The sequence below is a fragment of the Roseovarius halotolerans genome, assembly GCF_900172255.1.
Classification (GTDB): domain Bacteria; phylum Pseudomonadota; class Alphaproteobacteria; order Rhodobacterales; family Rhodobacteraceae; genus Roseovarius; species Roseovarius halotolerans.
In genome coordinates this window covers 1-111650 of sequence record NZ_FWFU01000003.1, presented here as the reverse complement: position 1 = coordinate 111650, position 111650 = coordinate 1, and the positions used below count along the sequence as shown (strand labels likewise).

Sequence of the window (111650 nt, the reverse complement as noted above, 5' to 3'; positions counted from 1 at the left end):
TCCCGGCGGGGTTCGGCGGGCGCGCGACGCTCGATTATGAACGCAACTACCCGGTGATGGTGAACCATGACGCCCAGACCGATTTCGCGGCCGAGGTCGCGCGCTCGGTCTCGGGACAATGCGACGAGGCCCCCCTGGTCATGGGTGGCGAGGATTTCGCCTTCATGCTCGAGGAACGCCCCGGCGCCTATATCCTTGTTGGGAATGGCGACACGGCGATGGTTCACAGTGCCGATTACGACTTCAACGATGCGGTGATCCCCTCGGGCTGCAGCTGGTGGGCCGGCCTCATCGAACAGCGCATGCCCATCGGCTGAGCCGCGCCGCGCCCCTTCATCTGGCTGAAAATACCTCGGGGGTCCGGGGGCTGGCCCCCGGCCTTCGTCAGGTCTGATCCAGAAGCGTGCGGTAGATCGAACAGAGTGCCTCGGCTTCCTGCTCGATCCGGCAACGGGTCTCGGCATGGGCGCGGGCATTGAGCGACCATGCGGCGCGCAGATCGGCATCGTCGAGCAGCCGCGCGGTGGCGGCGGTCAGGCCCTCGAGATCCTCGATATCGACCAGGGTGCCGGTCTTGCCATCCTGCACCAGTTCTTCAAAGGCGCCCGCGCGGGTCGCCACCACCGGCACGCCGCAGGCCATCGCCTCGAGCGGCGTGAGGCCGAAGCCCTCCCAGCGTTGCGGCGCGATGTAGAGATCCAGCGCCTTGAACCAGCGCGACACGTCCCAATGCGGATCCTCGGGCAGGAACAGAAAGCGATCCTCAAGCCCCGCGGCCTTGACCTTGTCCACCAGACCGGCGTGGAAATCGCGGAAGCCATCGGTCACGCCACCCATCATCACCGCCACCGAATCGGGGCGTTCGGGCAAAAGCTTCAGCATCATGTCGGTGAATAGGTCGTTGCCCTTCTGAGGGCGGATGCGCCCGAAACAGCCGATCAGCAGCTTGTCCTGCGGCAGGCCCAGCTCGGCGCGCAGCGCGCCCTTGTCGGCGACCGGGGCAAAGCGCGCCACGTCGATGCCGTGATGGATCACCTGAGCGTCGACCTCGAGGAACGAGGCGGAGCGCGCCGAGGTTGCCACCACATGGTCCATCTGCCGGATCATCCACTTGGTCAGCTTCTTGTGATCGCGCTGCGCGGCCGAGGTGAAGACCAGCTTCAGATCCTTGCGCAGCAGCCGTTTGAGCGCGATACCCGCCAGCATCTCGTTGTTGCGCCGCGCGTGCCAGACACGGCGGCGGCGGCTCATGGTGGGCAGGGAGGCGGCTGGAATCTGCGGGATTTCGGGCGGGATGTTCGGCCCCGAGGTAGCGATGCGCATCGTTTCCGCCTGGATCGGGACAAGGCGGAACACGGTCGATGTCACGCCGGACATGCGCGCCTTGAAATTGGGGGCGATCACGTCGATGGCGTCGGCGGGATGGGGCATGGCGCGGGCCTTGGCTGATGATCCTTTTGCGGCTCTTACACCGGATCGATGAGCGCCGAAAGGTCCAGCGCCAGCGCATCGAGCGCGTCTTCCTGCGCATGGGCGAAGGTCTCGATCCGCGCCTGCGCGCCGTCCAGCGCGGCGGGATCGGCCAGCAGCCCCGCGACGGCCTCTGCGAGATCGCTGGCGTCCTCGACCTCGGTGCTGGCGACAGCGGCGCGCAGCTCGCCATAGGTGTCGGCGAAATTGGCGTGAAGCGGGCCATGCAGCAGCGCCGATCCCGCATGGGCGGGTTCATAGGGGTTGTGTCCGCCCACTGGCACGAAGGAGCCGCAAAGGCAGGTGATGGGCGACAGGCGATACCAGAGACCGGTCTCGCCCAGCGTGTCGGCCAGGTAGATTTGGGTGCGCGCATCGGGCAGTGCACCGGTTGTGCGGCGCGTCGCGCTGAGGCCGGCAGCGGCGATCAGCGCGTCGATATCCGGGGTGCGTTCGGGGTGGCGCGGCACGAGGATCAGAAGCAGGTCGGGCCAGCGTTCGAGCAGGCGGGCATGGGCGGCGAGCATGATCTCGTCCTCGCCGGGATGGGTGGAACTCGCAAGCCAGAGGGGCCGCGCGCCCAGTGCCTCATGCATCCGCGCCAGGGCGTCCGCGTCATGGGGCAATGGCCCGGAAAGCGACTTGAGATTGCGCCCGGCCCGGGCATGGTCAAGCCCCAGGTCATGCAGGTTGGCCTCGGTGCGCCGGTCCTGGCAATGGATCAGTGTGAACATCCCCAAGAGGTGGCGCGCGGTCCGGTCAAAGCGTTTCCAGCCGCGCATTGAGCGATCGGATATCCGTGCGTTCAACAGCGCCATCGGGACCCCGGCTGCGTGGGTCATGCCCAGCATCTGGGGCCAGAATTCGCTTTCGACGAAGACCGCCAGGTCAGGGCGCCAATGAGTCAGGAAACGGCCCACGGCGGCGCGGCTGTCAAGCGGCGCGAACTGGTGCTGGCAGCGCGGCGGCAGGCGGTTGGACAGCACCTTGCCGGATGTGGCGGTGCCCGAGGTGATGAGGAAATTCCAGTTGGCGTCGGTATGGCCCATGTGCTCGATCAGGCGCAGCACCGAGAGGCTTTCGCCGACACTGGCGGCATGGAACCAGATCAGCCGCCCGTCGGGACGCGCGGCGGTGGCATGACCCAAGCGTTCGCGCAGCCGCGCGCGTTCGGTGCCATGCGCCAGCAGTTTGGCGCGCACCCGCCGATAGGCCAGGGGAGCCAGGAGGTTGGCGGCAAGCGTGTAGATCCGAAGGGGAAGCGGCCGCGAGCCCATCGGCGCGTCAGCCGCCGGTATGGCTCATGTGGCGGGTTACGCGCCCGTCCACTGTCTGACGCGAGTAGTCGAAATCATGGCCCTTGGGCTTGCGCGAGATGGCGGCGCGGATGGAGTCCTCGAGAGGTGCATCGCTGGCGGGGTTGTTGCGCAGCGGGGCGCGCAGGTCGGCCATGTCTTCCTGGCCGAGGCACATGTAGAGCTCGCCCGTGCAGGTCAGGCGCACGCGGTTGCAGCTTTCGCAGAAATTATGGGTCAGCGGGGTGATGAAGCCGATCTTCTGGCCGGTTTCTTCCAGCCGGACATAGCGTGCGGGGCCGCCGCTGCGTTCGCTGAGCTCGGTCAGGGTGTAGTGCCGCGCCAGCTCGGCGCGCAGATCGTTCAGTTTCCAGTATTGGCCAAGGCGGTCCTCGTTGCCGATATCGCCCATCGGCATCACCTCGATGAAGGTGAGGTCCATGTCGCGGCTCTTGCACCATTCGACGAGGGTGAAGAGTTCGTCCTCGTTGAAGCCCTTGAGCGCGACGGTGTTGATCTTGACCCGCAGCCCCGCGCGTTGCGCCGCGTCGATGCCGCGGATCACCTGGGGCAGGCGGCCCCAGCGAGTGATCTCGGCGAATTTCTGTTCATCCAGCGTGTCGAGCGAGATATTGACCCGCCGCACACCGGCGGCGAACAGATCGTCGGCGAAGCGTTCAAGCTGGCTGCCATTGGTGGTAAGGGTCAGTTCGCTGAGAGCGCCTGATTCAAGGTGGCGCGTCATCGACTGGAAGAAGGTCATGATCCCCTTGCGCACCAGCGGCTCGCCGCCGGTGATGCGCAGCTTCTCGACGCCAAGACGGATGAAGGTCGAGCACATCCTGTCCAGTTCCTCGAGCGTCAGAAGCTCTTTCTTGGGCAGGAAGGTCATGTTCTCGGACATGCAATAGACGCAGCGGAAATCGCAGCGGTCCGTCACGGAGACGCGCAGGTATGAAATCGCGCGCTGAAAGGGATCGATCAATGGTGCGGTCATGCACGGAAACTAGGTGTTGGCGCGGGGTTGAGCAACCCCGATCTTGCGGATTGAAGGCGGGGACAGGCGCAGGTAAGCTGTTGGCATGAGAGCGATCTTCTACAGCATCACCCTTGGGATGGCCGTTTCCGGCTGTGCCCAGGTCGAGGGGTTGTTCGGCCCGTCCCGCGGCGTGGACGCGCCGCAATCCGCTGCGCCAGCCCCCGGTCAGACCCATCCCGAGGCCCGCCCGGACGCCGCGGCGCCGCCAAGCGGTGCGCGGACGGCCGAGGATTTCGATACCACTTCCGAAGAAGAGCGTTCGGCGGCAAGGTCGGCGGCGCGGGCGGGGGCTGTTGACCTGGGGGTGACCATCGCGTCGCTCGGGGCTCCGGGCGAGCCGGGGTTCTGGCTCAAGACGCCGCTGGTCGACGCGCCCGGAAAGGGCCGGGTGGATTATCCAGCGAAGGGCACATCGGCGGCGGTGGACCTTATTCCATTGGATGCGGCGCGCGGCGCGGGCAGCCAGATGTCGCTGTCGGCGATGCGGTTGATCGAGGCCGACCTGACCGGACTGCCCGAAATCAGGGTCTTTCGCCTGAGCGAGTAAGGGCCGGAAAAGCAGCACTTATACACGTCGGTATTATGTCGGTATCGCGTCGGTATGCGCGGCAGTACGGCGCGGGGCCTATTCCACCGTAACCGATTTCGCCAGATTGCGCGGCTGGTCCACATCCGTCCCCTTGGCGACCGCCGTGTGATAGGCTAGGAGCTGCGCGGGAATGGCGTAGAGAAGCGGGGTCAGGACCGGGTCGACCTCGGGCATGACCAAGAGATGCCAGGTGCCTTCGTCAGCGACGGCGGCCCCGGCGCGGTCGGTGATCAGCATGACCTTGCCGCCGCGCGCCATGACCTCCTGCATGTTGGAGACGGTCTTGTCGAACAGGGCATCGCGCGGCGCCATGATGACCACCGGCATTTTCTTGTCGATCAGGGCAATGGGGCCGTGCTTGAGTTCGCCAGATGCATAAGCTTCGGCGTGTATGTAGCTGATTTCCTTCAACTTCAACGCGCCTTCAAGTGCCATCGGGAACATCAGCCCGCGACCGAGGAAAAGCGCGTGGTCATGTTCGGACAAATGCCGCGCGGCCTGTTGCAGAGCCTCGTCCATCTCGAGCGCCTGGCTGATCGCGGCGGGCAGGCCGCGCAGATGCGACAGGAGGTCGGCGACCGCCTCTTCGTCCATGGTGCCGCGCACCTGTGCCGCCTTGATCGCCAGGAGAAGCAGAACCGTCAACTGGCAGGTGAAGCCCTTGGTCGAGGCGACGCCGATTTCGGGACCGGCGAGGATCGGCAGCGCGAGGTCGCTTTCGCGGGCGATGGAGCTTTCATCGACATTGACCACCGAAAGGATCGTGTCGGCCTTGTCACGGCAATAGCGCAGCGCCGCCAGCGTATCGGCGGTTTCGCCCGACTGGCTGACGAAGAGCGCGGCGGTGCCGGGGGTGATGGGCGGTTCGCGATAGCGGAATTCCGAGGCGATATCGACATCGACCGGCAGGCCCGCGAGCTGCTCGAACCAGTATTTCGCGGTGAGGCAGGCGTAATAGGCGGTGCCGCAGGCAACCATCGTGAGGCGTTCGATCCGGTTGAAATCCAGCGTCGTGCCGGGCAGGACCACGTCGCGCCCGTCCGCGGAAAGGTAGTGACCAAGCGCATCGCCGATCACGGCGGGCTGCTCTGCGACCTCCTTGGCCATGAAATGCTTGTGTCCGGCCTTGTCGATGCGGGCATTGCTGAGGCGGATGGTCTTGACGGGGCGTTCGACAACCGCGCCGTCGGCATCGGTGATCGTGAGGCTGTCGCGCGTCACGACGGCGATGTCGCCTTCCTCGAGATAGGTGACGCGGTCGGTCATCGGGGCGAGAGCGATGGCGTCGGAGCCGACGAACATCTCGCCCGCGCCATGACCGACGGCCAGCGGGCTGCCCTTGCGGGCGGCGATCATCAGATCGGGTTCGCCGTCGAAGAGGAACAGCAGCGCGTAGGCGCCTTCGAGCCGTTCGAGGGTGCGGCGCGCGGCGTCCACTGGCGAAAGGCCCTGTTCGAGGTGATAACGGGTCAGCAGCGCGACGGTTTCGGTATCGGTGTCGGTCTCGTGGGCGATGCCCTTTGCAGCAAGATCGGCGCGCAGTTCGCGGTAATTCTCGATGATGCCGTTATGCACGACGGCCACGGGACCGGCGCGATGCGGGTGGGTGTTGGACAGAGTCGGCGCACCGTGGGTGGCCCAGCGGGTGTGGCCGATCCCGGCCTTGCCCGCCAGCGGCTCGTGCACGAGAAGGTCCGAGAGGTTCACGAGCTTGCCGACGGCGCGGCGGCGGTCCAGCCGGCCATCGTTCAGCGTGGCGATTCCGGCACTGTCATAGCCGCGATATTCCAGCCGCCTGAGCGCCTCGACCAAGGTGGGGGCGACTTCGTGAAGCCCGAGGATACCTACAATTCCGCACATTACGTTGACCCTTTGTCGCGTTTTGCTTTGGTGGCCTTTAGAATTTCGAACAATTTCCGCGCGAAGCCGGGTTTGACGACCTGTTTGCCACGGGCGATCGCCAGCGCGCCTGCGGGCACGTCGCGGGTGATGACCGAGCCTGAGCCGGTCATCGCATCGTCGCCGATGGTTACGGGCGCGATCAGCATGGTATTCGAACCGACAAAGACATTCTGTCCGATCTCGGTATGGTGTTTCATCACGCCGTCATAGTTGCAGGTGATGGTGCCGGCCCCGATATTGGTGCCGCTGCCCAGGTGGGCATCGCCGATATAGCTGAGATGGTTGACCTTGGCGCCCTCGTCGATGACGGCGTTCTTGATTTCGACGAAATTGCCGATGCGGGTGTCTTCGGCCAGTTCAGCGCCGGGGCGTAGCCGGGCATAGGGGCCGACAATCGCGCCGCGCGAGACATGGCAGCCCTCGAGATGCGAAAAGGCCCGGATACGGGCGCCGGATTCGACGGTGACGCCGGGACCGAAGATGACGTTCTGTTCGATCAGCGTATCGCGCCCGATCACGGTGTCATGGGCGAAATGCACGGTCTCGGGGGCGATGAGCGTGACGCCATCCTCAAGCGCGGCGGCGCGGGCGCGGGCCTGAAAGGCGGCTTCGGCGGCGGCCAGTTCGGCGCGCGAATTGACGCCGAGTGTTTCGGACTCGTCGCAGGCAATAGCGGTGGCCGAGAGGCCACGGGCGCGGGCCAGCGCGACGACGTCGGTGAGATAGTATTCGCCGCTGGCGTTGTCGTTGCCGACCTCGCCGATGAGGTCGAACAGCAGGCGCGCAGGGGCGGCGATGACCCCGGAATTGCAGAAGGTGATGGCGCGTTCGGATTCGGTTGCGTCCTTGAATTCCACAATGGCATCAAGGGTTTCTCCGCTCATCTTCAAGCGACCATAGCGGCCCGGTTCCGCCGCCTCGAAGCCAAGCACCACAAGGTCATGATGGGCGCGTGCGGCGGCCATGCGTTCAAGCGTTTCGGGGCTGATGAAGGGGGTGTCGCCATAGAGAACGAAGGCGTCGCCGTCGAAATCCGCGAGCAGGGGCGCAGCTTGGGCGACGGCATGGGCGGTGCCGTTCTGTTCGGATTGCAGGGCGACCGAGACGGTGTCGTCATGGGCGCGCGCGGCGGCTTCGACCGCTTCGGCGCCATGCCCGGCGACCACCACGATCCGCTCCGGTTCCAGCGCCGCGCCAGCCTTCATAGCATGCACCAGCAGGGGCGCACCCGCGACCTCGTGCAACACCTTGGGCAGGTCCGAGTTCATGCGTGTTCCCTGGCCGGCGGCAAGGAGGATCAGGGCTGTGCTCATGCGGTTTCTCTTTGTATTCCAGTCGCGTCCGTTTTATCGGGTTGCCCGTGCTGTGCAAGGTCGCAGCGCATCAAAGAAGATTGCGGTTTGTGTCAGCCATGCGCGGAATGATGCGCATGGACGGCGAGAAAGGGGTCTGGCGTGCGCACGGTTGTATTCGATCTGGACGGGACATTGGCCGATACCAGCGCCGATCTCATTGCTGCGGCCAATGCCTGCTTCAGGGCGATGGGGGCGGGCGACATGCTGGACCCAGTGGGCGATGCGGGCACGGCGTTCCGGGGCGGACGGGCGATGCTCAAGCTGGGGTTCGCGCGGATGGGGCTGGCCGAGGACGAGGCCGAGATCGAGCGGCAATATCCGCTGTTGCTGCGAGCCTATGAGGATGCCATCGACACGCATACAACGCTTTATCCCGGTGCGCTCGACGCGGTCGAGGCGCTGCGTGGCGCGGGCTACAAGGTGGCGATCTGCACCAACAAACCCGAGGGGCTGGCGCGGTTGCTGATGACGCGACTGGGGGCGCTGGATGCCTTTGGCGCGCTGATCGGGGCGGATACGCTGCCTGTGCGCAAGCCTGATCCCGAGACCCTGCGCGAGGCCGTGCGCCGGGCCGGGGGCGATCCGGCGCGCTGCCTGTTGGTGGGCGATACGGTTACCGACCGCGAAACGTCGCGCGCGGCGGGGGTGCCTTCGGTGCTGGTGACGTTCGGGCCCGATGGCGAGGGGGTGGCGGCTCTGTCGCCCGAGGCATTGCTTGGCGATTACGGCGAGCTTGCCGGGGTGGTGCGCCGGTTGATCGGCTGAGGCGGCGCGGCGTTTTTCGGGCTGAGCGGATCGTTTCGGGCTGAGCGGATCGGGTTTGCGGTTTTTGCGAAAGAAGCCGTGCGGGGGCGCAATCCCATTGACCGGCTGGCCGAAGCGGCCCAGAAAGAACGCCATGACGGAGATATTCAAAGGCAGTTTCACCCAGCAGGAGCCGATCCCCGAAGAGGGGATCGCGGCGGCGCTCGACGTGATGCGAAGCGGGCGCTTGCACCGCTATAATCTTGGCCCCGACGAGGTTGGCGAGACGGCGTTGCTGGAGCGGGAATTCGCGGCCTATACGGGTGCGCGCTATGCGCTGGCGGTGGCCTCGGGGGGCTATGCGCTGGCCTGTGCGCTGCGCGCCGTCGGGGTGCGGGCGGGCGATCGCGTGCTGACCAATGCCTTTACGCTGGCGCCGGTGCCCGGTGCGATCGCGAGCGTGGGCGCGGTGCCGGTTTTCGTCGGGGTGAACGAGGCGCTGACCATCGACCTAGACGATCTGGAGGCCAAGGCGGAGCACGCGAATGTGCTGATGCTGAGCCATATGCGCGGGCATCTGTGCGACATGGAGCGGCTGATGGCGATCTGCGACGCGGCGGGGATCACCGTGATCGAGGATTGCGCGCATACGATGGGCGCGGCCTGGAAGGGGCGGGCCTCGGGCAGGTGGGGCAAGGTCGGGTGCTATTCGACGCAGACCTACAAGCACATGAATTCGGGCGAGGGCGGTTTGCTGGTCACGGATGACGACGAAATCGCCGCGCGCGCCACGATCCTGTCGGGGTCCTACATGCTTTACGGGCGCAACGGGACGGTGCCGCCGGAGACGGTATTTGAGCGGGTGAAATACGAAACCCCCAATGTTTCCGGGCGGATGGATCATCTGCGCGCGGCCATTCTTCGCCCGCAGCTGGCGCGGCTGGATGCGCAATGCGCCGCCTGGAACGCGCGCTACCAGCGGGTCGAGGCGGGGTTGCGCGGCACGCCGGGGCTGCAGGTCGTGGAGCGGCCGGAGGCCGAAACCTATGTGGGTTCTTCGATCCAGTTCCTGCTGCTGGATTGGGAGGATGGCGCGATTGGCGAGGTGATCTCGCGCTGCCTCAAACGCGGTGTCGAGCTGAAGTGGTTCGGGGGCGCCGAGCCCGTGGGCTTTACCAGCCGCTATGACAGCTGGCGCTATGCGCCGCATGAGCGGATGCCGGCATCGGACAGGGTGCTGCGCAGCATTCTGGACATGCGCCTGCCGCTGACCTTCAGCCTTGAGGATTGCGATCTGATCGCCCGGATCATCCGGGCCGAGGTGGGCGCGGTCTGGCAGGGCGAAGGCGCCGCCTGAGCATTCAGCAAGGTTAAGAAACCGTAAAGGGCGGCGTGCGGCGAGGGCCGGGCGGCGCGGCTGTGCCGCTTGTAAACAAGGCAAATCCGCTGAAATCCGCCGATCTGTATCGCGCCGGTATCACGTCGGTATGGCGTCGGTATCCTGTCCGCAGAACCAACGCCCCGCACCGGTTGACTGAGCACGCGCAGCGCGCGTTCACGCGGGATTGACCGGTGCGAGAAGATGTGGCTATAAATGAACAAGTGTTCAATAAATGTCACCGACGGGAGGAGAGTCGCATGTTCAACGCGGTCATGCAGTTCGATCTGGGCGAAGATGTGAACGCCCTGCGCGAGATGGTTCACCGATGGGCGCAGGAGCGCGTGAAGCCGATGGCGGGCGAGATCGACACCTCGAATGTCTTTCCGGCCGCGCTGTGGAAGGAGATGGGCGACCTGGGCCTCCTGGGGATCACGGTGCCCGAGGAACATGGCGGCGCGGGGATGCCCTATATCGCCCATGTGATCGCCATCGAGGAGATCGCGCGGGCCTCGGCCAGTGTCTCGTTGAGCTATGGCGCGCATTCCAATCTCTGCGTCAACCAGATCAAGCTGAACGGCACGGAGGCGCAGAAGGCGAAATACCTGCCGGGGCTGATCAGCGGCGACAATGTGGGCGCGCTGGCCATGTCCGAGGCCGGTGCGGGCAGCGACGTGGTAAGCATGAAGCTGCGGGCCGAGAAGCGGAACGATCACTACAAGCTCAATGGCAACAAATACTGGATCACCAACGGCCCGGATGCCGATACGCTGGTGGTCTATGCCAAGACCGACCCGGAGGCGGGCGCCAAGGGGATCACCGCCTTCGTGATCGAGAAGAGCATGAAGGGATTCAGCACCAGCCCGCATTTCGACAAGCTGGGGATGCGCGGCAGCAACACGGCGGAGCTGATCTTCGACGATGTGGAAGTGCCCTTCGAGAATGTCCTTGGCGAAGAGGGCAAGGGCGTGCGGGTCCTGATGTCGGGCCTCGATTACGAGCGCGTGGTGCTGGCGGGGATCGGCACCGGGATCATGGCGGCCTGTCTTGACGAGATCATGCCCTACATGGCCGAGCGCAAGCAGTTCGGCCAGCCGATCGGGTCGTTCCAGCTGATGCAGGGCAAGATCGCGGATATGTACACGGCGATGAATTCGGCACGGGCCTATGTCTACGAGGTGGCCAAGGCGTGCGACCGGGGTGACGTGACGCGCCAGGATGCCGCTGCCTGCTGTCTTTATGCCAGCGAACAGGCCATGGTGCAGGCGCACCAGGCGGTGCAGGCGATGGGCGGCGCCGGGTTCCTGGCGGATGCGCCGGTGGCGCGGCTGTTCCGCGATGCCAAGCTGATGGAGATCGGTGCAGGCACGTCGGAAATCCGCCGGATGCTGGTGGGGCGCGAACTGATGGGTGCGATGGGGTGACACGGGCTGCGATCTTGTCGTTGCTGGCCGCTCTTGCCGCCGCGCCTGTGATCGCGCAGGAGGCGGAGGTGGATGGCGCGGCTGTCCGGGCCTGTTTCGAGGCGACGGGCGCGGGCGAAGGCGCGCCCGGTTGCGCGGGCGTGGCTGCCGATGCCTGCCAGGCGCGGCCCGGTGGCGAGACGACCATCGGGATCAGCGAATGCCTGATGGCGGAAACGCGGGTCTGGGAGGCGTTGATGGTCGAAGCGCTTGAGCGTCAGGCCGGGATGCTTGGCGCCGAGGGTGACGGCACGCTGGCAGGGCAACTGCACGAGACACAGCGTCATTGGAAAGCCTATCGGGATGCGGAGTGCGGCCTGCGCTATGGCATCTGGATCGGGGGCACGATCCGCAGCATCGTTGCGGTGGACTGCCAGTTGCAAAAGACCGCCGCGCGAGCAGTGGAACTGGAGCATCTTGGGGGGATGGAATGAGTATTCGTCCGCCCTTGTTGCGCCCGCTGCCCGAAACCTATGACGGGATGTGTGGCAGCTTTCGCTGGGATATTCCCGAGCGCCTGAACATGGCGGCGCAGGTCTGCGACGACTGGGCGGCGCGTGACCCCGAGCGGGTGGCGATCATCGACCTTACCGGCGCGCGGCGCGAGACCACCTATGGCGCGTTGCGGCGCATGGCGGACGGTCTGGCGCTGGACCTCGCGGCGCGGGGCGTGCAGCGCGGGGACCGGGTGGGCGTGCTGCGCAGTCAGGATGCCTGGTGCGCGGCGGCGCATGTCGCCATCTGGAAGCTGGGTGCGGTATCGATTCCGCTGTTCAAGCTGTTCCAGCGCGATGCGCTGGCCTCGCGCGTGGGCGATGCGGGGGCGCGGCTGGTGGTTACGGATCCCGGTGGTGTCGATCTGTTGGCGCCGCTTGAGGGGGTCGCGGCGCTGGTGCCCGAGGCGGGCGGTTTGCCCGAGGGGACGTTCGAGGCGGTCGAGACCGGGCCGGAGACCCCGGCGGTGTTGATCTATACCAGCGGCACGACGGGCAGCCCCAAGGGTGCGTTGCATGGGCATCGCATGTTGCTGGGCCATCTGCCGGGCGTCGAGATGAGCCATGATTTCCTGGGCCAGGAGGGCGATTGCCTGTGGACGCCGGCGGACTGGGCCTGGATCGGGGGCCTGTTCGACGTGATGATGCCGGGGCTGGCGCTGGGTGTGCCGGTGGTGGCGGCGCGGCTGGCGAAATTCACGCCCGATGAATGCCTGCGGGTGCTGCGCGAGGGCGCGGTGCGCAACGTGTTCTTTCCGCCCACGGCGCTCAGGATGCTGAAGGCCGCCGATTGCAGGCTTGAGGGGCTGCGCAGTGTCGCCAGCGGGGGCGAGCCCTTGGGCGCGGAGATGCTGGATTGGGGGCGGCGGGCCTTTGGCGTGACGATCAACGAGTTCTACGGCCAGACCGAATGCAACATGGTGGCCAGTTCCTGTGCGGCGCTGTTTGCGCCGCGCCCCGGTTGCATCGGCAAGCCTGCGCCGGGGTTCGAGATCGGCGTGATCGACGGGCAGGGGCAGGAGACCGAAGGCGAGGGCGATATCGCGATTCGCCGGGGCGCGGGCAGCATGATGCTGGAATACTGGAACCGGCCCGAGGAGACGGCCGCGAAGTTTCGCGGCGACTGGCTGGTGACCGGGGACCGGGGCATGTGGGATGGCGGGTTCCTGCGCTTTGCGGGGCGCGAGGATGACGTGATCACCAGCGCGGGCTATCGGATCGGTCCCGCCGAGATCGAGGACTGCCTGCTGACCCATCAGGCGGTGGCGACGGTGGGCGTGGTGGGCAAGCCCGACGCGCTGCGCACCGAGATCGTGAAAGCCTATGTGGTGCTCAAGGAGGGCCATGCGCCGGGCGCGGCGCTGTCGCGCGAATTGCAGGACTACGTCAAGGCGCGGCTGGCGAGCTATTCCTATCCGCGTGAGGTGGATTTCCTCGAGGCACTTCCGATGACGGTGACCGGCAAGGTGATCCGGCGCGAGCTGAGGGCGCGCGCTGCGGCAGAGGGGGCGGGGTCATGAGGTTCGGGGCGGACGAAACGAAAAGGGCCGGCGCGATGGCCGGCCCTCTGAAGCGATGTGTCGTTGAGCGATCAGAACTTCATCACGTAGGACATGCCGACGACCCAGGGGTCGATCTTGACCTTGCCGATCGGTGCGCCGCCGACGGTGGCGTCGGTTTCGATGTTGATCCAGCGGACATCGGCACGCAGGGCGGATTTTTCGCTGAGCGCGTAGTCGACACCGGCATGGAGCGCGAGGCCCCAGGAATCGTCGAGGCCGATCGGCACACCGGCAAGGACGCCCGTGCCCTTGTCATCCCAGAAGGTGGTGTAGTTGATGCCGATGCCGACGAAGGGCGTCAGGCTGGACTTGTTGGTGAAGTGGTACTGCACCGAGATCGTGGGCGGCAGGTGCTTGGTCTTGCCGACGGTGCCGACGCCTGCGAGCTTGATGTCATGCTCAAACGGCCATGCGGCCAGAACCTCGACACCGATGTTGTCGGCGAGGAAATATTCGAAGGTCAGGGTCGGGCGGACGTTGTCGCCGACCGAGATGCTGCCGGCGGCCGTGTTGCTGGAGCCGTCGGGCAGAACACCGGCGACACCGATGCCGAGGGTCATGCTGCCTTTTTCCTGAGCCAGCGCCGGAGCGGCGGCCCCGGCGAGGGCGGTTGCGAGCGTGAGTGCTGTGAGTGTTTTCATTGTCTTTCCATTCCTATCCGAATGGGCCGGACCATGCGCGTGGACCTCGTGGATCACCTTGATTTGGGTCAAGTTTATATGAAGGGCCGCAGGGGCGGCAAAAATGCAACATTCGGGCGCAACTCAGGCCGCGCCACGATAAACCGGGAGGCGGCGGCATGAAGCTGAACTCGAAGGCAATTCCGTCATCGGAGGCGTTCAAGACGAATCGCGAGGGCCATCTGGAGGCGATCGACATCGTGGCGCGCGCGGCGGCCGAGGCCGCCGAGGGCGGCGGCGAGGCGGCGCGCGAGCGGCACCTGTCAAGGGGCAAGATGCCGCCGCGCGAGAGGGTGGCGAATCTTCTGGATCCCGGCGCGCCGTTCCTCGAAATCGGCGCGACGGCGGCACATGGTCTTTACGATGGCGCCGCGCCCTGCGCGGGCGTGATCGCGGGGGTCGGCCGCGTGCAGGGGCAGGAATGCATGGTGGTCTGCAATGACGCCACGGTGAAGGGCGGCACCTATTACCCGATGACCGTCAAGAAACACCTGCGCGCTCAGGAGATCGCCGAGGAATGCAACCTGCCCTGCATCTACCTGGTCGACAGTGGCGGGGCGAACCTGCCCAACCAGGACGAGGTCTTTCCCGACCGGGACCATTTCGGGCGGATCTTCTACAACCAGGCGCGCATGTCTGCCAAGGGCATCCCGCAGATCGCGGTGGTCATGGGGTCCTGCACCGCCGGGGGCGCCTATGTGCCCGCTATGTCGGATGTCACCATCATCGTGCGCGACCAGGGCACGATCTTTCTGGCGGGGCCGCCGCTGGTCAAGGCGGCGACCGGCGAGGTCGTGACCGCCGAGGACCTTGGCGGGGGCGATGTGCATACGCGCCTGTCGGGCGTGGCTGATTACCTGGCTGAGGACGACGCACACGCGTTGGCGCTGGCGCGGCGTGCGGTCGGGCATCTCAACCGCAAGAAACCCGCCACGGTGGATTGGGCCAGCCCCGAGCCGCCCGCCTATGACCCCGAGGAACTGCTCGGTGTCGTGCCCGCCGATCTGCGCACGCCCTATGATATCCGCGAGGTGATCGCGCGGCTGGTGGACGGGTCGCGCTTTGACGAGTTCAAGGCGCGGTTCGGCGAGACGCTGGTCTGCGGTTTCGCCCATCTCGAGGGCTGCCCGGTGGGGATCGTCGCCAATAACGGCGTGCTCTTTTCGGAAGCCGCGCAGAAGGGCGCGCATTTCGTGGAACTGTGCAGTCAGCGTCGTATCCCGCTGATTTTCCTGCAGAACATCACCGGGTTCATGGTCGGTCGCCGTTACGAGAACGAAGGCATCGCGCGCCACGGCGCCAAGATGGTGACGGCGGTTGCCACCACCTCGGTGCCCAAGGTGACGATGGTCGTGGGCGGTTCGTTCGGGGCAGGGAATTACGGCATGGCGGGGCGGGCCTATCAGCCGCGCTTCATGTGGTCCTGGCCGAGCAGCCGGATCAGCGTCATGGGCGGCGAGCAGGCGGCCGGGGTTCTGGCCACGGTCCGGCGCGATGCGATCGAGCGCAAGGGCGGCAGCTGGTCGCCGGAGGAAGAGGCCGAGTTCAAGCGCCCCACGATCGAGATGTTCGAGCGCCAGTCGCACCCGCTTTATGCCTCGGCGCGGTTGTGGGACGATGGCATAGTGGATCCCCGCAAATCGCGCGAGGTGCTGGCGCTTTCGCTGAGCGCGGCGCTGTGTGCCCCGATCGAGGAGACCCGTTTTGGCCTGTTCCGCATGTAAGCGCGGCACGCCCGCGAGGGGCCTGTCATGACGGTTTCGCTGAACACCCGCCTGTGCCGGCGCTTCGGGCTGACCGCGCCCATCGTCTCGGCGCCGATGGCGATGGCATCGGGCGGGCGGCTGGCGGCGGCGGTCAGCGGCGCGGGCGGCCTCGGGTTCATCGGGGGTGGCTATGGCGCGGACGCCGAATGGGTCGATGCGCAATTCGCCGCCGCGGGTAATGTGGCGGTCGGTTGCGGGTTCATCACCTGGGCGCTTGCGGAGCGTGAGGCGCGCGCACCGGGGCTTTATGACTCGGTTCTGCAGCGCAAACCGGCGGCGATGTTCCTGTCTTTCGGCGATTTGTCCGGCTTTGCCGAAGCTGCGAAGGCGGCGGACGTGCCAGTCTTTGCTCAGGTGCAAAGCGTTGAGGGCGCGCGCGAAGCACTGGCGGCGGGCGCCGAGGTGATCGTTGCGCAGGGCAGCGAGGCGGGTGGCCACGGCGCGGCGCGCGGAACGATGACGCTGGTGCCCGAGGTGGTGGACCTGGTGGGCGAGCGCGCCATCGTGCTGGCGGCGGGCGGAATCGCTGACGGCCGCGGATTGGCGGCGGCCCTGATGCTGGGGGCCGAAGGCGTGGTCATGGGCACGCGGTTCTGGGCCAGCGAGGAGGCGTTGGTGGCCGAAGGGTTCCAGGCGGCGGCGCTGGCGGCGGACGGGGATGCGACCTTGCGCTCATCCCTGCCTGACATCGCGCGCGGGCTGGACTGGCCGCGCCCCTACACGATCCGCACGCTTGGCAATGAATGGACGGATCACTGGCGCGATGTGCCGGGCGGGCCACGCGACGCTGAGGCGCGCGCAGCCTATGGCAAGGCCGTCGCCGCGGGTGACGCGCAGGGCGCGCCCGCCATTGCGGGCGAGGCGGTGGGGCTGATCCGCCGGGTCGAGCCTGCCGCGGATATCGTCGCGCGCGTGATGCGCGAGGCGCAGGAGGCACTTGGGCGATGATGAGGGCGGTGACATATCCCCCGGCGTTGCACGGGGCCGCGCGGGCGGATGCCTCCGGCGGGAGTATTTTGGGCACGATGAATGCGGCGCGTCGGGCGCCGAGGGGAGTAGGCTGATGTTCGAGACGATCCTGATCGCCAACCGGGGCGAGATCGCCTGTCGCGTCATAGAGACCGCGCGCAGGATGGGAGTGCGCAGTGTGGCGGTCTATTCGGATGCCGACCGTGCGGCGCGCCATGTGGCGATGGCGGACCGGGCGGTGCATATCGGCGGCCCCGCCCCGTCGCAGAGCTACCTGCGTGGTGATGCGATCATCGCGGCGGCGCTGGAGACCGGCGCGCAGGCGATCCATCCGGGTTATGGTTTCCTGTCGGAGAACCCCGATTTCGTCGAGGCGGTCGAGGCGGCGGGGCTGGTGTTCATCGGCCCCTCGGCCGAGGCGATCCGGGCGATGGGGCTGAAGGATGCGGCCAAGGCGCTGATGGAGGACGCGGGTGTGCCCGTGGTGCCGGGCTATCACGGTGAGAACCAGGACCCCGAGCACCTGGCGGGCGCGGCGGATACGATCGGATATCCGGTGTTGATCAAGGCGGTCGCCGGGGGCGGCGGCAAGGGGATGCGGCTGGTGGAGCGGGCGGCCGATTTCGCCGATGCGCTGGAGAGCGCGAAGGGCGAGGCCGAGACCGCCTTTGGCAATGCGGCGGTATTGATCGAGAAATACATCCAGAAGCCGCGCCATATTGAAGTGCAGGTTTTCGGGGACGGCACGGATGCGGTGCATTTATACGAGCGCGACTGCTCGCTTCAGCGGCGCCATCAGAAGGTGATCGAGGAGGCGCCGGCGCCGGGCATGACCGAAGAGATGCGCGCGGCCATGGGGCAGGCGGCGGTGCGCGCGGCGCGCGCAATCGGCTATTCCGGGGCGGGCACGGTGGAGTTCATCGTCGATGGCAGCCATGGCCTGCGCCCCGACGGGTTCTGGTTCATGGAGATGAACACGCGCCTGCAGGTCGAGCATCCGGTGACCGAGGCGATCACCGGGGTCGACCTAGTGGAATGGCAGCTGCGCGTGGCCAGCGGCGAGGGTTTGCCCAAGGCACAGGATGAGCTGGCGATCAGTGGCCATGCCTTCGAGGCGCGTCTTTATGCCGAGGATGTGCCGAGGGGGTTCCTGCCTGCGACCGGGCGTCTGGCGCATCTGCGATTCCCCGAAGGCGCGCGCGCTGATACCGGTGTGCGGGCGGGCGACGAGATTTCGCCGCATTACGATCCGATGATCGCCAAGATCATCACCCACGGGGCGACGCGGGCGGGAGCGCTGAGGCGCCTGTCGGCGGCGTTGCGCGATTGCGAGGTGGCGGGGACCGTCACCAACCTTGCGTTCCTGGGCGCGCTGGCGGGGCATCGGGGTTTTGCGGCCGGAGAAGTGGACACCGGGCTGATTGCGCGCGACATCGACACGCTGGCGGCCGCGCCCGAGGTGCGGCCGCGCGATGTGGCGCTGGCGGCGCTGGCGGCGCTTGGCTTGCTGGAGGCCGAGGGCGGCGAGGTCGGCTTCACCCTTTGGGCGCCGCTGGAGCGGCGGGTGCTTCTGTCGCGCGAGGGCGAGGAGATCGCGGTGGCGCTGCGCAGCCTGTCGGCGCGGGCGCATGACGTCATCGTCGACGGGCAAGTCATTGCCGCGCGCAAGGTCGGGGGGCGCTGGCAACTGGATGGCGAGGCGGCGCCGCAGGTCGCGGTGAATGCCGCGCTGGTCACGGTTTTCGCCAATTACGGGCTGGGATTCGAGATTGTCGATCCGCTGGACAAGGCGGCGGTGAAGGGCGGCGATCAGGACGTGATCGAGGCGCCGATGCCGGGTCTCGTCAAGGTAATGCTGGCGAAGCCGGGGCAGGCGGTGGCCGAGGGCGACCGGCTGGCGGTGCTGGAGGCGATGAAGATGGAACATGCCTTGCTGGCGGCGCGCGACGGCGTGGTGGCCGAGGTGCTGGCCGAGACCGGGGCGCAGGTCGAGGCGGGCGCGGCGCTCGTGAGGCTGGCGGCGAAGGACGAGGGGGAAGAGGCATGATCACGCTGCATCACGTCGGCCAGAGCCGCTCGATGCGGGTGTTGTGGCTGCTGCATGAACTGGGGGTCGCGTTCCAGGTCGTGGAACATGCGTTCGACAGGTCGCTGCGCGAGCCTGCGTTCCTGTCGCTCTCGCCCGCGGGGCGGGTGCCGGCGCTGGAGATCGAGGGCGAGCGGATGTTCGAATCGGGCGCGATGGTCGAATACCTGTGCGAGCGGTTTCCTGATCCGGGCCTCGGCCGGATGCCGGGGGATATGGACCGCATGGCGTGGCTGGTCTGGGTGCATTTCGCCGAGACGCTGAGCCAGCATGTGGCGGCGCTGACGCAGCAGCATGTAATGCTATACGAGGATCACATGCGCAGCCCCATCGTAATGAAGCTGGAAGCGGCGCGGATCCGCAAATGTTACGAGGCGATCGAGGCGCGGCTGTCGACACCGGTCGAGAACCGCGACCACCTGCTGACCAGCGGCTTTTCGGCCTGTGACATCTGCGTCGGGCAGGCGGTTTACATGGCGCGCCATTTCGCGCGGCTTGACGACTTCCCCGAAACGGAAAAATGGTATGAACGGATCACCGCGCGCGAAGGGTTCAGGGCGGCCAGCCCCGGCCCCGAAGGCGGACGGATCTATCAAAGGGATTTCTACGCACCCTGGGAGGCATGAGGCATTCCGCCAGGCGGTGTTTCAAGGAGAGAAGAGATGGCCGAGAAGGTCGAGATTTTCGAGGTCGGCCCGCGCGACGGGCTGCAGAACGAAAAGAGGCGCATTCCGACGGCGCAGAAGATCGCGCTGGTGGACTGCCTGAGCGGTGCCGGGTTCACGCGTATCGAGATGGCCAGTTTCGTCAGCCCCAAATGGGTGCCTCAGATGGCGGATTCGGGCGAGGTGCTGCGCCGCATCCGGCGCGCGCCGGGGGTGAGCTATGCCGCGCTGACGCCGAATCTGCGTGGCTTCGAGGATGCGATGGAGGCGGGAGCCGATGAGGTGGCGATCTTCGGATCGGCATCGGAGGGGTTCTCGAAGGCCAATATCAACGCCAGCATCGAGGAGAGCCTTGCACGGTTCGCCCCGGTGATGGAGGCGGCCAATGCCGAGGGCGTGCGGGTGCGCGGCTATATCTCGTGCGTGGTGGAATGCCCCTATGACGGGCCGGTCGCGCCCGAGCAGGTAGCGCAGGTGGCGGCGCGGCTGTGGTCGATGGGTTGCTACGAGATCAGCCTTGGCGACACGATCGGTCGGGCCACGCCCGAGGCGGTCGACGCGATGCTGGCGGCGGTCTGCGAGGAGCTGCCCGCCAACAGGCTGGCAGGGCATTTCCACGATACCGGAGGTCGGGCGCTGGACAATATCGAGGCGGCGCTGGCGCGCGGCCTGCGGGTGTTCGATGCGGCGGTCGGCGGGCTTGGCGGCTGCCCCTATGCGCCGGGGGCCGCGGGCAATGTGGCCAGCGAAGCTGTGCACGACCGGCTGACGGCGCTCGGATACGAGACCGGGCTGGACCGTGCGGTGCTGGACAAGGCCGCCGCGATGGTGCGCGAGATGCGCGCCGAATGATGCAAGGGACGGGTCGGGCAGACCCAGGGAGAGACAGCATGTTCGAGACGATCACGATCGAGCGCGACGGGCGCGGGGTGGCGACGCTCTGGCTGGACCGGGCGGAGAAGCACAATGCGATGTCGGCGCAGATGATTGCCGAGCTGACGCAGGCGGCGGGCGAGTTGGGCGCCGATGCCTCTGTGCGCGCCGTGGTTCTGGCGGCGAAGGGCAAGACATTCTGCGCCGGGGGCGATCTGGGCTGGATGCGCGATCAGTTCGATGCCGATCCCGAGACCCGCGCCAAGGAGGCGCGCAAGCTGGCGCAGATGCTGCAGGCGCTCAACACCTTGCCCAAACCCCTGATCGGCAGGATTCAGGGCAATGCGTTCGGGGGCGGTGTCGGGATGGCGAGCGTCTGCGACGTGGCCATCGGGGCGGATCATGTGCTGATGGCGCTGACCGAGACCCGGCTTGGCCTGATCCCGGCGACCATCGGGCCTTATGTCTGTGCGCGCATGGGCGAGGGCAGGGCGCGCCGGGTGTTCATGTCTGGGCGGCGGTTCGGTGCGGAGGAGGCGGTGACGTTGGATCTGCTGGCGCGGGCGGTGCCCGAGGCGGAGCTGGATACGGCGGTCGAGGCGGAAGTCGAACCCTACCTGTCCTGCGCGCCGGAGGCCGTGGCGCGGGCCAAGGCGCTGTTGCGCGGTTTCGGACCACGCATCGACCAGGGCGTGATCGATCACAGCGTCGGCGAATTGATCGCCTGTTGGGAGGGCGAGGAGGCGCGCGAGGGGATCGGCGCGTTTTTCGACAAGCGAAAGGCGCCCTGGGCGGGCTGACAGATTCGCGACCGGCGGGGGATGACGGGCGCGACATGCGCCCTAGATTCGAGGTCGTAACAGGGTTGCGGCGGGCCTTGCAGGAGCCCCGGATGATGCCCGGCATGGTACGGAATGCAGGGCTTTCTGCGCATCTGTATACGCCTGTATGCCGCTGACGGCCTTCTTCGGGTGCAGGTATTGGAATATGTTCGCGCTTGGTTGACCCCGACATGGGGCGGCGGTAAACCCTGCGATAGTCAGTGCAGCCATTTGAATGCGCCCCGGATGCGCATGAAAGGAGCCACCCCGTGGATGAGATGCTGAGGGAATATCTTCCCATACTGGTCCTTATGGCCATTGCCATCGGTCTTGGTCTTGTTCTCATTCTGGCGGCGGTGGTCGCGGCGGTCCGCCACCCCGACCCCGAGAAGCTGAGTGCCTATGAATGCGGCTTCAACGCGTTCGACGATGCGCGGATGAAATTCGATGTCCGGTTTTATCTTGTCTCGATCCTGTTCATCATCTTCGACCTGGAGATCGCCATGCTGTTTCCGTGGGCGGTGGCGTTCAAGGATATTTCGATGACGGGTTTCTGGTCGATGATGGTGTTCCTTGCCGTGCTGACGGCGGGGTTCGCCTATGAATGGAAGAAAGGGGCGATGGAATGGGAGTAGCCACCGGAGCCAATACCGCGGGGCCCGACCGCGAGGTCGCCACGCAGGACCTGAACCGCGAGCTGCAGGACAAGGGTTTTCTTGTCACCTCGACCGAGGACATCATCAACTGGGCGCGCACCGGCAGCCTGCACTGGATGACCTTCGGCCTCGCGTGCTGCGCCGTCGAGATGATGCATTCCTCGATGCCGCGCTATGACCTGGAGCGGTTCGGCACCGCGCCGCGCGCCAGCCCGCGCCAGTCGGACCTGATGATCGTGGCGGGTACGCTGACCAACAAGATGGCGCCGGCGCTGCGCAAGGTTTACGACCAGATGCCCGAGCCGCGTTATGTGATCTCGATGGGGTCCTGCGCCAATGGCGGGGGCTATTACCATTACAGCTATTCCGTGGTGCGCGGCTGTGACCGGATCGTGCCGGTGGATATCTATGTTCCGGGCTGCCCGCCGACAGCGGAGGCGCTGGTCTATGGGATCATGCAGTTGCAGCGCAAGATTCGCAGGACCGGGACCATCGTGCGCTGAGGCGGCGCATCACTGACAGGCGCGCAAGCGGCTGCGCGCGAAAGGACGAAGACGATGAGCAACGCGCTGAATGAACTGGGCGCCCATATCGAGGCGAAACGCCCCGACTGCGTGCTTGAATGGGCTGTCACCCATGATGAGCTGAATGTGGATGTGGCGCTGGCCAGCATCGTCGGTCTGGTGGAGTTTCTCAAGACCGACCGGACCTGTCAGTTCACGACGCTGGTGGACATCACCGCCGTCGATTACCCCGAGCGGGCCAAGCGGTTCGACGTGGTCTATCATTTCCTGAGCATGTACCAGAACCAGCGTATCCGCCTTCGGGTGGCGGTGCGCGAAGAGGACATGGTGCCGTCGATCACCGATCTGCATGCCTCGGCCAACTGGTTCGAGCGCGAGGTGTTCGACATGTTCGGCATCCTGTTCTCGGGTCATCCCGACCTGCGCCGCATCCTGACGGATTACGGGTTCCGCGGGCATCCGCTGCGCAAGGATTTCCCGACCACGGGTTATACCGAGGTGCGGTATGACGAGGTGCAGAAACGCGTCGTCTATGAGCCGGTGAACCTGGTGCAGGAATACCGTCAGTTCGACTTCATGTCGCCCTGGGAGGGTGCGGAATACATCCTGCCCGGCGACGAGAAGAAAGAGGAGGCCAAGTGATGGGTGGCGGCGGAATGATCTTCTTCCTTGTCATGGCTGTTCTGGTCGTGATTCCCTTCTGGCGCTTGCTGCCGCAATTCGGCATCCCGAGCTGGGTCGCGCTGGTTTCGATCATCCCGCTCGGAGCGCTGGTGCTTCTGTGGGTCATGGCGTTTCGTGACAAGTTCGGCGGAGGGCACGCATGATGGATGGCTCCAAATTTGAAGACGCCCTGACGGGCGAGCAGAAGATCCGAAATTTCAACCTGAATTTCGGCCCCCAGCACCCGGCGGCGCATGGGGTGTTGCGGCTGGTGCTGGAGCTGGACGGCGAGATCGTCGAGCGTTGCGATCCGCATATCGGCCTGTTGCATCGCGGCACCGAGAAGCTGATGGAAAGCCGCACCTACCTTCAGAACCTGCCCTATTTCGACCGGCTGGATTACGTGGCGCCGATGAACCAGGAACATGCCTGGTGCCTGGCCATCGAAAAGCTGACCGGGGTCGAGGTGCCGCGCCGCGCCAGCCTGATCCGGGTCCTGTTTTCCGAGATCGGCCGCATCCTGAACCATCTGCTGAACGTCACCACGCAGGCGATGGACGTGGGCGCGCTGACGCCGCCGCTTTGGGGGTTCGAGGAGCGCGAGAACCTGATGGAGTTCTACGAGCGTGCCTGCGGGGCGCGCCTGCACGCGGCGTATTTCCGCCCCGGCGGTGTCCATCAGGATCTGCCCGACGCGCTGATCGACGATATCGAGGCCTGGGCGCATGCCTTTCCGAAGAAACTCGACGATATCGACGGGCTTCTGACCGAGAACCGGATCTTCAAGCAGCGCAACGCCGATATCGGCATCGTCACCGAGGAAGACATCCAGAACTGGGGCTTTTCGGGCGTCATGGTGCGCGGGTCGGGCCTGGCATGGGATCTGCGCCGCGCGCAGCCCTATGAATGCTACGACGAGTTCGATTTCCAGATCCCGGTGGGCAAGCATGGCGATTGCTATGACCGCTACCTCGTGCGCATGGGAGAGATGCGCCAGTCGTTGAGCATCATCCTGCAATGCGTCGAGAAGCTGCGCGCGCCCGAAGGGCAGGGCGATATCCTTGCGCGCGGCAAGGTCACGCCGCCCAAGCGCGGCGAGATGAAGACCTCGATGGAGGCGCTGATCCACCACTTCAAGCTCTATACCGAAGGCTTCCGCGTGCCCGAGGGCGAAGTTTACTGCGCCGTCGAGGCACCCAAAGGGGAATTCGGTGTCTACCTTGTGGCGGATGGCACCAACCGGCCTTACCGCGCCAAGCTGCGCGCGCCGGGTTTCCTGCATTTGCAGGCGATGGACCATGTGGCCGGGGGTCACCAGCTGGCCGATGTGGCGGCGATCATCGGGACGATGGATGTTGTGTTCGGGGAGATCGACAGGTGATGAAACGGATGATGGCAGCGGCGTCGGCCGGTCTCGTGCTGACGCTCGGAGCGTGTATCGCGCCGCCCGAGGGCGTGAACCCCGAGGACGTTCAGGAATACAAGCTGGCCGCGGCCTCGATCGGCTGCGAGATGGCGACCGAGGCCGATTTTCAGCCGGTGGAACTGCAGGCGGGGCTGACCCGCGAACAGTCCACCGGAATCACGTCCTATCTGCTGTCCAAGGGCGAGGCTGAGCGCCTGCCCGGCGGCGGGGTGAAACTGACGACAGGAGCCTGTTCCTAAGATGCTGAGACGTCTGCACCACGAGCAGCCCGAGAGCTTTGCGTTTACGCCCGAGAACCAGTCCTGGGCCGAAGCGCAGATCACCAAATATCCCGAAGGCCGTCAGGCCAGCGCGGTGATTCCGCTGCTTTGGCGCGCCCAGGAGCAGGAAGGCTGGCTGAGCCGTCCGGCCATCGAGCATGTCGCCGGGATGCTGGGCATGGATTTCATCCGTGCGCTGGAGGTGGCGACCTTTTATTTCATGTATCAGCTGCAGCCGGTGGGCAAGGTCGCGCATTTCCAGATCTGCGGCACCACGTCCTGCATGATCTGCGGTGCAGAGGACCTGATCGGCGTCTGCCGCACGAAGATCGCGCCCAATCCGCATGAGCTGAGCGCCGATGGCAAGTTCAGCTGGGAAGAAGTTGAGTGCCTTGGGGCCTGTGCCAACGCGCCGATGGCGCAGATCGGCAAGGACTACTACGAAGACCTGACCGCCGAGAGCTTCGAGAAGCTGATCGACGACATGGCTGCGGGCAAGGTGCCGGTGCCCGGACCGCAGAACGGGCGCTATGCCAGCGAACCGGCGTCGGGACTGACCAGCCTCAAGGATTTCGACAGCGGCCGCACGCAATACAATGCCAGTGTGCAGCGGGCGGTCGACCTTGGCGATACGCTCAAGCGGATCGACGGCACCGAAGTGCCGCTGTTGGCGCCCTGGCGCGATCATGGCGCCAATCACCAGCCCGCGAGTCCGGCGGTGAAGTTGAATGAGAGCCCGCAACAGGTGGGTGCAAAGGCGCAGCGCCCGGCGCCGGGCGCGGATGCCAAGGCCGACGAGACCGGGATTTCCAAGCGCGAGGCGCAGGCCGCGACCAAGGCGAAGCCCAAGGTGAAACCGGCCGCCAAGCCGACGCAGAAAGCGGCCAGCGTCGCGCCTGCCGAAGAACAGGGCCAAGGCAGCAAGCCGAAGATGATGGACGCGCCGCGCGAGGCGGGCGCGGATGATCTCAAAATGATCAAGGGTATCGGGCCGAAGCTGGAGCAGTTGCTCCACCGGCTTGGCGTGTTCCATTTCGACCAGGTGGCGAAGTGGAGCGACGAAGAAGTGTTGTGGGTCGATCAGAACCTCGAAGGGTTCAAGGGCCGCGTCACGCGTGACGACTGGGTAGAACAGGCGAAACTGTTGGCCGAGGGCAAGGAGACCGAGTTCTCTTCCAAGGTCAAGAAAGGTGGCGTCTACTGAGGACGTCGGTTCTGTTAACGAAAGGGAGTATGGGTGATGTCGCAACGTGAGGGCTGGAACATGTGCCGGATCATATGCTGGGCGCTTGCCGCCGTGGCGGGTATCCTGGTGGTCAAGGGCATTATCGGCGCAGTCGGGTTCATCGCTGCGGTGATGGCCGGGGCTGCGCTGGCGGTGTTCATCGGGCTGGTGCTGACGCGCCTGTTCTGCATGAAGCAGGGCGCGGGCGCCGACATGGTGCCGAGCGCGGAAGCTGCCAAGGCAAGTGCCGCCAGTGCGGCGCAGGCGACAACCCAGGCGGCCAAGGATGCCGGTGCCAAGGCGAAGGACAGCGCCGCGGATGCGGGTGCGGCTGTCAAGGCGGCGGCAGGGAATGTTGCGGCCAAGACCGGCGCGGCGGCGGATGCCGGCGCATCGGACGTTGCGGATGCGAAACCCTCGGATACGGCAGCCGCGAAACCCGCGGGCGAGAAAGCGGCCAAGCCGGCTGCTGCGAAACCGGCTGCCAAGGAGGGGGCGGACAAGCCCGCCGCCAAAGCGACCAAAGCGGCTGCGAAACCGGCGGCCAAGCCCGCAAAGGCGGCGAAAGCCGCTGCGTCGGATGCCCCCGCACCGAGCGCTGAAGAGACCGGCACACGCCCCGAGGCGCTGTCTGCTCCCAAGGGCGGGAAAGCCGACAACCTCAAGGAAATCAAGGGCATCGGGCCGAAACTGGAAACCATGCTGCACGGGATGGGCTTTTACCATTTCGACCAGATCGCCAGCTGGGGCGCCGACGAGGTGGCTTGGGTGGATAGCAATATCAAGGGTTTCAAGGGCCGCGTGAGCCGCGACAACTGGGTCGAACAGGCCAAGGTCCTGGCCGCGGGCGGCGAGACCGAGTTCTCGAAGCGCGTCGGTGACGGCGACGTGTACTGAGGAATAAAGACAGATGACAAGCAACCGTTCACAAGAGATGCAACTGGCACGCAAGGGCCGCACCGTGGGTGTGGTCATTGCGGCCACGATGCTCTTGTGGATGGGGGCTCAATGGCTGGGAGGGCAGATGGGCTGGTCGGCGCGCTTTGCTTTTCTGTTCGACTTTGCCGCCATCGCCGCCCTGATCTGGGCGTTGGTGGTGACCTATCAAATCTGGCGTGCGCGCCGGGACAACCGAGGGTGATATCGGATGCTCAAGGACGAAGACCGTATCTTTACCAATCTCTACGGGATGCATGACCGTTCCCTGAAGGGGGCGATCGCGCGCGGGCATTGGGACGGCACGGCGAAGATCCTGCAGAACGGGCGCGACTGGATCATCGAACAGATGAAAGCCAGCGGGCTGCGTGGCCGGGGCGGTGCGGGCTTCCCGACCGGCCTCAAATGGTCGTTCATGCCCAAGGAAAGCGACGGGCGGCCCTCGTATCTGGTGGTCAATGCCGATGAATCCGAGCCCGGCACCTGCAAGGACCGCGAGATCATGCGCCACGATCCGCATACGCTGATCGAGGGCTGCCTGATCGCGTCCTACGCGATGCAGGCTCATGCGTGCTATATCTATATCCGCGGTGAATATATCCGCGAGCGCGAGGCGCTTCAGGCGGCGATCGACGAGGCCTATGAGGCCGGGCTGATCGGGCGCAACGCCTGCAAGTCGGGGTACGATTTCGACCTTTACCTGCATCACGGGGCGGGGGCCTATATCTGCGGCGAGGAAACCGCGCTGCTGGAAAGCCTCGAGGGCAAGAAGGGCATGCCGCGCATGAAGCCGCCCTTCCCGGCGATGGCGGGGGTCTATGGCTGCCCGACCACAGTGAACAACGTGGAATCCATTGCCGTCGCGCCCACCATCCTGCGCCGCGGCCCGGAGTGGTTTGCCGGTTTCGGACGACCCAACAATGCGGGCACCAAGATCTTCGCGGTCTCGGGGCATGTGAACACGCCCTGCGTGGTCGAGGAATCCATGTCGATCTCGTTCGAGGAGCTGATCGAGCGCCATTGCGGCGGCATCCGGGGCGGCTGGGACAACCTCAAGGCGGTGATCCCGGGCGGGTCGTCGGTGCCCTGCGTGCGCGGCGAGAACATGCGCGACGCGGTGATGGATTTCGACGCGCTGAAGGAAAAGGGCTCGTCGCTGGGCACGGCGGCGGTGATCGTGATGGACCAGTCCACCGACATCATCAAGGCGATCTGGCGGCTATCGAAATTCTACAAGCACGAGAGCTGCGGGCAATGCACGCCCTGCCGCGAGGGCACCGGCTGGATGATGCGGGTGATGGACCGGCTTGTGCGCGGCGAGGCGGATGTCGAGGAGATCGACATGTTGTTCGACGTGACCAAGCAGGTCGAGGGCCACACGATCTGCGCTCTCGGCGACGCGGCGGCCTGGCCGATCCAGGGCTTGATCCGCAACTTTCGCGATGAGATCGAGGATCGCATCAAGGCACAGAAATCGGGCCGCGTGAGCGCGGTCGCAGCGGAGTAGGCACATGCGTGGACTTATCCTGATCCTGACAGCGTGCACGGTGCTGGCGGCCTGCGGCGACCGCGCCAAGCGGGTCTATTTCAACGGCAACTATTACCCGACCAAGGCGACCAAGGCCTCCGACGACCGGCAGGATTTCGTTGTCACCGTGCGGCGCACCGATCAGGGGCTGACCGGCGCGCGCGAGGCCGGGCGCTATGAGGCGACCCGCTATTGCCTGACGGATTTCGGCACCTCGGAAATCGCGTGGACCCAGGGCCCCGATGCCGAGGACGGGCGACTGCAGCTCGCCAATGGCAATCTGGTGCTGCGGGGGCGCTGCATCATATGGTGAAAACCGCCTTCATATCAGGGAGATGGACCGCTTGTTATTGCATAGCACGCGGCCACGTACCCATCTGCGGTGCAGATGGGGCGGCGCAATCATTGCGCGCGTTCCCGGTATCGAAAGGAGACACCGCATGACCAAGTTGAAAGCACTTGCACTGATCACCATGCTGAGCGCCACCGCCGCCACGGGGCAGGCCGCGACGCAGAAGGGGTTGCCGAGCGAGACGGATATCAATGCCGGGTTGCTGACGGTCGCCGTGGCCGACAAAATCCGCCGCGCTTGTGGCGACATCTCGGCCAGGTTCTTTACCGCGCGTTCCTATGTCAGCTCGCTCAAGGAGATGGCGACGGAGCGGGGCTACAGTGATGCCGAGATCGACGCTTATATCAACGACGATGTCGAAAAGGCGCGGATGCGCGAGAAGCGGAACGAATATTTCAAGGCGCGCGGGGCGAGCAATCTCGATCCGGCCAGCCTCTGCACCCTTGGCCGTGCCGAAATACAAAAGCAGAGCCAGATCGGCCTGCTGCTGAGAGCGAAGTGAGAAACCATGTCTGACCTGCGCAAGATCATTATCGACGATCAAGAAGTGGAAGCGGAAGGCGCGATGACGCTGATCCAGGCCTGTGAGCAGGCCGGGATCGAGATCCCGCGTTTCTGCTATCACGAGCGCCTGTCGATCGCCGGCAATTGCCGGATGTGCCTGGTCGAAGTGGTCGGCGGGCCGCCCAAGCCCGCTGCCTCCTGCGCGATGCAGGTGCGCGATCTGCGCCCCGGCCCCGAAGGCCAGCCGCCGGTGGTCAAGACCAACTCGCCGATGGTCAAGAAGGCCCGCGAGGGGGTGATGGAATTCCTGTTGATCAACCATCCGTTGGATTGCCCGATCTGCGATCAGGGCGGCGAATGCGACCTGCAGGATCAGGCAATGGCCTATGGCGTCGATTTCAGCCGCTATCGCGAGCCGAAGCGCGCGGTGGATGACCTGGATCTCGGTCCGCTGGTCGAAACCCACATGACGCGCTGCATTTCCTGCACGCGCTGCGTTCGCTTTACCACCGAAGTCGCGGGGATCGCGCAGATGGGGCAGACCGGCCGGGGCGAGGATGCCGAGATCACTTCGTATCTGGGCGAGACGCTGGACAGCAATCTGCAGGGCAACATCATCGACCTTTGCCCGGTGGGGGCGCTGGTGTCGAAACCCTATGCCTTCACCGCACGGCCCTGGGAACTGGCCAAGACCGAGACCATCGACGTGATGGACGCGCTTGGCTCCAACATCCGGGTGGACACCAAGGGGCGCGAAGTCATGCGCATCCTGCCGCGCAACCATGATGGCGTGAACGAGGAATGGATTTCCGACAAGACGCGCTTTGTCTGGGATGGGCTGCGCCGCCAGCGGCTTGACCGCCCCTATATCCGCGAAAACGGCAAATTGCGCGCTGCCACCTGGGGCGAGGCGCTGGAATTGGCTGCGCAGAAGATCAAGGGCGCGGACAAGTTGGCCGGTCTGGTAGGCGATCTGGTTCCGGTCGAGGGGGCCTTTGCCCTCAAGCAACTGGTCGAGGGGCAGGGCGGCAACGTGGAATGCCGCACCGACGGCGCGCACCTTCCGGCGGGCAACCGGTCGGGCTACGTGGGTAATGTCGCCATCGAAGAGCTTGATACTGCGAAGGAATTCGTGCTGATCGGTACCAATCCGGCGATCGAGGCCCCGGTGCTGAACGCACGTATCCGCAAGGCCTGGATCAACGGCGCGAATGTCACGCTGGTCGGTCCGGCAGCGAACCTGACCTATGAATACAGCCATGCCGGAACCGGGCGCGACGCGCTGGCCAAGGTCAAGGCCGGTGAGGATGCCATCGTGATCGTCGGGCAGAGCGCCCTGAATGAGGCCGATGGTGCCGCCGTTCTGGCCGCCGCTCAGGCGATTTCGGGCCGGGTCCTGGTGCTGCACAGCGCCGCCGGACGGGTCGGTGCGATGGATGCCGACTGCACCACCGAGGGCGGCATGGAGGCCGCCATCGACGGGGCAGACGTGATATACAACCTCGGCGCCGACGAGATCGATATTCAGGCTGGGCCGTTCGTGATCTACCAGGGCAGCCACGGCGACCGCGGCGCGCATCGTGCCGACGTGATCCTGCCGGGTGCCGCCTATCCCGAGGAACAGGGCCTGTTCGTCAATACCGAAGGCCGCCCGCAACTGGCGCTGCGCGCCAGCTTCCCGCCGGGTGAGGCCAAGGAAAACTGGGCGATCCTGCGGGCGCTGTCGGGCGAGATGGGGCAGGCGCTGCCCTATGATTCGCTGATCCAGCTGCGCAAGGCGCTTGTGGCCGAGGTGCCGCATCTGTCGAAGATCGACCAGGTGGTGGAGAACCAGTGGCAGCCGCTGCCCGAAGGCAAGCTGGGCAAGGCCGATTTCCGCCTGACGATGCGGGATTTCTATCTGACCAACCCGATCGCCCGCGCCAGCGAGCTGATGGCCGAGCTGAGCGCCAATGCAAAGACCCGCCACCAGGCGCCGGTGGCTGCCGAGTGATGGCACGCGCGGCATTCATATCCTCGGTCTGGCTGCTATGTGCCGGGGCCGTCTCGGGATGCGAGGCGACCGATCCGTCGCGCGTGGCTTTCAGCCCCGACTACCAGGGCGTCGAAACCCGTCTGCTGGGCGACGACCTCGTGAGTTTCAAGGTCACGATGACCGGCGCGCGCAACCGCGAGGATGTGAGCCGGTATGCCGATTGCGCCGCGGCGCAGTACACGTTGATCCGGGGATACGGATTTGCACGGCATTTGCGCACGAATATCGACGAAGCGGGTGGCATCTGGCACGGCGATGCGGTTTATACGATCTCGTCTGCGCTGCCCCGAGGATTGAAGACGATGGACGCAGAAGTCGTCGCCGCCGATTGCGCGGAAAACGGAATACCGATGGTGTGAGGACCTGATGGCTGACTTCTTTACAACCCCGTTCGGGATCGCGGTGATCATCGTGGCGCAATGTCTTGCCGTGGTGGGTTTCGTGATGATCTCGCTGTTGTTCCTGGTCTACGGGGACCGCAAGATCTGGGCTGCGGTTCAGATGCGCCGGGGGCCGAACGTGGTGGGTGTCTTCGGAATTCTGCAATCGGTCGCGGACGCGTTGAAATACGTGGTCAAGGAGGTGGTCGTTCCGGCGGGCGCCGACAAGGCGGTGTTCATGCTGGCGCCGATGACCAGTTTCGTGTTGGCGATCCTGGCCTGGGCGGTGATTCCTTTCAACGAGGGCTGGGTGCTGAGCGACATCAATGTCGCCATCCTGTTCGTTTTCGCGGTGTCCTCGCTGGAGGTCTACGGCGTGATCATGGGCGGTTGGGCGTCGAACTCGAAATACCCGTTCCTCGGTTCGCTGCGCTCTGCGGCGCAGATGATTTCCTATGAGGTCAGCATCGGGTTGATCATCATCGGCGTGATCATTTCGACCGGGTCGATGAATTTCGGCGCAATCGTCGCGGCGCAGGACACGGCATACGGCTTTTTCGGCTGGTACTGGCTGCCGCATCTGCCGATGGTGTTCCTGTTCTTCATCTCGGCGCTGGCCGAAACCAACCGGCCGCCCTTTGACCTGCCCGAAGCCGAATCCGAGCTGGTGGCGGGCTATCAGGTGGAATATTCCGCGACACCGTTCCTGTTGTTCATGGCCGGGGAATATATCGCGATCTTCCTGATGTGTGCGCTTACGTCGCTGCTGTTCTTCGGTGGCTGGCTGTCGCCGATTCCGGGCTTGCCGGATGGCGCGCTGTGGATGGTCGGCAAGATGGCGTTCTTCTTCTTCATCTTCGCGATGATCAAGGCGATCACCCCGCGTTACCGTTACGATCAGCTCATGCGGATCGGCTGGAAGGTGTTCCTGCCGCTGTCGCTGGCATGGGTGGTGATCGTGGCGTTTCTTGCGAAATTCGAAGTGCTTGGCGGCATGTGGGCACGCTGGGCGATTGGAGGCTGAGCCATGGCGAACATCGATTACGGACGCGCGGCGGGCTATTTCCTGCTCAAGGATTTCTTCAAGGGTTTCGGGCTGGGCCTGAAGTATTTCTTCGCGCCCAAGGCGACGTTGAACTATCCGCATGAAAAAGGCCCGCTCAGCCCGCGGTTTCGCGGCGAGCACGCCCTGCGCCGGTATCCCAACGGCGAGGAGCGCTGCATCGCGTGCAAGCTGTGCGAGGCGATCTGCCCTGCGCAGGCGATCACCATCGACGCCGAGCCGCGCGACGATGGCAGTCGGCGCACCACGCGCTATGACATCGACATGACGAAATGCATCTATTGCGGCTTCTGCCAGGAGGCCTGCCCGGTGGATGCGATCGTCGAGGGGCCGAATTTCGAATTCGCCACCGAGACCCGCGAAGAGCTGTTCTACGACAAGCAGAAGCTGCTGGAAAACGGAGACCGCTGGGAAGCCGAGATCGCCCGCAACCTCGAACTGGACGCGCCTTACAGATGAGTGACCCCAAGAATCCCTTTGAAGCGATGATGACGCAGGCGCAGGAGATGGCGAAAGCCATGAATCCCGCGCTCGAGTCGTTCACGCCCAAGGGGATGGAGAAGCTCTGGCCGACCCTGCCGAAGGAGCTGATGGAGCTGACCTTCGGCAAGGGCATCAGCAGCGAGGGGCTGGATGCGAAAACGCGGCTTTTGCTGACGCTGGCGGGGCTGACCATGCTCGGCGCTCAGAACGACACGCAGATCCGCATGACGGTGCGCCACGCCCTGGCGGCGGGCGCTACCGCGGAGGAAATCGCCGAGACGATCGCCCAGATGGCGGTCTTTGCCGGCATCCCGTCGATGAACCGGGCGATGGATTTCGCCCGCGAGGTTCTGGACGAGAACGAGGAAAAGGATAACGAGACATGAGCATCGCGGTGCTGTCATTCTATCTTTTCGCGGTATCGGCGCTGGTGGGGGGGCTGTTTACCGTGATCAGCCGCAATCCGGTGCATTCGGTGCTATGGCTGATCCTGGCCTTCATCAGTTCGGCGGGGCTTTTCGTTCTGCTGGGGGCCGAATTCGTGGCGATGCTGTTGATCATCGTCTATGTGGGCGCAGTCGCGGTGCTGTTCCTGTTCGTGGTGATGATGCTGGATGTGGATTTCGCCGAGCTGAAAGCGGAAATGGCGAAATACATGCCGCTGGCGCTGCTGATCGGGGTGATCCTGCTGATGCAGTTCGGGCTGGCCTATGGCAACTGGCAGATGGCCGAGGGCGCGGAATCGGCGCGGGCGGCGGTGACGCCCGAGGGGGTCGAGAACACCGCCGCCCTGGGGCTGCTGATCTATGACAAGTATTTCCTTCTGTTCCAGACTGCTGGTCTGATCCTTCTGGTGGCGATGATCGGAGCGATCGTGCTGACGTTGCGCCACCGCACCGACATCAAGCGTCAGGACGTCCTGGCGCAGATGTATCGCGATCCGGCCAAGGCGATGGAACTGAAGGACGTGAAGCCGGGGCAGGGCCTTTAGGCGAGGGCACGCCGGAGACGACGACCGGTTCGGGCCTCAAGGGCGCGAACCAACGCAAAGACAAAGACGGACGGGCGCGGCCCGGAGGGACACGTATGATTGGAATTGAACATTACCTGGCGGTCGCGGCGGCGCTGTTCGTCATCGGGATATTCGGCCTCTTCCTCAACCGGAAGAACGTCATCATCCTCTTGATGTCGATCGAACTGATGCTGCTGTCGGTCAATATCAACCTCGTGGCCTTTTCCGCCCATCTGGGCGATCTGGTGGGGCAGGTCTTTACCCTCTTCGTGCTGACGGTCGCGGCGGCCGAGGCTGCGATCGGGCTGGCCATCCTCGTCTGCTTCTTCCGCAATCGCGGCACCATTGCCGTGGAAGATGTCAACGTGATGAAAGGCTGATCCGATGATTGAGCAAACGATCCTCTTCGCGCCTCTCATCGGGGCGATCATCGCGGGCTTCGGCTGGCGCATCATCGGGGACATGGGCGCGCAATGGCTGACGACGGGCCTTCTGTTCCTGTCCTGCATCCTGTCCTGGGTCGTGTTCCTGGGCCATGATGGCGAGACGCATATCATCCATATCCTCGACTGGATCCAGTCGGGCACGCTGAGCACCGAATGGTCGATCCGGCTGGATCGTCTGACGGCGATCATGCTGATCGTGGTGACGACGGTGTCGGCGCTCGTGCATCTCTATTCAATGGGCTACATGGCCCATGACGAGAATTTCAGCGAGACCGAAAGCTACCGCCCACGGTTCTTCGCGTATCTGTCGTTCTTCACCTTCGCCATGCTCATGCTGGTCACCGCCGACAACCTGGCGCAGATGTTCTTTGGCTGGGAGGGCGTGGGCCTCGCCTCGTATCTGCTGATCGGTTTCTATTTCCGCAAGCCGAGCGCCAATGCGGCGTCGATCAAGGCTTTCGTGGTGAACCGGGTCGGTGACTTCGGCTTCGCGCTTGGCATCATGGCGATCTATTTCCTGACCGACTCGATCCGTTTCGAGGATATCTTCGCCGCGGGGCCGGAACTGGCCGAGACGCAACTGACCTTCCTTTGGACCGAATGGAATGCGGCCAACCTGATCGCCTTCCTTCTGTTCGTCGGGGCCATGGGCAAATCGGCGCAGCTGTTCCTGCACACATGGCTGCCGGACGCGATGGAAGGCCCGACCCCGGTGTCGGCGCTGATCCACGCCGCGACAATGGTGACGGCGGGTGTTTTCCTGGTCTGCCGGATGTCGCCGATCATGGAATACGCCCCCGAGGCGATGGCATTCGTCACCTTCATCGGCGCTTCGACCGCGTTTTTCGCGGCGACCGTGGGCCTGGTGCAGAACGACATCAAGCGCGTGATCGCCTATTCGACCTGTTCGCAGCTTGGCTACATGTTCGTGGCCGCGGGTCTGGGTGTCTACAGCGTGGCGATGTTCCACCTGCTGACCCACGCCTTCTTCAAGGCGATGCTGTTCCTGGGGGCCGGTTCGGTCATCCACGGGATGCATCACGAGCAGGACATGCGCAACTATGGCGGCCTGCGCAAGAAACTGCCCTATACGTTCTGGGCGATGCTGATCGGAACGCTGGCGATCACCGGCGTCGGCATTCCGCTGACCCATATCGGCTTTGCCGGGTTCCTCAGCAAGGATGCGGTGATCGAGGTGGCCTATGCCGGTTCGATGGGGGGCTATGCCTTCTGGATGCTGGTGATCGCGGCGCTGTTCACCAGCTTCTACAGCTGGCGGCTGATGTTCATGACCTTCTGGGGCAAGCCGCGCGGCGACAAGCACACCCACGACCACGCCCATGAAAGCCCGGCTGTCATGCTGGTGCCGCTTGGCGTTCTGGCGCTTGGTGCGATCTTCTCGGGGATGCTGTGGTATAGCAGCTTCTTCGGGCATACCGACCAGGTCGCGAAGTTCTTCGGCGTGCCCTATGCCGAGGCATCGGAACATGGTCAGGCCGCAGAGGGCGGTGACACCGCCGAGGCCGCAGCGCATGGCGAAGAGGGTGCCGCCGCCGCCGGCGAGCATCATTACGCATTCACCGGCCAGCCGGGCGAAGGCGCCATTCATGTCGGTCCCGAGAACACCGTTCTCGATGCGGCACATGGCGTTCCGGCCTGGGTCAAGGTCAGCCCCTTCGTGGCGATGCTGACCGGCCTCGTCCTTGCACTTTGGTTCTATGTCTGGGATCCGGCCATGCCGCGCCGCGTCGCCGAGAACCAGCGGCCACTTTATCTTTTCCTGCTCAACAAGTGGTATTTCGACGAGATCTACGATTTCCTCATCGTTCAGCCGGCCAAATCGCTTGGCAGGTTGCTTTGGCGACGCGGTGATGGCGATGTGATCGACGGGTCGATCAACGGTGTGGCGATGGGGATCGTGCCCTTCTTCACGCGGCTCGCGGGGCGGGCGCAATCGGGCTACATCTTCACCTATGCCTTCGCGATGGTGATCGGGATCGCGGTCCTCGTGACATGGATGACCTTCATCGGGGGGGCTGAATAATGGATAACCTTCTTTCCATCACCACGTTCATCCCCGCGATTGCGGCGGCGATCCTGGCGATCTTCCTGCGCGGCGAGGATGCGGCTGCGCAGCGCAGCGCCAAGTGGGTGGCGCTGATCGCCACCTCGCTGACCTTCATCGTGTCGATCTTCATTCTCGTGGGCTTTGATCCCAGCGACACCGGATTTCAGTTCGTCGAGGAGCGCCAGTGGCTTCTGGGGCTGAAATACAAGATGGGCGTGGACGGGATCAGCGTGCTCTTCGTGATGCTGACGACCTTCATCATGCCGCTGACCATCGCCGCATCCTGGGGCGTGACCAAGCGGGTCAAGGAATACATGATTGCCTTCCTGATCCTTGAAACGCTCATGCTGGGCGTGTTCATGGCGCTGGACCTCGTGCTGTTCTACCTGTTCTTCGAGGCCGGGCTGATCCCGATGTTCCTGATTATCGGGATCTGGGGCGGCAAGGAGCGGATCTACGCGAGCTTCAAGTTCTTCCTCTATACCTTCCTTGGCTCGGTGCTGATGCTGGTGGCGATGGTGGCCATGTTCTCGGATGCGGGCACCACGGATATCGTGACGCTGCTCAATCACCAGTTCGGCTCGGAAAGTTTCAGCATCCTCGGGATTCATATTGTCGGCGGGATGCAGACGCTGATGTTCATCGCCTTCTTCGCCAGTTTCGCGGTCAAGATGCCGATGTGGCCGGTGCATACCTGGCTGCCCGATGCGCACGTCCAGGCACCGACCGCCGGGTCGGTGGTGCTTGCGGCGATCCTGCTGAAGATGGGCGGTTACGGTTTCCTGCGGTTCAGCCTGCCGATGTTCCCGGTTGGGGCCGAGGTCCTGACGCCGCTGATCCTGTGGATGTCGGCCATCGCCATCGTCTACACATCGCTGGTGGCGTTGGCGCAGGAGGACATGAAGAAGCTCATCGCCTATTCCTCGGTGGCGCATATGGGTTACGTCACCATGGGGATTTTCGCCGCCAACCAGCAGGGTATCGACGGCGCGATCTTCCAGATGGTCAGCCATGGCTTCATCTCGGGGGCGCTGTTCCTCTGCGTCGGGGTGATCTATGACCGGATGCACACGCGGGAGATCGACGCCTATGGCGGGCTGGTCAACCGGATGCCGGCCTATGCGCTGATCTTCATGCTGTTCACGATGGCAAATGTCGGCCTGCCCGGCACCAGCGGGTTCATCGGCGAGTTCCTGACGCTGGTCGGGGTCTTCCAGGTCAACACCTGGGTCGCCGCGGTGGCCACGGTTGGCGTGATCCTGAGCGCGGCCTATGCTCTCTGGCTCTATCGCAGGGTGGTTCTGGGTGACCTGATCAAGGAAAGCCTCAAGTCGATCACCGACATGACCGGGCGCGAGCGTGCGATCTTTGCGCCGCTGGTGGTGATGACCCTTCTGCTGGGCGTCTATCCCAGCCTCGTCACCGATATCACCGGCCCCGCGGTCGAAGCCCTGATTTCAAACTACGACACGGCCCTGGCTGAGGCGCACTCCGCCAACCAGCTGGCCGCGGCGCAGCATTAACGGAGGCCCTGAGAAATGCAGGCTGATCTGAATATCATTCTGCCCGAGATCGTGATCTCGGTCTATGCGATCGCGGCGCTTCTGTTCACGGCCTATACCGGGCGCGACCGGATGGCGGGCATGCTGCTTTGGCTGACGGCGGCGCTGTTCACGGTGATGGCGCTGTGGATCGGCACGACCGGGCAGGGCACGCGCACCGCCTTCGACGGCATGTTCAACGACGATGCCTTCGCCCGCTTCGCCAAGGTCACGATCCTGTTGAGCGCTGCTGCGGTCATGGTGATGGGCCAGGAATACATGACGCGGCGCAAGATCCTGCGCTTTGAATATCCGGTGCTGCTGGCGCTGGCTGTGGTCGGCATGATGCTGATGGTCAGTGCCGGGGATCTGATGGCGCTCTACATGGGGCTCGAACTGCAATCGCTGGCGCTTTACGTGGTGGCCGCGTTGCGCCGTGACAGTGCCAAATCGACCGAGGCGGGTCTCAAGTATTTCGTGCTTGGCGCGCTCAGCTCTGGCCTGCTGCTTTACGGGGCCTCGCTGACATATGGCTATGCGGGCACGACGCTGTTTTCGGGCATCATCGCGGCGGCCGACGGTCAGGCGCCGGTGGGCCTGCTGATTGGTCTTGTCTTCGTGCTGTCGGGGCTGGCTTTCAAGGTTTCGGCCGTGCCCTTCCACATGTGGACGCCCGATGTCTATGAAGGGTCGCCGACCCCGATCACGGCCTTCTTCGCCACCGCGCCCAAGGTCGCGGCGATGGCACTGCTTGCGCGGGTGGTGCATGACGCCTTTGGCGGTGTCATGGGCGACTGGCAACAGGTGATCGCGGTCTTGAGCCTGCTGTCCATGTTCCTTGGCGCGATCGCGGCGATCGGGCAGACCGATATCAAGCGGCTGATGGCCTATTCCTCGATCGCGCATATGGGCTATGCGCTGATGGGGCTGGCGGCCGGCAATGCCTTTGGCGTGCAGGCGATGCTGGTCTACATGGCGATCTACGTGACGATGAATATCGGCACTTTCGCCTTTATCCTTTCGATGGAGCGCGACGGGCAGCCGATCACCGAGATCGAGAGCCTGAACATGTATTCGCGCGCGCATCCTGGCCGGGCGCTGGCGATGATGATCCTGCTGTTCAGCCTGGCCGGTGTGCCGCCGCTGCTGGGCTTCTTCGGCAAGCTCTATGTGCTGCGCGCCGCCTATGAGGGCGGACTGACATGGCTGGCGGTTGCGGGCGTGGTGGCCTCGGTTATCGGGGCATTCTATTACCTGCGCATCGTCTATTACATGTATTTCGGCGAAGAGCGCGAACCGCTGGAGACAGCGCGTTCACCGGTGCAATGGGGTTTCCTGATGGCCTCTGCTGCGCTGATGGTGGTGGGGATCATCAACATGTTCGGCGTCGAGACGCTGGCGCAGGCTGCGGCGGCGACCCTTGTCAACTGAGCCGCTGACGCATCACATCTCAACGAAAGGTGGCGCGCCTCGGGCGCGCCGCTTCGTTTCAGGGTGCGGTTTCGTGCGCATCGAGATGCGGGTGGCACGATGACGGGCTGGCCCGAGGGCGTCGGGCGCCGGGTGCTGGAGGAGGTCGACAGCACCAATGCCGAGGCGGCGCGCATCGCGGGCTCTCTGCGTGGCCCCGAATGGATCCTCGCGCTGCGCCAGAGTGCGGCACGCGGGCGGCGCGGGCGGGCCTGGGCAAACCCCGAGGGCAATTTCGCGGCGACCCTTGCGATGCGCCCGACCGAGAGCCCTGACAAGGTCGCGCTGCGCTCCTTCGTGGCGTCGCTGGCGCTGTTCGATGCCTTCGTGAGCGCGACGGGGCGGGCCGAGGGGTTCACCCTCAAATGGCCCAATGACGTGTTGCTGAACGGGGGCAAGCTGGCTGGAATCCTGCTGGAAAGTGCGGGCAGCGGGGGAGGCATGTCCTATTTTGCCATCGGGATCGGCGTGAACCTCGTGTCGGCGCCGGACCAGGCACAGGTGGAGGCGGGGGCGTTGCGACCGGTTTCGCTGCTGTCCGAGACCGGCGTGCGGGTCACGCCCGAGGAACTTCTCGACCTGCTGGCGCCCGCCTATGCGCACTACGAGGCGCAGTTCACCACATATGGTTTCGCGCCAATCAGGGCTGCATGGCTGGAGCGGGCGGCAAAACTGGGCGAGGTTATCACCGCGCGCACCACCCGCAACGAGATCACCGGAACCTTCGAGACGGTGGACGAAGCGGGTAATCTTGTTCTAACAACAGCGAAATCGCGGCATGCCATCCCGGCGGCCGAGGTCTTTTTCTGAAGGGGCGAATGATGCTTCTGGCGATCGACTGTGGCAACACCAATACCGTCTTCTCGATCTGGGACGGCTCGACATTCCTGTGCACGCTGCGCACGTCGACCCATCATGCACGCACGGCGGACGCCTATTTTACATGGTTCTCGACGCTGGTGAAGCATTACGGGATCGAGGCGGACATCACTGATGTCATCATCTCGTCGACGGTGCCGCGGGTGGTGTTCAACCTCCGGGTCTTTGCCGACAGGTTCTTCGGTTGCCGCCCGATGGTGGTGGGCAAGCCCGAATGCCTGTTGCCCCAGCCGCCGCGGGTCGATCCGGGGACGCAGGTGGGGCCGGACCGTCTGGTCAATACGGCCGGGGCCTATGACCGGCATGGCGGCGATCTGATCGTGGTGGATTTTGGCACGGCGACCACATTCGACGTGGTGGCCCATGACGGCGCCTATGTCGGGGGCGTGATTGCGCCCGGGGTCAACCTGAGCCTCGAGGCGCTGCACACGGCGGCGGCGGCGCTGCCGCATGTGGATGTGACGATGCCGCAAAAAGTCATTGGAACCAACACGGTAGAGTGCATGCAGTCGGGCGTGTTCTGGGGCTATGTGGGGCTTGTGACCGGTATCTGCGATCGCATCCGCGCGGAATATGAACGGCCCATGCGTATCATTGGGACAGGCGGGCTTGCGCCGCTGTTCGCGCAGGGCGAGATGCTGTTCGACAGCATAGAGGACGATCTGACAATGCACGGTCTGGCCGTGATTCACGACTACAACAAGAAAGCAGAGAACGCATGAGCAGTGAAAGACTGATCTACCTGCCCCTGGGGGGCGCGGGGGAAATCGGCATGAACGCCTATGTCTATGGCTATGGCAAACCCGGCAAGGAGCGGCTGATCCTGGTCGACCTCGGGGTGACCTTTCCCGACATGGACACGTCCCCCGGCGTGAACCTTATTTTTCCTGATATTCAATGGCTTGCAGAGCGTCGTGATCAGCTGGAGGCGATCTTTGTCACCCATGCGCACGAAGACCATGTGGGGGCCGTGTCGCATTACCACGAGCAGTTGGGCGCGCCGATCTATGCGCGGGCCTTCACGGCCAATATCGCGCGGCGCAAGATGGACGAGTTCGGCTATTCCGAAAAATCCGTCCGCACGGTGTCGCCCTGGCCCGAGATCACCGAGGCGGGGCCGTTCAAGGTCGGGTTCGTGCCGATTTCTCATTCGATTCCAGAGAGTTCCGGTCTGGTCATCGACACGCCCGCCGGACGTATCGTGCATTCCGGCGACTTCAAGATCGACGCCAACCCGGTGGTGGGCGAGCCTTTCGATCCCGAGCTTTGGGCCAGCCTGGCAGCGCCGGGCGTGAAGGCGCTGATGTGCGATTCCACCAATGTTTTCAATACACATGCGGGGCGTTCTGAAAGCACCCTGGCACCTGAAATCGGGGCGCTGATCAAGGGGGCCAAGGGCATGGTCGTGTCGACGACTTTTGCCAGCAACGTCGCGCGGGTCAAGACGCTGGCAGAGGCGGCGCATGGCGCTGGACGGTCTGTCTGTCTGTTGGGACGGGCGATGCGACGGATGATCGAGGCCGCGGTGGAAACGGGTGTTCTGACATCCTTTCCGAAAACCGTAAGCCCCGAAGAAGCAAAGGATATTCCGCGCGAGAACCTGATGTTGATCGTCACGGGCAGCCAGGGCGAGCGGCGCGCGGCGAGCGCGCAGCTGGCGCAGGGCAGCTATCTGGGCCTGAAGATGAAAGAGGGCGATACGTTCCTGTTCTCGTCCAAGACGATCCCCGGAAACGAGCGCGGCGTCATCAAAATCATGAACCAATTCAGTGAGTTGGGGGTTGAAGTTGTAGATGATTCCGGGGGGCTGTACCATGTGTCGGGCCATGCGAACCGGCCTGACCTGGAAGAGCTGCACAGATTGCTGAAACCCGAGGTCCTGGTGCCTATGCATGGCGAGCACCGGCATCTGCGAGAACACGTAAAACTGGCCAATTCCAAGAAGATACAGGGCGTTCTTGCGGTGAATGGCACGATGGTCGATCTGACCGGTGCGCGCGCCGAGGTCTGCGGCTATGTCGAGACCGGTCGCACCTATCTCGACGGCAGCGTCAAGATCGGGGCGCTGGACGGGATCGTGCGCGATCGTATCCGCATGGCGCTGAACGGGCATGTCACGGTCAATGTGATCCTGGACGAGACCGACGAAGCGCTTGGCGAACCCTGGTGTGAAATCAAGGGCTTACCAGAAGAAGGTAACAGCCGCGCGCCGCTGGTCGAGGTGCTGGAAGAGGACCTGAGCCAGTTCATGGGTCGTGCCGGACGCAAGACCCTGGCAGATGACGACAAGCTGGAAGACGGGCTGCGCAAGCTGACACGGCAATCGGCGCAGAACGAGATCGGCAAGCGCCCGGAAGTGACCGTCATCATCAGCCGCTTGAGCGACTAGGGCCGCGCAACCGAGCGTACAAAACGTCCGTTTTGTACGCCGGTTTCGTACCGAATTCCGCCCCATGCCGGGGAGGATTGTACAGAAACCCGCTCAGGCGGCTTCGGCGGCGTCGAGAAGTCCGCTGACGATGCGCCGGAGCCGCGCGGCAAGATCGGCCGGGGCGCGGCCGGCGAGTGCCGTGGCGAGCGTGTCGTAATACCAGAGCGTGCCGTCGCGCCCGGCGGTGAAACGCTCGAACACGGCAGGGCCGGTGGCGTGAAAATCCGCGAGGATCGACTCGGCATTGTGCAGCTTGTCGCAGCCGGTCACCAGGACCGCGTCATCCGATTTGGCGGCGATCGCGTCGATATAGCCGCGCTTGCGGGTGGTCCAGTCCGGGCGCGGCTCGGTGCCGTCGCAATCGGAGCATTCCTCGACGATACGCGCAACGCGCGCGCCGTAAACCTTTTCGAGCGACTCGCGGGTTTCGCCGGCATCCTCGATCGCATCATGCAGCAGACCGGCGATCGCCTGATCCTCGTCGCCGCCATGTTCAAGCACGAGGGCAGAGACCGCCATGAGATGCGAGATATAGGGCGTGGTCGTGCCCTTGCGGGTCTGGTTGCGGTGAAGCTGCGCGGCATGGCGCAGGGCGCCGCCGAAACGCGGAGTCAGCATGTGAATGCTCCTTTGTGATATGAAACGATGAAATCAACCCGCCACGACGCCGGTCATAGCAAAGCCATAACCGGTCGTTGCGGGGAATTTGACCTGGAGGGTGTCACGCCGCGCAAGGCAGCGCGTGACGGCGCGGGGGCAATCAGCCGGTGCGCCGGTCCTCGAAGCTGAGGGCGATGAAGCTGGGCATGTGGTCGCCCATGCCGACGACGGGCTTGCCGCCACGGTTGCTGTTCTGGCTGGCGCCACCGCGGTTGCCGGATTTGCCGCCGCGCGACTGCGCCGCGGGCTTCTCGGCTGCGGGTTTTTCGGCCGCGGGCTTTTCCGCGGGTTGCGATTCGGCCTCAACGGCGGGTTCGACGGCCTGAGGTGCCGGGGCGTCCTTCGGTTTTTTCGACGCGCGGCTGCGGCTGCGCGAGCGGCTGGCCGGCTTGTCGTCCGATTTGGCCTCGGGCGTGTCGGCTTCGGGCGTGGACGCGGTCTCGGGCGCGGCGCCGCCGCGCGCGGTGGGATCGGGAATGCGCGGCACGGGTTTCTGGATCAGGCGCTCGATATCCTCGAGGTTCTTTTCGTCGCGCGGGGCGCAGATCATCATCGTCTTGCCTTCACGGCCCGCGCGGCCGGTGCGCCCGATCCGGTGGACGTAATCCTCGGCGTGGCTGGGCACGTCGTAGTTCAGCACATGGCTGACCGAGGGCACATCGAGCCCGCGCGCGGCCACGTCCGAGGCGACGAGGATCTTGAGATCACCGGCGCGGAACCCGTCAAGCGTGCGGGTACGCTGGCTTTGATCGAGGTCGCCGTGGATGGGCGCGGCGTCATAGCCGTGTTTCTTGAGCGACTTGGCGACCACGTCCACATCGACCTTGCGATTGCAGAACACGATGGCGTTGGTGCATTTCTCGCCTTCGGCGTCGATCAGCGCGCGCAACAGGTTGCGCTTTTCGCTGTCGGCGCGCTCGCGGCGCGAGGGTTTGAACATCACCACGCCCTGTTCGATCGTTTCCGAGGCGGTGGCCTGACGGGCGACTTCGATACGTTCGGGGTTTTGCAGGAAGGTGTTGGTGATGCGCTCGATCTCGGGCGCCATGGTGGCCGAGAAGAAGAATGTCTGCCGGGTGAAGGGCGTGAGGCTGAAGATGCGTTCGATATCGGGGATGAACCCCATGTCGAGCATCCGGTCGGCCTCGTCGACGACCATGATCTGAACGCCGGTCAGCAAGAGCTTGCCGCGCTCGAAATGGTCCAGAAGGCGGCCGGGCGTGGCGATCAGGACGTCAACGCCCTTGTCGATCAGCTTGTCCTGCTCCTTGAAGCTGACACCGCCGATCAGCAGCGCCTTGGTCAGTTTCAGGTGCTTGGAATAGGTGTCGAAATTCTCGGCCACCTGGGCTGCGAGTTCACGCGTCGGGCAGAGCACGAGGCTGCGCGGCATGCGGGCGCGGGCACGGCCACGGGCCAGCAGCGAGAGCATCGGCAGCGTGAAGCTGGCGGTCTTGCCGGTGCCGGTCTGGGCGATGCCCAGGATGTCACGCCCGGCAAGGGCAGGGGGAATCGCGCCAGCCTGGATGGGTGTGGGCTCAGTGTAACCGGCCTCTTCGACAGCTTTGAGGACCTTGGGGTTCAGGTTCAGTTCGGAAAATTTTGTCATGTGTGTCCGTGGTTTGCGGACACTTGCCTGGCCCGCACGTCATATCAGGGTCGGGCCCGTCCGGCCCCGTGGATCGTCACATTTCTGACCCTGCGTTGCGTTTACCGGATGAATGGGGGGCGGGTCAATGGACCGGCGCGTTTCGTGGCCAATATGGATGCAGATATGGGGATTGTCGCCGATATAGCAACAGTCACGCGTGATCCGGGAAATGCCGGGCGCGTTTTGCATCGAGATCGAGCGCGATTTCGCGCAAGAGTCCTTCGGCGGCAAGGCGGGCGCGCAGATCGGGCGTGGCGGTGCAGACCTCGTGAAAGAACGCCGCAAGCGCGGCTTCGCCCCCTTCCGCTTCGAGCATCGAGAAAAGCGCGTTCATCGGCAGCGCCTCGCCCATCGCGCCGGGCGGGGGCTTGAGCCCCTCGCGGTACGAGCCCTGCGCCAGGCGGAAGCGATAGGCGCGCTGCCAGCTTGGCCAGTCGGGGGCGTGCAGGTGGCACAGCTCGACCGCGTCGAGATGCGCGGGGTCGGGGTCTTTTTCCTTGCCGCGAAAGGCGTTGTGGATGCGCAGGCCGGTATCGGGCAGGCCGGTGCGCACAAAGACCTTGCCCGCCACATGGCTGAGGAATCCGCCATTGAGATGCGCGCCGTAGGTGGGGTAGATGCGCGCGGTCTGGGCGCGGCGTTCACCGGCAAAGCGCGAACAGGCCTTGAACCAGGTGGCCCCCGGCGGAGGCGGGTCGTCGGGGTCGGGGGCCATCGCCTCGATCGGGCGGAAGCGCGCGCTCAGGGTCGTGTCGGGCAGGGCGGAAAGCTGTCCTTCCAGCGGCGCGGCGGGCCAGAGAAACTCGTCCACGTCGATATGCGCCAGCCAGTCCACCTGCGGGCGGCGGTTGAGGCAATGGGTGGCGTTGATCGACTGGCGCGGCTGGTGGGTTTCGGGGCGCTTGCCGCGGCGCTTCCAATAGGCGTCGTCGCACAGCGTGACGCGGCATTTGGGATGCGCCCTGAGCGCCGCCTCGGCCTCGGGATTGGGGGCATCGAGATAGATATGCAGGCGATGCGCGCCCAATTCCAGGTGATGGGCGGCGAAATTCAGGATATCGGCGGTCTCGGCCTTGATCGTGGCGACAAGGCCCCATCTGGGCTGGCTCATGCACGCAGAATGCGAAGTGGTGCGGGCTTGTGCAAGCGCCAAGTGCCGCGCCGCGCCCGTGCTTCATCTTGCAAGATACACTCCGGGGGAGTCGCGCCTTGGCGCGGCGGGGGCAGCGCCCCCTGACCCCGTGGCGGGATCAGACCATCATTTCCTTGGTCGCCTGCAGCGTCACGTCGGGATAGTCGCGCTCGATGCGGTCGATATCCCATTGCAGGCGCGTCAGATAAACGATGTCGCCGTCGTGATCATGGGCGATATGGGCCTTGTTCGCGGCGGTGAAGGCATCGACCTTGTCGCGCGGCCCAGTCACCCAGCGGGCCGAGGTGAACTGCGAGGCCTCGAAGCGCACCGGCAGGCCGTATTCCAATTCGATCCGGCTGCCCAGCACCTCGAATTGCAGCGCGCCGACGACGCCGACGATGAAGCCCGAGCCGAAGGCGGGTTTGAACACCTTCGCGGCACCTTCCTCGGCGAATTGCATCAGCGCCTTTTCCAGGTGCTTGGCCTTCATCGGGTCGCCCGCGCGGCAGGATTGCAGCAATTCGGGCGCGAAGGAGGGGATACCGGTGACGCGCAGGGCCTCGCCTTCAGTCAGGGTGTCGCCGATGCGCAGCTGGCCGTGATTGGGGATGCCGATGATGTCGCCCGCCCATGCCTCTTCGGCGAGTTCGCGATCCGAGGCGAGGAACAGCACCGGCGCCGAAATGGTCATCGGTTTCTTCGAGCGCACATGGGTCAGTTTCATGCCGCGCCGGAAATGGCCCGAGGCCATGCGCAGGAAGGCCACGCGGTCGCGGTGCTTGGGGTCCATGTTGGCCTGCACCTTGAAGACGAAGCCGGTGACCTTGTCCTCGTCGGGGGCGATCTGGCGGGGCAGGGCGGATTGGGGCTGTGGTTCGGGGCCGTAGGTGCCGATCCCTTCCATCAGTTCGCGCACCCCGAAGGAGTTGATCGCCGAGCCGAACCAGATCGGGGTCATATGCCCTTCCAGAACCGATTGCGGGTTGAGTTCGGGCAGCAATTCGCGCGCCATCTCAAGTTCTTCGCGCAGTTGTTCGACCAGTTCGGCGGGAACATGTTCGGCCAGCGCGGGATCGTCGAGCCCGTTGATCTTGATCGACTCGGCCACCTTGTTGCGGTCGGCACGGTCCATCAGCTCCAGCCGGTCATTGAGCATGTCATAGCAGCCGATGAAATCGCGCCCCTTGCCGATGGGCCAGCTGGCCGGGGTCACGTCGATCGCGAGGTTTTCCTGAATCTCGTCGATGATGTCGAAGGTGTCGCGGCTCTCGCGGTCCATCTTGTTGCAGAAGGTCAGGATCGGCAGATCGCGCAGGCGGCAGACCTCGAACAGTTTGCGGGTCTGGGATTCAACGCCCTTGGCGCCGTCGATCACCATCACCGCCGCATCCACGGCCGTCAATGTGCGGTAGGTGTCTTCGGAGAAATCCGAGTGGCCGGGTGTGTCCACGAGGTTGAAGCGGAACGTGCCGAAATCGAAGGACATGGCCGAGGCCGAGACCGAGATGCCGCGATCCTTTTCCATCTGCATGAAATCCGAGCGGGTGCGGCGCGCCTCGCCCTTGGCGCGGACCTGTCCGGCCATCTGGATGGCGCCGCCGTAAAGCAGGAACTTCTCGGTCAGGGTCGTCTTGCCCGCGTCCGGGTGCGAAATGATCGCAAAGGTACGGCGCCGCGCGATTTCGGACGGCAGATCGGGGCGGTTGGGGGTCACATCCAGCATGATGGCGCATATAGAGGCGCGCGCGGGGCGGTGCAACATGCCTGTGCGCGGCGGGCCGGGGCCATATGCAAGGGGTCAGCGCGTCGAGGCGCGGCGCAGGATCGCGGCGGCGTCGGGATGGTCGAGCAGTTTCTCGCTGACTTCGAAATCGAGATGCGCGCTGGAGCCGTGGCCCGAGAGCGACTGGGCCAGCGCCTCGCGCAGGTCTTCGGGCAGGGCGGGGCGGGTGCGGGTGTCGACCAGCAGCGTCTCGGCGGCGATGCCTTCGGCATAGATGATCTGGTGGTGATCGAAGAGGAGCTGAAAGTAATCGATGAAGCCGCCATCCTGGCGCTGGACGGAGTCGCCGTTCACGAGGTAGCGCGCGCGCACCAGCAATTCGGGCCGCCCGGCGCCAAGCGCGTCGGAGCGCTGGTAGATGAACAGCCGGTGATCGGGGCTGACGAGCAGGTCGTTTTCATTGTGCAGCGTGCCCGCCTTGATGCGGATCGGGGCGAATTCGCCGACGGCGCGCACCGTCGACTGGCCGATCCAGCGCACCTGCTGCGGGCCGTCGTCGCGGGTGAGGACCATGTCGCCGATGCGAAGCTGTTCGATCGGAGTCTGGATGCCCGAGGCCATCGTGATATGGGTGCCGCGCGAAAAGGCGACGCAGGCGACTTCGGCGAATTTGCGGCGGGCGTTCTCGCTGTCGATGCCGACCAGCGCATAATGGGTGCGCGGTTCGAGCGGCGCCAGCGGCAGAACATAGACATCGGTGGCGTGGCCGCCGGAATCGGTTTCGACGAGCACGAGGATCTCGGTGGTCTGGCCGGCGGTCGACATGAGCGTCACGACGCAATCTAGATGCAGTGCCGCGCCGGGCGTGCCGATGGAGGTTTCGGGCGCGATCGTGAAGGCACCGGAGTCGTCGGCCAGCACCGAAAGCCGGTGCCGGGTGGCGGACTTGTCGAGCTCGTAGGTGTCGTCGAGTTCGAGATCGCCCGCGAAGGAAATCGGATCGCCCAGATTCGCGCCATTGACCACCTTGAGATCGGTGGCGCGGAACACGGGCATGGATTGGGCGGGCTTCGAGGCGTCCTGAGTCATGATATGCGTCTTACTGGTCAAAGCGCGCGGGCACCAGACGGGATCGGAAGGATCGCCGGGGTTGCGCAAAACGGGATCGCGCCAGACTAGGCCTGCGGAGGGGCGTGGTCAACGGCGCTGGCATCTCCGGCGGCGCGGGTGCTATGCAAAGGGATATCGCGAAGAGGCATCAAAGGGAGGCCGAGAATGGATCTGGGTATCAAGGGCAAGCGCGCATTGGTCTGCGCATCCTCGAAGGGGCTGGGGCTGGGCTGTGCAAGGGCGTTGGCCGAAGCGGGCGCCGACCTGGTGATGAACGCGCGCGGCGCCGAGGCGCTGGAGGCGTCGGCACAGGCGATCCGCGACGATTTCGGCGTGAATGTCACGACGGTGGCCTGTGACGTCACCAGCGCCGAGGGGCAAGCCGAGCTGCTGAAGGCGGCGGGCGAGGTGGATATCCTGGTCAACAATGCGGGCGGGCCGCCGCCGGGCATGTGGACCGACTGGGAGCGCGAGGATTTCATCAAGGCGCTCGATGCCAACATGCTGACCCCGATCGCGCTGATCAAGGCGCTGGTGCCGGGGATGATGGAGCGCGGCTGGGGCCGGGTCGTGAATATCACCTCGCAATCGGTGAAGGCGCCGATCGCGGTGCTGGGCCTGTCGAATTCGGCGCGCGCGGGGCTGACCGGCTATGTCGCGGGCACGTCGCGCCAGGTGGCTGGCAAGGGCGTGACGATCAACAACCTCTTGCCCGGCATCCACGCCACCGACCGCGCCGAGGCGCTGGACAAGGGCGTTGCCGACAAGGAGGGCGTGTCGATGGATGAGGCCAAGGCGAAGCGCTGCGCCACCATCCCGGCGGGGCGCTATGGCACCAAGGAGGAGTTCGGCGCGGCCTGCGCGTTCCTGTGCAGCCAGCATGCGGGCTTCATCATCGGTCAGAACATCCTGCTGGATGGCGGCGGGGTCAACGCGACGCTTTAGGGGTCATCCGGCGGAACAGTCGGGGCCGGGAGGGGCTTTACAAGCCGGGCGAACTGTAGCTGGATCGGTGCGAGATCACCGACCGGGATACGTATCAATGGACCTTCATGTCTGGCTTGCATTCGCTTCGGCTTCGATTGCCCTTCTTCTCATTCCGGGGCCGACCGTTCTTCTGGTTCTGAGCTATGCGATCAGCCAGGGGCGGCGGGTCGCCCTGGCGACGGTCGCGGGTGTGGCATTGGGCGACCTCATTGCCATGTCCGCGTCGCTGGCCGGGCTGGGCGCCCTGGTGCTGGCGTCGGCCAGTCTTTTCCTTGTGCTGAAATGGGTGGGCGCGATCTACCTTGTCTATCTCGGTATCAAGCTGTTTCGCAGCGCGCCTGCCGCATCGCTGGGGGTTCTGGATGATGCGCCGGCAGCGACGCCCCGGAAGGTCTTTGCGCATTCCGCGGCGGTGACGGCGCTCAATCCCAAGTCGATCGTGTTCTTCATCGCCTTCGTCCCGCAGTTCATCGACACGAATGCGGCACTGGCCCCGCAATTCGGGGTGCTTGTCGCGACCTTTGTCGGCTTTGCGGCGATCAACGCGCTTGGCTATGCGATCCTGGCGGACAAGCTGCGCCAGAAGATCGCGCGCCCTCATGTGCTGCCGTTCCTGACCCGGCTTGGCGGCGGTGCCCTTGTGGCGATGGGAGTTGCGACCGCCGCGATCCGGCGCGCCTGACGCTCTGGTCCGCGCGCGGGTCGCTCGCGCCGCATCACGTTCGCGTGGAGAGGGGCGCGGCGGGCTGGTGCGCCAAGGGAAGGGCGGGCTATGGCTGAACGGGAATGATCCCGAGCAGGAATGGACCCCCCTGATGCACCCCCTTGCCCTGATGGCCGTGTTCGGCCTTGTGATCCTTGCCAGTCTTGCGGTCGCGCCGCGCCGCGCCAGTGTGGCGGGGTTCTTTGGCGGGGCCGATGCAGAGGGGCGTGCGCCGGGGCTTTGGGTGCTGGTGCTGAGCCAGGTGACCACATGGATCTTCGCGCGTTCGCTGATGAACGCCGCGATCCTCGGATATTTCTACGGGATCTGGGGCGTGCTGGCCTATGCGGGATATTACGGGTCTTTCCTGACCGGCGGGCTGATCGTGGACCGGCTGCGCGCAGGCGGGGCGGGATCGGTGCAGGACTGGCTGGTGGCGCGGTTCGGCGCGGCGGGTGTGGGGTGTTACAACCTTGTCGTCGCGCTCAGGCTGCTGTCGGAGGTCTTTGCCAACCTGCTGGTGGTGGGGCTGATATTCGGCGCGGTGCTGCCGGGGATGGCGGGCGCGGACGCGGCGGCGATCCTGGTGGTGGCAGTTCTGGGCCTTGGCTATAGCGCCTGGGGCGGGCTCAGTGCATCGCTGCGCACGGATGTGTTGCAGATGCTGGTGTTCCTTGCGGTCTTCGCCGCCGCCTTTGTAGCGCTTGTGGCCAGTCCCGGTTTCGATCCCGGTGCGGTGCTGAGCGCGCCGGGCACCAGCGGGTCCTGGAAAGGGCAGGTGTTGCTGCTGGTGGCGTTCCTGCAGGTGTTCTCTTATCCGGCGCATGACCCGGTGATGATGGATCGCGGGTTCATCGCGGATCGGGCGGTGACGCGGGCAGCGTTTCGACATGCGTTCTGGATTTCGACCCTGTGCATCATCGCCTTCGGTCTTTTCGGCGTGCAGGCGGGTCTGCTGGGGGCGGACTATGAGGGAGAGCTTTTGGGCACATGGGCGGGGATGTTTCCGCCGTGGCTGTTCGGGGCGTTGATGGTGTCGCTGCTGATCAGCGCGCTCAGCACGCTTGATTCAGCGCTGGCGTCGGCGGCGCGGCTGGTGGTGGACGAGCTGCACCTGGCGCCGCGCAGCCTGGCCGGGGGGCGGCTGGCGATGGTGGTGTTCATGGCGCTGGGGACGGTGCTGACGCTTTGGGGCAACCAGACGCTGTTCGATGCGGTGGCGGTGAGCGGCACCGCCAGCATGTTCCTGACGCCGGTTCTGGTGGTGGGGTTGTTCATGGGGCGGCCGGTGGCGCGCTGGGCCTATGGCGCAAGTTTCGCCGCGGCGATGCTGGGGGCGCTTGGCTATTTTGCGCGCGACACGGCGCTGATGCAGGCGATCCTGCCGGAGGGGCACAAATACGAGCAGCTTCTGGTGATCTGCGTCGCGGTCCTGGTCGTCGGGTTCGCGGCGGTCCTGTCCGGCATGGCGCGCCGCGCATGACGGGCGCGACCAGCGCCGACGTCAGGGTTTGAGCGCGCGCAGGGGGCGGCCATCGGGCAGGGCGATATTGGCGACCTGCTCGGAGATGGGATCGTTCGACAGGGGATGCAGCTGCGCGCTGTATTCGCTGCTGTCGCGCTTCTTTTCCCAGCCGCCGTTCACATAGACCTCGAGCCCGGAAAACGCGGCCTTGTAACCCATCTTGGCGCTGCCGGGCACCCAATAGCCCAGGTAAACATGCGGCAGGCGGTTTTCGCGGGCGATCTCGATATGGTCGAGAATGATATAGGTGCCGAGGGAATCGCGCGGGCGGTCGGGGTCGTAGAAGGAATAGACCATGCTGACCCCGTCATCGAGAACGTCCGTGAGGCAGACCGCCACCAGATCGCCGGTCTCGCAATCGGTATATTCGACCACGCGGGTGCGGATCGGGGTTTCCTCGATCATGGCGGCGAATTCGAACGTGTCCATGTCCGCCATGCCGCCATCGGCGTGGCGGTGTTCGAGATAGCGGCGAAACAGAGCGTATTGTTCCTCGGTCGCCCAGGGTGAGGTGGCGCGGCGTTCAAGCCCCGCATTGCGCTTGAGCGTCTTGCGCTGGCTGCGGGTCATCGTGAAATCGTCGATATTGATCCGTGCCGAGAGACAGGCCGAGCATTCGGCGCAGGCAGGGCGGTACAGCACGTTCTGCGAGCGGCGAAAGCCCTGTTTGGAGAGGCTGTCATTGAGCCGTTGCGCGCCTTCGCCCTGAAGGGCGGTGAACAGCTTGCGCTCTTTTCTGCCGTCAAGATAGGGGCAGCTTTGCGGGGCCGTCACATAGAACTGGGGCGCAATGGGCAGCGTGTGGCGCATGAAGGAAGGACCGTCTTGTCTTTGTCGCGCTCAGCGTAGCAATCTTGAGCGGGCGCGCCAAGTGCTCAATGCCTGCGCCGTCAGGTCATGGCGCGGCGGTTCAGGGCGACGGTGCCAAGCACATGATCGCTGAGTCCCTGGGCGCGTTCGGTGGTGAGCATGAGCACGATCGAGATCACCTGAAGCAGCGGCATACCGATGGAGACCGTGTAGCCAAGCGTGTGCAGGAACGCCATCGTGAGGTCGAAGCGCTGGCCATCGAGGCGGCGGAACTCGATCGCCACCAGCCGCATCCCCCAGGTGGCCGAGCCGCGCGCGATGGTGGCGACGCGGTAGGCAAAGCCCACGACCAGCATGAGGAACGGAAAGAAGAACAGCCCGGTAAAGGCGGTGAAGGGCAGGATCAGAAGGCAGATCAGCACGATCAGCACCGTATCGACCAGCCAGGCGAGAAGCCTCTTGGAGGTGACATCAGCGTAGAACTCGGGCTGCGTGACCGGGTCGGGGATATGCCAGCTATATTCGCTCATGATACCCTGCATACAGGATTGCGCCCGGTCCGGGAAACCCCCGGTCCGGGCAGGATGTGGCGATCAGGCGCCGCTGCGCGCGGCAGAGTCGGACTCTGCGTCGGTGTCGCGGCTGTCGCCGGACTGGGCGGCGGCGCGGGCGCGGTCCTGCATGAACTCGTCGAACTCGGCCTTGTCACGGGCGTCGCGCAGGCGCTGGAGGAAGGATTCGAAATCTGCCTGCTCCTGTTCGAGCCGCGCGATCATGTCCGCGCGGTAGGCGTCGAAGGCGGAGTTGCCGGTGCCGCGCCCGACCCGCATCGCGCGGTGGCCACGGTTCATGCGATTGGATTTGCATCCCATTTTTCCACTCCAGATCATGTAGGCGAGAAGGGCCAGGCCGACCGGCCATACCAGGACGAAGCCAAGGACCATTGCGATGATCCAGGCGGGTTTCCCCTTGTCGTCAAGCCAGGCTTCGGCGCTGGCGAGCCACCCGAGCGGGCCACGCCCGGCGGTGTAGGAGGAAGAGGTGGCAGTGCTCATTGAAGACGTCCCTTTCGGTTCGGGTTGGGTTGATGTGAATGTCTTTCACATTGCCAAGATCGGGATTGCCGGACGGTTCCGCAAGGGGTGATGTAAAAGATTTTTACATTATTTCGCGCACCGCCCCGGTATCCGGCGCTTAACTGCCCGGAATGGCGCGAAAAATGCCGGTCGGCATCACATCGGCATCCTGTCGGTACGGCGTCGGTGCGGGTGGCGGTGGCGCGGAGGTGAGAGGCCGTCAGCCGGTAAACGCGGCCTCTTGCGCGCCGGAGATGCGCAGGAGAAGCGCGGGCGCGATGGGGAAGACGTGGCGCGGGGTGCCTGCTGCGGCCCAGATCGTATCGAAGGCGAGGAGGGCGGGATCGAAGAAGGCGCGCGGCGGCGTGAGGTGGCCGACGGGCGCGACCCCGCCGATGGCAAAGCCGGTCTGCGCGCGGATCAGCGCGGCGTCGGCCTTGCCGAGGCGTTCGCCCGCAAGGGTCGAGGCGCTGTCGGCATCGACCTGGTTGCCGCCCGCGGTGATGAACAGGATCGCCTCGCCCGACATTTCGCCGCGAAAGATGATGGATTTGGCGATCTGGTCGATGGTGCAGCCGACAAGATCGGCGGCCATCTGTGCGGTGGTGGCCTGACCGACTTCGACGGGTGCGCTGTCACAGCCGGCCTCGATGAGGGCGCGGCGGACACGGGCGAGACTTTTGCTCATGGCGACTCCTGTTGTTCGATGATCGCACTATTTCAACCGCGTCGGGCATTGACCAGACCCCAGCCCTCGGTATCAGTGGGATCATGGATTTCTCGTCACGCATCACCCGCCTGCCGCGCGCCTATGACCCCGAGCAGGGGCAGGACGCGCGCGCAATGTTCCCGACCCTGAGCGATGATCTGGCCGATCTGGTGGAGGGGGCGGCGGGATGCAGCCCCTATCTCAAGACGCTGGCGGAAAAGGAGCGCGACTGGTTGCCAGGCGCTTTGGAGGCGCCGGAGGCGGCGCTGGAGGCGCTGGAAGGTGAGTTGCGCGAGACCGCGCCCGAGGCGCTGGCGGATGCCCTGCGGCAGGGCAAGCGGCGGGTGGCGCTGTTGATCGGGCTGGCGGACCTGGCGGGGGTGTGGCCGCTGGAAGAGGTGACCGGGCGGCTGACGGATTTCGCCGATCTGGCCTGCGATCTGGCGATGAAGGCCTGCGTGGGAGCCGAGATCCGGCGCGGCAAGCTGCCGGGAAAATCAGCCGAGGATCTGGACAGGGCGGGCGGCATGGTGGCGCTGGCGATGGGCAAGATGGGGGCGGGTGAGCTGAATTACAGCTCGGATATCGACCTGATCTGCCTGTTCGACGAGACCCAGTTCGATGAAAGCGAGTATCACGAGGCGCGGGCCTCGTTTGTGCGCGCGACCCGCAAGATGGCGGCGATGCTGAATGATCGCACCGCCGAGGGCTATGTGTTCCGCACCGATCTGCGGCTGCGCCCCGATCCCAGCGTCACGCCGGTTTGCCTCGCGATGGCGGCGGCGGAGACCTATTACGAGAGCCTTGGGCGCACATGGGAGCGCGCGGCCTATGTGAAGGCGCGCCCCTGTGCGGGCGACCTGGAGGCGGGGGAGAAGTTTCTCGAGGTTCTGCGCCCCTTCGTGTGGCGCAAGCATCTGGATTTCGCCGCGATCGAGGACGCCCACAACATGCGGCTGCGCATCCGCGAGCACAAGGGGCTGGGCGGTGCGCTGACGTTGCCGGGGCATAACATGAAGCTGGGGCGCGGAGGCATCCGCGAGATCGAGTTCTTTACCCAGACCCAGCAGATCATCGCCGGGGGGCGCGACCCGGACCTGCGCGTGCGTGGGACGGTCGAGGGGCTGGCGCGGTTGGCGGACAAGGGATGGGTGCCGCAGGATGTGGCCGAAGTGCTGACGGCGCATTACCGGTTCCATCGCGAGGTCGAGCACCGGTTGCAGATGCTGCGCGATGCGCAGACCCATGACCTGCCGGGGTCGGAGGATGAGTTCGACCGGCTCGCGGCCTTCATGGGGCTGGAGACAGGGGCGCTCAAATCCGAGCTGCTGGAGCGGCTGAACGAGGTTCACCGGCTGATCGAGGGGTTCTTTGCGCCCGAGGACCAAGAGGGCGCGGGCGATGCGCCCGACATCGGCGAATTGCCCTTTGACGAGGAGATCATCGCGCGCTGGCCGGGTTATCCGGCGTTGCGATCGGGGCGGGCGGTCGAGATATTCAAGCGGCTGAAGCCCGATATCCTGTCGCGGCTTGCGCGCACGGCGCAGCCGAACGAGGCGCTTCTGGCCTTTGACGGCTTCCTTGCCGGGCTGCCGGCCGGGGTGCAGGTGTTTTCGCTTTTCGAGGCCAATCCGCAGCTGGTCGACCTGCTGGTCGATATCGCGGGCACGTCGCCCAAGCTGGCGGCGCATCTGTCGCGCAATGCTGGGGTGTTCGATGCGGTCATCGCCGGGGATTTCTTTGCCGAATGGCCGGGGCGCGGGGCGCTTGAGGCATCGCTGAGCGAGCGCATCGCACGCGAGGACGATTACGAACGCAAGCTGGACAGTGCCCGGCGCTGGATGAAGGAATGGCATTTCCGCATCGGTGTGCATCATCTGCGCGGTCTTGTGAGTGCAGATGGCGCGGGCGCACAATATGCCGACCTGGCGGGCGCGGTGATCGGGGTCTTGTGGCCGGTGGTGATGGCGCAGTTCGCGCAGAAACACGGGGACGCACCGGGGCGCGGTGCGGTGGTTCTGGGCATGGGGTCGCTGGGGGCCGAGCGGCTGAACGCGGAATCCGACCTCGACCTGATCGTGATCTATGACGCGGACGGGGTCGAGGGATCCGAGGGCAAGCGGCCGTTGGCGACGCGGCCCTATTACGCGCGCCTCACGCAGGCGATGATCACGGCGCTCAGCGCGCCGATGGCCGAGGGCAAGCTATACGAGGTCGATATGCGGCTGCGCCCGTCGGGTCATCAGGGGCCGGTGGCGGCCAGTTTCCAGTCATTCCGGGATTACCAGCGCAACGATGCCTGGGTCTGGGAACATCTTGCGCTGACACGGGCAAGGGTGATCGCGGGGCCCGAGGCGCTGGCGAATGACGTGGAGGCGTTCCGAGCCGAGATCCTGGCCGAGAAGGGCGCGCGCGACAAGGTGATCCCCGAAGTGGCGGCGATGCGCGCCCGCGTCGCCGAAGCCAAGCCGCAGGACGGCCCCTGGGATGCCAAGCTGGGGCGCGGGCGCCTGCAGGAGATCGAACTGATGGCGCAGGCGGGCAGCCTGATGGCGGGCGAGACGCGGCGCTCTCTGGAGGCGGGATTGGCGGCCTGTGTCGCAATCGGCTGGCTGGATGACGCTGCAGGAGAGGCGCTGGAGCGCGCGGCGCGGCTTTGCTGGAACCTGTTGCAGGCCGCCAAGCTGCTGAGCGACAGGCCGCTCGATCCCGAGCGGATCGGCGAGGGCGGGCTTCAGTTCGTGCTGCGCGAGACCGGGCATGAGAGGATGGCCGAGCTGCGCGCCGATCTCGATGCGGCGGCGGAGGCGGCGGGTGCGGCGATTGATGCGGGTCTTGGCACCCCGCAGGGAGAGGAATGAGATGGAACGCGACCCGCTGGATTCCAAGGGCCTCATTCGAGAGGCCTATCGCATAGACGGGATAGAAAGCCCCGAATGCCGCTCGATCTTTCTGGATTGGGCGCTTTCGCTGCCGGACGATCAGGACCAGAACGCAGCGATCACGCGGCTGCTGGGGCAATATGGCGCTGACAATCCGGACCATCCGATGACGCAGGTCCTGCGCGAGGGTCTGGAAGCGGGTGAAAGCCCGCGCCGCCGCGGTGGCTGGCGCGCGCGCCAGCGCGACTGAGGGGGGCAGGCGCCCCGCCAGCGCCGCCGATCAACCACGGTAAAGCACCGGATTGGTCAAGAATGGGCCTCAATTCAGATGAATAATCCATCGAAATCAACATGGGTCGAAGGCTCAGGAGGAAGAGATGGTTACTATTCGCATGTTCACGGTGCTTCTGCTGGGGCTGGTCGTTTCCGGCTGTGGTGCCTCTGAAATCTCGATGCGCAATGCGTCGCTCCATCCCGGTGGTGTGGAGGCGATGCCGGAGCCGGCAGCGGTGCCGCGTTCGGTGGATGTACGCAATATCCGGGTGTCGGTGCCTGCGGAACTGAAGGTTTCGGAAGCCAACATGTACCTGCCCGCCGGGGATATCGTCTGGCGCGAGGACCCGCTTGGCGATCGTCATGCGCAGGTGAAGGCGATTTTCGAGACAGCCATGCAGCGTGGCGTCGATGCATTGCCGCACGGGCAGGTGCCGGTCGATCTGAATATCGAGGTGACGCGGTTCCACGCCCTGTCGGAAAAGGCGCGCTATACTGTCGGGGGGCGCCATACGCTGCATTTCGTCATGCAGCTGAGCGATCCCGAGACCGGTGCGCCCTATGGGCCGCCGCGCGCGATCAAGGCCAATCTCAAGGCGCTGGGCGGTCAGACCGCGCTGGAGGCCGAGAGCAAGGGCATCACCCAGAAGGTGCGGATCACCGAGCATCTGGCGCAGGTCATCGGCGAGGAACTGGCCGGACAGGCCAGCCAGACGACGGCGGCGCGCGGGCTCTTCGGGATCAAGACGCGACTCTGATCTTTTCGCGGCGCGACAAAGGGCTTAAGGGGATGGCATGAAGCTGTCCCCTTATCCCGTTATCCGCCTCAGACCCAAGGGCCAGGCCCGCACCGTGCGCCACGGGTTTCCTTGGGTTTATGACAATGAGCTGGTCACCGACCGGCGCACCCGCAAGCTGACGCCCGGCAGTATCGCGATCCTGGAGGATGGCGAGCGCCAGCCGATGGCGCTGGTCGCGGTGAACCCGGAGTCGCGTATCATGGCCCGCGTGCTGGATCGCGATTGCGGTGCTGTGATCGGGGCCGACTGGCTGCGCGCCCGCATTGAGCGCGCCCAGGCGCTGCGCGCGCGGCTTTACGATGCGCCCTATTATCGGCTGGTCCATGCCGAGGCGGATGGCCTGCCGGGTGTCGTGATCGACAGGTTCGGCGATACGGCGGTGATCCAGCCCAATGCGGCCTGGGCCGAGCTGTTGCTGGAGGAACTGGCCGAGGCGCTGGTCGATGTCACGGGTGTGCGCAATGTGCTGAAGAACGCGGGCGGACGGGCGCGGGCGCTGGAGGGTCTCGACGACGCAAGCGCGGTGTTGCGCGGCGACATGCCCGGCGCGCCGGTGGATGTGCCGATGAACGGCGCCATCTACAAGGCGGACCTCGAGGGCGGGCAGAAGACCGGCCTGTTCTATGACCAGCGCCCCAACCACGCCTTTGGCGCGCGTCTGGCGAAGGGCGCGCGGGTGCTCGACGTCTTTTCTCATGTGGGGGGCTTTTCGCTGGCGGCGCTGGCGGAAGGCGCGACGAGCGCGCTGGCGGTAGACGGATCGGCCCCGGCGCTGGCGCTGGCCGAGGCGGGGGCGTGCGCAAGCGGTGTTGAGGCGTCTTTCGCCACACGCCGTGGCGATGCGTTCGACGTGCTGGGCGAATTGGCGCAAGAGGGCGCGCGCTTTGATCTGGTGATCTGCGATCCGCCGGCCTTCGCGCCGTCGAAAAAGGCGCTGGAGGCGGGGCTCAGGGCCTATGAGCGGGTGGCGCGGATGGCCGCGCCGCTGGTGGCCGAGGGCGGGTTCCTGGGGCTTTGTTCCTGTTCGCATGCGGTCGATCTGCAGAAGTTCCGCACCGCCAGCCTGCGCGGGATCGGCCGGGCGGGGCGCGAGGGCGCCTTGATCCATACCGGCTTTGCGGGGCCGGACCATCCGCTGCATCCGCACCTGGCCGAGAGCGGTTATCTCAAGGCGCTGTTCTTTCGGCTGTGATGAAGGTCGTTCTGGATACCTGCGTGATCTATCCCACGGTGATGCGGCAGATGTTGCTGGGGGTGGCGGCGCGTGGGGTGTTCACGCCGCTCTGGTCGGCGCGCATCATCGGCGAATGGCTGCGCGCGGCCGAGAAGCTGGGGCGCGAGGGCGTCGCGCAGGCCCATGCCGAGGCGGCGCTGCTGGACGCGGCCTGGCCGGAGGCGGAGGTGACTTACCCGGCGGCGCTCGAGGCGCGCCTCTGGTTGCCCGATGCGGCGGATATCCATGTGCTTGCGGCGGCGATTGCCGGGTCGGCGGACATGATCGTGACGCTGAATGTGAAGGACTTCCCGCGCAACATACTGGCCGAAGAGGGCGTGAGCCGCGCCGATCCGGATGGTTTCCTGCACGGTATCTGGCGGGCGCAGCCCGACCTGGTGCAGGCGGTGGCCGATGAGGTGCTGGACGAGGCGAACCGTCTGTCGGGGCGCATATGGGAGATGCGGGCGCTGTTGAAGAAGGCGCGGCTGCCGCGCGTCGCCAAGGCGGTCAGCGGCGGCTGAACCCTGCGCGAGCGGGATGGGGGCGCTGCCCCCGTCGCGCGATGCGCGACTCCCCCGGGATATTTGAGAACAGAAGAAGGCTGGGAGATCAGCCCTTGAGCGCCCAGCGGGATTCGAGTTTCTCGATGGCGGCGATGCGTTCGTCGGTCTTGGGGTGGCTCATGAGCCAGGCGGGCGCGGCGCCGGAGCGGGCCTGGGTAAGGGCCTCGAGCTTGCGAAAGAGGGATTTCTGCGCCTCGGTGCCGATCCCGGCCTTGGTGAGGAGGGCCGCGGCGTATTCATCGGCCTCGTATTCGTCGCCGCGCGAAAGACGGGCGGCCAGGAGCGAGGTGAGCGCATTGGCGATCCAGATGCCGATACCGGGCAGGAAGCGCGACAGGATCATCGCGAGCGCCGTGCGCAAGGCGTTTTGCCCGGAGAAGTCGATCATGCGGCGGCGGCTGTGGCCGAGCGCGACATGGCCGAGCTCATGCGCGATGACGCTGGCGAGTTCGCCGTCGGTGACTTCGCCCTGCTGGAACTTGCGGTAAAAGCCGCGGGTGATGAAGATGCGCCCGTCGGGCGCGGCGAGGCCGTTCACGGGGTCGATCTCGTAGATGTTGACGCGGATGCGGGGCAGGTCGAGCGCCGCCGCCAGCCGGTCTGTCATCGCCTTGAGGCGGGGATCGGCCAGTTCGGTGGAATGCGCGTCCAGCTCGCGCCGGGTGCGCCAGACCGAGAAGCGATACATGACGAAGGCGTAGAGCACCGCGAGAAGGATGGGCGTGAAACGGATCATTCAGGATATATGGGGCAGGGCGCGCGCCGGGGCAAGCGCGCATCAGCCAGAGCAGCTGGCCCCGCCGAGCACGCAGAACTTGGCGCAATGGGGGTGGTTGAGGGCGACGTCGGATTCGGCCTCGGTCAGGGTTTCGCCCATCTCGAATTCGGGCGCGTAGGGCAGCAGCGTGCAGGAGAGCACCGCCGGGCGCGCCGCGCCGCGCCGTTTCACCACCATGCGCGAGGAGGCGCACATCACATCGTCGGGGGATTTGCCGAGGATGTCCCAGCAGGCGGTGGTGATTTCGGGCACTTCGACGGATTCGTCCATTTCCGGGAAGATCACGGTCTGCGCCGGGTCGTCGGCGTCGATCAGGAAACCATGTTCGGCGTAAAGGCGGCGATAGCCCGCGCGGGCCTCGGCATCGGTTTCGCCCCAGGTGCTGCGCCCGGCGACGGTCATGCGCAACCCGGTGTCGCGCAGCCATGCCATGCCCTCGAGCGTGCGCGCGAACGCGCCCTCGCCGCGTTCGGCATCGTGATATTGCTGCGACCAGTGGTCGAGCGAGATGCGCAGGGTGAGGCTGTCGCGCCAGGTGGCGGCAAGGTCGGCGAGGCCGCGCTGAACATGGGGGCGCATCATCGGGCGCATGGCGTTGGTGAGGATCAGCACCTCGAAACCTCGTTCGAGCGCGGTGCGGGCCATGGCGATCATCTCGGGGTTCATGAAGGGTTCGCCGCCGGTGAAGCCGATTTCGCGCACCGGCCAGCGGCGGGTTTCGAGCTGGTCGAGGAAATCACGCATCTCGGCTTCGGTGATATAGACCAGACGGTCGTTGAGCGGGGAGCTTTCGATATAGCAGTTGGCGCAGGTGATGTTGCACAGCGTGCCGGTGTTGAACCAGAGCGTCTCGGGGCGCGACAGGGGCACCGTGGCACGGGGCTGCCCATCGGCGGTGATGGCAGGGTCGCGGAATTTCCCGGCATTGGCCGGTGGGGTGCTGGCATCCATGACGTGACCGTCCTCGATTAGTGACCAGGACAGGGCTAACCCGGTGAGGCTGCGAAAGAAACCGCTTGGGGGCGGTTTGACGCCATTGTGAAGTTGAACCCGCATGGTAGAGTTGGGCAGAGCAGGAAGGCCGCCGGGGATGCCGGGGGCTGCGAGCATCACATCGGTCATGCCGCGTTGCGGCAGGAGGGTTCACATGGTTTCGCGCGTCATCCCGGTCGAGCCGTTCGATCTGGTCGTGTTCGGCGGCACCGGCGATCTGGCGCGGCGCAAGATCCTGCCGGCGCTCTATCGCCGCTTCCTGGCCGGACAGATGGGCGAGACTTCGCGGGTGATCGGCGCGGCGCGCAGCGTGATGGACGCGGCGGGCTATCGCGATTTCGTGCGCGCGGCGATCGACGAGTTCGACCCGGTGTCGGCGGGGGACGAGGGCGCGCTGGCGGCGTTTCTTGAGCGGTTGAGCTATGTCGCGGTGGATGCGACGGGCGACACCGGCTGGGACAGGCTGGCGGGAGAGGTCGGCAGCGGGCGCATCAGGGCGTTCTATTTCTCGGTCGGGCCGCGTCTTTTCGGGGCGCTGGCGGAGCGGCTGCATGAATACGGGATGGCCGACAGCGACAGCCGGATCGTGGTGGAGAAACCCTTTGGCCGCGATCTGGCCAGTGCGCGCGAGTTGAACCGGGTGCTGGCGCAGCATTTCCACGAGCACCAGATCTATCGGATCGATCATTACCTGGGCAAGGAGACGGTGCAGAACCTGATGGCGGTGCGCTTTGGCAACATGCTGTTCGAGCCCTTGTGGAACAGCCAGTATGTCGATCACATCCAGATCACCGTGGCCGAAAGCGTCGGGGTCGGCGGGCGCGGCGATTATTACGACCGGGCCGGTGCGATGCGCGACATGATGCAGAATCATCTGATGCAGCTGTTGTGCCTGATCGCGATGGAACCGCCCGCGAAGTTCGATCCGGATGCGGTGCGTGACGAGAAGCTCAAGGTGATCCGGGCGCTGGACCCTGTGGCGCCGGACAACGTGGTGCGCGGGCAATACGAGGCGGATGGCGACAAGCCCGATTATCGCGCGCAGGTCGGCGACCCGGAGAGCACCACGGAGAGCTTTGTCGCCCTCAAGGCGCATGTGAGCAACTGGCGCTGGGCGGGGACGCCGTTTTACCTGCGCACCGGCAAGCGCCTGAAGGATCGCGCCAGCGAGATTGCCGTGGTGTTCAAGGAAACGCCGCATTCGATCTTTGGCGAGGATGCGGGGCGGCACCGCAATATCCTGACCATCCGCCTGCAGCCCAATGAGGGGATCGAGCTGGGCGTGACCATCAAGGAACCGGGTCCGGGGGGCATGCGTTTGGTCGATGTGCCGCTTGACATGACATTCGCCGAGGCGCTTGGCCCGGACAGCGCGGATTTCCCCGATGCTTATGAGCGGCTGATCATGGATGTGATCCGGGGCAATCAGACGCTGTTCATGCGCGGCGACGAGGTTGAGGCGGCATGGGCCTGGACCGATCCGATCATCGAGGGATGGGAAGAGCGGGGCGATGCGCCGAAGCCCTATGATTCAGGAAGTGCCGGGCCGGATGATGCGCTGATGCTGATGCATCGCGACGGGCGGCGCTGGCGGGAGATAAAGCCATGAAATTGCTGGAATATGCCGACGAAGAGATGCTGACCATCGACCTTGCCAATACGCTGGCGGGGGAGTTGCGCGCGGCGCTGGTGCATGAGGATCGGGTGTTGTTCGTGGTGCCGGGGGGCACGACGCCGGGGCCGATCTTTGACGCGCTGTGCGATTCCAACCTCGATTGGTCGCGGGTCGATGTGATGCTGAGCGACGAGCGTTGGGTGCCGGAGGTGCATGTGCGCTCGAACACGCGGCTGATCCGCGAGCGCCTGCTGGTGGGTCGCGCGGCGGCGGCGCGTTTCCTGCCGCTCTATGCGAAGGCCGAGAGCCCCGAGGCGGTCCTGGCCGAGCTGGAATCCAACATCTACCCGCGGCTGCCGATCTCGGTTCTGTTGCTGGGGATGGGCGAGGACATGCATACGGCCTCGATCTTTCCCAAGGGCGACAACCTTGAGCTGGCGCTGGCGCCGGATGCGCCGGTGCTGGTGGCGATGCGCGCGCCCGGCCTGCCCGAGCCGCGCATCACGCTGTCGGCGCGGGTGCTGGACGCGGCGATGTCGAAGCACATGGTGATCACCGGCAAGGCCAAGCGCAACGCGCTGGACCGCGCGCAGAGCAGCAGCCGTGAACAGGCGCCGGTGCGCGCGGTGCTGGAGGACATGGTGGTGCATTGGGCCGCATGAAGGGGCAGGGATGTTCGACAGGCTGAAGAGATTGGCGGGCGATCCCGCAAGGCAGGAGATCGCGGCGCTGTTCGCGCACGACCCCGAACGCGCGGCGACGTTTTCGGTCACGCATGACGGGATGCTGTTTGATTATTCCAAGACGCGGATCGACGCGGAGGCGCGCGCGGCGCTGGTGGATCTGGCCGAAAGCCATGAGGTTGCCGCGCGGCGCGATGCGATGTTCGCCGGGCAGGCGATCAACGAGACCGAGGGGCGCGCGGTCTTGCATACGGCCTTGCGCAATCTTGCCGGCGATCCCGTGCTGATCGAGGGGCGCGACGTGATGCCCGGCGTGCTGGAGACGCTGGCGCGGATGGAGGATTTCGCCGACGCCGTGCGCGGGGGGCGGTTCACCGGGCAGGACGGCGCGATCACCGACGTGGTCAATATCGGGATCGGCGGCTCGCATCTGGGGCCGGAGATGGCGACGCGGGCGCTTTCGCCCTGTCATGACGGGCCGCGCTGTCATTTCGTCTCGAACGTGGACGGGGCGGATATTCATGATACGCTGAAGGGGCTCGATCCGGCGCGCACGCTGGTGATCGTGGCCTCGAAATCATTCACCACGGCCGAGACCATGACCAATGCCGCCACCGCGCGGGAGTGGATGGCGCAGAGCGTCGCGGACCCGGCGGCGCAGTTCGTGGCGGTGTCGAGCGCGCTTGAGCGGACCGGCGCCTTTGGCATCCCGCCCGAGCGGGTGTTCGGCTTCGAGGATTGGGTCGGGGGGCGCTATTCGCTGTGGGGGCCGATCGGACTGCCGTTGATGATCGCCATCGGCCCTGCGGATTTTCGGGCGTTCCTGGGCGGCGGCGCCGATATGGACGCGCATTTCCGCGATGCGCCGCTGGATGTGAACATGCCGGTGCTGCTGGCGCTTTGCGGGATCTGGCATCATCAGGTCTGCGGGTATCCCACGCGCGCGGTGCTGCCTTACGATCAGCGGCTGGCGCGGCTGCCTGCCTATCTTCAACAGCTTGAAATGGAGAGCAACGGCAAGCGCGTGACCATGGCAGGCGCGCCGCTGGAGAATGGCAGCGGGCCGGTGGTCTGGGGTGAGCCGGGGACCAACGGTCAGCACGCGTTCTACCAGCTGATCCACCAGGGCACGCAGGTGGTGCCGTGTGAATTCATGCTGGCGGCGACCGGGCATGAGCCGCACCTGGCGCATCATCAGCGGATGCTGGTGGCCAATTGCCTGGCGCAGTCCGAGGCGTTGATGCGCGGGCGTCCGATGGCGGAGGCGCGGGAGATGATGCGCGCGGCCGGGGCCACGGGCAAGGAACTGGAGCGGCTGGCGGCGCATCGGGTGTTTCCCGGCAACCGGCCGTCGACGACGCTGCTCTATGACAGGCTGACGCCACGGCGGCTGGGCCAGATCATCGCGCTTTACGAGCACCGGGTGTTCGTCGAGGGCGTGGTTCTGGGGATCAACTCGTTCGATCAATGGGGGGTCGAACTGGGCAAGGCGCTGGCCAGCGAGATCGAACCGATTCTGGCCGGTGAGGCGGATGGCGCCGAGAAGGACGGATCGACCCGCGCGCTCATTGCGCAGGTGAAGGCATCGGGCGGCTGAAACCCGGCCCGCGCGGGGGATATGCGGCGAGGATACGAACAGTCGTACGCCGCGCGCGCGGACCGGGTCGCGCCCGCCGGACGCCGGAGCAGGGCGAGGGGCGCGACATGCAAAAAACACGCCCCTGCACCCGAACGAGGCTCCGGCGCCCGATGACGGGCTGCCGGAAGTCACGCAGATGCAGCGGCGAAAGTTTCAGGCGGACGCGAAGTTTTTCGCGCCGGGGTCTGGTCTCAGTTGGCCTGCGGCACGCAGGTTACGGCCGAGGTGTCGAGATCCTGGACCGGGTCGCCGGGGGCGCATTCTTCACCAGTGACGGGATAATGATCCTCGTCGGCGCAGGCGGTCAGAAGAAAGGCTGCGGCGATGAGGGTGAGAAGCACCTTGAAGATATCTGTCATGAGAACGGCTCCGTGAAAAATGGGCCGGGCAGGCCCGGTTGACCTCGTTTCACGGGTTTAGCAGAGATGCCCGCGCCGCGATTTGACGCGTATCAAGGCGCGGGCGAAAGTTCAGCGCAGGATCGAGCGGCCCGCATATTCGGCGGTGTCGCCCAGGGTTTCCTCGATGCGGATGAGCTGGTTGTATTTCGCCAGCCGGTCCGAGCGCGCGAGGCTGCCGGTCTTGATCTGTCCGCAATTGGTGGCGACGGCCAGGTCGGCGATGGTGGCGTCCTCGGTTTCGCCCGAGCGGTGCGACATGACGTTGGTCATGCGGGCGCGATGTGCCATGTCGACGGCGCGCAGGGTCTCGGTGAGGGTGCCGATCTGGTTGACCTTGACCAGCATCGAATTGGCGGCGCCGCGTTCGATGCCTTCGGCAAGGCGGGCAGGGTTGGTGACGAAGAGGTCGTCGCCCACCAGTTGCACCCGGTCGCCGATGGCGTCGGTCAGCAGTTTCCAGCCGTCCCAGTCATCCTCGGACATGCCGTCCTCGATCGAGATGATCGGGTAGTCGTCACAGAGAGATTTCAGATAATCCACATTCTCGGCGCTGGAGAGGCTTTTTCCCTCGCCGGAGAACTCGTATTTTCCGCCTTTGTAATATTCCGTTGCGGCGCAGTCGAGTGCAAGGCAGATATCGTCGCCGGGCTTGTAGCCCGCCTTTTCGATGGAGGCGAGAATGAGGTCGAGCGCCTCACGCGTCGAGCCGAGTTCGGGCGCGAAGCCGCCTTCGTCGCCAAGGCCGGTGGACAGCCCCTTGGCGATCAATTCCTTCTTGAGGGTGTGGAACACTTCGGAGCCCATGCGCACCGCATCGCGGATATTGCCCGCGCTGAGCGGCATGATCATGAATTCCTGGATGTCGATCGGGTTGTCGGCATGTTCGCCGCCATTGATGATGTTCATCATCGGCACCGGCAGAACCCGCGCCGAGGTGCCCCCGACATAGCGGTAAAGCGGCTGGCCGGTGAAGTCGGCGGCGGCCTTCGCCACGGCGAGGCTGACCCCGAGGATCGCGTTGGCCCCAAGGCGGCCCTTGTTGGGGGTGCCGTCGCATTCGATCATGGTCATGTCGATGCCGACCTGTTCGGTGGCGTCCATGCCCAGCAGCGCCTCGGCGATTTCGCCATTCACGGCCGCGCAGGCCTCGAGCACGCCCTTGCCCATGTAGCGCGCTGCGTCGCCATCGCGTTTCTCGACCGCCTCATGCGCCCCGGTGGAGGCGCCCGAGGGCACCGCGGCGCGGCCCATCGTGCCGTCTTCGAGGATCACGTCGACCTCGACTGTCGGGTTGCCCCGGCTGTCCAGGATTTCGCGGGCGTGAATGTCGATGATGATGCTCATGGGCCGTCCCTCAGTCATGATCAGTTGGGGTTTGGCGGTGCCATACCACCTTCGTGCAGGAATACAACGCTGATAGGGCTAACGGGCCGCAGCGGCGCGGCGGGCGCGGCGATGCAGGCGCTGTTCGCGCAACAGCGTGTAGAGCCCGGAGCCGATGATGATGGCCGCGCCGGTCAGGGTCAGCGCGTCGGGGCGTTCGCCGAACACCGTGACGCCGATGACCAGCGCAAAGACCAGCCGGGTATAGCGGAAGGGGGTGACGAAGCTGACCTCGCCGAAGCGCATCGCGGCGACGATGGCGTAATAGGCGCCGACCCCGAGCGTGAGCGCAAGGCAGATGTCGCGCCAGTTGGCCGGGTCGGGATTGACGGCGCCGCCGCTGAGCCAGATCAGCACCACGCCGGCAGGAACGGTGGTGGCGAAGCCATAGCTGGAGAGCTGCATCGATGTCACGCTGCGCGGCACGGCGCGGGTGGCCAGATCGCGCAGCGCAAGGCCGATCACCGCCTGCACGGCGAAAAGCGAGGCGGGCTCGAACCCTTCGAGGCCGGGGCGGATCACCAGCAGGACACCTGCGAAACCGACGATGATCGCGCTCCAGCGCCGCCAGCCGACCTGTTCGCCCATGAAGAGCGCCGCCCCCAGCGTCACCGCCAGCGGCGTGGCCTGAAGGATCGCCGAGGCGGAGGAGAGCGGTGTTAGGGCGATGGCGGTGACGAAACCCAGCGTGCCGATCAGTTCGCCGAGGTTGCGCAGCAGCACCGGGCCGCTGAACAGGTCGCGCGAAAACAGGCGATGGCCGCGTGCGAGCGCGATGAGCCCGAAGGCCACCGCGCCGCCGCTGCCGAGCATGATCAGGATCTGGCCCACGGGCAGATCCGCCGAGAGCCGCTTGATGAACATGTCTTCGAGCGCAAAGCCGAACATGGCCAGCACCATCAGGGCGCTGGCGCGCAGGTTTTCCATGATAACGCCTCGGGGTGTCTGTGATGTCGCGTCACCTGCCTACGACGGCGCGCAGGGCAAGACAAGATGCCGCAGGCCGGTCTAGCGCTTGCGCAGCGGCACGCCGTAGAGTTCGAGGCGGTGCCCCTTGAGCCTGTAGCCCAGCTTCTCGGCGATCTTTTCCTGGAGCGCCTCGATCTCGGGATCGACGAATTCGATCACCTCGCCGCTTTGCATGTCGATCAGGTGGTCGTGATGGTCGCGTTCGGCATCCTCGTAGCGGGCGCGACCGTCGCCGAATTCCAGCTTGTCGAGTATGCCGGCCTCTTCGAACAGCTTGACGGTGCGATAGACCGTGGCGATCGAGATGCGCGGATCGCGGGTGGCGGCGCGGGCATAGAGTTCCTCGACATCGGGGTGGTCCTCGGAGGTCTCGAGCACCGAGGCGATGATGCGCCGCTGTTCTGTCATGCGCAGGCCCTTGGCCTCGCAGCGGTCGGTGATCGTGTCGGACATGCCGGGCCCCCTGTCGTCGTCGGGCTGTTGGATAACGTTATCGTAAAAATGATTCCACCTGTTTCGTGCCCCGAGGTTGACTTTGAGAGAGGAACAGCGCATGTGACATTCAACCGATGTTTCCTGCCGCGTGAGCAGCCGGGCCGAAGAACCGCCGTATGTCGGCGCTGGTCCATAATGAAACATCGCGGAATGTTCCCAAAATCACGCGTGGGTCCGAACCGTCTGACCAATGACCGGCACGAGGCCGGGCATGGGGTGGGGCGCAACCACGAGATCTGAACCCCGTATGGGGTTCGCCAAGGTATGCGGCCATGCGGCCCATGCCCGAAAGGAAATGATTTGAACCTGTTTCAGGAAATGGGCCTGCCCGGCCCGCTGGTGAAGAAGCTGGCAGCATTGGGCATTACAGAACCGACCCCCATCCAGGAGCGCGCGATTCCCTTCGCGCTGGATGGCAGCGATGTCATGGGCCTTGCCCAGACCGGCACCGGCAAGACGATGGCCTTTGGCCTGCCGTTGCTGTCGCAACTGATGGAAGAACACGGCAAGCCCGCGCCGAAAAGCGTGCGCAGCCTGATCCTTGCGCCGACGCGGGAACTGGCGGGGCAGATCCGCGACTCGCTGGTGCCGCTGGTCAAGGACACGCCGATCAAGGTGGGTCTGGTTGTGGGCGGCGCGTCGATCGGCGCGCAGATCAAGCGGCTGGAGCGGGGCACGGATGTGCTGGTCGCGACGCCGGGGCGCCTTCTGGACCTTCTGGAGCGCCGCGCGCTGCGTCTGGATGCGACGCGCTTCCTGGTGCTGGACGAGGCCGACCAGATGCTGGACCTGGGTTTCATCCACGCGCTGCGCAAGATCGCGGGGCTGCTGCCGGCCGAGCGTCAGACCATGCTGTTTTCCGCCACCATGCCCAAGCAGATGGAAGAGATCGCCTCGAGCTACCTGACCCATCCCAAGCGGGTGCAGGTCAGCCCGCCGGGCAAGGCCGCGGACAAGGTCACGCAGGTGGTGCATTTCATCGCCAAGTCGGAGAAGCCCGAGTTGCTGATCGAGCTGCTGGACGGGCATCGCGAGGAGCTGGCGCTGGTGTTCGGGCGCACGAAGCACGGGTCAGACAAGCTGGCCCGCCGTCTTGAGCAGGCGGGTTATGCGGTGGCCGCGATTCATGGCAACAAGAGCCAGGGCCAGCGCGAGCGCGCGTTGCGGGCGTTCCGCTCGGGCGAGGTGCGGGTGCTGGTGGCCACCGATGTGGCGGCGCGCGGGCTGGATATTCCCGACGTGAAGCATGTCTATAATTACGAGCTGCCCAATGTCGCCGAGAACTATGTCCACCGGATCGGGCGCACGGCGCGCGCGGGGCGCGATGGCGCCGCCGTGGCGTTCTGCGCACCCGATGAGATGGGCGAGCTGAAGGACATCCAGAAGGCGATGGGCGTTACGATCCCGGTCGCGTCGGGACGTCCCTGGGCGGATCTGCCTGACCCCAACGCCAAGCCCAAGGGCCGTGGCGGACCCCGTCGCCGCAATGGCGGCGGTGGCGGCTTTGGTGGCGGTGGCGGGGGCGGCGGACAGCCGCGCAACGCCGAAGGGCCGCAGCGCCGCCGCAGGCGCCGCAAGGCCGCCTGAGCGGGACACCAAGACCAAAAGGGCCGGGGCGTGTGATACGCCCCGGCCTTTTGCTTTTGACGGCGCGGGGTGCGCGTCAGGCGCAGGCGAGATCGGCCCAGACCGGCAGGTGATCGGATGCGATCCGTGCGGGGCGCAGACGGTGGACGCCCGATGCGAGCGCACGCAGATCGGGGCTGAGCGCGATCCGGTCCAGCGCCGCCACCGGGCGCGGCGCGGGGAAGCTGGCGTGACCGGGCAGGAAGCGCACGCGCTTCACCGCCGCATCGAGCGCCATGCCCGAGCCCCAATCGTTGAAATCACCTGCAAACACGGTTGGCATCGGGTCAAGCACATTGAGCGCGCGGTTGATCGCCGAAAGTTGCAGCAGCCGGTAGCGGCGCACCAGCCCCAGATGCAGGCCGATCACCCGCAAGGGGCCGATGGGCGTGTCGAGATCGGCGCGGATCGCGCCGCGCGGCTCAAGTCCGGGCAGTTCAAGGTGCGCGGTTGCGCGGATCCGCGTATTGCCGCGCAGGAGCATCGCATTGCCATGCCAGCCAAGCGAGCCGCCGGGCTGTCCGAAAGGCAGCACCTGCCAGCCGTCCTCTTCGAGCATGTCATGGGGCAGCGCGGCGGGGCGTGGCGGCAGACGCTTGTCGACCTCTTGCAGCACGACAAGGTCGGCGCCAAGCGCGTTAATCACCCCGAGGCTGCGGCCGGGGCGGCGGCGCAGGTCGAGGCCGACGCATTTTTGCAGGTTGTAGGTTGCAATTCGGAACTGAGGCGCATTCATGATAGTCATATAAAGGAACTCGAAAGGGATTTGTCACCTCGTGTTTTCCGATCAGACATGGCTGGCAAGATTGATCTGGGCCGCGCTGATCTGCGTGGCACTATGGGCGCTGTTCGAGTGGCAGTTGGAGCTGGTCTTCGTGGCGCTGGCGACGCTCGCGCTGTCGATGGCGCCGGTCTATGTGGCGAAATGGGCCAATATCCGGGTCCCGCCCAGTTTCATTGCCGCGCTGGTGCTCTTTGTGGCGGGCACGCTGTTCCTGGGCGAAGTGTTCGATTTCTATGGCCGGCTGTGGTGGTGGGACATGGTGATGCATACCGGCTCGGCGATCGGCTTCGGTCTGATCGGCTTCGTGCTGGTGTTCATGATGTTCCAGGGTGACCGATACGCGGCGCCGCCCGTTGCGGTGGCGTTCTTCGCCTTCTGTTTCGGGATCACCATCGGCACGCTCTGGGAGATATTCGAATTCGGGATGGACCAGATGTTCGGGTTCAACATGCAGAAATCGGGCCTGATGGACACGATGAGCGACCTGATCGTGGACATGCTGGGCGCGATCATCGGTGCCGCCAGCGGGTTTGCCTATCTCAAGGGGCAGGCGCGCGGCGGGCTGGCGGGGGTGATCGACGAATTCGTGCGCCGAAACCCGCGCTTTTTCAAGCGCGGGATGAAGTAGACGCGGGATCAGGTGCCGCAGAAGGTCTGTTGAACCACTTCGGAAGGCTCTGGCGGGCGGGTGAATTCGCTGGCGTCGGGTTGGGCCTCGAAGGGGCGTGAAAGCAGGTTCAGCAACCGGTCGAACGGCGCGAAATCCCCGGCGACGGCGGCCTGGATCATCTGTTCGACGCGGTGATTGCGCGGGATATAGACGGGGTTGGCCGCCCGCATCGTGGCAAGTGGGTCGGTTTCAGCCTCGAGGCGGGCGCGCCAGCCGGTTTCCCATGCGTCAAAGGCGGCAGGGTCAAGGAACTGGTCGCGCGGCGCACCGTCGCTGAGCGCGCGGAAGGTGTTGGTGAAATCGGCGCGGTTCCCGGCCATCCGGCGCAGAAGATCGGTGATCAGTGCCTCGTCATCCGCGCCCGCATCGGCCAGCCCGATCTTGCGCCCGTAGGCGCCGAGCCAATGCGCGTGGATGCGTTCGGGCATGGCGTGAACGATGCGGGTGAAGTCTTCGACCGCGGCGTCCTGATCGGGCATCAGCGGTACCAGTGTCGTCGCGAGCTGCGCCATGTTCCAGACGATCACGTTGGGCTGGCTGGAAAATGCATAGCGCCCATGCGCGTCGATCGAGCTGTAGACCGTGTCGGGGTGAAACGTATCCATGAAGGCACAGGGGCCGTAATCGATGGTTTCGCCGGAAATCGAGGTGTTGTCGGTATTCATGACACCGTGGATGAAGCCCACCGCCATCCATTGCGCCACCAGCTGCGCCTGGCGCTCACAGACGATTTCCAGAAGCTCGGCGGGGGTCTCGGCTTCGGGGGCGTGGCGCGCGCGGGCATATTCGAAGAGTGCCTTCAGCCCCGGCAGGTCGCGCCGGGCGGCGAAGTACTGGAATGTGCCGACGCGGATATGGCTGGCGGCGACGCGGGTCAGGATCGCGCCGGGCAGGGCGCCCGCCTCGCGATAGACAGGCTCGCCGGTGGTGACGGCGGCGAGCGCGCGGCTGGTGGGAATGCCAAGCGCATGCATCGCCTCGGAGACGACGTATTCGCGCAAGACCGGACCGAGCCAAGCGCGCCCGTCGCCCATGCGCGAATAGGGCGTGGGGCCGGAACCCTTGAGCTGGATATCCCAGCGATTGCCCTGATCGTCCAGAACCTCGCCCAGCAGGTTCGCGCGCCCGTCGCCAAGCTGCGGCGAGAAGCCACCGAACTGATGCCCGGCATAGGCTTGCGCCAGGGGCGTGGCGCCCTCGGGCGGGCGGTTGCCGGCGAAGGCCAGCGCCATTTCCTCGGATGTGCCGGGATCGAGGCCCAGCCGGGCCGCCAGTGCATCGTTGAATGCTATCAGGCGCGGTTCCTTGACCGGGACCGGATCGAGCCGGGTAAAGAACCGGTCGGGAAGGCGGGAATAGCTGTTATCGAAGGGTATTGTCAGGGCCATGGGACAAACATAGTCCGTCAGTGGCGAAACGCTAGAGGGGGCGGGTCATGCGGGCCGTGCCGGTCGCGGCGCGAAAGCGCAGCCGCGTGAAGAAACGCTCGGCGCGGGTATCGGCGGGGCCAAGATCGACATGCAGCGCCACGAGCCCTGCGCCCGCCAGCGCCTTGGGCAGACTGGTCAGGACCTCGCTGCCGATGCCGCGTCCGCGCACGCCGGGGCGGATATAGATTTCATCGACGGTGCCGGTCAGGCCGCCCAATGTGACCGACCAGCCGAAGCCGAGGATCGCGAAGCCGATGGGCGCGCGAACCGGTCCGATCAGGTAGGCGACGCCATGATGCGAGCCTTCAAGCAGCGGCACGAGCGCGGCGCGGCGCGCATCGGGCGACAGGTCGAGCCCGCGCTCGGTGTGGCTGTCCGTCAGGAGGCGGCACAGGAGGTCGGTATTCTCGGGGCGGGCAAGGGTGAGCTGCGTCAACGGGCGGGGCCTTCTGGTCCGGCGTGAAAAGGGCTGGCATGCAATGGTCGGGCGGAACGTGGGGCGGGCGCGCGCGAATGTCCAGCGACGATTGGCGCGGGTCGGCGTGGTTTCGCTTGCCGGGGGTGTTCAGGCGTCGCCGCGTTCCTCGGCCTTCGCGCGGTTCCAGAGCGCATCCATTTCCGCAAGGTCGGACTCGTCGGGGGTTTTCCCGGCCGCGGCCAGGTGGGCCTCGATGCGCGCGAAGCGGCGGGTGAACTTGGCATTGGCGGCGCGCAGGGCGGATTCGGGGTCGACCTTCATGTGGCGGGCAAGATTGGCCATGACGAAGAGCAGGTCGCCGAATTCCTCTTCGATCTTGTCATGGGTAAGGGATTGAGCGGCTTCGCGCAGCTCTTCCGCCTCTTCGGTGATCTTGTCGAGCACATCGCCCGTGTCGGGCCAGTCAAAGCCGACCCGCGCGGCGCGCTTTTGCAGCTTGAGCGCCCGTGTGAGCGCGGGCAGCCCCGCCGCCACACCGTCAAGCACGCCGGTCTGGGCTTTCTCGGCGCGTTCGGCGGCCTTGATCGATTCCCAGTCGCGGGTTTGCTGTTCGCTGGATTTGTCGCGGCTTTCATCGCCGAAGACATGCGGATGGCGCGCGACCATCTTGTCGGCGATGGCATTGGCCACGTCGTCAAAGGCGAAGAGTCCCCGATCATCGGCGATCTGGGCGTGAAACACGACCTGAAGCAGAAGATCGCCCAACTCGCCGCGCAAATCGTCGAAATCGGCGCGTTCGATGGCGTCGGCGACCTCGTAGGCCTCTTCGATCGTGTAGGGCGCGATGCTGGCGAAGTCCTGTTCGATGTCCCAGGGACAGCCGGTTTCGGGGTCGCGCAGGCGGCGCATGATTTCGAGCAGCCGCGCGATACCGCTGTCGGGGGCGTGGAGGGTCGGGTCCTTGGGCATTGCGCGGGCGTCCTTTCTGCGGTTCAAGGGAAGGGTGACGCGCAACAGGCAAGGAGTCCAGCCAATGGCCGTGATCAATCGCATCGCCGGGTTCGCCGAGGAGATGGCCGGCTGGCGGCGGCATCTGCATGCGCATCCCGAGCTTGGGCTGGAATGCCACGAGACGGCCGCCTACCTGGTGGCGCGGCTACGCGAATTCGGCATCACCGAGATCGAGGAGGGCATCGCGCAATCGGGCGTCGTGGCCCTGATCGAGGGGCAGGGCGAGGGGCCGACCATCGGCCTTCGCGCCGATGTCGATGCGCTGCCCATTGCCGAGACCACCGGTGCGCCGCATGCATCGACGGTGCCGGGGCGGATGCACGCCTGCGGCCATGACGGGCATAGCGCGATGTTGCTGGGGGCGGCGAAATACCTGGCCGAAACGCGCAATTTCACGGGCCGCGTGGCGCTGATCTTTCAGCCCGCCGAAGAAGGGCCGGGAGGCGCGCAGCCGATGGTGGACGCGGGGATCATGGACCGCTACGGGATCACGCAGGTCTATGCGCTCCATACAGCGCCGGGGGTGCCCGAAGGGACGTTCCATACCACGCCGGGGCCGATCATGGCGTCGGTCGACACGGTGCATATCGACATCACCGGGCAGGGCGGGCATGGCGCGATGCCGCATGATGCGCGCGATCCGGTGGTCGCAGCCTGCGGCATGGTGCAGGCGATCCAGACAATCGTGAGCCGCAACAACTATGCGCTGGACGATCTGGTGATCTCGATCACCCAGATCCATACCGGCAGCGCCGACAACGTGATTCCCGGCACCGCCTATGTGAACGGCACGGTCAGGACCTTCGACAAGGAGGTGCGCGCGATGGTGCGCCGCCGCCTGGAGGAGATCGTCGCGGGGCAGGCAGCAAGCTATGGTGTGGATGCGGTGCTGCGCTATGAAGAGGGCTATCCGCCGACGGTGAACGACCCTGAAAAAACCGCCTTTGCGGCGCGGGTCGCGGCCACCGTGGCGGGCGAGGAAGCGGTCTTTGCCAATGGCGACCGTTTGATGGGGTCCGAGGATTTCGCCGCCATGCTGGAGGCGCGCCCCGGCGCATTCCTGTTCCTTGGTCAGGGCGAGGGGCCGGGCTTGCATCAGCCGGGGTTTGACTTCAATGATGCTGTGGCGCCGGTGGGCGCGTCCTTTTTCGCACGGCTTGTCGAAGAGGCGCAGCCTGCCGGGTAATCCCGGTCACCGGGCAATGCGAAGGGCTGAAGGCAATGGCGCTGGAAGATGCGAAAACACAGGTAGATCAGGCATTTACGAGTAAGAGTTCGCGTGGTTTGTCCTATGAGAACAGCTTTGGCGGGGCTCTGTCCTTCCTGCGTCGCCGCTATGCCAAGGATCTGACGGGCGTCGATCTGGCGGTGACCGGCGTGCCGTTCGACCAGGCGGTCACCAACCGCCCCGGCACGCGACTTGGGCCGCGCGCGATCCGCGAGGCGAGCGCCCTGCAGGTGTTCGACCCGCCTTATGGCTGGGAGGGGATGAGCCCGCTCGAGGAGTTCGATATCGTCGATCATGGCGATCTGGCCTTCGATTACGCCAGCATCCCGGATTTCCCTCCCGCGCTGACGGCGCATGTGCGGGCGATACTCGAGGCGGGGGCGGCCAGTATCGCACTCGGCGGGGATCATTACATTTCGCTTCCGATTCTCAGGGCCTATGCCGAGAAGTTCGGCCCGCTTGCCCTGCTGCAATTCGATGCGCATTCCGACACATGGGCGGATGACGACATGGACCGGGTGGATCACGGCACCATGTTCTACAAGGCGGTGAAGGAGGGGCTGATCGACCCGGCGCGCTCGGTCCAGGTGGGCATCAGGACCGTTAATCCCAATACGCTCGGGCTGCATTGCATCGATGCGCGCATGGTGCATGAGCGCGGCCCCGCCGAGGTGGCGCGCATGATCAAGGCGATCCTGGGCGATGCGCAGGTCTACGTGAGTTTCGATATCGACTGCCTCGATCCGGCCTTCGCGCCGGGTACCGGCACGCCGGTCTGGGGCGGCCTGAGCAGCGCGCAGGTGGCGATCATCCTGCGCGACCTTGCCGGAATCGATGTTGTCGGGGGCGATGTGGTCGAGGTCTCGCCGCCCTTTGATGCGGGCGGCGCCACGGCGATCGCGGGCGCACATGTGGCGATGGAGCTGATCTGTCTCTGGGGCTGGACGCGGCGCGCATCGCGAACCGGGTGAGGCCTGGCCGCGGTGGCCTGTGGCGCGAGTATTTGTGGCAAGATGAAGCCGCGGGACGCTGCCTTTCATCTGGCTCGAAATACCTCGGGGGTTTGGGGGCAGCGCCCCCAACCGTTCAGAGCGGGAGGTAGTCGATCACGTCCCCGGCGCGGCGGGGCGGGTCGTCGGCGGGACGGATCATCAGGGCGTTCGCGTTCGCGAGGACCGAGAGCAGCGCACTGTCCTGCACGGGGCCGGGGGTGATCCGGCCATCGCTCACATCGGCGCGCATGTAATGTTCGCGCGGACCCGCCTGTGGCAGATCATGCGCGAGGCGGGCGCTGCGGCGCGGCGCCGGTTGGGCGCCAAGGCCGAGCATGGCGCGGATCATCGGGGCGATGAAGACATGGCCGCAGACCAGCGCCGAGACCGGGTTGCCCGGCAGGCCGACCATCGCCGCCTGGCCCATGCGGCCTGCCATCAACGGCTTTCCGGGGCGCATCCGCACCTTGTAGAAGGCCTGTTCCATGCCAAGCCCGGCGGCGACGGCGCCGACGATGTCGTGATCGCCGACCGAGGCGCCGCCGATGGTGATCACGAGATCCGCGCCCTCTGCCAGCCCGAAGGCGGTTTCGAGCGAGGAGCGCGTGTCGCGGGCAATGGGCAGGATGCGCGCTTCGGCGCCGAGCCCGTCCAGCATCGCCTTGAGGCCGAAGGTGTTGGAGGCGATGATCTGGTCCGGTCCGGGCGTCTCGCCGGGCATCACCAGCTCGTCTCCGGTCGAGATCAGCGCCACGCGCGGCTTGCGTCGCACGACCAGCCTGGGCAGGTTCATCGACGCGAGGAGCGCGAGATCCGCCGGCCCGAGACGGCGCGGCGCCGGAACGCGGTCACCCGTCTTGAAATCGGCCCCGGCGGCGCGCACGTGATGGCCCGTGCCAAGTGTCTCGGCAATGGTGATGCGATCGCCGTTTCGGGTGACGTCTTCCTGCATCACGACGCGGTCGGCGCCTTCGGGCAGGGGCGCGCCGGTGAAGATGCGCAGCGCCTCGCCCTGTCCGAGGGCGCCGTCAAAACCATGCCCCGCGGCGGATTCGCCGATCACCGTGAATTCCGCGCCCGGGCGCACCGCTGCGCCGCACATCGCGTAGCCATCCATGGCAGACGCCGCGAAGGGCGGCTGGTCGCGCGTCGCCAGCGCATCCTGCGCCAGCACGCGACCCGAGGCTTCGGCCAGGGGCACGGTTTCGGTGTCTAGCGGCGACACCAGCGAGAACAGGTGATCGAGAGCCTCGTCGACAGTGATCATGCTGTGCTGTTCCTCTGATGAAGCGCGGCGCGGGCCGCCTGTCAGGCCTCGTAGCGGCCCGATGCGCCGCCATCCTTGAGGGTCACGCGGATGCCACCGATCTGCATCGCCTTGTCGATTGCCTTGACCATGTCATAGACGGTCAGGGCGGCGGTGCTGACGGCGGTGAGCGCTTCCATCTCGACGCCGGTCTGGCCGGTGGTCTTGACGGTGGCGGTGATGCGCACGCCGGGCAGGTCGGGATCGAGAGTGAGGTCGACCGCGACCCTGGTCACCGGCAGTGGGTGGCAGAGGGGGATGAGGTCGGCCGTCTTCTTGGCGCCCATGATCCCGGCGAGGCGCGCGACAGAGAGCACGTCGCCCTTCTTGGCGCGGCCCTCTGAGATGGTGGCGAAGGTGGGTGCGGCCATGATGATATGGCCTTCGGCCACCGCCACGCGCGCGGTCACGTCCTTGTCCGACACATCGACCATATGGGCCTGGCCCTCGGCGTCGAAATGGGTGAGGCCACCCGCCATCACATGCCCCCTGCAGTGAGCGGGTTGGCCAGAAGCGCGCGGGTCGCATTGGCGACGTCGTCCTCTCGCATGAGGGATTCGCCGATCAGAAAGCAGCGCGCGCCATACATCGCCATGTCCGACAGTTCCTTGGGGGTGGACAGGCCGCTTTCGCAGACGATCATCCGACCCTCGGGCACCAGTTTCGAAAGTTTGCGTGTGGTGTCGAGCGAGGTCTCGAAGGTGTTGAGATCGCGATTGTTGATACCGATCAGCTGCGACGAGAGCCGCTCGGCACGTTCCAGTTCCTGCTGGTCATGCACTTCGATCAGCGCATCCATGCCCCAGTCATGCGCCGCCGATTCAAGCTCGGCGGCCTGGGTGTCATCGACCGAGGCCATGATGATCAGGATGCAATCGGCCCCCCATGCGCGGGCCTCGGCCACCTGGTAGGGGTCATACATGAAGTCCTTGCGCAGCACCGGCAATGCACATGCGGTGCGCGCCTGGCCAAGGAATTCGGGGGCGCCCTGAAAGCTGGGCGCGTCGGTCAGCACACTGAGGCAGGTGGCGCCACCCGCCTCGTACGCCTGCGCCAGAGCGGCGGGGTCGAAATCTTCGCGGATGAGGCCCTTGGAGGGGCTGGCCTTCTTGATTTCGGCGATCAGGCCGTAGCCCTGCTTGCTGGCTTGCAGCAGGGCGTCGGCGAAGGGGCGCACGGGATCGGCCTCGCGCGCTGCCGCCTCGATCTCTTCGAAGGGGCGTTCGGCCTTGGCTGCGGCGATCTCGTCCAGCTTGTAGGCCTTGATCTTGTCGAGGATGGTGGGCGTGCTCATGCGGCCTCCGATGTAACTTTGGCCAGGGTTTCGATCTTGTCGCGCGCGCTGCCGCTGTCGATGCTTTCGGCGGCCTGGGCAACGCCTTCGCGCACATCCCCGGCGTGACCCGCGACCACGAGGGCAGCGGCGGCATTCAACAGAACCGCGTCGCGATAAGCGCCGGGCTGGCCGTTCAGCAGCGCCCGAAGGGCTTTTGCGTTCTGGTCGGGCGTGCCGCCGAGGATGTCCTCGAACGGATGCACCGGCAGGCCGAACTCCTCGGGATGCATTTCGACCTCAGTGACGTAACCATTCTCACCCAGCTGGGCAACCCAGGTGACCCCGGTGATGGTCATCTCGTCTGTGCCGTCCGAGCCGTGCACCAGCCAGGCGCACTCGGAACCGAGCTGTCCCAGCGTCTCGGCCATCGGGCGGATCAGGTCGCGCGCGAAGGCGCCGGTCAATTGTCTTTTGACGCCCGCCGGGTTGGTCAGGGGGCCGAGAATGTTGAAGATGGTGCGGGTGCCCAGCTCGGCGCGCACCGGGCCGACATGGGCCATCGCGGGGTGATGCATCGGCGCCATCATGAAGGCGATCCCAACACGGGCCAGCGCGCGTTCGACGATCTCGGGGCCGACCATCACGTTGATGCCCATCTGGCCGAGCGCATCCGCCGCGCCGGATTTGGACGAGAGGTTGCGGTTCCCGTGCTTTGCCACCGGCACGCCCGCGCCCGCCACCACGAAGGCGGCGGCGGTCGAGATGTTGAGCGTACCCTTGCCGTCGCCGCCGGTACCGACGATGTCGATCGCCCCTGCGGGCGCGGTGACCTTGTTGCATTTGGCGCGCATCACAGCGGCGGCGGCGGCGAATTCGTCCACTGTCTCGCCGCGAGTGCGCAGCGCCATCAGGAAGCCGCCCATCTGCGCGGGCGTGGCCTCGCCCTCGAAGAGGCAGGCAAAGGCCTGTTCGGCCTCGTCACGGGTCAGCGGACGTTCGGCGGCGGCGCCGATCAGCGGTTTGAGGCGGTCGCTCATGCGGGCACCTTCATCAGGTCGAGGAAATTCCTGAGCAGCGCATGGCCATGTTCGGATGCGATCGATTCAGGATGGAACTGGACGCCGTGGATCGGCAGCGAGCGGTGTTGCAGGCCCATGATCGTGCCATCCTCGAGCGCCGCGGTGATTTCGAGTTCCTCGGGGCAGGTCTCGCGTTCGACAACCAGCGAGTGATACCGCGTGGCCTGGAAGGGCGAGGGAAGACCGGCGAAGATGCCGGTGCCGCTGTGGTGCATGCGGCCCATCTTGCCGTGGACGATCTCGGAATGGCGCACGACCTTGCCGCCGAAGGCCTGGCCGATGGTCTGGTGGCCGAGGCAAACGCCCAGAAGCGGCGTGCCGGTTTCCGCGGCGGCCGCGGTCAGGGCAAGGCAGATGCCGGCCTGGTCGGGATCGCAGGGGCCGGGAGAGAGCAGGATGCCCGCCGGGTTCATCGCCATTGCCTGCTGCACATCGAGGGCGTCGTTGCGTTTCACCACAACCTCTGCGCCCAATTCACCGACATAATGCACCAGATTGTAGGTGAAACTGTCGTAGTTATCTATCAGAAGCAGCATTTCGCCTGTCCTTGCGGCAATGGGGGCTGGAGCGCCTTGCGGGGGTCGGGCTATACATGTTCAGGCTTGCGCGGCACCGTCAAGGGGCGCATAGCTGAGAAACAGGGAATTAAGGGGGCGACGCAGTGGCAGGCGGGACTTTCTGGGGCTTTTTGACAGGAATCGTGGTCTCGGGCGTGGTGGCCGGGGCGGTCTCTTTGACGAGTCCGCTGCCGAAGACGCGCACCCCTGAGGCGACGGCGCTGGATGTGCCTGCGGGGTCTGAATTCGACCAGTCGCGCGAGGATCGCGAGGCCGATCTGCCCATGCTCGATCCGACGCCCGAAGGGGCGGGCGCGCCCAAGGTGGCGGCGCCGGAGCCTGATGATCTGAGTGCCATGGAGGATGCAGACACCACCCCCGCCGGGCAACCCGAGACCGGTGGAGGCGAGGACGGAATGGCGGCTCCCGGCAGCGGCGATGCAAGCCCCGGTGTCGAGGTGGAGAGCGAGAGCCCGGTCCTGCCGAGTCCTCAGGCGCTGGTGCCTGATGCCCCGGCCAGCGAGGAGGATCTGTCGATTTCGACCGAACCTGCCCAGCCGGTCCAACCTGCTATCGAGTCCGAAAGCGGAGCGTTCGCCAAGCCGGAGGCGGCACCCGAGGCCGAGACCGCGCCGCCGGCCGAACCAGCGCCCGAGACGGCGCCTGAGCCGGAGGCTGGGAGCGCGGCGCAAGGGGAGGCCGATGTCGAGGCCGAAGCCGCGCCCGAGGTGGCCGATGTTCCCGCCGAGGAGGCCAGCCACGAGATGGCAGAGACCCCGGCCGCACCTGATGCGGGTGATTCCGCGCCGGACGAGGACGCCAAAGCTGCGCCGCAGACGCAAGAGGATGACGCCCCCGCGCCCTCGGGGACGATCGACAATCTTGCGCCCGGCGTCACCACGGACCGCCTGCCTTCGCTGCGCCCGGCGCCGGAAGGTGCCGAATCGGATGCGTCCGAAGCACCTGATGCGGAGACTGGCGAGGCTGCAGAGGCCGAGGACACGCGCCCGCCGCTTGAACGCTTTGCCGCGCCCTTCGAGAACCCAGAGGGCAAGCCGCTGATGTCGATCATCTTGATCGACGACGGTGAAGGGCCGGTCGGCCCGTCGGCGCTGGCGGATTTTCCCTATCCGATCAGCGTGGCGGTGGATGCGTCCTGGAATGGCGCATTGCAGCGCGCACGAGCGTATCGCGCGGCGGGGCTTGAGGTGCTGGCGATGGCCGACATGCCCGAGAACGCCACCGCAGGCGACACCGAAGTGGCGATGCAGGCCTTTCTGAACGCTGTTCCCGAGGCGGTGGCGGTCATGGAAGCGCCGGGCAATGAGCTGCAATCCAACCGTCCGGCCAGCCAGCAGCTGGCCGAGATCCTGCTTGCGAGCGGTCATGGCCTGGTGATGTTCCCCGAGGGGCTGAACACGTCGCAGCGGCTGGCGGCCAAGGCAGGGGTGCCATCGGCGGCTGTGTTCCGGGATTTCGATGCTCAGGGGCAGGATGGTTCCGCGATCCGCCGCTTTCTGGACCAGGCCGCGTTTCGGGCCGGGCAGGAAGAGAACGGCGTGATCATGGTGGGACGCTTGCGTCCCGACACGATCAGCGCGCTGTTGCTCTGGGGCCTGCAGGATCGTGCCAACCGGGTTGCGCTGGCGCCGGTCTCGGCGGTGTTGCTGGCCGAGTGACGCGAAGCTGCGCCCGGTATGCGGGCTTTGCGGTTCGCGATCCAGACTGTAAGCTCAACTCGTGGGCGCCGCTTGGGTGCGCTTTGGAGAGTTGAGGAGTATCAGTATGAAAATCGCAACGACCGCCTTGATCCTTTTGATGAGCGCAGGCCCGGCGCTGGCCGAGATGAGCGCCCAGCTGGTCGGCGGATGGGATGGAAAGAAGGTGCCTGCGGGCCAGCATTGCAAGTTGCATGGCGGCAATGGCGCGACGCCGCCGATGCGCGTGTCGGGAATTCCGGCGGGCGCGCGTTTCATCGTCGCCTATTTCAATGACAAGAGCTACAAGCCGCTGTCGCGCAATGGCGGGCATGGCACGATTGCCTTTCCGGTGCGGGGCGCGGTCACTGACCTGCCTGCGGTGCCGGGGATGACGGCCAGCCTGCCGGGCGGTGCGCAGGTGATCGCGGCGGCGAAATCAACCGGCAAGTACGCCAGCCCCGGATATCTGCCGCCCTGTTCGGGCGGGCGCGGGAACCTTTACACCGTGGATCTCAAGGCGATCGACGGGCAGGGCAAGGTGCTGTCGGAGATCAAGAATTTCCAGATCGGACGCTACTGAAGGCCTGGCGCCTCAGGACAAGCGGGGCGCGGCGTCGGCCCATGTGCCCGGCGCGAGCCCGTCAAGCGACCACTCGCCCACCCGCCAGCGCACCAGCCTGAGCGTGGGATGCCCCACATGGGCTGTCATGCGCCGGACCTGACGATTGCGCCCCTCGGTAATGATGATTTCAAGCCAGCAATCGGGGACCGATTTGCGAAATCGCACCGGAGGCGTGCGTTCCCAGAGGTCGGGCGTTTCGATGCGGCGCACCCGTGCCGGTCGGGTCGGCCCGTCATTGAGGGTGACGCCGTCGCGCAGCGCCGCAATGGCTGCGTCGTCGGGCAGCCCCTCGACCTGCACGAGATAGGTTTTCCGGGTTTTGAAACGGGGGCTTGCGATGCGCGCCTGGAGTTTGCCGTCATCGGTGAGGATCAGCAGCCCTTCGCTGTCCCGGTCCAGCCGCCCTGCGGGGTAGACGCCGGGCAGGTCGATATATTGCGACAGGGTCGCGCGCGGGCTGTTGGTATTGCCGCTATCGGTGAACTGTGACAGCACGCCGAAGGGTTTGTTGAACAGGATGAGCCGGGCCATGGCGCCCTGATGCCCGAGGGCGCCATGGCTGGCAAGCAGTTACTGATCGGCGGGCAGCAACCCGGCGCGCAGCTTGTAGGTCCAGTCGCCGCCGACATTCTTCCAGCCGTTGACGGTGCGCTGACCGGTCTCGGACTTGTCGCCCTCGAAACCGTCAACAACGGTATAGGCGGGGGTTTCGACGCCGGCCTCGGCCAGCGCATCGACGGCGCGGGCACTGCGCGCACCCGAGCGGCAGATGATCAGGACCGCCGACGGGTCGTTGGCGGCGATGAAGCTCTTCATATCCTCGAGGAAATCCGGATTGTCGATCATGCCATAGGCGTTTTTCTTGGCGTTGAACGGGTGGGCCGGATCTACCAGTTTGAAGGGAATATTCATATCGGTTTCGCTGGCGTAACCGACGAACATGGTCTCCTCGGGGCTGCGGATGTCGATGAGGGCGACATCGTCGCGTGCTTCAAGCAGGGCGATCGATTCGGCGGCGGTGATGTAAAGGCCCTTGGTGTTGACCTTTTTCTCGGGCAGCTCGGACTCGACAACCGAAGTGGCGATGATCGCAGCCTGACTGTCTGCGAATGTGGCCGCAGGCAGCGCAAGGCTGAGGCCGAGCGCCAGGGCGGGCAGGGCCAGAAGGCGTGTGATGGGGGTCATGCGGTTTCCTTTTCCAGATATTCGCGTTTTGGAATGCGAATGTCTGTCTATCGGCGCATGTCGGTGCGATCCTTGACCTGAATCAAGGCGCCCTCAGTCGTTCCCGTCGCCGCTGAACCGGGCAGCATCGGCCGCGGCGCGGCGAATGGCGTTGGATTTGTGGACTGTTTCCATGTACTCGGCCTCGGCGTCGCTGTCGAAGACCACGCCGCCGCCTGCCTGGATGTAGAGCTGCTCGTCCTTCACCACGGCGGTGCGCAGCGCGATGCAGACATCCATGTCGCCACCGGCGCTGAAATAACCGACGCCGCCACCATAGACACCGCGTTTCTCGGGCTCGAGCTCGTCGATGATCTCCATCGCGCGCACCTTGGGCGCACCCGATACGGTGCCCGCGGGCAGACCCGCCAGAAGCGCAGACAGCGCGTCCTGATCGGGTGCGAGTTCGCCCACCACGTTCGAGACGATGTGCATGACGTGGCTGTAGCGCTCGATGATGAATTCCTCGGTCGGGTGGACGCTGCCGATGCGGGCGACGCGCCCGACATCGTTACGCCCGAGGTCGAGCAGCATCAGGTGCTCGGCCTGTTCCTTGGGATCGGCCAGAAGATCGGCCTCGTTGGCGCGGTCCTCTTCGGGGGTTGCGCCACGCGGGCGGGTGCCTGCGATGGGGCGGATCGTGACTTCGCCGCCCATCACGCGCACGAGGATCTCGGGGCTGGCGCCGATCACCTGGAAGCCGCCGAAATTGAAGTAGAACATGAAGGGCGACGGGTTGGTGCGCCGCAGCGAGCGATAGAGCGCGAAAGGCGGCTGGCGGAAGGGCTGGGACCAGCGCTGGCTGGGCACGACCTGAAAGATGTCACCGGCTCGGATATATTCCTTGGCCTTCTCGACGGCGGCCTTGTAGCCCTCATGGGTGAAGTTCGACACCGGCGGCGCATCTTCGCTGGGGTCGCCAAGATTGCGGGCCTGCCGGGGCAGGGCGCGGTCAAGATCGCGCACGGCGTCCATCACCCGTTCGGCGGCCTGCGCATAGGCGGCGCGGGCCGACTGGCCCGAACCCGCCCAGGCGGGCGCAACCACGATCACGTCGCCCTTCACGCCATCCAGAACCGCGATCACCGAAGGCCGCATCATCAGCGCGTCGGGCACGCCGAGCGGGTCGGGGTTGACGTTGGGCAGGTTTTCGACCAGCCGGATCATGTCATAGCCCAGATAACCGAACAGCCCGGCGCTGGCGGCGGGGAGGTCTTCGGGCAGGTCGATGCGGCTTTCGGCGATCAGCGCGCGCAGGTTGTCGAGCGGGTGACCTTCCTGGGACTCGAAACTGTCGCTGTCATAGCGGGCGTGCCGGTTGATGCGGCTGGTGGTGCCGTGGCATTGCCAGACCAGGTCGGGTTTCATGCCGATGATCGAATAGCGCCCGCGGATTTCGCCGCCGGTGACGGATTCCAGCATGAAGGCGTCACGCGCCGCACCCGTCAGCTTGAGCATCAGCGACACCGGCGTGTCGAGATCGGCAGCGAGGCGGGCATAGACCACCTGGTTCTGCCCGGCCTCGTAGCCCTTGGCGAATGTATCGAACCCTGGTGTCAGTTCCACCGCTGCGCCCCTTACTGGAAGTTCGAATGAACGGCGTTGATCGCCTGCTGGTCGATCTCGATCCCGGCGCGCTGGCGGATGTCTGCGGCGAGCATCTGGTAGATGTCCTGCGCCAGACCAGAGGCGGCCTGTTCGTCAAGCGCGCCGCGCAGGCGCTCAAGATCCTCGCTGTCGGTGGCCGGCGGGCGGATCGCGTCGACGCGGATGATGAACACGCGCGCATCGCCTTCGAGGAGGGTTACATCGCCGCTATCCATCCCGAACACCGTTTCGATGAAGGCCGGAGGCGTGTCGGGCTGAAAACCCTGGCGGGTCAGCCCTTCGGCAGTGCGCGGCGAGAGACCCAGATCGGCGAAATCGGCACCGCTGCGCAGCTCGTCGAGCTGCCCCAGGGCCTGTTCCTTGAGCGCGGCCACAGTGGCCTGTTCGCGCCAACCGGCGCGCACCGCGTCGCGCACGCTTTCGAGCGGCTGGATCTCGGGCTCGATCACCTGTTCGAGGCGCATCGCGAAGATGCCGCCATCGCCCAGTTGAATGATCTCGGGATAATCATCCGTGGTGACTTGCGCAGCGGCCTCGCGGAAGGCGTCATAGGCGCCGATGTCTTCGGTCACGCCGGGATGCCAGTCGATCGTGCCGCCCTGCATGTCGGTTTCGGCCGCGAGGTCCTCGATGGTGGCGCCGCCTGCCAGAAGGTCGTCGATGCGCCCCACGCTGTTGTCGATCACGCGGCGGGCGCGGTCGCCTGCCAGCGCATCGCGCAGGGTCGGCTCCGCCTCTTCAAAGGTGGTTTCCTGCGCGGCGAGGACCGCGTTGATGCGAAACAGGGCCGGGCCGAGATCTGTGTCGATCGGACCGATCACGTTGCCCGCTTCGGCGGCAAAGACCGGATCGGCCGCCGCGCCGAGATCGTCGCGCGCAACGTCACCGAGGTCGACATCCACAAGATCGAGGCCACGTTCCGAGACCAGGGTTTCAAAATCGGCATCGCCGCTTTCGATCCGTTCCAGAGCGGCCTCGGCGGCCGCGGTGTCGGGGAAGGCTAGCCGTTCCACAAGCCGACGTTCGGGCTGGCGGAATTCCTCGATCTGGTCGTCATAGGCCTCGCGCAGGGTCTGTTCATCCACCTCGACGCTGTCGATGATCATCTCGGGCGTCAGCAGGGCATAGGCGATGCGCTTGGTTTCGGGCGTGGTGAACTGCGGCAGGTGGCTCTGGTGATAGGCGCGCAGCTCTTCCTCGGTAGGTTCCGGCAGGCCGGTCGCCAGATCGGCGCGCCCCAGAGTCGCGAAGGTGACGTCGCGCTCCTCGGCGAGATAGGTCAGCAGCGTGTCCTTGTAGCTTTCGGGCATGGCGAGGCCGGACATTGCGGCGCTTTGAACGAGCGCGCGGGCGGTTTCGCGGCGCATGTCGTCCTCGAACTCGGATTCGCTCAGACCGGCGCGATCCAGCGCGAACTTGTAGGCCTCGCGGTCGAAATTGCCGTTGATCCCCTGAAATGCCTGAATATCCACGATCTGATCGCGCAGGTTCTCATCGCCGATCGAGATGCCGAGGCGCGAGGTCTCGTGATCGAATGCGGCCGTGGCGACCAGTTGGGAAAGAACCCTGTCGGGGATGCCCTGTTCGCGGGCCTGTTGAAAGGTCATCGCCTCGCCGCGTTCGGCTTCGCGGGCGCGAATCTCGTTCTGGAGGGCGCGGGCGTAATCGTCGACCGGTATCTCGGCATCGCCGACCCGGCCCACATTCGAGACGGAGCCCGAGAAATTGGTTGCGCCAAAGCCCCCGAGACCGAGGATCAACAGACCCATCAGGATCCACACAAGCGTTTTCGAGATGCTTCTGGCTGCCATGCGGCCCCCTGTCAGACGGCTTGGAACATTAAGGTTCGGGACTGTCTACGCGCTGGCCGTCTGAGGAGCAAGAGGCCAGCCAAGCCCCGCCAGCCGCGCGAACAGGCTGCCGATTTCGCCGCGGTCGACATTGGCGAAGGCGAGGCGCAGTTCCTGCGCGGCCGAAGGCGCGCCCGCGGGCTGGAACATGGTGCCGGGCAACAGAAGGATTCCGGCCTCCTGCACCAGTTTCCGGGCCAGTTCATCCGAGGCCATCGCGAAGGGGTGACGCAGATAGGCGAAATAGGCGCCGCAGCCCATCAGTTCCCAGCCCTGCTCTGTGATGGCGGGCATGTTGTCGTGGATCGCGGCGCGCCGGTCGAGGATCTCGGCGCGCTCACCCGCCAGCCACTGGCCAAGGTTGCGCATCCCCCAGAGCGCCGCGATCTGGCCCAGCTGGTTGGGGCAGATGGTGACACTGTCGAGGAACTTTTCGGCCTCGGCCAGACGGTCCGGGCCGGCGACCATCGCGCCGACACGGTGGCCGGTCAGCCGGTAGGCCTTGGAAAAGGAATAAAGCTGGATCAGCGTGTCGGCCCAGTCGGGATCGGTGAAAAGATCGTGCGGCGCGCCGGAACGGGCGTCGAAATCGCGGTAGGTCTCGTCGATCACCAGCGCAAGGCCACGCTCCTTGGCCAGCATGTAGAAGGCGCGGACCAGGTCGGCGGGATATTCGACGCCGCCGGGATTGTTGGGGGTCACAAGCACGATGGCGCGGGTGCGGGGGGTGATGCGGCGCGCGGCCTCGTCCGGATCGGGCAGAAGCTCGGCCCCGGCGGGCAGCGGCGTGGTGTGGACGCCGATCATGTCGAGCCACATCTTGTGATTGAAATACCAGGGCGTCGGGAGGATTATCTCGTCGCCCTCGGCGCAGAGCGTGACCATGGCGGCGCAGAACGCCTGGTTGCAGCCTGACGTGATGGCGACCTGCGTGTCCGAAATAGTGCCACCATAGGCGCTGCTCCATTGTGTCGCGACTTCCGCGCGCAGATCGGGCCGGCCCAGGACCGGGCCGTAAAGATGCGCCTGCGGGTCCGAAAGCGCGGCTTCGGCGATCACCTGGCGCAGGGCGTCGGGCGGCGGGTCGAGCGGCGCGGCCTGGCTGACATTGATCAGCGGGCGCTCGGGCGGGAACGTCACCCCTTCGAGCCAGCGGCGCGCTTCCATCACCGGAGGCGCAAAGGTGGTCGCGGTGCGGGGCAGGGTTGTCATGCGGGTCTCCGGTTGGGGCGCGTGATTCGCTCAGGCGCCGCGATAGGGTTCGACATATTGCAGCGCCATGTCCCACGGGAAGAAGATCCAGGTGTCCTGGCTGACCTCGGTCACGAAGGTATCGACCATGTCCCGGCCCATCGGTTTTGCATAGACCGTCGCCACATGGGCCTTGGGCATCAGCTTGCGCACCACTTCGAGCGTGCGTCCGGTATCGACGAGGTCATCGACGATGAGCACGCCTTCGCCATCGCCGACGAGGGCGCTGTCGGGCGATTTGATGACCTGCGCGGCGGCCTGGGTCTGATGGTTGTAGGATTTCACGCTGATCGTATCGACGGTGCGGATGTCGAGTTCGCGCGCGACGATCATCGCCGGGGCCATGCCGCCACGGGTGATCGCGACCACGGCGCGCCATTCGCCGTTTTCGGGGGCGACATCCTGAAGCCGCCACGCCAGGGCGCGGGCGTCGCGGTGAATCTGGTCCCAGCTGACATGGAAGCCCTTTTCGTGCGGCAGGCGGTCGGTCATGAGAGGTGTCCTTTCAGGCTGGCGTCAGGTGGCGATGCGCAGCGCCATCACCCCCAGAAGGGCGGCGGCGGCGCGGTCGAACAGGGCTTTGCACTTGAGATAGACGATGCGGACCGCGGCAATTCCGAGGCCTACCGTCAGAAGGCTGTAGAACAGGATTTCGAGCGCCAGGTGATTGAGCACAACCAGCACGGCCTCGGCGCCGGTCGGCATGGCCGGAAAGACGGTGGTGAAGATCGCCGCGATGAAGACCACTGCCTTGGGATTGGCGAGGTTTGTGACCAGCCCGAGGCGAAAGCCGCTGAGCCCGCCGGGCAGGTCTGCCTGTGCGGGGCGATCGGCCTGACGCCAGAGCATGAAGGCGAACCACGCAAGATAAAGCCCGCCCGCGATCTTGAGCGCAACAAAGGCCCAGGGCGCGACAGCAAAGATCGCGCTCAGTCCCAGAACTGCGAGCAGGCTCCAGAGCGTCGCGCCGAAGGCCAGCCCGAGCCCGCAGAGGAAGCCCGCGCGCCGCCCGGCGCCAAGCGCCGTGCGCAGCATCGCGAGCAGGGCTGGTCCGGGCGAGACCAGCGCACCCATGATGGCCAGGTTGAAGGCGAGCAGGGCGGTGATGTCGATCAATTCCGGCATCGACGCGACGGTCAGGTCTTGTCGATGTCGGGCGCGTCCACGGCCTTCATGCCGACGACGTGATACCCGGCATCCACATGCAGGACCTCGCCCGTGGTGCCGCTGCCCAGATCGCTGAGCAGGTAAAGCGCGGCCTTGCCGACGTCCTCGGTGGTCACGTTGCGGCGCAGCGGCGAATTCAGTTCATTCCATTTCAGGATATAGCGGAAATCGCCGATGCCGCTGGCGGCCAGGGTCTTGATCGGCCCGGCGCTGATGGCGTTGACGCGAATGCCGTCCTTGCCCAGATCCTCGGCCAGATACATCACGCTGGCTTCGAGCGCGGCCTTGGCAACACCCATGACGTTGTAATGCGGCATGACCTGTTCGGCGCCGTAATAGGTCAGGGTCAGCATGGCACCGCCCTCGGCCATGATCTTTTCGGCACGCTGCGCGATGGCGGTGAAGGAATAGACTGAGATGTCCATCGTGTTGAGGAAATTGTCACGGCTGGTATCGACATATCGGCCGCGCAGTTCGCTCTTGTCCGAGAAGCCGATGGCGTGAACGACGAAGTCGAGCTTGCCCCATGTCTTTTCCAGCTCGGCGAACAGCGCCTCGACCGAATCCATGTCGCCGACATCGCAGGGCAGCACGACCGTGGAGCCAAGCTGCTCGGCCAGCGGGCCGACCCGTTTCTTCAGTGCCTCGCCCTGATAGGAGAACGCAAGCTCGGCGCCCGCATCGGCGCATGCCTTGGCGATACCCCAGGCGATCGACTTGTCATTTGCAAGGCCCATGATCAGGCCGCGCTTTCCCGCCATCAGTGAATTTGACATTTCTTGACCTCGGCCCAACATGCAGTTTGAGGTTCCCTTTAGGCGATCGCCGGTAAGGCATCAAGGGACAAGGGAATGACGCGAGGTTCTCGGGTGTCGGTGGTTGTGTCCGTGCCCGGATCGGACTAGGCGCCTAGCGCCGAAAGAAAGCGGGCGGTGAAGGTGATGGACAGAACTGGAATATTCGCGGGCGACGACCCTTTCGTGATCGCGCGGGAATGGCTCGACGAAGCCACGAAGAGCGAGATCAATGACCCCAACGCGATGGCGCTGGCGACGGTGGATCAAGACGGCCTGCCAAATGTGCGCATGGTTCTGCTGAAGGAAATCAGCGCCGATGCGTTCTGGTTCTATACCAATTACCAGAGCGCCAAGGGGCGCGAGCTGGAGCATTCGGGGCGGGCCGCTCTGGTGCTTCACTGGAAGTCGCTGCGCCGCCAATTGCGTATCCGCGGAAATGTCACGCGCGAGGATGGTGCAGCGGCGGATGCATATTTCGCGTCGCGTTCGCTCAAGAGCCGTTTGGGGGCCTGGGCGTCGCATCAGTCCCAACCCCTGGAGTCGCGCGGCGCGCTGATGGCGCGGGTCGCGAAGATCACCGCTCAGAAAGGCACGAATCCGCCGAGGCCGGATTTCTGGGGTGGCTTTCGCCTGGAACCGGTGGAAATGGAATTCTGGGCTGATGGTGCTTTTCGCCTGCATGACAGGTTTGTCTGGCGCCGTGAAGGTCCTGAAAACGAATGGGAAATTCAACGTCTGAACCCTTGACGTTCACGTTTCGTAAAATGCAAGACCCTGAATACAAATGGATTTTCTGCTTGCAACTCTGTGCGGATGTGTCGCAAAACTTCAAGTAGTCTTGGGGGATAAAGACTGTTTTGGGTAGGAATGAAGTGACCAAAGAAAATGAAATCACACGTAGGATAAAAGGACGTGTTAAGTGGTTTGACCCCGTAAAGGGTTTCGGTTTTGTCATCGCCGATGAAGGCGGTCCTGATATCTTGTTGCACGCCAATGTATTGCGCAATTTTGGGCAAAGCTCGGTCGCTGACCGGGCCGGTGTGGAGATCGACGTTCAAGATACCGATCGTGGTATCCAGGCTGTCGAAGTACATTCCATCGAACCACCGGATGACAGCGAAGGCACCGGGCTTTCGGATCTCGACGAGATCGATCCGGAGGTGATCCGCGCCGCTCCGCTGGAGCCGGCGCGCGTCAAATGGTTCGACAAGGGAAAGGGATTTGGCTTTGCCAATACCTTCGGACGGGACGAGGATGTATTCGTCCATGTCGAAGTCCTGCGCCGTTCGGGGCTGGCTGATCTGCAGCCCGGAGAGGCGCTGGCGATGCGCGTCATAGAAGGTAAGCGTGGCCGCATGGCCACGGAGGTGTGTGGATGGGAAATGGCCGTAAAGCAATCCAAAGCCTGATCTTCAGTGTTCTTCTGGTCGTCCTTGCGCTGCCGGCCCTGGCCGGTGGTGTCTGCCGAGATGACCAGGTGGCGCTGCGCGGCGATTGGGGGCAGGCGCGATTCACCGTTGAACTCGCGGATGATGCGCCTTCGCGCGCCAAGGGCCTGATGAATCGCGACAGCCTGGCGCGCAGCGCGGGGATGCTTTTCGTCTACCCGGCGCCAAAGCGGGTCGGGTTCTGGATGAAGGACACGCTGATTCCCCTCGACATGATCTTCATGGACGAGACCGGCACGGTCACGCGCATTCATCAGAATGCCCAGCCGCATGACCTGCGTCCCAAGATGGGGGGCGATGCCATTCAGTTCGTGCTTGAGATCAACGGCGGCATGGCGCGCCAGCTGGGCATCGCCGAAGGCAGCCAGATGCGTCACCCATCGGTCGATCCCGATCTTGCGGCATGGCCCTGTTAGGGGTTTTCAATTTCATAACGCCAGAGTAGATACGGGGCCGGTCCGGGGCGTAGCGCAGTCTGGTAGCGCACCTGTTTTGGGTACAGGGGGTCGTGAGTTCGAATCTCGCCGCCCCGACCAATCACTTTCCACCGGTGTCAGGGCAGGGCGGATGCCGTACCCGCGCGGCACAGGCGCGATCGCACGAGCGTGCCAAGGCATGCCGGAAAGCCAGCCGAAAGACTCACCCATAGCGCGGCGTGACCGTCCGCAAACCAACCCATCATTGCATTTTCGCGCATGAGACGCGGCTGAGTGGGGCGATTGTGCAACTCGCCGGGACATTTGAGCGCAGGCGCGCGAGGCGCGTTCACAGGCCGGATCGCCGCCGTCAATCCGTCAAGGCCGCCACCGTGGGCATGAGGAAAACGCCCTAAGCGCCTTGAATATGGTTGCTTTCCGACCTCGCCCTTGGGTTGCGCCGAGAAGGGTCGGCGAGCCGAATGAATCACGGGGGTGTGACCCGTGGGCAGGGTGCCCGGAAGGTCAACATTATTTTTGCGAAAAATCGGCAAAAATTACGTTGACCCTCTATGGCTAGATACGTCAGATTGTGGGGGCCGGTCAGCAAGCCACAACATATAGTGTGCGAACGCCGGAATGGGACAGAACTCCAGAACACAGCCCGGACGTGCCGGGATGGATCGCTTGCGCCGTATTGTTCGGCGCAGGACGGGGGTGAGTTCCCGCGAATGGCCGCGGCTTGACGAAGCCACGGGGGCGGTAGGCTCGAAGTGAAACGCTGAACATGGGGCAGCAAGACAATGAAGATCGAAAGAAAATTCACCAAGGCAGGGCAGGACGCATATTCGGAGCTGAACTTCGTGACCACGAGTTCCGAAATCCGCAATCCCGACGGAACCATCGTTTTCAGGCTGGATGAGGTCGAAGTGCCCGCCGGCTGGAGCCAGGTGGCCAGCGACGTGATCGCGCAGAAGTATTTCCGCAAGGCGGGCGTGCCCAACAAGAGCACCCCGATCAAGGAAAAGGGTGTGCCGGAGTTCCTGTGGCGCTCGGCCCCCGCGAAGGACAATGACGGTTTCGGCGGCGAAACCAGCGCCAAGCAGGTGTTCGACCGTCTGGCCGGGGCCTGGGCCTATTGGGGCTGGAAGGGTGGCTATTTCACCACCGAAGAGGATGCGAGCGCCTATTTCGACGAGATGCGCTACATGCTGGCGCGCCAGATGGCGGCGCCCAACTCTCCGCAATGGTTCAACACGGGCCTGCACTGGGCCTATGGCATCGACGGTCCCAGCCAGGGCCATTACTATGTGGATTACCAGACGGGCGAACTGACCAGATCGAGCAGCGCCTATGAGCACCCGCAGCCCCATGCATGTTTCATCCAGTCGGTCGGTGACGACCTGGTGGGCGAAGGCGGCATCATGGATCTGTGGGTGCGCGAGGCCCGCCTGTTCAAATACGGTTCGGGTACCGGCACCAACTTCTCGAGCCTGCGCGCCGAGGGCGAGGCCCTGTCGGGCGGCGGCAAGTCGTCGGGGCTGATGGGTTTCCTCAAGATCGGCGACCGTGCGGCGGGCGCGATCAAGTCGGGCGGCACCACGCGGCGCGCGGCCAAGATGGTGATCTGCGACGCCGACCACCCGGATATCCAGGAGTTCATCAACTGGAAGGTCAAGGAAGAGCAGAAGGTTGCCTCGATCGTGGCCGGCTCCAAGATCCACGAACAGCGCCTGAACGAGATTTTCGCGGCGATCCGCGAATGGGATGGCAGCAGCGAGGATTCCGTCGACCCCAAGAAGAACGAGTCGCTGAAGGCGGCGATCCGCGGCGCCAAGCAGATGAAGATCCCGGAAACCTATATCAAGCGCGTGCTGGATTATGCGCGCCAGGGCTACGGCAGCATCGAGTTCCCGACCTATGACACCGACTGGGATTCCGAGGCCTATGCCAGCGTCTCGGGGCAGAACTCGAACAACTCGATCCGGGTGACGGATGCGTTCCTCAAGGCGGTCGAGAACGATGACGACTGGGCCTTGCTGAACCGTACCGATGGCAGCGTCGCCAAGACGATCAAGGCGCGCGACCTCTGGGAGGATGTGGGCCACGCGGCCTGGGCCTGCGCCGATCCGGGCATCCAGTATCATGATACTGTCAACGCCTGGCATACCTGCCCGGAAGATGGCGAGATCCGCGGATCGAACCCCTGTTCGGAATACATGTTCCTCGATGACACGGCCTGCAACCTGGCCTCGATGAACCTGTTGCAGTTCTTCCATGACGGGGCGTTCGACGCCGACAGCTACATGCACGCCACGCGGCTCTGGACCGTGACGCTGGAAATCTCGGTGATGATGGCGCAGTTCCCCTCCAAGGAGATCGCGCAGCGCAGCTTTGATTTCCGCACCCTTGGCCTCGGCTATGCCAATATCGGCGGGCTGCTGATGAACATGGGTTTTGGTTATGACAGCGCCGAGGGTCGCGCGCTATGTGGTGCACTGACGGCGATCATGACCGGCGTGGCCTATGCCACCAGCGCCGAAATGGCCGGGGAACTGGGCCCCTTCGCGGGCTACAAGCGCAACCGCGAACACATGCTCCGCGTCATCCGCAACCACCGCAACGCCGCTTACGGCGCGACCGAGGGTTATGAGGGGCTGGAGGTGAAGCCGGTGCCGCTGGACCTGGCCAACTGTCCCGACCCGCGGCTTGTCGATCTGGCGATGGCCAGCTGGGACGAGGCACTGAAGCTGGGCGAGACGCACGGCTATCGCAATGCCCAGTCCACCGTGATCGCGCCGACCGGCACGATCGGGCTGGTGATGGATTGCGACACCACCGGGATCGAGCCCGATTTCGCGCTGGTCAAATTCAAGAAGCTGGCCGGTGGCGGCTACTTCAAGATTATCAACCAGTCGGTGCCCGCCGCCCTTGAAAAACTGGGCTATGGCTCTGCGCAGATCGAGGAGATCGTTAGCTACGCGGTCGGTCACGGCACCATCGGCAACGCGCCGGGGATCAATCACACCTCGCTGGTCGGCCACGGTTTCGGCCCCAACGAGCTGGAGAAGATCGACGGTGCGCTCGGCTCGGCCTTCGATATCCGTTTCGTCTTCAACCAGTGGACCCTGGGCGAGGCGTTCTGCACCAATGTGCTGGGGATCCCGGCGCAGAAGCTGAACGATCCGACCTTCGACATGCTGGCGCATCTTGGTTACTCCAAGGCAGATATCGAAGCCGCCAACGACCATGTCTGCGGGACCATGACGCTGGAAGGTGCGCCGCATCTGCGCGAAGAGCACTACCAGATCTTCGATTGCGCCAATGCCTGCGGCAAGAAGGGCAAGCGGTATCTGAGCGTGGACAGCCATATCTACATGATGGCGGCGGCGCAGAGCTTCATCTCGGGGGCGATCTCGAAGACGATCAACATGCCCAACGATGCCACCATCGAGGATTGCCAGAAGGCCTATGAGCTGAGCTGGTCGCTCGGGGTGAAGGCGAATGCGCTCTACCGCGACGGCTCCAAGCTGAGCCAGCCGCTGGCATCGTCGCTGGTCGAGGATGATGACGAAGCCGCCGAGATCCTGGAAAGCGGATCCACGCAGGAGAAGGCCGCCGTTCTGGCCGAAAAGGTCATCGAGAAGGTGATCGTCAAGGAAATCGTCAAGTCGCACCGTGAAAAGATGCCCGAACGCCGCAAGGGTTATACCCAGAAGGCGATCGTGGGGGGCCACAAGGTCTATCTGCGCACCGGTGAATATGAAGACGGTAATCTTGGCGAGATCTTCATCGACATGCACAAGGAAGGTGCCGGTTTCCGGGCGATGATGAACAATTTCGCCATCGCCGTGTCGGTCGGCCTGCAATATGGCGTGCCGCTCGAGGAATTCGTCGATGCCTTCACCTTCACCAAGTTCGAGCCCGCGGGCATGGTGCAGGGCAATGACAGCATCAAGAACGCGACCTCGATCCTGGACTATATCTTCCGCGAACTGGCGGTCAGCTACCTGGATCGCACCGATCTGGCCCATGTGAAGCCCCAGGGCGCGTCCTTTGACGATCTGGGCCGCGGCGAGGAAGAAGGCGTGTCGAACGTGAGCGAGATGAGCGACGCCGCTGCATCGCGTTCGCTGGAGGTGCTCAAGCAGATCAGCTCGACCGGCTATCTGCGCAAGCGCCTGCCCCAGGAACTGGTGGTGCTGAATGGCGGCCAGTCGAGGATGGCGGCGGCGGGTGGTGATCCGGTGCAGGCATTGCAGACGCTGGTGCCTGAGACCGCGAGCGCGACGGCCTCGTATAGCGCCAGCTCGACCACCACGACGGCCGTGGCCTCGGGCAGCCTGACGATGAATGCCGCCACCAAGGCGCGCATGCAGGGCTACGAAGGCGAAGCCTGCGGCGAATGCGGCAACTACACGCTGGTGCGCAACGGCACCTGCATGAAATGCAACACCTGCGGTGCGACAAGCGGGTGTAGCTGAAAGATCGCGCCCCTGACGGGGGGCGCGTAGGGACCAGCGGGCCTGTACAGGCGGCCCGCGGTCCCGAAGCCACAGGATGGGGCGGACTAATGGCTTCGTCCATCCTTTTCCGGGGCGGGTGCGCTCGCCCTGCGCGGATCGGGCCGCAGGCAGAAACCGGGCGGTACAAATAGTGAGCCCGATCTCGTGAACCTCAGGGGCGTCCAAGGGCGCCCCTTTTTTCTTGGGCGATCGCCGGCCTCAGGGGGCGGCGCGGTTGAGCATCCCGAAAAGATCGCGCGGATCGTCGGGGTCGGCCAGCAGGTCGAGTTCGAGGTAGAGATCGGTGCTGCCGATATGATCGCGGATATAGCGCAGGGCGCTGAAATCCTCGATGGCGAAGCCGACACTGTCGAACAGCGTGATCTGCCCGGCGCTGCTGCGCCCCGGCTTGCTGCCGTTGATGACTTCCCAGATCTGGGTGACGGGGTGATCGGGCGCGAGCTGCTGGATCTCGCCCTCGATCCGGGTCTGTTCGGGATATTCGACGAAGATTTCGGCGCGGTGCAGCACGCCGGGGGCAAGTTCCGTCTTGCCGGGGCAGTCGCCGCCGATGGCATTGATATGCACGCCCGCGCCGACCATGTTGTCGGTGAGGATCGTGGCATATTGCTTGTCGGCGGTGCAGGTGGTGATGATCTGCGCGCCTTCCATCGCGTCTTCGGCGCTGCTGCACAGATGAACATCGAGCCCCAAGCCCTTGAGATTATGGGCAGCCTTGCGGGTGGCGGCCGGATCGATATCCCAGAGACGCACGGATTTGACGCCGCAGATCGCCTTCATGGCGAGGCTCTGGAACTCGGATTGCGCGCCATTGCCGATCATCGCCATCGTGTCGGCGCCTTTGGGGGCGAGGTATTTCGCCACCATCGCCGAGGTCGCCGCGGTGCGCAGGGCGGTGAGCACGGTCATTTCGGAGAGCAGCACCGGGTAGCCATTGCCGACATTGGCCAGAAGGCCGAAGGCGGTGACGGTCTGCAGGCCCGCGCTGGTGTTCTTGGGATGGCCGTTCACGTATTTGAAACCGTAGACCTCGCCATCAGAGGTCGGCATCAGTTCGATCACGCCTTCGGCGGAGTGGCTTGCGATGCGAGGGGTCTTGTCGAACAGGTCCCAGCGGCGGAAATCCTGTTCGATATATTCCGCCAGGCCGCGCAGCATCGGTTCGATTCCGATGTGATGCACGAGCTTCATCATGTTCTCGACCGAGACGAAAGGCACCAGCGCCTTGTCGGAAGGGGGGATATGCGGCATGAGATTTATCCTTTTCAGGCAAAGGCTTGCGTGGGGCGGTCAAAGACACGGCGGCCAAACGCCGAGGCTGTCAGATCCACCATCACCTGCGCGGTGCGACCGCGGTCATCGAGAAACGGGTTGAGTTCTACGAGGTCGAGCGAGGTCATCAGCCCGCTGTCGCAGATCATCTCCATAACCAGATGCGCCTCGCGGATGGTGGCGCCGCCGGGGACGGTGGTGCCGACGGCGGGGGCGATGGCGGGGTCAAGGAAATCGACATCAAGCGACACGTGCAGCATGCCGTTGGCCCTGGCGACATGGGCGAGGAATGCGGAGAGGGGTTTGGCGATCCCGGTCTCGTCGATCTCGCGCATGTCGTGGCGGCGGATACGGGTGCGTTGAAGGATGTCGCGCTCGGGGCCGTCGACGGAGCGCAGGCCGAGGATGCAGATGTTCTCTTCGGGGATCGGGTTGGCGAGCTTGGGAAAGCCGGTAAACCCATTGTTTCCAGTGACATAGGCGAGGGGGGTGCCATGCAGGTTGCCCGAGGCGCTGCTTTGAGGCGTGTGGAAATCGCTATGGGCGTCGAGCCAGAGCACGAATTGCGGGCGCGCCTGTGCGGCGGCGTGGTTGGCGACCCCGGAGACCGAGCCGAGCGAGAGTGCATGATCGCCGCCAAGGAAGATCGGCACACCTTGGGAAACCGAAATTTCCGCTTGTTTTGCAATGGATTGGGTCCACCCGATAGTCTGCGCAGGGGCGTGCAGGTGGGCAGGCAGGTCATCCGGTGCAGAGACGGGATCGGGGGTGAGGTTGCCAAGGTCGCGGGTGGTGTGGCCAAGCTCGGTCAGAGCGGCGGGCAGACCGGCGACGCGGTAGGCGTCGGGGCCCATAAGGCAGCCTTGGCGGTCCTTGCCGCTATCGACGGGAGCACCGATGAGGATGCATGTCTTCGGGGTCATGGGAGCACTCGGGTTGTTCAGGTTGCCTTAAGATTCCTCCGAAATGAGTTGAATTGAAGCAGGCAATTTGCACAAATAGAGCGGATACTGCGCGAAACGGAAACGGATTTATGCAAAATGGACGAGACTGATCGCAACCTGATTTCCGCCTTGCGTCATGATGCGCGGGCGTCGCTTTCGGATTTGGCGGCGATGCTGGAGGTGTCGCGCACGACGGTGCGGGCGCGCATCGAGCGGCTGAAGCAGGCCGGTGAGATCGTCGGATTCACCGTGGTCCTGAGGGGCGATGCAGCGCGCGATCCGGTGCGCGGGCTGATGATGATCGGGATCGAGGGGCGCGGGACGGATAGAATCATACGCCAGATCAATGGGTTGAGCGCCGTGCGCGCGGTGCATACCACCAATGGCCGCTGGGATCTGATCGTCGAGATCGGCACCGACACGCTGGAGGCGTTCGACGTGATCCTGGGCCAGATCCGGAAATTCGACGGTATCGCCAGCTCGGAAACCAGCCTGCTTCTCAACACCCGGAAGTCCGGGGGCTGAGCGGCTTCAGCTGTGTACGAGATGTCCGGTTTGTACGCCGGTCTTGTACGGGTTTCGGGGCGCTGGCGCAGAGTTTCGTACAGAATGGCGCGAGACGCGCGATCGGGCCGCGATCTCGGTCCTGTTCACGCCCGGCGCGCGGCCATGATCCAGAGCGCGGCGAGGAGGAGGGAGGCGAGGGTGTTCCAGCTGGCCATCGAGAGGCCGAACATCTCCCAGGGGACTTCATCGCAGCGCACGATGGGCGCGGCCATGATCCGGTCGAAGAGCTGATCGGAACTGAGCCCGGAGACGTCCGCGGAGGTGCAGGCCGCGGGGCCTTCCCACCAGTCGCGCTCGACCCCGGTATGGTAGAAGCCGATGGCGGCGGTGGTGAGGGTTGCGATCGCGCCCAGAACGGCCAGGGGCAGCAGCGCCGCGCGGGGCAGAAGAAAAGCAAGCAGGCCGAGAGCGACGGCTACAATATGCGGGTAACGCTGCCAGTAGCACAGATCGCAGGGCGGCATCGCGCCGATATACTGAAAGCCGAGCGCGCCCAGCATCATCAGAGCCGAACCGCCTGCAGCGAGCAGAAAGAGGGTGCGCCGGTGAAGGGTCATAGGTGACGTACCAGATAGAAGCCGCCAAAGAGCAATGCAACGAACAGAATCGTGAGCAGGCCGAGGCGGCGCTCGATGAAGTCGCGGATCGGAGTGCCGAATTTCCACAGAAGCGCCGCCACGAGGTAAAAGCGCAGGCCGCGTGCCAGGATCGAGGTGGCGATGAAGGTCGCCAGAGGCATCCCCGTCCAGCCCGACATGATGGTAATGACCTTGTAGGGGAAGGGCGTGACCCCGGCGGTCAGCACGGCCCAGAAGCCGAAGTCGTTGAAGCGGGTGTTGAATTCGGACACGGCGTCCGCCTTGCCCAGCGATTGCAGGATCGGCAGCCCCAGTTGTTCATAGGCCAGCGCGCCGATGGCATAGCCCAGAAGCCCGCCCAGCACCGAAGCGACCAGAGCCACCAGCGCCACCAGCCAGGCCCGCGAGGGGCGGGCCAGGATCATCGGGATCATCAGCACGTCCGGCGGGATCGGAAAGACCGAGCTTTCGATAAAGGAGATCAGCGCCAGCACCCAGAGGGCGCGGGGGTGCTCGGACATGCGGATCGTCCAGTCATAGAGGCGTCTGAGCATGTTGGCCGTGCCTGCTTGTCTCAAGGGTGAGGTCTTCGACCATGTGCGCGGGGTGGGGTCAAGGCCGGAGGGCGGGGGCGACGTAAAAAACGGCGCGAGGGCACTGGACGCGGTCGCATGGCTTGGGTAGAACCTCGAACCGGGCCCAAGTGGCGGAATGGTAGACGCAGGGGATTCAAAATCCCCCGGTAGCAATACCGTGCGAGTTCGAGTCTCGCCTTGGGCACCAATGACTTAGCAGATTTGCGAGGGTCGAAAGAGGCGGTGTGTTATACCCGCGTGTTATACCTTCACGTTCCGTTTCCGTTCTGTTCTGAACGCAGATTCTCTCATTGATCCTGATAATAGTCCTTAGCAAATGGACAGCGGCCATAGCGATAGGCGGCAAGAGCAGCCCCACCGCCATCGTCTCCCTCTCCGTAGCCGAACCAGATGTTTTCGCGCCAGACGGATCTCTCCCCCGGCTCGGGGAACGCCATCAGGCGCTCTGATATGCCGGTGATTTGGTGAATTTTTTCAAGAAACTCGGCCTTTAGGTCCAAGAGCTTCATCATATCTTCTGGCGGCGTCAGCTTCATCAATTCTACTGCCATCATTTCCTCCGTTTCTGTGCGGCCATCGACAAGGCGCGATTGCTCGCCCGCTTGCGATAATAGGCGACCATATCGGCGCTCTGGCCTGTCACGGCCTGTATCTCGGCGTCTGACGCGCCGGCCTCGGCAAGCTCGATGATCGCCAATTTTCGCAGCCCGTGCAGGCTGTAGGGCTTTGCGCGGTCTCCCATGCTATTGCGCCACGTCCGAAAGGATCGCTCGACCGAATGATAGCCCAGCGGCTCCGTCAGGTTCTTCGCAAGGACATATTGGCCCTGACACGGTAGCGCCTCAATGAAGGTGCGCAGGCGTTCTGGGCAGTAAACCTCAAGCTCCTGTTTGCCCTTCTCGTCGCGCACAATCATCCACTCGCCCTGAAACTGGTCGTGGCGCATCATTATGGCCGCGTTGGGCCTCTGGCCGGTGCCAAGGATCAAGCGCGCCGTTATCTGCACGCGCTCGGGCGCGGTATCGAGCTTGGCAACCATCCAATCGGGCCACGGCTCGTATTCTCGGGCGGGCGTGTGTGCGCCCAACTTCTTTGCCGGGTTCGGTCCCATCGGCCAGTCCAGCTCGGTTTCGGCGTAATTCCACAAGAGTGAGATCGTCTGGGCGTATTTCGTCGCCTTGCGCGGAGTCTCAGCTGCAATGCCGCCGATGGCGGCGCGGATCGCCTGCCGTGTGGTTTTGCGCATGTCCTTGCCGCCGTTCTTCGCCATAATGGCGTCCATGGTGCGGCGGTAGCTTTTCTTGGTGGAATCGGCCAGCTTTGCCTGAACCTGCGGATCTTGGCGCCATGCCTCGATGCACGCGCGCCAGGTGTATCTTGCGGGCGCGGCCTGCTTTTCGTGCGTCCCTGTCTGCGCCATCCAATAGAGGCGCGTCAGCTCTTCCTTGTCGCCCTTCCAGTCGAGATAGACAGACCGAAAGCGTTTTTTCCCGCCCTCGGTCCACGAAACTCGATGATATGGACGCCATTGGCCTCGCTGAAATTGCCAGACAAGGCGAGGCAGGCTGATACGAGGCTTTGGCGGCTTCATAGCTCAAATTCCTGTTCGGGCATGGCCGCATCACCATTAACGACAGCTTCGAGCATGTCCACCCGCCAGCGTTCGTGGCCGCCAATGCGGCACGGCTGGGGCAGCGCCCCAACCTCGACCAACCGGCGAAACTCGGGCGCTGAAAGGTCCAGCATCGAGGCGGCGGTGGTGTCCTTCACGGCTATCTGGCGAACGGCCATATTCCTCACTCCCCGTCAGGAAGGGCGATTCCGATCAAAGCGACGATCGGCCAAAAGATGATCACAATAACGGACACGAGCGGGACGAGGCTTACCTTGGCACGACGGGGATCGGTGGCCACCAGCGACCTTTTTTGCATGTGAAACCGATACGCGGCAGGAGGTTGGCATTCGAGGAATGGTGGATCTCGACGCCTTCCGCCGCCGCCTGCGTATCGCACAGGTCAAACGGCGTGATGTCAGGGTCCTGCGCCACAAGCTCCTCGAAAAAGGCCTGGTTAGGCGCCAGCTCGCCCTGGAGCTTGGGGCGGCCTTGCGGCGCGGGAGCCGGATGCCCACACATCCGGATCGCCCGCGCCGACCGCGCGCCTGTCGCCGGCCAGAGCCTCAGGCTCAACGCCGCCGCTCGCCCGCTCAAACCCTCCTCGATATACCGCTGAGACCGCGCACAAGGCGCCTTCTGGGAATCCCCGGCGATTCAGGTTTTCATAGAAACGCTCTAAATTGGGTGACGCGCAAACGGGGCGAGTTCTGCTTCATATTTGGGCGCCCTTTTGGCAAGGATCTAATCCGGTGTTGTCAGACGGCTTTGAATTCGTCTCAACAAGGACAGGATTCCGCATCGGAAAAGCTGGAGATCATCCGCACCGTCGAAGCCTCATATTTGCCCACCCCTCAGGCGCTGGCCGTGCTCGGCATTCCACGCATGACCAAATATCGCTGGTATGATCGATGGTCCGAGGGTGGGCTTGACGCGCTCGAGGATCCGGCTCTTCACCCAGTCCTCACCACCGGTCAGCTTGTCGCGACCCGGGTTGCGCTGCGGCTTCGGTGCAAGGCCCCGGTCTCGCGCCTGAGCCGCACCATATCGTTGGCGAACTTGATCGAAACGCAAAGGAGCCGGCCTATTTCGGTATGCGTGCTTCCCTGCTAAACCAGCGCAACAGCGCGTTGCCGCAGCTCGATAGGATGCGGTTTACCCATTTCTGACCCCCATATCTACATCAACGACATAGAATCAGAGAACCACTCCGTGGGAAGCCTGAATCTTATCAAAATCGACACGTTCTAGCGGCACGGAAATTAAATCCCGGTCCGTCTTCGTCAAGATTCGACAGCCATCATCCTGCACCAAGACCATGTCCTCGAGCTTGATCATCCCAGCTTCAGCGTCGCAGAGGTGAAGTTCGATGGCCAGCACCATGCCTGCGACTATTACTTCTTCGCCGCCGCGCGACAAGAATGGCGGCTCATTGAGGTCTAGGCCAACCCCATGGCCCACGAAATGCGCCATTTTTCCATCGGGAAACTTTAGAAACGAGCAGAATACCCCCGCGTTTTCAGCGTGATGGCACGCGCGCTCAAATACGTCACCCGACGTCATGTTCGGCGCGATATCTGCAATCAGCCTGTCCGAGACCAACCGCAGAGACTCGTGCAATTGCAGAGCTCTTTTCGTGGGTTCCCCAAGGCAATATGTTCGCGATTGGTCGCCGTGGTAACCTTTCACGCAGGTTGGGATATCCACGATCACGAGATCACCGCTTTTAAGCTTTCGGCGTGACGCTCCGGCGGGGACTGCAGCGCTCAACCCACAGCCTGAAACTGTGAAGACGACTCCGCTCATCTGTTGTCGGTTCTCCCCTGATGCGAGCGGCCCGCGTCCCATGGTGAAGTCGGGTTGCCGGACGAAAAATACCCCTTCGTGCCCGGCCCGACGGTGTCCGTCCTCCACGATAGCGGAGGCTTCCAGTTCGGTCATCCCGACATACCATCCCTCTGACGCCGCCCTGTGGCCCTCTTCGAGCACATTTGCGGCGATTTCGATGGCTGCAATCTCCCCGGCGTCCTTGATCGTTCTCTGTTCGAGGATGTCCGATGACAAATCCACGATCCGCGCTGACCCAAGAACCTTCCCGAGTTGTTGGTATTGAGGGACGGTCATTACGTCGAGTTCGGCACCGATCCGCAGGTCGTCGGTGTTTTCTCCAAGGCTGGCGGTTACGATTTCGGAAAGCTTGCGATTAAAAGAGACGCGATCAGCTGACAGGCTGCTTTGCCTTCGGGCGAAGTCCAGTCCAGAGCGCACGTAGAGATGGGCATCGCCCGGAGTGATAAAAAGCCATCCCGGCTGAGCGGTGCCCGTGTAGTAGAATATGTCCCTACTGAAATGCAGTAAGGCGGCCGCTAGATCCCGTTCTAGGAGGCGTTCCTGAAGTGCGTTGATCCTTTCCTTATGGACGGTCATTCTTGTCTCCTTCGTCAGCATTGGATGTCGGGATTTGCGGTTTGTCGGATTGGGCCGCGACCAGATAGCGAGATCCCGAAACCCAGGCAGTAGTAGTGGTTAAGGCAGAACTCTTCCCGCAGGCGTGGTGTAACTGGTTCGGCCTGTCATACGTCAAGTCGCTCTGACATTAGTTCTCTCCTCCATCGCAATCCGCAGTTAAGCCACAAAGAAACTGTTGACGTCAGTTAGATATCTGAATTAAACAAACATATGTTTTTCTATCTGGATATGTCAAATGACAACTGCGATACGCTCGAATAATCGACTTGATGTCTTGCTCGACAGTTCTGCGGAACTCTTTTCGGAGCGCGGGTACCAGGCTGCGACAATGCGGGACATTGCCAAGAAATGCGGAATGCTACCGGGGTCGATCTACTATCATTACCCAAACAAGGAGGCTTTGCTCGTAGGGGTCTATGAAGAGGGTGTTCGACAGCTGAGTGAGCGAGTTCAGCGAGAGATCGCTAGAGCCACGGATCCGTGGGAGCGGCTGGAGTTGATGCTCGCTGCGCACATCGAGATGATTGTGGAGCCCACAGCCTATGCCAGCGTTATCATTCGCATCTTGCCCGATGATGTGCCGTCGGCGCGTGAAGAGCTCGTCCGTCTGCGAGATAAGTACGAAGTTTATTTGCGCGATTTGGTGGGCGCACTTCCGCTGCCGAAGGATGTGGATCGCCGGTTGCTTCGGCTCTTCTTGATTGGGTCGGTTAACCACATCCCGGTTTGGCACCGGCCCGGCGGAGAAAGCCCCAAGCAGATTGCGCGACAATTGACGCGGGTTTTTCGCCGACCGCTTCAGGTCAAGCCGAGGGAGTCCAAATGATGGCCTATCCTGAGCGTGTCCTGGTTACGAAAATCGGGTTCGACGGGCATGACCGAGGCAGTCGCGTGGTCGCCGCCTTCCTGCGCGACGCCGGGATGGAGGTGATTTACACCCCGCCCTGGCAGGAAATCGAGGCGGTGGTCAAGCTGGCGATGCAGGAGGACGTAGATCTTATAGGCGTGAGTTCGCTCGCAACCGATCATCTTATTATGCCAGACTTGATTGCGGCCCTGCGTGACGCGGGAATGGACCATGTGCGCCTGATCGTGGGTGGAATAATCCCGCAGAATGAACAGCCCGAACTATTGAACGCCGGCGTCAGCGCGATCTTCAGCCCGGGCGCCACGAGCGAAGAGATTGTTGAAACCGTCCGGGGGCTTGTCGTCGAGGCTCGCGCGGCGCGCGAATGCGCAGAGGAAATGTAATGCCTAAGATAGCTTCGAACACCGACACCGCCAGCCTCAAAGAAAAGCAGGCCAAATGGCAAATCCGCTATGACAGAGAGATCGGGCGAGACAGGACAGTCGTGAACCGTTCCGGTGTCGAGGTGCGTCCGCTCTATACGCCGCTGGACTGGTCGGATGGCCGTTACGACGAGGATTTGGGTATGCCGGGCGAGCTGCCCTACACTCGCGGCATCTACAACACCATGCACCGTGGCCGCACTTGGACACAGAGGCAGCTCATCGGGCTAGGGACGCCGCAAGACTATAACAAACGGGTTCGGATGTTGCTGCAACAAGGGGCTTCGGCGATTAGCCTTCTGCCGTGCAACTCGGGGTTCCGCGGGATAGACTGTGACGAAAGTCCCGTGCCGCTGCTTGGCACCTGCGGTACCGTCATCAACACAGTCGATCACATGGATGCGGCGCTTGATGGCGTGCCGATCGGCGAGATATCCACTGCGATGAACGACCCCACGCCCTTCACGCTTTTCGCTTTCCTGCTCAGCGTGGCGAAACGCCGTGGGGTGCCATTCGACAAGATCACGGGCACCGCGAACCAATCAGATTACATTTCGCATTTCGTGGCCAACCACATGTTCTACCGACTAAGCCAGCCTGGTGCGCGACGCGTCTTCGTAGATCACGTCAAGTTCTGCCGGGAGCATGTGCCAAACTGGAACCCGGTATCGGTCGTTGGCCAGCACATGCAGCAGGCCGGCGCCACCCCTGCAGAAACGATGGGGCTGACGCTCTCGACCGCGATCCAGTACGCCGACGATTGCATCGAGGCGGGTATGAGTCCTGACAAAATCCTGCCGCGCTTCACCTATTTCTTCGATATCTCCATCAGCTTTTTCGAGGAGGTGGCAAAGTTCCGTGCCGGGCGGCGTATCTGGGCGAAGATCACCCGTGAGCGTTACGGCGCGAAGGATCCGCGCTCGTGGCGGTTCAAGTTCCACGGTCAGACATCCGGCGTCGACCTGACGCAGCAACAGCCCCTCAACAACATCGCGCGAGTGACAGCGCAGGCGATTGCCGGGATCTTCGGTGGCTTGCAATCCATGCACACTGACGGGTTTGACGAGGCGATGACCTGTCCGACGGAGGACGCAGCGCGAATCGCTGTTGCAACGCAGAACATCCTGCGCGAAGAGGCGCATCTCTGCGACGTAATCGACCCGCTGGGCGGATCTTACTACGTGGAGGCCCTTACCAACGAGATGGAAGAGAAGATTCTTCAGGTCATGGACGTGATCGAGAATGCGGGTGGGATGTACAATGCTGCAGATGCGGGGATTGTGCAGCGTATGATCGGGAAGTCGGCGTTCGAGTATCAGAGCCGAATTGAAAGCGGCGCAGAGAAAGTCGTGGGTGTGAACTGCTATCAATCTGAGGCGGAGGATGGAGAGGTTGAGACCTATCGCCCAAACCGTGAAGCGATGGAAGCGCAGGTTGCAGCCTTTAAAGCTTTCAAAGCCGACCGAAAGCAATCCGATGTGGAAAGGGCATTGGACGACTTGGCGCGTGCGGCGAGCGGCACACAGAACGTTTATGAGAAGGTTGTGACGGCGGCCGATAGCGGGGTGACCCATGGTGAGATCATCGCGTGCCTGCGACGTGAGCTTGGGTTCGGCCATCCGCTAATGGTGGCCTGATGTCCAGCGATGGAAAGATACGGGTTGAGGTCCTTGCTGAGCGGCTTCGCAAGGGCGACTCTCGTGCACTTGGCCAAGCGCTGACCGTGGTTGAAAACGGGGGAAGCAACGCACTGGCTCTGACCGAAGCGTTGGCCGGTGCGTTTGGTAAGGCGCGCATTGTGGGTTTTACTGGCCCACCCGGTGCCGGCAAGTCGACTCTTCTCGATGCCTTGATCCATGAATGGCGAAGAGAGGGCCGTCCGGTTGCCGTTCTCGCAGTAGATCCGGTGAGCCCGATCTCGGGCGGCGCGGTGCTGGGCGACAGGACGCGCATGGGCGCGCACAGCCTAGACGATGGAGTCTTTATCCGGTCCGTTTCGGCGCGCGGTCATCTCGGCGGGCTCTGCGAGGCAGCGCATGACATGGCGGACATCATGGACGCTGCCGGCTGGCCGCTCATTCTGATCGAAACGGTGGGCGCTGGGCAGTCGGAAACCGAGATCGCGCAGGTGGCTGATCTTAGTGTCGTTATTGCCGCGCCAGGGCTCGGCGACGAACTCCAAGCTATAAAGGCCGGGATATTGGAAATCGGCGATCTGCTCGTCGTGAACAAGGGTGATCGTGACGATGCCGGTGAGACGGCACAACACCTCGAAGCGATGCTGTCTCTGCGATCCGGCGCGAAGCGCGATGTTTCTGTCTTGAGGGTTTCTGCGACGACAGGAAGCGGAGTCTCGAGATTGAAGGACGAGATTGATCATCGTCTGGAATCCGCAGGTGTCGCTGCGGGTGCCGACCGGAATCGCAAACGCAATGCGCGCAAGATGGCGCTTGCCATTCATCGTGTCGCCAGCCGCATTTCGGCGGGGATTCCGGACGAAGACATCGGTGCGATGAGGTCGGAAGAACTGGACCATGTCATTGAGCGCTGGCTCGCGTCTTTGCCGACTGGGGTTGAGGATTGAATGTCGCTTTGTAACGCATGGATGACTTACCCTAGATCGGCTCGGTGCCGGTTTCCCTTAGATGTATAGGGTGCTTGGTGCCGAGAATGACGGCTACGGAAGGGCTGTACGTCAAGCTGCATTGAGCAAGGCCGTGTTGGTACGCTTGGCTGGGGTATTCTCGAAAAGAGCATGGTTAAGAGTACGCGGCAAAGCTCGGCGTCCTCGTTTCAAAGCTAAATTGGTGCTGTCGAGGGAAATAATGGATAACCGCATGGAACAATCTGTACCAAGCTCCATTCCGGCGCTTTTGCAACGCAACGCCGGGCAGTTCGCCGAAAGGCCCGCCTATCGTGAAAAAGAGTTCGGGATCTGGCAATGCTGGACCTGGGCCGAGGCCGAGAAGGAGATCGAGGCGCTGGCGCTGGGTCTGCTGAACCTGGGCGTGAACGAGGGCGATTTCATCGCGATCATCGGGCGCAACCGGCCACATTTCTACTGGTCGATGGTGGCCGCGCAATCCGTGGGGGCGATTCCGGTGCCGCTCTACCAGGATGCCGCCGCCGACGAGATGGCCTATGTGCTGGAACATTGCGGCGCGCGTTTCGCCGTGGTCGAGGACCAGGAGCAGGTGGACAAGGTGATCGAGGTGCAGGACCAGCTGCACCAGTTCGAGCACATGATCTACGTCGATCAGCGGGGCCTGCGTAAATACGACCATCACAAGCTTCATACCTTCGTCGGCATTCAGGATCAGGGGCGGGCCGCCTATTGGGAGTTTATCGAGGACCTCAAGGCGCGGCGCGAAAAGCTGGATTACGACAGTATCTGCGGGATGCTCTATACCTCGGGTACCACCGGCAAGCCCAAGGGCGTGGTGTTGTCCAACCGCAATATCATCGAGGCGTCGCGTTCGTCGGCGGAGTTCGACAAGCTGTCGCGCGACGAAGAGGTGCTGGCC

112 protein-coding genes, 2 tRNA genes and 1 pseudogene (1 of these 115 running past the window's edge) are annotated in these 111650 nt (G+C 64.6%); 68 read left to right on the top strand and 47 right to left on the bottom strand.

The annotated features are described in order from the left end of the window. Positions 1-317 carry the final stretch of a M20 aminoacylase family protein gene (locus ROH8110_RS11565; protein ID WP_085817961.1) on the top strand. 847 nt of this gene lie to the left of the window's left edge, so the window shows 317 of its 1164 coding nt (coding positions 848-1164); the start codon falls outside the window, past its left edge; the stop codon is at positions 315-317. A gap of 67 nt (positions 318-384) precedes the next feature. On the opposite strand, the gene ROH8110_RS11560 is transcribed toward ROH8110_RS11565, so the two are convergent. The 3 genes from ROH8110_RS11560 to moaA all read right to left on the bottom strand — a co-directional run bounded on the left by ROH8110_RS11560 (position 385) and on the right by moaA (position 3762). Next, entirely contained in the window at positions 385-1431 is a 1047-nt protein-coding gene (locus ROH8110_RS11560; protein ID WP_085817960.1) for a glycosyltransferase family 4 protein, read from the bottom strand. A 35-nt stretch (positions 1432-1466) separates the two neighbouring features. Further along, positions 1467-2672 carry a 3-deoxy-D-manno-octulosonic acid transferase gene (locus tag ROH8110_RS11555; RefSeq protein ID WP_254903792.1) on the bottom strand — a complete coding sequence of 402 codons (1206 nt, stop codon included), beginning with the start codon at positions 2670-2672 and terminating at the stop codon, positions 1467-1469. A gap of 82 nt (positions 2673-2754) precedes the next feature. Further along, positions 2755-3762 carry a GTP 3',8-cyclase MoaA gene (gene moaA, locus ROH8110_RS11550; RefSeq protein WP_085817958.1) on the bottom strand — a complete coding sequence of 336 codons (1008 nt, stop codon included), beginning with the start codon at positions 3760-3762 and terminating at the stop codon, positions 2755-2757. 85 nt (positions 3763-3847) lie between these two features. Between moaA and ROH8110_RS11545 the strand changes: the two genes are divergently transcribed. Next, complete coding sequence (locus ROH8110_RS11545; protein WP_085817957.1) at positions 3848-4351, top strand: hypothetical protein; 504 nt, start codon at positions 3848-3850, stop codon at positions 4349-4351. A 78-nt stretch (positions 4352-4429) separates the two neighbouring features. On the opposite strand, the gene glmS is transcribed toward ROH8110_RS11545, so the two are convergent. Then, the gene (glmS, locus tag ROH8110_RS11540; RefSeq protein ID WP_085817956.1) at positions 4430-6253 is read right to left on the bottom strand and encodes a glutamine--fructose-6-phosphate transaminase (isomerizing); all 1824 of its coding nucleotides are present in this window, start codon (positions 6251-6253) and stop codon (positions 4430-4432) included. Then, positions 6253-7608, bottom strand: coding sequence for a bifunctional UDP-N-acetylglucosamine diphosphorylase/glucosamine-1-phosphate N-acetyltransferase GlmU (glmU, locus tag ROH8110_RS11535; RefSeq protein ID WP_085817955.1), 1356 nt, complete (start codon positions 7606-7608; stop codon positions 6253-6255). The genes glmS and glmU overlap by 1 nt, the downstream gene beginning before the upstream one ends. Before the next feature lie 141 nt (positions 7609-7749). Between glmU and ROH8110_RS11530 the strand changes: the two genes are divergently transcribed. The 5 genes from ROH8110_RS11530 to ROH8110_RS11510 all read left to right on the top strand — a co-directional run bounded on the left by ROH8110_RS11530 (position 7750) and on the right by ROH8110_RS11510 (position 13249). Continuing rightward, positions 7750-8415, top strand: a complete 666-nt coding sequence (locus ROH8110_RS11530; protein WP_085817954.1) for an HAD-IA family hydrolase — start codon at positions 7750-7752, stop codon at positions 8413-8415. 133 nt (positions 8416-8548) lie between these two features. Beyond that, positions 8549-9751 carry a DegT/DnrJ/EryC1/StrS family aminotransferase gene (locus tag ROH8110_RS11525; protein WP_085817953.1) on the top strand — a complete coding sequence of 401 codons (1203 nt, stop codon included), beginning with the start codon at positions 8549-8551 and terminating at the stop codon, positions 9749-9751. Between the two features lie 281 nt (positions 9752-10032). Continuing rightward, complete coding sequence (locus ROH8110_RS11520) at positions 10033-11196, top strand: isovaleryl-CoA dehydrogenase (protein ID WP_085817952.1); 1164 nt, start codon at positions 10033-10035, stop codon at positions 11194-11196. Next, entirely contained in the window at positions 11193-11669 is a 477-nt protein-coding gene (locus ROH8110_RS11515; RefSeq protein WP_085817951.1) for a lysozyme inhibitor LprI family protein, read from the top strand. The genes ROH8110_RS11520 and ROH8110_RS11515 overlap by 4 nt, the downstream gene beginning before the upstream one ends. Next, positions 11666-13249 (top strand): AMP-binding protein, encoded by a 1584-nt coding sequence (locus tag ROH8110_RS11510; protein WP_085817950.1) that lies wholly within the window; start codon positions 11666-11668, stop codon positions 13247-13249. Before ROH8110_RS11515 ends, ROH8110_RS11510 begins: the two co-directional genes overlap by 4 nt. Positions 13250-13320: 71 nt before the next feature. On the opposite strand, the gene ROH8110_RS11505 is transcribed toward ROH8110_RS11510, so the two are convergent. Continuing rightward, the gene (locus ROH8110_RS11505) at positions 13321-13932 is read right to left on the bottom strand and encodes an OmpW/AlkL family protein (protein ID WP_085817949.1); all 612 of its coding nucleotides are present in this window, start codon (positions 13930-13932) and stop codon (positions 13321-13323) included. A gap of 158 nt (positions 13933-14090) precedes the next feature. On the opposite strand from ROH8110_RS11505, the gene ROH8110_RS11500 reads away from it, so the two are divergent. From ROH8110_RS11500 to ROH8110_RS11350, 31 genes are all read left to right on the top strand, one after another. Then, positions 14091-15695, top strand: coding sequence for a carboxyl transferase domain-containing protein (locus ROH8110_RS11500; protein WP_085817948.1), 1605 nt, complete (start codon positions 14091-14093; stop codon positions 15693-15695). Positions 15696-15722: 27 nt separating this feature from the next. Then, complete coding sequence (locus ROH8110_RS11495; protein WP_085817947.1) at positions 15723-16685, top strand: NAD(P)H-dependent flavin oxidoreductase; 963 nt, start codon at positions 15723-15725, stop codon at positions 16683-16685. Between the two features lie 115 nt (positions 16686-16800). Then, positions 16801-18753 carry an acetyl/propionyl/methylcrotonyl-CoA carboxylase subunit alpha gene (locus ROH8110_RS11490; protein WP_085817946.1) on the top strand — a complete coding sequence of 651 codons (1953 nt, stop codon included), beginning with the start codon at positions 16801-16803 and terminating at the stop codon, positions 18751-18753. Next, the gene (locus tag ROH8110_RS11485; RefSeq protein WP_085817945.1) at positions 18750-19418 is read left to right on the top strand and encodes a glutathione S-transferase family protein; all 669 of its coding nucleotides are present in this window, start codon (positions 18750-18752) and stop codon (positions 19416-19418) included. The genes ROH8110_RS11490 and ROH8110_RS11485 overlap by 4 nt, the downstream gene beginning before the upstream one ends. 36 nt (positions 19419-19454) lie before the next feature. Continuing rightward, complete coding sequence (locus ROH8110_RS11480) at positions 19455-20309, top strand: hydroxymethylglutaryl-CoA lyase (RefSeq protein WP_085817944.1); 855 nt, start codon at positions 19455-19457, stop codon at positions 20307-20309. Between the two features lie 38 nt (positions 20310-20347). After that, positions 20348-21130 (top strand): crotonase/enoyl-CoA hydratase family protein, encoded by a 783-nt coding sequence (locus ROH8110_RS11475; protein ID WP_085817943.1) that lies wholly within the window; start codon positions 20348-20350, stop codon positions 21128-21130. Between the two features lie 290 nt (positions 21131-21420). Further along, complete coding sequence (locus ROH8110_RS11470; RefSeq protein WP_085817942.1) at positions 21421-21786, top strand: NADH-quinone oxidoreductase subunit A; 366 nt, start codon at positions 21421-21423, stop codon at positions 21784-21786. Then, positions 21777-22310, top strand: coding sequence for a NuoB/complex I 20 kDa subunit family protein (locus tag ROH8110_RS11465; RefSeq protein ID WP_085817941.1), 534 nt, complete (start codon positions 21777-21779; stop codon positions 22308-22310). Before ROH8110_RS11470 ends, ROH8110_RS11465 begins: the two co-directional genes overlap by 10 nt. A 54-nt stretch (positions 22311-22364) precedes the next feature. After that, positions 22365-22973 (top strand): NADH-quinone oxidoreductase subunit C, encoded by a 609-nt coding sequence (locus ROH8110_RS11460; RefSeq protein ID WP_085817940.1) that lies wholly within the window; start codon positions 22365-22367, stop codon positions 22971-22973. Further along, positions 22973-23158: a hypothetical protein gene (locus ROH8110_RS11455; RefSeq protein ID WP_085818470.1), complete on the top strand. Its 186-nt coding sequence runs from the start codon at positions 22973-22975 to the stop codon at positions 23156-23158. The genes ROH8110_RS11460 and ROH8110_RS11455 overlap by 1 nt, the downstream gene beginning before the upstream one ends. Next, positions 23158-24375, top strand: a complete 1218-nt coding sequence (locus ROH8110_RS11450; RefSeq protein WP_085817939.1) for an NADH-quinone oxidoreductase subunit D — start codon at positions 23158-23160, stop codon at positions 24373-24375. The genes ROH8110_RS11455 and ROH8110_RS11450 overlap by 1 nt, the downstream gene beginning before the upstream one ends. Continuing rightward, positions 24375-24659, top strand: coding sequence for a hypothetical protein (locus ROH8110_RS11445; protein ID WP_085817938.1), 285 nt, complete (start codon positions 24375-24377; stop codon positions 24657-24659). The genes ROH8110_RS11450 and ROH8110_RS11445 overlap by 1 nt, the downstream gene beginning before the upstream one ends. A 1-nt stretch (position 24660) precedes the next feature. After that, positions 24661-25884 (top strand): NADH-quinone oxidoreductase subunit E, encoded by a 1224-nt coding sequence (locus tag ROH8110_RS11440; protein ID WP_085817937.1) that lies wholly within the window; start codon positions 24661-24663, stop codon positions 25882-25884. A gap of 36 nt (positions 25885-25920) precedes the next feature. Beyond that, a complete protein-coding gene (locus ROH8110_RS18925) occupies positions 25921-26802 on the top strand; it encodes a helix-hairpin-helix domain-containing protein (protein ID WP_245962840.1) in 882 nt (293 codons plus the stop codon). Positions 26803-26815: 13 nt separating this feature from the next. Next, positions 26816-27046, top strand: coding sequence for a DUF5337 domain-containing protein (locus ROH8110_RS11430; RefSeq protein WP_085817936.1), 231 nt, complete (start codon positions 26816-26818; stop codon positions 27044-27046). Between the two features lie 6 nt (positions 27047-27052). Then, positions 27053-28348: an NADH-quinone oxidoreductase subunit NuoF gene (gene nuoF / locus ROH8110_RS11425; protein WP_085817935.1), complete on the top strand. Its 1296-nt coding sequence runs from the start codon at positions 27053-27055 to the stop codon at positions 28346-28348. Positions 28349-28352: 4 nt separating this feature from the next. Further along, entirely contained in the window at positions 28353-28682 is a 330-nt protein-coding gene (locus tag ROH8110_RS11420) for a hypothetical protein (protein ID WP_085817934.1), read from the top strand. Between the two features lie 127 nt (positions 28683-28809). Beyond that, positions 28810-29223, top strand: coding sequence for a DUF5333 domain-containing protein (locus ROH8110_RS11415; RefSeq protein WP_085817933.1), 414 nt, complete (start codon positions 28810-28812; stop codon positions 29221-29223). Positions 29224-29229: 6 nt separating this feature from the next. Further along, positions 29230-31218, top strand: coding sequence for an NADH-quinone oxidoreductase subunit NuoG (gene nuoG, locus ROH8110_RS11410; protein ID WP_085817932.1), 1989 nt, complete (start codon positions 29230-29232; stop codon positions 31216-31218). Beyond that, positions 31218-31619 carry a YNQ4 family lipoprotein gene (locus ROH8110_RS11405; protein ID WP_085818469.1) on the top strand — a complete coding sequence of 134 codons (402 nt, stop codon included), beginning with the start codon at positions 31218-31220 and terminating at the stop codon, positions 31617-31619. Before nuoG ends, ROH8110_RS11405 begins: the two co-directional genes overlap by 1 nt. Before the next feature lie 7 nt (positions 31620-31626). Then, complete coding sequence (nuoH, locus tag ROH8110_RS11400; protein WP_085817931.1) at positions 31627-32664, top strand: NADH-quinone oxidoreductase subunit NuoH; 1038 nt, start codon at positions 31627-31629, stop codon at positions 32662-32664. 3 nt (positions 32665-32667) lie between these two features. Next, positions 32668-33162 (top strand): NADH-quinone oxidoreductase subunit NuoI, encoded by a 495-nt coding sequence (gene nuoI / locus ROH8110_RS11395; protein WP_085817930.1) that lies wholly within the window; start codon positions 32668-32670, stop codon positions 33160-33162. After that, complete coding sequence (locus ROH8110_RS11390) at positions 33159-33572, top strand: carboxymuconolactone decarboxylase family protein (protein WP_085817929.1); 414 nt, start codon at positions 33159-33161, stop codon at positions 33570-33572. Before nuoI ends, ROH8110_RS11390 begins: the two co-directional genes overlap by 4 nt. Beyond that, on the top strand, positions 33569-34177 hold the full coding sequence (locus ROH8110_RS11385; protein ID WP_085817928.1) for an NADH-quinone oxidoreductase subunit J: 609 nt from the start codon (positions 33569-33571) through the stop codon (positions 34175-34177). The genes ROH8110_RS11390 and ROH8110_RS11385 overlap by 4 nt, the downstream gene beginning before the upstream one ends. Positions 34178-34272: 95 nt before the next feature. Beyond that, positions 34273-34578, top strand: a complete 306-nt coding sequence (gene nuoK / locus ROH8110_RS11380) for an NADH-quinone oxidoreductase subunit NuoK (RefSeq protein WP_085817927.1) — start codon at positions 34273-34275, stop codon at positions 34576-34578. Between the two features lie 7 nt (positions 34579-34585). Next, positions 34586-36688, top strand: coding sequence for an NADH-quinone oxidoreductase subunit L (nuoL, locus tag ROH8110_RS11375; RefSeq protein WP_085818468.1), 2103 nt, complete (start codon positions 34586-34588; stop codon positions 36686-36688). Beyond that, positions 36688-38235 (top strand): NADH-quinone oxidoreductase subunit M, encoded by a 1548-nt coding sequence (locus ROH8110_RS11370; RefSeq protein ID WP_085817926.1) that lies wholly within the window; start codon positions 36688-36690, stop codon positions 38233-38235. The genes nuoL and ROH8110_RS11370 overlap by 1 nt, the downstream gene beginning before the upstream one ends. Before the next feature lie 15 nt (positions 38236-38250). Beyond that, positions 38251-39684, top strand: a complete 1434-nt coding sequence (gene nuoN / locus ROH8110_RS11365; protein WP_085817925.1) for an NADH-quinone oxidoreductase subunit NuoN — start codon at positions 38251-38253, stop codon at positions 39682-39684. Between the two features lie 99 nt (positions 39685-39783). After that, positions 39784-40533: a biotin--[acetyl-CoA-carboxylase] ligase gene (locus ROH8110_RS11360; RefSeq protein WP_085817924.1), complete on the top strand. Its 750-nt coding sequence runs from the start codon at positions 39784-39786 to the stop codon at positions 40531-40533. A gap of 11 nt (positions 40534-40544) precedes the next feature. Beyond that, a complete protein-coding gene (locus tag ROH8110_RS11355) occupies positions 40545-41324 on the top strand; it encodes a type III pantothenate kinase (protein ID WP_085818467.1) in 780 nt (259 codons plus the stop codon). Continuing rightward, positions 41321-42991, top strand: coding sequence for a ribonuclease J (locus ROH8110_RS11350; RefSeq protein ID WP_085817923.1), 1671 nt, complete (start codon positions 41321-41323; stop codon positions 42989-42991). Before ROH8110_RS11355 ends, ROH8110_RS11350 begins: the two co-directional genes overlap by 4 nt. 93 nt (positions 42992-43084) lie before the next feature. On the opposite strand, the gene ROH8110_RS11345 is transcribed toward ROH8110_RS11350, so the two are convergent. The 5 genes from ROH8110_RS11345 to ROH8110_RS11325 all read right to left on the bottom strand — a co-directional run bounded on the left by ROH8110_RS11345 (position 43085) and on the right by ROH8110_RS11325 (position 49291). Next, complete coding sequence (locus ROH8110_RS11345; protein ID WP_085817922.1) at positions 43085-43651, bottom strand: HD domain-containing protein; 567 nt, start codon at positions 43649-43651, stop codon at positions 43085-43087. A 142-nt stretch (positions 43652-43793) separates the two neighbouring features. After that, positions 43794-45302, bottom strand: coding sequence for a DEAD/DEAH box helicase (locus tag ROH8110_RS11340; protein ID WP_085817921.1), 1509 nt, complete (start codon positions 45300-45302; stop codon positions 43794-43796). Positions 45303-45495: 193 nt separating this feature from the next. Next, positions 45496-46455 carry a glycosyltransferase family 2 protein gene (locus ROH8110_RS11335; protein WP_085817920.1) on the bottom strand — a complete coding sequence of 320 codons (960 nt, stop codon included), beginning with the start codon at positions 46453-46455 and terminating at the stop codon, positions 45496-45498. A 139-nt stretch (positions 46456-46594) separates the two neighbouring features. Continuing rightward, positions 46595-48202, bottom strand: coding sequence for a peptide chain release factor 3 (locus ROH8110_RS11330; RefSeq protein ID WP_085818466.1), 1608 nt, complete (start codon positions 48200-48202; stop codon positions 46595-46597). 75 nt (positions 48203-48277) lie between these two features. Further along, positions 48278-49291: a Hint domain-containing protein gene (locus tag ROH8110_RS11325; protein WP_085817919.1), complete on the bottom strand. Its 1014-nt coding sequence runs from the start codon at positions 49289-49291 to the stop codon at positions 48278-48280. Positions 49292-49477: 186 nt separating this feature from the next. Here ROH8110_RS11325 and ROH8110_RS11320 point away from each other — a divergent pair, with 186 nt between their 5' ends. From ROH8110_RS11320 to ROH8110_RS11310, 3 genes are all read left to right on the top strand, one after another. Continuing rightward, positions 49478-50257 carry an SDR family oxidoreductase gene (locus ROH8110_RS11320; protein ID WP_085817918.1) on the top strand — a complete coding sequence of 260 codons (780 nt, stop codon included), beginning with the start codon at positions 49478-49480 and terminating at the stop codon, positions 50255-50257. Between the two features lie 97 nt (positions 50258-50354). After that, complete coding sequence (locus ROH8110_RS11315) at positions 50355-50981, top strand: LysE family translocator (RefSeq protein ID WP_085817917.1); 627 nt, start codon at positions 50355-50357, stop codon at positions 50979-50981. Positions 50982-51114: 133 nt separating this feature from the next. After that, positions 51115-52485 carry an SLC5/6 family protein gene (locus tag ROH8110_RS11310; protein WP_085818465.1) on the top strand — a complete coding sequence of 457 codons (1371 nt, stop codon included), beginning with the start codon at positions 51115-51117 and terminating at the stop codon, positions 52483-52485. A 21-nt stretch (positions 52486-52506) separates the two neighbouring features. Here ROH8110_RS11310 and ROH8110_RS11305 read toward each other — a convergent pair whose 3' ends face one another. The 4 genes from ROH8110_RS11305 to ROH8110_RS11290 all read right to left on the bottom strand — a co-directional run bounded on the left by ROH8110_RS11305 (position 52507) and on the right by ROH8110_RS11290 (position 55101). Beyond that, the gene (locus ROH8110_RS11305; protein ID WP_085817916.1) at positions 52507-53337 is read right to left on the bottom strand and encodes an arginyltransferase; all 831 of its coding nucleotides are present in this window, start codon (positions 53335-53337) and stop codon (positions 52507-52509) included. 80 nt (positions 53338-53417) lie between these two features. After that, the gene (locus tag ROH8110_RS11300) at positions 53418-53867 is read right to left on the bottom strand and encodes an RDD family protein (RefSeq protein ID WP_085818464.1); all 450 of its coding nucleotides are present in this window, start codon (positions 53865-53867) and stop codon (positions 53418-53420) included. Positions 53868-53930: 63 nt separating this feature from the next. Then, on the bottom strand, positions 53931-54392 hold the full coding sequence (locus tag ROH8110_RS11295) for a DUF2852 domain-containing protein (protein WP_085817915.1): 462 nt from the start codon (positions 54390-54392) through the stop codon (positions 53931-53933). A 241-nt stretch (positions 54393-54633) separates the two neighbouring features. Then, positions 54634-55101, bottom strand: coding sequence for a YbaK/EbsC family protein (locus ROH8110_RS11290; RefSeq protein WP_085817914.1), 468 nt, complete (start codon positions 55099-55101; stop codon positions 54634-54636). An 83-nt stretch (positions 55102-55184) separates the two neighbouring features. Here ROH8110_RS11290 and ROH8110_RS11285 point away from each other — a divergent pair, with 83 nt between their 5' ends. From ROH8110_RS11285 to ROH8110_RS11265, 5 genes are all read left to right on the top strand, one after another. Continuing rightward, positions 55185-57983, top strand: a complete 2799-nt coding sequence (locus ROH8110_RS11285) for a bifunctional [glutamine synthetase] adenylyltransferase/[glutamine synthetase]-adenylyl-L-tyrosine phosphorylase (RefSeq protein WP_085817913.1) — start codon at positions 55185-55187, stop codon at positions 57981-57983. Position 57984: 1 nt separating this feature from the next. Beyond that, complete coding sequence (locus ROH8110_RS11280; RefSeq protein WP_085817912.1) at positions 57985-58254, top strand: hypothetical protein; 270 nt, start codon at positions 57985-57987, stop codon at positions 58252-58254. A gap of 127 nt (positions 58255-58381) precedes the next feature. Beyond that, positions 58382-59035, top strand: a complete 654-nt coding sequence (locus tag ROH8110_RS11275) for a DUF6778 family protein (RefSeq protein WP_245962839.1) — start codon at positions 58382-58384, stop codon at positions 59033-59035. A 37-nt stretch (positions 59036-59072) separates the two neighbouring features. Further along, positions 59073-60269 (top strand): RSP_2647 family RNA methyltransferase, encoded by a 1197-nt coding sequence (locus ROH8110_RS11270; RefSeq protein ID WP_085817910.1) that lies wholly within the window; start codon positions 59073-59075, stop codon positions 60267-60269. Continuing rightward, on the top strand, positions 60269-60814 hold the full coding sequence (locus ROH8110_RS11265; RefSeq protein ID WP_085817909.1) for an RSP_2648 family PIN domain-containing protein: 546 nt from the start codon (positions 60269-60271) through the stop codon (positions 60812-60814). The genes ROH8110_RS11270 and ROH8110_RS11265 overlap by 1 nt, the downstream gene beginning before the upstream one ends. A gap of 88 nt (positions 60815-60902) precedes the next feature. Here ROH8110_RS11265 and ROH8110_RS11260 read toward each other — a convergent pair whose 3' ends face one another. Further along, a complete protein-coding gene (locus tag ROH8110_RS11260; protein WP_085817908.1) occupies positions 60903-61592 on the bottom strand; it encodes a M48 family metallopeptidase in 690 nt (229 codons plus the stop codon). A gap of 42 nt (positions 61593-61634) precedes the next feature. Continuing rightward, a complete protein-coding gene (locus tag ROH8110_RS11255; RefSeq protein WP_085817907.1) occupies positions 61635-62585 on the bottom strand; it encodes a radical SAM protein in 951 nt (316 codons plus the stop codon). A gap of 196 nt (positions 62586-62781) precedes the next feature. On the opposite strand from ROH8110_RS11255, the gene zwf reads away from it, so the two are divergent. From zwf to pgi, 3 genes are read left to right on the top strand one after another with little or no spacing between them, the layout of a single operon-like run. Further along, a complete protein-coding gene (zwf, locus tag ROH8110_RS11250) occupies positions 62782-64236 on the top strand; it encodes a glucose-6-phosphate dehydrogenase (protein ID WP_085817906.1) in 1455 nt (484 codons plus the stop codon). Beyond that, positions 64233-64904, top strand: a complete 672-nt coding sequence (gene pgl / locus ROH8110_RS11245; RefSeq protein WP_085817905.1) for a 6-phosphogluconolactonase — start codon at positions 64233-64235, stop codon at positions 64902-64904. The genes zwf and pgl overlap by 4 nt, the downstream gene beginning before the upstream one ends. Before the next feature lie 10 nt (positions 64905-64914). Beyond that, complete coding sequence (pgi, locus tag ROH8110_RS11240; RefSeq protein WP_085817904.1) at positions 64915-66522, top strand: glucose-6-phosphate isomerase; 1608 nt, start codon at positions 64915-64917, stop codon at positions 66520-66522. Between the two features lie 233 nt (positions 66523-66755). On the opposite strand, the gene ROH8110_RS18700 is transcribed toward pgi, so the two are convergent. From ROH8110_RS18700 to ROH8110_RS11225, 4 genes are all read right to left on the bottom strand, one after another. After that, on the bottom strand, positions 66756-66923 hold the full coding sequence (locus ROH8110_RS18700; protein WP_170156503.1) for a hypothetical protein: 168 nt from the start codon (positions 66921-66923) through the stop codon (positions 66756-66758). Positions 66924-67034: 111 nt separating this feature from the next. Then, entirely contained in the window at positions 67035-68309 is a 1275-nt protein-coding gene (gene eno, locus ROH8110_RS11235) for a phosphopyruvate hydratase (protein WP_085817903.1), read from the bottom strand. Between the two features lie 78 nt (positions 68310-68387). Further along, the gene (locus ROH8110_RS11230) at positions 68388-69275 is read right to left on the bottom strand and encodes a DMT family transporter (RefSeq protein ID WP_085817902.1); all 888 of its coding nucleotides are present in this window, start codon (positions 69273-69275) and stop codon (positions 68388-68390) included. A gap of 81 nt (positions 69276-69356) precedes the next feature. Continuing rightward, a complete protein-coding gene (locus ROH8110_RS11225; RefSeq protein ID WP_085817901.1) occupies positions 69357-69770 on the bottom strand; it encodes a Fur family transcriptional regulator in 414 nt (137 codons plus the stop codon). Between the two features lie 342 nt (positions 69771-70112). On the opposite strand from ROH8110_RS11225, the gene ROH8110_RS11220 reads away from it, so the two are divergent. Further along, positions 70113-71399: a DEAD/DEAH box helicase gene (locus ROH8110_RS11220; protein ID WP_245962838.1), complete on the top strand. Its 1287-nt coding sequence runs from the start codon at positions 70113-70115 to the stop codon at positions 71397-71399. 76 nt (positions 71400-71475) lie between these two features. On the opposite strand, the gene ROH8110_RS11215 is transcribed toward ROH8110_RS11220, so the two are convergent. Then, positions 71476-72174 (bottom strand): endonuclease/exonuclease/phosphatase family protein, encoded by a 699-nt coding sequence (locus tag ROH8110_RS11215; protein WP_085817900.1) that lies wholly within the window; start codon positions 72172-72174, stop codon positions 71476-71478. Between the two features lie 40 nt (positions 72175-72214). Between ROH8110_RS11215 and ROH8110_RS18695 the strand changes: the two genes are divergently transcribed. Next, on the top strand, positions 72215-72850 hold the full coding sequence (locus ROH8110_RS18695; RefSeq protein WP_085817899.1) for a DUF2238 domain-containing protein: 636 nt from the start codon (positions 72215-72217) through the stop codon (positions 72848-72850). Between the two features lie 8 nt (positions 72851-72858). On the opposite strand, the gene ROH8110_RS11205 is transcribed toward ROH8110_RS18695, so the two are convergent. The 3 genes from ROH8110_RS11205 to mazG all read right to left on the bottom strand — a co-directional run bounded on the left by ROH8110_RS11205 (position 72859) and on the right by mazG (position 75709). Further along, entirely contained in the window at positions 72859-74280 is a 1422-nt protein-coding gene (locus tag ROH8110_RS11205) for a protein adenylyltransferase SelO (RefSeq protein WP_085817898.1), read from the bottom strand. A 31-nt stretch (positions 74281-74311) separates the two neighbouring features. Next, entirely contained in the window at positions 74312-74758 is a 447-nt protein-coding gene (locus ROH8110_RS11200) for a GNAT family N-acetyltransferase (RefSeq protein WP_085817897.1), read from the bottom strand. 129 nt (positions 74759-74887) lie between these two features. After that, on the bottom strand, positions 74888-75709 hold the full coding sequence (gene mazG, locus ROH8110_RS11195) for a nucleoside triphosphate pyrophosphohydrolase (RefSeq protein ID WP_085817896.1): 822 nt from the start codon (positions 75707-75709) through the stop codon (positions 74888-74890). Between the two features lie 64 nt (positions 75710-75773). Here mazG and ROH8110_RS11190 point away from each other — a divergent pair, with 64 nt between their 5' ends. Next, complete coding sequence (locus ROH8110_RS11190) at positions 75774-76937, top strand: M20 aminoacylase family protein (protein ID WP_085817895.1); 1164 nt, start codon at positions 75774-75776, stop codon at positions 76935-76937. Positions 76938-76972: 35 nt separating this feature from the next. Then, positions 76973-77950: an agmatinase gene (speB, locus tag ROH8110_RS11185; RefSeq protein WP_085817894.1), complete on the top strand. Its 978-nt coding sequence runs from the start codon at positions 76973-76975 to the stop codon at positions 77948-77950. 115 nt (positions 77951-78065) lie between these two features. Here the strand turns inward: speB and ROH8110_RS11180 are convergent, their stop codons facing one another. Genes ROH8110_RS11180 through ROH8110_RS11160 form a run of 5 tightly spaced genes read right to left on the bottom strand, consistent with a single transcriptional unit; the run spans position 78066 to position 82168 of the window. Continuing rightward, entirely contained in the window at positions 78066-79238 is a 1173-nt protein-coding gene (locus ROH8110_RS11180) for a molybdopterin molybdotransferase MoeA (protein WP_085817893.1), read from the bottom strand. A gap of 41 nt (positions 79239-79279) precedes the next feature. After that, on the bottom strand, positions 79280-79756 hold the full coding sequence (gene moaC, locus ROH8110_RS11175; RefSeq protein ID WP_085817892.1) for a cyclic pyranopterin monophosphate synthase MoaC: 477 nt from the start codon (positions 79754-79756) through the stop codon (positions 79280-79282). Then, the gene (trpC, locus tag ROH8110_RS11170; protein WP_085817891.1) at positions 79756-80571 is read right to left on the bottom strand and encodes an indole-3-glycerol phosphate synthase TrpC; all 816 of its coding nucleotides are present in this window, start codon (positions 80569-80571) and stop codon (positions 79756-79758) included. The genes moaC and trpC overlap by 1 nt, the downstream gene beginning before the upstream one ends. Continuing rightward, positions 80568-81590 carry an anthranilate phosphoribosyltransferase gene (gene trpD, locus ROH8110_RS11165; protein ID WP_085817890.1) on the bottom strand — a complete coding sequence of 341 codons (1023 nt, stop codon included), beginning with the start codon at positions 81588-81590 and terminating at the stop codon, positions 80568-80570. The genes trpC and trpD overlap by 4 nt, the downstream gene beginning before the upstream one ends. Continuing rightward, a complete protein-coding gene (locus ROH8110_RS11160) occupies positions 81587-82168 on the bottom strand; it encodes an anthranilate synthase component II (RefSeq protein ID WP_085817889.1) in 582 nt (193 codons plus the stop codon). The genes trpD and ROH8110_RS11160 overlap by 4 nt, the downstream gene beginning before the upstream one ends. Positions 82169-82293: 125 nt before the next feature. Between ROH8110_RS11160 and ROH8110_RS11155 the strand changes: the two genes are divergently transcribed. Then, entirely contained in the window at positions 82294-83868 is a 1575-nt protein-coding gene (locus ROH8110_RS11155) for a divergent polysaccharide deacetylase family protein (RefSeq protein ID WP_245962837.1), read from the top strand. 106 nt (positions 83869-83974) lie between these two features. Further along, complete coding sequence (locus ROH8110_RS11150) at positions 83975-84469, top strand: hypothetical protein (RefSeq protein ID WP_245962836.1); 495 nt, start codon at positions 83975-83977, stop codon at positions 84467-84469. Positions 84470-84481: 12 nt separating this feature from the next. On the opposite strand, the gene ROH8110_RS11145 is transcribed toward ROH8110_RS11150, so the two are convergent. The 8 genes from ROH8110_RS11145 to fabI form a co-directional block, all read right to left on the bottom strand. Continuing rightward, the gene (locus ROH8110_RS11145) at positions 84482-85042 is read right to left on the bottom strand and encodes a pseudouridine synthase (RefSeq protein WP_085817887.1); all 561 of its coding nucleotides are present in this window, start codon (positions 85040-85042) and stop codon (positions 84482-84484) included. 39 nt (positions 85043-85081) lie between these two features. Continuing rightward, positions 85082-85696 carry a rhodanese-like domain-containing protein gene (locus ROH8110_RS11140; RefSeq protein ID WP_085817886.1) on the bottom strand — a complete coding sequence of 205 codons (615 nt, stop codon included), beginning with the start codon at positions 85694-85696 and terminating at the stop codon, positions 85082-85084. Between the two features lie 93 nt (positions 85697-85789). Beyond that, positions 85790-87301, bottom strand: coding sequence for an anthranilate synthase component I (trpE, locus tag ROH8110_RS11135; RefSeq protein WP_085817885.1), 1512 nt, complete (start codon positions 87299-87301; stop codon positions 85790-85792). Positions 87302-87312: 11 nt separating this feature from the next. Beyond that, a complete protein-coding gene (locus tag ROH8110_RS11130) occupies positions 87313-89154 on the bottom strand; it encodes a peptidyl-prolyl cis-trans isomerase (protein ID WP_085817884.1) in 1842 nt (613 codons plus the stop codon). A 45-nt stretch (positions 89155-89199) separates the two neighbouring features. Then, positions 89200-90405, bottom strand: coding sequence for an aminotransferase (locus tag ROH8110_RS11125; protein ID WP_085817883.1), 1206 nt, complete (start codon positions 90403-90405; stop codon positions 89200-89202). A 30-nt stretch (positions 90406-90435) separates the two neighbouring features. Continuing rightward, on the bottom strand, positions 90436-90936 hold the full coding sequence (gpt, locus tag ROH8110_RS11120) for a xanthine phosphoribosyltransferase (protein ID WP_085817882.1): 501 nt from the start codon (positions 90934-90936) through the stop codon (positions 90436-90438). 24 nt (positions 90937-90960) lie between these two features. Continuing rightward, positions 90961-91569 (bottom strand): LysE family translocator, encoded by a 609-nt coding sequence (locus tag ROH8110_RS11115; RefSeq protein WP_085817881.1) that lies wholly within the window; start codon positions 91567-91569, stop codon positions 90961-90963. An 11-nt stretch (positions 91570-91580) separates the two neighbouring features. After that, the gene (fabI, locus tag ROH8110_RS11110; protein WP_085817880.1) at positions 91581-92387 is read right to left on the bottom strand and encodes an enoyl-ACP reductase FabI; all 807 of its coding nucleotides are present in this window, start codon (positions 92385-92387) and stop codon (positions 91581-91583) included. A gap of 162 nt (positions 92388-92549) precedes the next feature. Here fabI and pdxH point away from each other — a divergent pair, with 162 nt between their 5' ends. From pdxH to ROH8110_RS11085, 5 genes are all read left to right on the top strand, one after another. Beyond that, positions 92550-93155: a pyridoxamine 5'-phosphate oxidase gene (gene pdxH / locus ROH8110_RS11105; protein WP_085818461.1), complete on the top strand. Its 606-nt coding sequence runs from the start codon at positions 92550-92552 to the stop codon at positions 93153-93155. Positions 93156-93280: 125 nt separating this feature from the next. Next, entirely contained in the window at positions 93281-93817 is a 537-nt protein-coding gene (locus tag ROH8110_RS11100; RefSeq protein WP_085817879.1) for a cold-shock protein, read from the top strand. After that, the gene (locus tag ROH8110_RS11095; protein ID WP_085817878.1) at positions 93784-94272 is read left to right on the top strand and encodes a DUF192 domain-containing protein; all 489 of its coding nucleotides are present in this window, start codon (positions 93784-93786) and stop codon (positions 94270-94272) included. The genes ROH8110_RS11100 and ROH8110_RS11095 overlap by 34 nt, the downstream gene beginning before the upstream one ends. Positions 94273-94315: 43 nt before the next feature. Beyond that, positions 94316-94392, top strand: a tRNA-Pro gene (locus ROH8110_RS11090). A 683-nt stretch (positions 94393-95075) separates the two neighbouring features. Then, positions 95076-98756 carry a vitamin B12-dependent ribonucleotide reductase gene (locus ROH8110_RS11085; protein ID WP_085817877.1) on the top strand — a complete coding sequence of 1227 codons (3681 nt, stop codon included), beginning with the start codon at positions 95076-95078 and terminating at the stop codon, positions 98754-98756. A gap of 240 nt (positions 98757-98996) precedes the next feature. On the opposite strand, the gene ocd is transcribed toward ROH8110_RS11085, so the two are convergent. Beyond that, positions 98997-100049, bottom strand: coding sequence for an ornithine cyclodeaminase (ocd, locus tag ROH8110_RS11080; protein WP_085817876.1), 1053 nt, complete (start codon positions 100047-100049; stop codon positions 98997-98999). Positions 100050-100063: 14 nt separating this feature from the next. Then, positions 100064-100993, bottom strand: coding sequence for an arginase (rocF, locus tag ROH8110_RS11075; RefSeq protein WP_085817875.1), 930 nt, complete (start codon positions 100991-100993; stop codon positions 100064-100066). Between the two features lie 117 nt (positions 100994-101110). Here rocF and ROH8110_RS11070 point away from each other — a divergent pair, with 117 nt between their 5' ends. Continuing rightward, positions 101111-101539: an Lrp/AsnC family transcriptional regulator gene (locus ROH8110_RS11070; protein WP_085817874.1), complete on the top strand. Its 429-nt coding sequence runs from the start codon at positions 101111-101113 to the stop codon at positions 101537-101539. A gap of 125 nt (positions 101540-101664) precedes the next feature. On the opposite strand, the gene ROH8110_RS11065 is transcribed toward ROH8110_RS11070, so the two are convergent. Both ROH8110_RS11065 and ROH8110_RS11060 read right to left on the bottom strand, forming a co-directional pair. Beyond that, complete coding sequence (locus ROH8110_RS11065; RefSeq protein WP_085817873.1) at positions 101665-102138, bottom strand: disulfide bond formation protein B; 474 nt, start codon at positions 102136-102138, stop codon at positions 101665-101667. Continuing rightward, the gene (locus tag ROH8110_RS11060) at positions 102135-102713 is read right to left on the bottom strand and encodes a YqaA family protein (protein WP_085817872.1); all 579 of its coding nucleotides are present in this window, start codon (positions 102711-102713) and stop codon (positions 102135-102137) included. The genes ROH8110_RS11065 and ROH8110_RS11060 overlap by 4 nt, the downstream gene beginning before the upstream one ends. 143 nt (positions 102714-102856) lie before the next feature. On the opposite strand from ROH8110_RS11060, the gene ROH8110_RS11055 reads away from it, so the two are divergent. Beyond that, positions 102857-102942: transfer RNA gene (locus tag ROH8110_RS11055), tRNA-Leu, on the top strand. Positions 102943-103042: 100 nt separating this feature from the next. Here ROH8110_RS11055 and ROH8110_RS11050 read toward each other — a convergent pair. The 4 genes from ROH8110_RS11050 to ROH8110_RS18690 form a co-directional block, all read right to left on the bottom strand. Further along, positions 103043-103306, bottom strand: coding sequence for a hypothetical protein (locus tag ROH8110_RS11050; RefSeq protein ID WP_139837407.1), 264 nt, complete (start codon positions 103304-103306; stop codon positions 103043-103045). Beyond that, positions 103306-104346: a tyrosine-type recombinase/integrase gene (locus ROH8110_RS11045; RefSeq protein ID WP_085817870.1), complete on the bottom strand. Its 1041-nt coding sequence runs from the start codon at positions 104344-104346 to the stop codon at positions 103306-103308. The genes ROH8110_RS11050 and ROH8110_RS11045 overlap by 1 nt, the downstream gene beginning before the upstream one ends. Next, positions 104343-104546 carry a hypothetical protein gene (locus ROH8110_RS11040; RefSeq protein ID WP_085817869.1) on the bottom strand — a complete coding sequence of 68 codons (204 nt, stop codon included), beginning with the start codon at positions 104544-104546 and terminating at the stop codon, positions 104343-104345. Before ROH8110_RS11040 ends, ROH8110_RS11045 begins: the two co-directional genes overlap by 4 nt. 91 nt (positions 104547-104637) lie before the next feature. Further along, positions 104638-104889: a COG3415 family protein gene (locus ROH8110_RS18690; protein ID WP_170156502.1), complete on the bottom strand. Its 252-nt coding sequence runs from the start codon at positions 104887-104889 to the stop codon at positions 104638-104640. A 276-nt stretch (positions 104890-105165) separates the two neighbouring features. On the opposite strand from ROH8110_RS18690, the pseudogene ROH8110_RS18920 reads away from it, so the two are divergent. Beyond that, positions 105166-105312 (top strand): annotated as a pseudogene (locus ROH8110_RS18920) (helix-turn-helix domain-containing protein); the annotation flags it as partial. 252 nt (positions 105313-105564) lie between these two features. Here the strand turns inward: ROH8110_RS18920 and ROH8110_RS11025 are convergent. Then, entirely contained in the window at positions 105565-106794 is a 1230-nt protein-coding gene (locus tag ROH8110_RS11025; RefSeq protein ID WP_170156501.1) for a M24 family metallopeptidase, read from the bottom strand. 277 nt (positions 106795-107071) lie between these two features. On the opposite strand from ROH8110_RS11025, the gene ROH8110_RS11020 reads away from it, so the two are divergent. The 5 genes from ROH8110_RS11020 to ROH8110_RS11000 form a co-directional block, all read left to right on the top strand. Then, positions 107072-107662, top strand: coding sequence for a TetR/AcrR family transcriptional regulator (locus ROH8110_RS11020; protein ID WP_085817865.1), 591 nt, complete (start codon positions 107072-107074; stop codon positions 107660-107662). Then, on the top strand, positions 107662-108087 hold the full coding sequence (locus ROH8110_RS11015; RefSeq protein ID WP_085818460.1) for a cobalamin B12-binding domain-containing protein: 426 nt from the start codon (positions 107662-107664) through the stop codon (positions 108085-108087). Before ROH8110_RS11020 ends, ROH8110_RS11015 begins: the two co-directional genes overlap by 1 nt. Next, positions 108087-109763 (top strand): acyl-CoA mutase large subunit family protein, encoded by a 1677-nt coding sequence (locus ROH8110_RS11010; RefSeq protein ID WP_085817864.1) that lies wholly within the window; start codon positions 108087-108089, stop codon positions 109761-109763. The genes ROH8110_RS11015 and ROH8110_RS11010 overlap by 1 nt, the downstream gene beginning before the upstream one ends. Next, positions 109763-110710 carry a methylmalonyl Co-A mutase-associated GTPase MeaB gene (meaB, locus tag ROH8110_RS11005; RefSeq protein WP_085817863.1) on the top strand — a complete coding sequence of 316 codons (948 nt, stop codon included), beginning with the start codon at positions 109763-109765 and terminating at the stop codon, positions 110708-110710. The genes ROH8110_RS11010 and meaB overlap by 1 nt, the downstream gene beginning before the upstream one ends. A gap of 253 nt (positions 110711-110963) precedes the next feature. After that, the coding region (locus ROH8110_RS11000; protein ID WP_139837406.1) for an AMP-binding protein at positions 110964-111650 on the top strand (687 nt) is incomplete at its 3' end.

Bases quoted from the DNA above. Each gene is read 5' to 3' on its own strand.
- ROH8110_RS11280 (WP_085817912.1), top strand. From the start codon at position 57,985: ATGGAACGCGACCCGCTGGATTCCAAGGGCCTCATTCGAGAGGCCTAT.
- ROH8110_RS11020 (WP_085817865.1), top strand. From the start codon at position 107,072: ATGACAACTGCGATACGCTCGAATAATCGACTTGATGTCTTGCTCGAC.
- meaB (WP_085817863.1), top strand. From the start codon at position 109,763: ATGTCCAGCGATGGAAAGATACGGGTTGAGGTCCTTGCTGAGCGGCTT.
- ROH8110_RS11145 (WP_085817887.1), bottom strand. From the start codon at position 85,042: ATGGCCCGGCTCATCCTGTTCAACAAACCCTTCGGCGTGCTGTCACAG.
- ROH8110_RS11255 (WP_085817907.1), bottom strand. From the start codon at position 62,585: ATGGATGCCAGCACCCCACCGGCCAATGCCGGGAAATTCCGCGACCCT.
- ROH8110_RS11345 (WP_085817922.1), bottom strand. From the start codon at position 43,651: ATGCTGACTCCGCGTTTCGGCGGCGCCCTGCGCCATGCCGCGCAGCTT.
- ROH8110_RS11500 (WP_085817948.1), top strand. From the start codon at position 14,091: ATGAAGCTGAACTCGAAGGCAATTCCGTCATCGGAGGCGTTCAAGACG.
- ROH8110_RS11290 (WP_085817914.1), bottom strand. From the start codon at position 55,101: ATGAGCAAAAGTCTCGCCCGTGTCCGCCGCGCCCTCATCGAGGCCGGC.
- ROH8110_RS11490 (WP_085817946.1), top strand. From the start codon at position 16,801: ATGTTCGAGACGATCCTGATCGCCAACCGGGGCGAGATCGCCTGTCGC.
- ROH8110_RS11310 (WP_085818465.1), top strand. From the start codon at position 51,115: ATGCACCCCCTTGCCCTGATGGCCGTGTTCGGCCTTGTGATCCTTGCC.
- ROH8110_RS11295 (WP_085817915.1), bottom strand. From the start codon at position 54,392: ATGAGCACTGCCACCTCTTCCTCCTACACCGCCGGGCGTGGCCCGCTC.
- rocF (WP_085817875.1), bottom strand. From the start codon at position 100,993: ATGACCCCGAAGACATGCATCCTCATCGGTGCTCCCGTCGATAGCGGC.
- ROH8110_RS11370 (WP_085817926.1), top strand. From the start codon at position 36,688: ATGGATAACCTTCTTTCCATCACCACGTTCATCCCCGCGATTGCGGCG.
- moaA (WP_085817958.1), bottom strand. From the start codon at position 3,762: ATGACCGCACCATTGATCGATCCCTTTCAGCGCGCGATTTCATACCTG.
- ROH8110_RS11275 (WP_245962839.1), top strand. From the start codon at position 58,382: ATGGTTACTATTCGCATGTTCACGGTGCTTCTGCTGGGGCTGGTCGTT.
- ROH8110_RS11190 (WP_085817895.1), top strand. From the start codon at position 75,774: ATGGCCGTGATCAATCGCATCGCCGGGTTCGCCGAGGAGATGGCCGGC.
- ROH8110_RS11330 (WP_085818466.1), bottom strand. From the start codon at position 48,202: ATGCTGGATGTGACCCCCAACCGCCCCGATCTGCCGTCCGAAATCGCG.
- trpC (WP_085817891.1), bottom strand. From the start codon at position 80,571: ATGAGCACGCCCACCATCCTCGACAAGATCAAGGCCTACAAGCTGGAC.
- ROH8110_RS11475 (WP_085817943.1), top strand. From the start codon at position 20,348: ATGTTCGAGACGATCACGATCGAGCGCGACGGGCGCGGGGTGGCGACG.
- gpt (WP_085817882.1), bottom strand. From the start codon at position 90,936: ATGACCGACCGCCTGCCGCACGAAAAGGGCTTCCATGTCAGCTGGGAC.
- ROH8110_RS11545 (WP_085817957.1), top strand. From the start codon at position 3,848: ATGAGAGCGATCTTCTACAGCATCACCCTTGGGATGGCCGTTTCCGGC.
- ROH8110_RS11305 (WP_085817916.1), bottom strand. From the start codon at position 53,337: ATGCGCCACACGCTGCCCATTGCGCCCCAGTTCTATGTGACGGCCCCG.
- pgi (WP_085817904.1), top strand. From the start codon at position 64,915: ATGTTCGACAGGCTGAAGAGATTGGCGGGCGATCCCGCAAGGCAGGAG.
- ROH8110_RS11315 (WP_085817917.1), top strand. From the start codon at position 50,355: ATGGACCTTCATGTCTGGCTTGCATTCGCTTCGGCTTCGATTGCCCTT.
- ROH8110_RS11480 (WP_085817944.1), top strand. From the start codon at position 19,455: ATGGCCGAGAAGGTCGAGATTTTCGAGGTCGGCCCGCGCGACGGGCTG.
- ROH8110_RS11350 (WP_085817923.1), top strand. From the start codon at position 41,321: ATGAGCAGTGAAAGACTGATCTACCTGCCCCTGGGGGGCGCGGGGGAA.
- glmS (WP_085817956.1), bottom strand. From the start codon at position 6,253: ATGTGCGGAATTGTAGGTATCCTCGGGCTTCACGAAGTCGCCCCCACC.
- ROH8110_RS11160 (WP_085817889.1), bottom strand. From the start codon at position 82,168: ATGCTGCTTCTGATAGATAACTACGACAGTTTCACCTACAATCTGGTG.
- ROH8110_RS11420 (WP_085817934.1), top strand. From the start codon at position 28,353: ATGCGTGGACTTATCCTGATCCTGACAGCGTGCACGGTGCTGGCGGCC.
- ROH8110_RS11115 (WP_085817881.1), bottom strand. From the start codon at position 91,569: ATGCCGGAATTGATCGACATCACCGCCCTGCTCGCCTTCAACCTGGCC.
- ROH8110_RS11355 (WP_085818467.1), top strand. From the start codon at position 40,545: ATGCTTCTGGCGATCGACTGTGGCAACACCAATACCGTCTTCTCGATC.
- ROH8110_RS11270 (WP_085817910.1), top strand. From the start codon at position 59,073: ATGAAGCTGTCCCCTTATCCCGTTATCCGCCTCAGACCCAAGGGCCAG.
- ROH8110_RS11385 (WP_085817928.1), top strand. From the start codon at position 33,569: ATGAGCATCGCGGTGCTGTCATTCTATCTTTTCGCGGTATCGGCGCTG.
- ROH8110_RS11180 (WP_085817893.1), bottom strand. From the start codon at position 79,238: ATGATCACTGTCGACGAGGCTCTCGATCACCTGTTCTCGCTGGTGTCG.
- ROH8110_RS11025 (WP_170156501.1), bottom strand. From the start codon at position 106,794: ATGACCGTCCATAAGGAAAGGATCAACGCACTTCAGGAACGCCTCCTA.
- pgl (WP_085817905.1), top strand. From the start codon at position 64,233: ATGAAATTGCTGGAATATGCCGACGAAGAGATGCTGACCATCGACCTT.
- ROH8110_RS11495 (WP_085817947.1), top strand. From the start codon at position 15,723: ATGACGGTTTCGCTGAACACCCGCCTGTGCCGGCGCTTCGGGCTGACC.
- ROH8110_RS11455 (WP_085818470.1), top strand. From the start codon at position 22,973: ATGGGTGGCGGCGGAATGATCTTCTTCCTTGTCATGGCTGTTCTGGTC.
- ROH8110_RS11010 (WP_085817864.1), top strand. From the start codon at position 108,087: ATGCCTAAGATAGCTTCGAACACCGACACCGCCAGCCTCAAAGAAAAG.
- ROH8110_RS11065 (WP_085817873.1), bottom strand. From the start codon at position 102,138: ATGACCCTTCACCGGCGCACCCTCTTTCTGCTCGCTGCAGGCGGTTCG.
- ROH8110_RS11485 (WP_085817945.1), top strand. From the start codon at position 18,750: ATGATCACGCTGCATCACGTCGGCCAGAGCCGCTCGATGCGGGTGTTG.
- glmU (WP_085817955.1), bottom strand. From the start codon at position 7,608: ATGAGCACAGCCCTGATCCTCCTTGCCGCCGGCCAGGGAACACGCATG.
- ROH8110_RS11085 (WP_085817877.1), top strand. From the start codon at position 95,076: ATGAAGATCGAAAGAAAATTCACCAAGGCAGGGCAGGACGCATATTCG.
- ROH8110_RS11050 (WP_139837407.1), bottom strand. From the start codon at position 103,306: ATGGCAGTAGAATTGATGAAGCTGACGCCGCCAGAAGATATGATGAAG.
- ROH8110_RS11460 (WP_085817940.1), top strand. From the start codon at position 22,365: ATGAGCAACGCGCTGAATGAACTGGGCGCCCATATCGAGGCGAAACGC.
- ROH8110_RS11465 (WP_085817941.1), top strand. From the start codon at position 21,777: ATGGGAGTAGCCACCGGAGCCAATACCGCGGGGCCCGACCGCGAGGTC.
- ROH8110_RS11430 (WP_085817936.1), top strand. From the start codon at position 26,816: ATGACAAGCAACCGTTCACAAGAGATGCAACTGGCACGCAAGGGCCGC.
- ROH8110_RS11360 (WP_085817924.1), top strand. From the start codon at position 39,784: ATGACGGGCTGGCCCGAGGGCGTCGGGCGCCGGGTGCTGGAGGAGGTC.
- ROH8110_RS11070 (WP_085817874.1), top strand. From the start codon at position 101,111: ATGGACGAGACTGATCGCAACCTGATTTCCGCCTTGCGTCATGATGCG.
- ROH8110_RS11405 (WP_085818469.1), top strand. From the start codon at position 31,218: ATGGCACGCGCGGCATTCATATCCTCGGTCTGGCTGCTATGTGCCGGG.
- ROH8110_RS11560 (WP_085817960.1), bottom strand. From the start codon at position 1,431: ATGCCCCATCCCGCCGACGCCATCGACGTGATCGCCCCCAATTTCAAG.
- ROH8110_RS11445 (WP_085817938.1), top strand. From the start codon at position 24,375: ATGAAACGGATGATGGCAGCGGCGTCGGCCGGTCTCGTGCTGACGCTC.
- ROH8110_RS11525 (WP_085817953.1), top strand. From the start codon at position 8,549: ATGACGGAGATATTCAAAGGCAGTTTCACCCAGCAGGAGCCGATCCCC.
- ROH8110_RS11440 (WP_085817937.1), top strand. From the start codon at position 24,661: ATGCTGAGACGTCTGCACCACGAGCAGCCCGAGAGCTTTGCGTTTACG.
- ROH8110_RS11015 (WP_085818460.1), top strand. From the start codon at position 107,662: ATGGCCTATCCTGAGCGTGTCCTGGTTACGAAAATCGGGTTCGACGGG.
- ROH8110_RS18690 (WP_170156502.1), bottom strand. From the start codon at position 104,889: ATGTGTGGGCATCCGGCTCCCGCGCCGCAAGGCCGCCCCAAGCTCCAG.
- ROH8110_RS18700 (WP_170156503.1), bottom strand. From the start codon at position 66,923: ATGACAGATATCTTCAAGGTGCTTCTCACCCTCATCGCCGCAGCCTTT.
- ROH8110_RS11230 (WP_085817902.1), bottom strand. From the start codon at position 69,275: ATGGAAAACCTGCGCGCCAGCGCCCTGATGGTGCTGGCCATGTTCGGC.
- ROH8110_RS11225 (WP_085817901.1), bottom strand. From the start codon at position 69,770: ATGTCCGACACGATCACCGACCGCTGCGAGGCCAAGGGCCTGCGCATG.
- ROH8110_RS11265 (WP_085817909.1), top strand. From the start codon at position 60,269: ATGAAGGTCGTTCTGGATACCTGCGTGATCTATCCCACGGTGATGCGG.
- ROH8110_RS11390 (WP_085817929.1), top strand. From the start codon at position 33,159: ATGAGTGACCCCAAGAATCCCTTTGAAGCGATGATGACGCAGGCGCAG.
- nuoG (WP_085817932.1), top strand. From the start codon at position 29,230: ATGTCTGACCTGCGCAAGATCATTATCGACGATCAAGAAGTGGAAGCG.
- mazG (WP_085817896.1), bottom strand. From the start codon at position 75,709: ATGCCCAAGGACCCGACCCTCCACGCCCCCGACAGCGGTATCGCGCGG.
- ROH8110_RS11415 (WP_085817933.1), top strand. From the start codon at position 28,810: ATGACCAAGTTGAAAGCACTTGCACTGATCACCATGCTGAGCGCCACC.
- eno (WP_085817903.1), bottom strand. From the start codon at position 68,309: ATGAGCATCATCATCGACATTCACGCCCGCGAAATCCTGGACAGCCGG.
- ROH8110_RS11520 (WP_085817952.1), top strand. From the start codon at position 10,033: ATGTTCAACGCGGTCATGCAGTTCGATCTGGGCGAAGATGTGAACGCC.
- speB (WP_085817894.1), top strand. From the start codon at position 76,973: ATGGCGCTGGAAGATGCGAAAACACAGGTAGATCAGGCATTTACGAGT.
- moaC (WP_085817892.1), bottom strand. From the start codon at position 79,756: ATGGCGGGTGGCCTCACCCATTTCGACGCCGAGGGCCAGGCCCATATG.
- zwf (WP_085817906.1), top strand. From the start codon at position 62,782: ATGGTTTCGCGCGTCATCCCGGTCGAGCCGTTCGATCTGGTCGTGTTC.
- ROH8110_RS11260 (WP_085817908.1), bottom strand. From the start codon at position 61,592: ATGATCCGTTTCACGCCCATCCTTCTCGCGGTGCTCTACGCCTTCGTC.
- ROH8110_RS11125 (WP_085817883.1), bottom strand. From the start codon at position 90,405: ATGACAACCCTGCCCCGCACCGCGACCACCTTTGCGCCTCCGGTGATG.
- ROH8110_RS11325 (WP_085817919.1), bottom strand. From the start codon at position 49,291: ATGACTCAGGACGCCTCGAAGCCCGCCCAATCCATGCCCGTGTTCCGC.
- ROH8110_RS11140 (WP_085817886.1), bottom strand. From the start codon at position 85,696: ATGACCCCCATCACACGCCTTCTGGCCCTGCCCGCCCTGGCGCTCGGC.
- ROH8110_RS11285 (WP_085817913.1), top strand. From the start codon at position 55,185: ATGGATTTCTCGTCACGCATCACCCGCCTGCCGCGCGCCTATGACCCC.
- trpD (WP_085817890.1), bottom strand. From the start codon at position 81,590: ATGAGCGACCGCCTCAAACCGCTGATCGGCGCCGCCGCCGAACGTCCG.
- ROH8110_RS11215 (WP_085817900.1), bottom strand. From the start codon at position 72,174: ATGAATGCGCCTCAGTTCCGAATTGCAACCTACAACCTGCAAAAATGC.
- ocd (WP_085817876.1), bottom strand. From the start codon at position 100,049: ATGCCGCATATCCCCCCTTCCGACAAGGCGCTGGTGCCTTTCGTCTCG.
- nuoF (WP_085817935.1), top strand. From the start codon at position 27,053: ATGCTCAAGGACGAAGACCGTATCTTTACCAATCTCTACGGGATGCAT.
- nuoN (WP_085817925.1), top strand. From the start codon at position 38,251: ATGCAGGCTGATCTGAATATCATTCTGCCCGAGATCGTGATCTCGGTC.
- ROH8110_RS11130 (WP_085817884.1), bottom strand. From the start codon at position 89,154: ATGGCAGCCAGAAGCATCTCGAAAACGCTTGTGTGGATCCTGATGGGT.
- ROH8110_RS11205 (WP_085817898.1), bottom strand. From the start codon at position 74,280: ATGGCCCTGACAATACCCTTCGATAACAGCTATTCCCGCCTTCCCGAC.
- ROH8110_RS11060 (WP_085817872.1), bottom strand. From the start codon at position 102,713: ATGCTCAGACGCCTCTATGACTGGACGATCCGCATGTCCGAGCACCCC.
- ROH8110_RS11095 (WP_085817878.1), top strand. From the start codon at position 93,784: ATGGGAAATGGCCGTAAAGCAATCCAAAGCCTGATCTTCAGTGTTCTT.
- nuoH (WP_085817931.1), top strand. From the start codon at position 31,627: ATGGCTGACTTCTTTACAACCCCGTTCGGGATCGCGGTGATCATCGTG.
- nuoK (WP_085817927.1), top strand. From the start codon at position 34,273: ATGATTGGAATTGAACATTACCTGGCGGTCGCGGCGGCGCTGTTCGTC.
- ROH8110_RS18925 (WP_245962840.1), top strand. From the start codon at position 25,921: ATGTCGCAACGTGAGGGCTGGAACATGTGCCGGATCATATGCTGGGCG.
- ROH8110_RS11150 (WP_245962836.1), top strand. From the start codon at position 83,975: ATGAAAATCGCAACGACCGCCTTGATCCTTTTGATGAGCGCAGGCCCG.
- ROH8110_RS11450 (WP_085817939.1), top strand. From the start codon at position 23,158: ATGGATGGCTCCAAATTTGAAGACGCCCTGACGGGCGAGCAGAAGATC.
- ROH8110_RS11510 (WP_085817950.1), top strand. From the start codon at position 11,666: ATGAGTATTCGTCCGCCCTTGTTGCGCCCGCTGCCCGAAACCTATGAC.
- ROH8110_RS11335 (WP_085817920.1), bottom strand. From the start codon at position 46,455: ATGAGCCAGCCCAGATGGGGCCTTGTCGCCACGATCAAGGCCGAGACC.
- fabI (WP_085817880.1), bottom strand. From the start codon at position 92,387: ATGTCAAATTCACTGATGGCGGGAAAGCGCGGCCTGATCATGGGCCTT.
- ROH8110_RS11045 (WP_085817870.1), bottom strand. From the start codon at position 104,346: ATGAAGCCGCCAAAGCCTCGTATCAGCCTGCCTCGCCTTGTCTGGCAA.
- ROH8110_RS11040 (WP_085817869.1), bottom strand. From the start codon at position 104,546: ATGGCCGTTCGCCAGATAGCCGTGAAGGACACCACCGCCGCCTCGATG.
- nuoI (WP_085817930.1), top strand. From the start codon at position 32,668: ATGGCGAACATCGATTACGGACGCGCGGCGGGCTATTTCCTGCTCAAG.
- ROH8110_RS11505 (WP_085817949.1), bottom strand. From the start codon at position 13,932: ATGAAAACACTCACAGCACTCACGCTCGCAACCGCCCTCGCCGGGGCC.
- ROH8110_RS11340 (WP_085817921.1), bottom strand. From the start codon at position 45,302: ATGACAAAATTTTCCGAACTGAACCTGAACCCCAAGGTCCTCAAAGCT.
- ROH8110_RS11300 (WP_085818464.1), bottom strand. From the start codon at position 53,867: ATGAGCGAATATAGCTGGCATATCCCCGACCCGGTCACGCAGCCCGAG.
- ROH8110_RS11320 (WP_085817918.1), top strand. From the start codon at position 49,478: ATGGATCTGGGTATCAAGGGCAAGCGCGCATTGGTCTGCGCATCCTCG.